Source organism: Candidatus Bathyarchaeota archaeon, from assembly GCA_026014725.1.
In the GTDB taxonomy this organism is placed as follows: domain Archaea; phylum Thermoproteota; class Bathyarchaeia; order Bathyarchaeales; family Bathycorpusculaceae; genus Bathycorpusculum.
Genome location: JAOZHV010000026.1, coordinates 230687 through 345393, shown reverse-complemented (window position 1 = coordinate 345393; position 114707 = coordinate 230687). Strand labels below are relative to the sequence as shown.

The window sequence follows — 114707 nt, the reverse complement described above, 5'->3', positions numbered from 1 at the left end:
GAAAAGTAATTTTAAAACGAGCAGTCCATTTTTTTGTAGCCTCAAAAGATAACCCATTTGCATCAATGTCAAGTGAAACAGCATCAGCAGATATCACACTCGGGAGGAACTTGGAAAATTTACTTACATCGATTCCAAAACTCATTTGCCCTTGTAAATTGTTTGCGAAAAAACCTTTTTTCATGAGTAAATCAATGTAACAAAAATCGTCTGGGTCTACACTTCGAAGCCGAACGCCATTTTGATTAATGTCAAAATGAACCTTATCGACAAATTTAGAGACGCACTCTAATGCTTTTCCAAATATCTGTGGTTCACTACAAACTAGTTTCAATTAGGTGCTGTCCTCCTCAAAAAGAAGTTGAGAAATACGGTAATATTTTCTCCGAAGCTTCGCATATTCCCAGAGAAACTTTAATCCTGATTTGGCAAAAACAACATTATCTAAGTATTTCTCGTAGGTTTCAATCCCCATTGAGAGGAAACGTTCAGCTTTTTTTGCTTCTTGCTTCATCACATATTCATTATGGATTGCTCTAGCCTTCCAATCTGTCCAAAGTTTATACTTGTTCTCTAAGCAAATAGGACAAGTGCATTTTTCAAGTAGTGCTATATCATTTGAGTAAGTTTTTGAGTTATCGAGAGCTGTAGCTCCAAAATCATTAGTCCTTGCACCGACATACCTTTCTCCCGTACCTGGCAAGACTATTTTTCCAAAGGCGGCTTTCCTTCTATATCCAGTCGAGTCTGTGCTTTTAATCCCCAAATAATACCCTAGATGAAGCATTAACGGCGAAGACCCAAAACCCATAAGATGAACACTAAAATCAGACTTTTTCTCTATGGCACCCAAAGCAAAACACAGCATGTCTACAAGTTCTTTCCTCGGCTGCCTATCACCAAAAAAGCCCTCATACCCTTCAAACTGAGGATTCACAATACTTCCAAGCGCAATATAATCAGCGTCAGCATTCTTTTGAAGCCAAGAAAGATTCTCAACAAGAGATTTCTTGTCCCATGCATGAAGCGCAGGTACTAATTTGCCTTTTAAATTAGTTGAATTTTGCCAATAAAGAACGTTTTCTGCTGTTTTAGCCCAAAGTTTCTGCATTCGAGGGACACCCATTCCAGGTCTGAAAGGAAAATCAACGGGAATTGTTAGATCAGGCCCGAGCTCTTCTTGTATGAAAATAACCTTTTCCACTTCAAGCTGCATCCCTGTCATCTGCGCCGTATATGCCCCATTATCTAAAAACAACTTGCCAGGTTTGTATCTTAATTCGGGTTCTTCTTTATTGTAATAGTTAATTGCTGAATCCATTACAAAATCTGTGCTTCTATCCTTCTTGATTGGATTTTTGCTTTCTCCTATCCAAAATAGGGTGTTGGTAGCCATGCTTTCACCGGTAATTAGCGTCTAACGTATGCAGGCGATTACCTGCTGTAACAGACAAGATATAGACTTATAATATTATTAAGACTTTTCAAAAGCTAACTGAATACATTGAGCAAAAAGCTCTTGATAACGGCAAACATGCACTTGGAACGAGTTTGCATGTTCCTCTGGCTTCTCTCTGTAAAATAGCAAAACCATGAATTCTTGCTTTTAGGGAATGGCTTTTTCTTGGCTTCTTGCGATCAAGTTTTCGATGACGTCGTTGAAGGTTTGGGCTTTCCCGGTTTTAGCCATCAACTCGCCCAGCAACCGCGTGAGTTTCTTGTGGGTTTCATCGGAGACGCGAACTGTCTTCAATTCCCAAGCACCCTTTGCTGTTACAGGTTAACGTTTGGCGCTATTTTACTGTTTTTTATGTGGTGAAGTGTTTTTTGCAGAACGCGATGGTTGGCGCCACGTTTTTTCTGTGACTAACTTCTGGATTAACTAAAACCTCACCGTTTAGCCTCTTAACCTTGTCGAAAACCTTCATCCATGGAACAACATCAGACAGCGAAGGCGCAACGTGCTTGAAATGCACATGCAACCCTTTAACGGCATCCAATGGAATCATGCCTAGCTGCGCCTCAAAACCGGCTCTTGTTACAGTGAAAAACTGTGAAACATCCAGTACCACGCCCACCTGCCCTCTCAAAGCGGGTTCTTCGTCGACTATGAACTGCCAAAACGACGCGATGTCTGATCCTTTGGAGATAAACTGGTTTGTCCGATTCTCCACCAAGACAAGTGGTTTTTTGCCAAAGACTTCAGCATGCCCATCTAACAGCGCATGAACAGCAAACAGCAAATCTTTGAAAGTGTTCCTCTGGTCGCCGGGGTGAATCTCAACGTACCGTGGAGGCTTGCCAAAAAACCTGCCTATATCAAGGGTCATAGCAGCAAACTGTTTAACCCACTCCTTGTTGTGCCACATTAAAGCGGCTTGATGCACCAAGCCATACTGGTCTTCTCTGGGCAAGGAAGGCTCAGTGTGAAGACAATACTCCAACTCCTCAGGAACATCAACATCCCACTCATAAAGCGCAGCTATCGCGTCGGGAGACAGAAAACTGCAAACACTCAACCCTGTCTTTCTCTCTTCATTAACACCCTTCACAAAGTCAGCGGGTACCTCAACACAGCCGCATCCTGATGCAACAGCAAGGCGCCAACGGTCAACAAGTCCGCCCCGCTGCGGCAACTCGCAAGTATTAGGGTAAACGTACGAAACATTAACCATAAGCTATCTGTTAGCGCCTGCAAGCTTAAAACTTCTCACTCTGAGATGGCACAGAAAAACGGCAAGCCCTACATCGGCTGGCTTAAAGGTTAAACAGGAACCCGTGAAAAATTGTTAAACCAACGACTCCTCTTCTATTGGTTGCGTCAAGTGCGCGTGTTGGAGGCCGCGGCTGTGGTTAGGTTTCAGAGGCGGTGGGCAAGCAAACGCTACAAAGGAAAGAAACGGCGCTACCCGATCTACTCAGTGAACTTCCCAACCGAGCTAAACAAGAAGGTTGAGGCTAAACGCCAAAAAGACTACACACTAAACTGGGCTGAACAGGAAACAGACCGCGAAGAGGTAATCACCTTAACTTTCACCAGAAACAAACAGCAACACCCGCCATAAAAACGACATCACGCGCCCGCCACAAAAGCGTCCTTTGCTGTAAGCGTTGCTTGTTTCGGCTAGAAATGCAGTGGGAAAAACGTTTCTAGCGCTAGAAAAACCCTCGGCAAAACCCCGACAAAAACCAGCACAAAACCGTGTTCTCGGCTGATTTTTTACATGAAATTGTCAATTTTGGCAACATGGCACCTTTCAACGAGTTTTGCCCAAGGCGTTTCTAGCGCTAGAAAAATTTTGCGACAGGTCAAAGCGGCAGATACGCCGGCGGCAAGTGTGATAAGCCTGTTCCGCCGCTTTCTAGTTTCCTTCCAAGCTGGAGGAGATGCTGGGAAACTTTGGCGCGGAAGCGGAAGGAAACCAAGAATCAGTGCAAGGGTACCGAGCTTGACGTCTTCAAAGACCGTGCAGGCAGAGCTAACCTTGCCATATTTGAGGTTCTCGCCAAAACCAGCCCGCAGAACATCAAGCAGATACTCAAACAGATAAGCCGATACAAGGGCTTGGAAGAAACCTACTACGCAAGCCTAACCAAACGACTGCATGCACTACAGGAAACAGGCTACGTACGCGTAGCCAAACCTAACCAAGAAGGCGCCAAAAGCCCAGCGAACTATGAGCTGCGAATGAAAGCCTACCCCGCCATGCTCCTCAAAGAGTACAGTATACAGGAGATTTTGGACAAGGCAACCGACACGCAAGCAGCAATTATACTTTTAGCGCTCCTGAACGTTGTCATGCCAAAGGATGACATTTAACTTTGGCTCTTTAGAGTTACGCCTGCTCTTTTGAGTATCCGTTTAATCAGTTTATCAACTTGTTTCATTTTCGGCAAAGCATCCAAGCATTCTTCCCAGCAGTCAATAGTCAAAGTCCAAATTGTGCGTTCCCCAGGCTCTTCAATGCCTCTGTCAACTTCAACATTGAAACTTTCCGAATCAAATGGGTCATCCACGTCAGAAGCTATTGCCTCCAGCTTTTCAAGCGATGCTTCACTGGTCTCTTCAGAACTTATGTAAGTGTTAGTTGAAAAGCAGTAAAGGCCATCTTGCTTTATGAAATCAACCCGATGAATGCATAATGGGTTCTTATTATTCGCATCGAAGCAAATCCTGAAATAGTCTCCATCAAAAGAGAATTCCACGTCAGTATCGAGGTCAAAGTCTCCTTTTGTTCCTTCCACTTTTTCAAGCAACTGGTTAACCAAATTCAGTAAGGCGGGGTAACGTCTGAAGGCGTGCAATAAGATTATTTCAAGGTTGTCGGTTTGTCCGTACATGCTGTTTAGGGATGTTATGTCGCCTTGACAGTTGCCAACTGCATTCAAGATTGCGGCAAGTGTCTGTTTGAGGTCTTGCTTGTAGAAGTCACCAAGCTCCGAAAGCTTCTGATAGGTTTCATCAGAAATTTCTAAGGATATTTTCTTAGTCATGCCCTCAATTATTCGGGCAAATTACATAAAAAACTTTAGATTAGCAAGGTTGCTGATTACAACAAAAAGGCGTAAATCGATTTTTCCATTTTTGCTCTCATTTTTCAAGTTATCCATAAAATTGCTCTCAATCAATCAAAAACATCCATCCCTTGAGTCATCAGTTGGTTGCTGTTTGAGGGTTTTGGGTAGTTTCCGTGAAACGCCTAACAAGGAAACTCCGTGAAAGGGGTCACAAGGAGTTTCCGTGAAAGCGCCAGATAATTTTTGAATTCTTGCTGCAACATAGTTTTAGGTGAAATAAAATTGGTAAATCTTATTGAGGATTGGGATGTCCTTGAAGAATACGCTGGGGAAAAATTGGGTTTTTACCAGCTTTTAGCTACTGATGGAATGTTTGAGATTCGTGTGCAGACCGGAAGGGTGGGCTTCAAACGTGAGTTTGAGAACGGCAATGACCCGTTGCTGAATAAGATTTTGGATTTCTGTCGAAGACACCGCTACATCCGTGTCACCCAGAAGCTGCGGGACGAAGAATTCTTCAAGTAGAACCGAGGCTAAAAAGCGGATGGCGCAACTTGCACCCGGCAACCAGATTCTTCAACCCGAAAGCGAAGGCATCAAGGAGCAGCCTTGGAAGGGCAAGTGCAGCTATGGATGCTACCACGCGAAAGGCAAGCGCAAGAAATGCAAGTGTAGGTGCAGCGGCAAACTTCACGGAAAAGCAATCGACGAACATAACGAGAAACTAAGATTAGCTGAACTGGATGGGCAGAATTGACATGAAGGTTTTGACTGACGGCCAAGTGGAAGAAATCAACAAATTGATTGCGCAGATTAGAAAATCAAAGTTGAAGGCCGAAGCGGTTCTTTGTGCAAAGGCAATCGAGGGTATCCTGCGTCAGGGAGAAGATGCTGTTTTAAAGGTTTCTTGTTGAGGGCGGGAGGAAATGGCTGAACTTACACCAAACATACCTTCTCTAGACGGTATATTTGGCACTAAAGCAGGTTCTAAACTTTGTAAGTCAGAGCATGCAGACGGCTCTGCCGGCACCAGCCCCCTAAACCCATCCTGCCCAAAATGCGGCGGCAACAAACTCTGGCGCGATGGAAACAAATACACAATTTTTGAGGATAGAATACAACGCTGGCTTTGCAAAGAGTGCGGTCATCGATTCTTGGACAGAGCTGACCTTAAGAGAGCCAAACAAGCTGTTGAAACTGTTAGAACAGTTGATACGCAGTCATTAAAAACCCAAACCAACATAGTAGCTAACGGCCAAATATGCGTCACGGAGACGAAAAACTTGGCAGCGGAACAACAAACAACTCAGGTTCCGCGAAGAAACGAAGAAAACAGAGGCAAAATCATTGAACACGCCTTCTGGATGCAAAAAGAAGGCTACGCTGAATCAACAATCAGCCGCAGAATACGACTCCTCGGAACCCTCGTAAACAAAGGCGCCAACCTACAAGACCCCGAATCAATCAAAGAAACCATCGCCCAACAGAAAAACTGGACAACCAAAACTAAACAAATCGCCGTCGAAACCTACGACTGCTTCCTCAAATCGCAAGGCTTAACCTGGAAAAAACCAATCTACCAGGCCGTCAAAAAGCTGCCTTTCATACCAACCGAAGAAGAAATTAACAACCTAATAGCCGGATGCAACAAGAAAACTGCAACCTTTCTGCAGCTGCTCAAAGAAACAGGCATGCGATGTGGTGAAGCATTCATGCTACAATGGACCGACTTCGACTTCGAAAACAAAACCGTCAACATAACGCCTGAAAAAGGAAGCGACCCCCGCCAACTCAAAATATCCATGCGCCTAATCATGATGCTAAACAGCCTACCAAGAAACAAAGACAAACCCTTCGCATGCAGCCACCGACACTTCGCCAGAGCCTTCAGACTACAAAGAGCCAAAATAGCCAACAAACTCAAAAACGACCGCATCCTCAAAATCCACTTCCACACCCTAAGACACTGGAAAGCAACCATGGAATACGCCAAAACCAAAGACATCCTGCACGTCATGAAGATGCTTGGACACCGAAACATCCAAAACACGCTACTCTACACGCAGCTCATCAGCTTCGAAAGCGACGAATATTTTTCTGCCACTGCTAAAACAGTTCAAGACGCCCAAAAACTGGTAGAAGCAGGGTTCGACTACGTCTGCGAATTTAACGAAGTTAAAATCTTCAAGAAAAGGAAGTAAACAGAAAATGTCTGAGAATATTTGCCTCTTAAACTCAGTTAGACCCTATATAAATAGGGGCCGCTGGTGTTGTGGTGGGGCCGCTGGGATTTGAACCCAGGATCGCATGCGCTCTGGACGGACAAATGCCCTTGTTCGTTCCCCAGGCATGTATCCTAATCCATGCTAGACGACGGCCCCGCGCGACTGCATACATGCTTCTAAACCAAGATAATAAAACTACCGCAACCAAAACAGGCGAAGCAAATAGCCAACACAAATTTTCAAGCCGTTATATAAGGAGGGGGGGTTGGCAAAGCAACACGCTTCCTTTTGACTTGCTTTTTATATACGGTTATAATCCAGCAACATAGATTCTTAGCGCTAAAACAGGCAAAATTACAACCAATCCAAATATAGCGGCTGTAACCGTCATAACCCGCAGAGCCTTCGGGATATGTTCTGCTGAAATTCCATGGTCATCGCCAAGCGTGTAGTAGCCCTGCTTTTCCAGTTGAACGTTTAGGGCTCCAGCCATAGCTGAAATCGTGTAGCCAGCGTTTGGGCTTGCTGTTTTATGCTTGTCCCGTTGCAAGATGCGCCATGATTCACGCCAATCTTCTCGCAACAAGAATGCGGCTGCAACCATCAAGTAAGCCGTCAACCTCGCAGGCACATAATTCGTTAACGTATCCAGTTTGGCGGAAAACCAGCCGATGTTCTTGTACTCCGCTGTCTTGTAGCCAACCATAGAATCCAACGTGTTAATTACGCGGTAAGCAAACGCGCCCGGCACGCCGAAAAAAGCAAAAAAGAAGAACGGTGCAGTAATCCCATCCGTTGTGCTCTCAGCAATGGATTCTACAGCAGCGGAAATTATTTGGCGCTCGTTGAGGCTGTTTGGGTCACGACGCACGATGTATGGTAACCATTTGCGTGCTCCATTCAAATCGTTCTGTTTGAGCGCTTTAGCAATTGGCAGCGTATATTGACCCATGCCTTTTATAGCAAATGTTGCCTTGAACAGAACTGCACCCATAATAATGTAGGGGATGGAACCAAATGACACTCTAAGCCACCAAAGCAACAGGAACACTGGTAAAGCAACCACCAAGATTATCACTAAAGCCAGCAAGACGCCGTTTGCCTTCTCAATATGTGGATTAGCGCTTTTCGCTTTGCATTTGAGGTATGCAATAATTTTTCCAATGCCGATGGTTGGGTGAATCTTGTCAGGATACTCGCCAAAAACCATGTCAATTACGAAGGCTAAGGCAAAAATAAGGACCGAGTCCATGAATAGAGACAGGTTAAGCCAGAACATGGTGCAATCAAATCGCCCTAACTGTTTGTTTTAACGCCGCAATTAATCTCTCATTCTCTTCATGAGTTTTAACGGCGATACGGACAAAGTATGGGTCAAGTCCCCTAAAAGATGTACAGTCACGAATGAGGACACCCTTGCGCAGGAGCTTGTCTTTGAGTTCAGTGGCAGTTAAGCCTGACTTGCGGATGTCTATGAAGAAAAAGTTTGCGTCAGGCTCACTAAACCTAAACGATTCAAACTTGCTAAACTGTTTTGACAACCATGCTTTCTCTTTTTTGATGAGTTCACGCGTCACCGCAAGATGTTCCTCATCTTTGAGAGCGGCGACAGCGGCAGCTTGCGCTAAACAGTTAAGGTTCCATGGAATCTTAGTGCACAACATCACATCTATAATGTCTTTGTCTGCGATGCCGTAGCCAACGCGCAAGCCTGTTAAGCCATAAATTTTTGTAAACGAGCGAAGCACAAACAAGTTAGGGTACTTTTTAATGTCGCCTATCAATGAGAGATTTTTCTCGCTTTCAACAAACTCTAGGAAGTCTTCGTCTAGGAAGACAAGGCTGTCCTGTTCTAGTGCCTGCTCGATTATACGTCGCAGAATTTCTTGAGGAATCAGTATGCTGGTTGGGTTGTTTGGATTGCAAAGAAAGATTATTTTTGCTCTTTTCATCTGTGTCTTAAAGTTGGCTTCATCAATGTTGAAATTCTTGTTTAGCTTGACGAATTTGATTGTTTCTCCAGTTTTAAGCACCGCACTCTCGTACTCGCCAAAGGTTGGTGCTGGAATAACCGCGGTGTCACCCTTATTCATGAAGCATTCGGCGAAGAGATACATGAGTTCGGTTGACCCATTGCCCATAACCACGTTGCTCTTGCTGATTCCGCTAAAATGTCTTGCAATTACTTCTCTTAGCTCGTTGGAGTTGGAGTCTGGATAAGCCGCAATTTGGCTGAATGCTTGTTTTGCTGCCGAAAGCGCCTTGTCCGATGGCCCCAGCGGGTTTACGCTTGAGCTAAAATCCAGTATCTGCTCTGGGGGTAATCCGCTCTGTTGTGCGGCGACTAAAACTTCTGCGCCGTGAACGCATGGTTTGAGGTTTTTAATGTTACGCCTAACTAGGTTCTCAACAGGCTTCATCTAACTCTTCCTTCACTTAATGGCGCTAATACTTACGTTTCTTTTAAATCTGATTGTTAAATGTTTGGTTAGCTGTCAGAGCACGTAAATCATTTTCAGAGAAGCCTTCGAGAGTAAGGGAAAAGCATAATTGTTTAGAAATGACGGGCTATGTAGCTTTTCCATGTGGCTTAAACGTTAGATTTAATTTCACCGATAACTCGTATTCTGTGCCTGTTTTGCCTATAGAAAAGTTGAATGCTTCCACGGTAATATCCATAGGTTGCCCATTACCGTACATGTTTTTGATACTGTTTACAAAATCGCGTACCCTGTTGATCATTTCGTTGATGTCGAGGGTTGTGGTTTGGGTTTCTTCTTCGGTTGATGGGGTTGCTTTGCATACTTCGATTTCAACCAATGTTTTCACCTCCAGAATAAGCCTAAAGATATTCGGGCGACTTTCGGTTTAAAGATGTGTGATTGCAACAATACAGACACTAACTACCATGATGAGGCTTTTGTGGGTTGGCGCTTACGCTGTGCATTTTGGAAATGTGTATTTTTAGTTATGGAAGGAAACCTGCCTACTGCACGGTTTGTGCTTTCCGAAGTGCTTTTCGCTCTATATCTTGGCACTCATCGCAGAGATCAGAGCGAGGTCGCCAATTGCGTCTTTCGATAATTACGCGAGGGTACTGCTTGCATTCTTTGAACCAGTGCCACCGGTCAGGTGCAGCTCCCTTCACATACTCTTCCACCACAAACACCCTCACAATATTATGGTCTGAAGAGTTATTTTTAATTTTTGTAAGGAGCGTTTTTCTGGGTTTAGTTTAGAAATTTTCTTATGGTTGTTATTGCGTATCTTATGCGGAAGTTTGTATGCCAACTAATTTGCCGCCTGAAGCACTAGACAAGTGGGCTGAAGTTGAAGCTGCCCGTGGTCCACGGGAGAAGATGGAGAAGATGCAAGAGTTTCTCAAGTATGTTCCCCAACATAAGGGTACGCTTAAGCTTCGCGGCGAAATCAAAAAGAAAATCGCGATTATTCGGAATGATTTGGAAGAGAAGAAGCGTAAGGGTACAGGCAAAAGCAGTGGTGGCCCCAAACTTTTTGTGGAGAAAGAGGGTGCTGCGCAGATTGCCGTTTTAGGCGTAACTAATGTGGGTAAGAGCTGCCTTTTGCAGGCGGTTTCGAACGCGAACGTGGTGGTTTCTGCTACGCCCTTTATGACACGCGAGCCTACTCCTGGCATTATGGATTTTGGTGATGTGCAGTTTCAAGTGGTTGAGACACCCGCGGTTATGGAGGGCAGCGGGGATGGACGGGCTTGGGGTCCTGTGACATTAGGGGTCGCGCGGAACGCGGACGGGGTAATTTTGATGGTTGATTTGTCGCATGATCCGATTGGGCAGTTGGAGCTCTTGGTTTCTGAGTTAGAGAAGAGCCGTGTTTTGGTGAGTCGACCAAGTGGGCGAGTGGAGATTGACAGGCGTCACGCTGGAGCGGCTTTGCGTATTATCTTGCTTGGTAAGCTGGTTGACTGTACCATGCGTGAGGTTGAGGATTTGCTTCGTAGCTACCGTATTAACGATGCCATCGTCAAAATCAGCGGTAACGTTACGCTTGATGATGTGGAGGATGCGATTTTTGAGACAACCACGTACAAACCGGCATTGGTAGTTGCAAATAAGCTTGATGTGACAGGTGCGGAGAATAATTTGCGTTTACTCAAAAAATATGTGGATAATAAGTTGCCTGTGGTTGCGATGTCTTGTGAGCAGAAGACGGGTGTGGATGAGTTAGGTAAGGCTTTGATTGAAGTATTAGGAATCATTCGGGTTTATACTAAGGAGCCTGGTTCGCGTGAGCCAACTGGCAGACCCTTTGCACTCAAACGCGGCACCACTGTGGGTGATTTAGCCAAGAACATTCACAAAGATTTTGTTTCTAATTTTCTGTTTGCTATGGTTTGGGCTTCTCGTTTGCCTTTTAGTCCAAAGAAAGTTGGTTTGAATTTCGTTTTAGATGATGGCGATGTTGTGGAATTACACACTAAAGTTTAGAACTTTGGCTCTTTGATTGATCAATCTGAATAAAAAGTAAGAAAATATTGTTTATCTGCTGGATTGTGCGACGCGTTCGATTTCGTTACGTTTGGCTACGGCTGCGCTCTTGATGTCCTTGGCTGCGGCTAATACAAGTTCGTCTGCGAGGGTTTCTTGGATACTACGTGGGTTGTTTATGCTGGCTGCTCTTGCGCCTTCGGTTATGTGGCGAAGTGCGAGGTCTATGCGCCTTTGTGGTGCTACGTCAACTGAAAGATGGTAGACGACTCCGCCATAGCTGATGCGTGTTGTGTCTTCGCATGGTGCACTATTTTCTACTGCTCTAACTAGGACTTCGATGGGATTTTTGCCTGTGCGTACGTGGATGATTTCGAAGGCTTCTTTGACTATGTTGGTTGCTTTGGCCTTTTTTCCTGCGTTTTTGCCGCTCCGCATTAAGCCGTTGATTAGTCGTTCGACTATATTGACTTTGGCTTTGCGGAAGCGTTGGTGTTCGTGGCGTCCCATGCTATGAGGTATGGTCATAGGTGTTAAATTCAAGTAGCGTTGGAGCCCTATGTCTTCGACTTTAATGTCTTTGAATGACCATTTTTGGAAGAGCTTGATTTCTTGGGGTTGGGCTAGTTGTGACGACATGCCTTGTTTACCTTGCTGGTTTTTGTTTTCGTCCGTAGACGAGTTCGTTTAGGGATACGCCGTTGACCATGGTGACTTTCCAGCGTACTCCTGGGATGTCTCCCATTGCGCCTCCTCTGGTTCCGCCGATGCCTTCTACGGTGACTTCGTCGTGTTCATCAACTACGTTTAATGCGCCGTCGCCTGGCAGGAATGCAGTTATGGTTCTGCCGTTTTTGATGAGTTGGGTGCGGACGCATTTGCGGATGGCGCTGTTTGGTTGTTTGGATTCAACGCCTACTTTTTCTAGAACGATGCCCCGTGATTGGGGTGCGCCCTGCATTGGGTCTACTTTTTCGTCTAGCATAAGCATGCGTCGGTTAAAGTACCTATCGTGCCAACGGAAGTTCTTCCGTTTCTTTGCAAGTTGCCTTGCGGCGAATTCGCCTCTTGGAGACTTGGAACCCATACTTTATGTATTCCTCACTTTTTGCACATGCATAGTCAAAGAACACATATATAAACAAAACGAAGAGTTCTCCCTTGATTTGGCGCAATTTCTTAACTTTACCCTAAATAAAACAGTAGCAAGACCAACATCGAAAAATATCATTCGATATGAAGCCTCCAACCACATATTTGCTGCCTATTAGAAACTCATTGCAGAAACCTATAGGGGGTAGGTGCTATTGGCGCTTTTTCAAGCCATTAGCATGTTGAAAATCGCGTTTTTATAGGGGGATAGGCTCTATGGCAGAGCAACAAACATTCTGCCATACTGCTTATTCATTGTTTAAGGGTTAATCAATAATGGATTTTTAATTTGAATGTAAGTTTAAATCTTCTACATGAATAATCATCATTGGAGTGCAAAAGCAAAGTGTCCTATACCTTCAACATACCCTACAGGAACAACACCAAACTTAAACACGTTATGGAAAAAGTTAAAGAAAACAAGAAACTGCACGCTTACTGGAAATGTGCCAACGTCATGGCGATTGAACGTATGGGCTACACTGACCACGGTCCAACCCATGTTAAAATAGTAGCTAACCTTGCACTAAAACTTCTGCGCGTACTTATCGAAAAAAAGCTGATCACGCCTAGCATAGTGCAAAACTATGATATGAAAAATGAAGATGCAGAAGTGGTTGTGGTTTTAGGATCAATCCTTCACGATTTAGGCATGTTGGTCCAAAGACTAAACCATGAACAATACAGTGCCCTCTTAGCCAAAGACATCATAGACGACCTGCTAACACCAACTTACAACATAGAGGAAAAAGCAATAATCACCTCAGAAGTTCTCCACGCCATCGTTTCTCACGAGCAACCGCCCAGCACTGAACCTGAAAACAAGTTACTGACTAAAGAAGCAGGTATTGTGGGAATCGCAGACGCGCTAGACATGGAAGCAGGAAGAGCACGTATTCCTTTCAACGCAGGCAAAGTCGATATTCACTCAATATCAGCATTGTCAATTGAGAAAGTAGAAGTGGAAGTTGCTGAAAATCAGGTAAAGCCGATTGTTATAAAAATTAAAATGTCAAATTCAGCAGGCGTCTTCCAAATTGATGAACTCCTAAAACCCAGAATCATCAAATCAGGACTCGCACAATTCTTCCATGTCACTGCTGAAATTACAGGCGCCAAAGAAAACCGAATCATTGAAAAATTCGAAATCTAAAACATAATTTTTCAGAGGCAAAAAAGCAATTGATTCATACTTATGACGTCGTGATTGTCGGCGGCGGAATAGCAGGATTATACACAGCATTAACAATATCACAAAATAAAAGCAGAATTGCAGTAGTCAGCAAAGTACACGTTACCCGCTCGCATTCGGTGGCAGCTCAAGGGGGAATAGCGGCAAGTCTAGGTAATGAAGAGAAAGACCACTGGGAATGGCACATGTACGACACCGCCAAAGGCAGCGATTACCTTGCAGATCAAAACGCTGCGGAAATCTTAGCCAAAGAAGCCCCAGACGCCATTTATGCGTTAGAGCACATGGGTGTTCCGTTCAGCCGAAATAAAGAAGGCAAAATTGAGCAACGGCGATTCGGTGGACACACAAAAAATCAAGGTGAAGCTCCAATAAAACGCGCATGCTACGTTTCCGACCGCACAGGCAGAGCCATAATGGACACACTCTACGACCAATGCCGACAAAAAGGCGTGACTTTCCACAATGAAGTTTTCATCTTAAAACTTCTCTTCTCAGGAAACGCATGTTGCGGCGCGGCTGGATACGACATTGCAACAGGAACCCCTCAAATCTTTCACGCTAAAGCAGTCGTCTTAGCTACAGGCGGAGGCGGCAAAATCTACAAAACCACCAGCAACGGCTTCGCCTCAACAGGCGACGGCTTTGCGTTGGCGCTTGATGCACTTTTGCCTTTGCAGGACATGGAGTTTGTCCAGTTTCACCCAACAGGCATTTACGGACTGGGTCTTTTGATAAGTGAAGCGGCAAGAGCAGAAGGCGGCGTACTTCGAAACAGTTTAGGCGAACGATTCATGGAGCGCTATGCTCCAGTGCTCAAGGATTTGGCGCCAAGAGACATCGTTTCAAGGGCTATCCTAAATGAAATAAGGCAAGGCAAAGGCATAGACGGCAAAGATTACGTACATTTAGATTTACGTGAAATTGGCAAAGAGCGCTTGAATCGCCAACTTCCAGAAATCACCGCATTCACTAAAACCTACCTCGGCATTGACCCAAGCGAAACTCCGATTCCAGTGGCTCCAACATGCCACTACATTATGGGCGGCATTCCAACCGATATTGATGGGCACGTTTTAACGGATACAGTTGGTACCGTTTCGCCGGGATTATACGCTGTGGGCGAATGCGCATGCGTGAGTGTTCATGGAGCAAACCGTTTAGGGTGCAACTCCCTAATTGATTTAGTTGTTTTCGGGCACAGAGCCGGCACGAGTATTGCGACTGAGTTGAAAACTCAAACATTGCAGCAACTTCCTCTTCAAGCAGAAAGCATATTGCTTGATGAAATAAGCAAGAAAATTGAATCAAAAGGCACCGAGAGTGTTACAGTTTCACGTGAAGAAATGCAGCGCTTGATGACTGAGCAATGTAGTGTTTTCAGAAACAGCACAAACCTAAAAGATGCATTAAATAAAATCTGTCAGCTCAAGAAACGCTGTTTAAACGTTGGCTTAACCAATAAATCTTTGATTTTCAATTATGAATTGCAAGAAGCCTTCGAGCTAAATAACATGTTACGTGTGGCTGAAGTTGTGGTTTTTTCAGCGCTCAAACGTGCTGAAAGTCGCGGTTCGCACTTTCGCGAGGACTTCCCCGAACGCAACGATGAACAATGGCTAATCCACACTCTTGTTAGTGAGTCACCATCTGGACTTGAGGCAAGCTACAAACCCGTTGTCATCAGCAAGTTTGCACCTGAAAAACGGAGGTACTAACGTGAAAGTTACACTGAAGGTTTACCGCTTTAACCCAGAGACAAACAAAGAACCTCGCTATGACACTTTTCATTTGGAAGCAGAGCCCAACGAACGCATACTTGACTGTCTAAACAGAATCCGCTGGCAACAAGACAACACCCTGAGCTTTCGCATGTCCTGCGCCCACGGCGTTTGCGGTTCTGACGGGTTAACCATCAACGGGCAAGCAGCATTGGCTTGCCAAAAATTAGTTAAAGATTACGCCAGCGATAAAGAGATTCTGATTGAACCACTAAAATACTTCCCCATAGTTAAGGATTTAATCGTTGACTTAACACCGTTCTACCAAAGAATCGACTCGATAAACCCGCAATGGTCAAACGCAGAAAGCGATTTCCCAGAGAAAGAGCGAATTCAAACAGTAGAAGAACGCAACCAATTCGATGATGCCATAAAATGCATTCTGTGCGGTCTATGCTATAGCGCGTGCCCCGTGATGACTGAACAAGACGAACAATTCATTGGTCCCGCCGCTATTTTGCGAGCGCAGCGTTATATTTTCGATTCCAGAACAGCGGACGTTAAAGAACGCACAGAAGTGCTTCTAAAGCCGCATGGTATTTGGGGCTGCAAAAGTTACTACATGTGTACGCTTGTTTGTCCAAAGAACATTAAAGTGACTCAAGCTATACTTAGAACCAAAAAGAAGATAATCAACGAGCAACAACCAAAAAGTAAGTAGTTGGAGAGAAGGGCAAATGCAAACCAGAAGAGAAATTGATCCATTGGGTGAGAGGGGAATCCCAAAAGACGCTTATTATGGTATTCAAACTTTGAGGGCAACTGAGAATTTTCCTGTCAGCGGCATAAAAGCGCCGTTACCATTTATCAAGGCTTATGTGCTGGTGAAAAAAGCCGCTGCAACTGCTAACGCTCAAGTTGGTTGTCTACAACCCAAAATAGCTAAAGCCATAATTCAAGCCTGCGACGAAGTGCTCAGCGGCAAACTTTTAGACCAGTTCGTGGTTGACGTGTTCCAAGCGGGCGCTGGCACATCGTTTAACATGAACGTTAACGAGGTTTTAGCTAACAGGGCATTGGAAATTCTTGGGAAACAGAAAGGCGATTACAAGACCGTAAGTCCAAATGACCATGTGAACATGGGGCAATCTACCAACGACACTTTCCCAACGGCACTGCATGTTTCGGTTCTCATGGTTCTGCAACCTTTGTTTTCAGCTCTTGATGAGCTTGCGGAAGCTTTTGAGGAGTTGGCAAAGAAGAACGCTCACGTTTTAAAATCTGGCAGGACACATTTGCAGGATGCTGTGCCAGTTACTATTGGACAAGAGTTTGGCGCTTACGGCTCTGCTGTTGCTAACGCTTGTGTTGAGTTGCGAAAGCGGCAGGAAAACTTGTATTATCTAGCTTTGGGAGGCACAGCCACGGGAACAGGCGCCAACACGCATCCAGATTACAAGAAACCTGCAATAGCGGAACTGGCAAAGTTGACAGGCTTTCCGCTAAAACCAGCTGGAAACAACTTTGAGGCTTTACAGAGTCACAGGGCAGCGCAGTCGGTTTCAAGTGGGCTTAAAGAGTTGGCGTTGGAGCTTATCCGTATTGCTAACGATTTGCGGTTGCTTGCTTCGGGTCCAACTACTGGTTTGAATGAGATTACGTTGCCGCCTGTGCAGCCTGGCTCATCGATTATGCCTGGGAAAGTGAATCCTGTGATGGCTGAATGCTTGGACATGGTTGCGTTTCAAGTTGTTGGTAACGATGCGGCTGTGAGTTTAGCCGTGCAAGCTGGACAATTAGACCTCAATGTTATGACTCCAGCAATAATGTACAACATGCTTTTTTCCATTGAAATCTTGAGCAATTACCTCCCAGTGTTCACTGAAAAATGTGTAAAGGGCATTACGGTTGATGAGAAACGCTGTGAGCAATATTTAGAGAAAAATCCTTCATTAGCAACGCTTTTAGCTCCAAAGATTGGGTATCTGGAAGCCGCAAAAATTGCTAAACAAGCCCAAGCTGAAAACCGTACTGTAAAAGAGGTGGCGCTGGAAAAAGGCTTGCTGACATTAGAGGAACTGGAGAAAATTTTTAGTCGTAAAAACTTGTTGAATGAGAAATAATTAGCCTGCTGTGCCGTAACCGCTAATTTTTACGGTTGCGTCTGTTGAGGGAGCGCTGGATTTCGCGTCAACCCATATCGCCCAAATTACACTTTGCGAGGGAAACAACCGTAGCATTTCGTCATCTGTAAGCCATAATGAATCCCTGCTCGTAAATGACCGAACAACAGAGTTTGATATTACGTTATCAATATACTCTATACGAATTCTAACGGTTACAGTTTCATTATTCAAGAAGCTTCCATCTACCTCAATCTTAGGTTTGAAACTGAAGATTTTGAGCGGGCGAACCTGTATGCTCACGTTCTCTCCGAACTGGTTGTTTGTGCCCACTGGAATGTTCTCGTTTTCTCGGTCAAATACGCTGCCAACCGCTGAAATCCAGATGCTATGGGGGTTGTAGACTCTCGCTGTCCAGTTGCCCAGAAAGCTGACGCCACCATCAAGGATTGGTGCTGGATCACAGTTGGGTCCAAGGTGTATGGCGAACATGTAAACTGGATTATCTGCGAAGGATTCAAACACTACGCCGAAGAGCAGGGTTTGGTACATGGAACCGTCGACGAAGAGTGCTGTTTGGTTTGCTCTGCCGTATTCGCCTAGCCAGAATCTTACGTTTTGGATTTGGCTGTCGGAGAATTCTGCTAAACGTTCAATTTTGATGCCGACTGAATAGTCCATGACGTTGAAAGAGCAGCGTTCGATTTGGGAGCTTGCGTATGAGCCTGTGGCGTTTTCTGTGGGCGTTCGGAAAGCGATGCCTTCGGTTGTGTTGTAGAATTGGCAGTTTTCTACTTTGTTGTATTCGCTCCATGTTTTGGTGTTGGCGAACTCTATGCCTGTTGTTGTGTTTTCAAAGATTATGTTTTGGATGGTTGTTGCAAAGGAGTCTTCGACTCTTATGGTGGTGTTGATGAGGGTTAAACCTGAGATGGTTGCGTAGCGTGAGGTTGTGTGGTCATCGCCGTTTATGATGATTTTTTTGCCGTTGCCGTTTATTGTTGCTCCATCGCTGATTATTTTTGGGTTAACCTTGTTTGTTAGCAACACATCTTCGGTTAGAGTGTAGATTCCTGGGTTGATGTAGACGGAGTTTCCTTCGGTTAATGCCAAGTTGAGGGCAACTGAGGCGCTTGCTGATTCATCGCGTATGTATCCTGTTAAGACGTTTTTTAATCGGTAGCTATCACCGTTTTTGGATAGCACAAAGTCATAGATTACTGAGTCTGAGCTTGAAGATGAAGGGATTACTTGAAGAATAAGGTAAGTGTTAAACGCTGATAAAGCAAGCAGAACTGCAAGAACAACAACAATCAAGCGTTTAGAAAGGATTCGTTTTAAGGAAATCTTCATTTTCAGGAAACTCTTGCAGTTTAAGCTACATGTAAAGGGCAAATCGTTAATTAAATTTTATCCTAGAACACAAAAACAAAATAATCCTCCGCTCATAACCCACCGCTATTTTTCTATCCCCCCTAATTTTACTTTTGGCGCTATGTTAAGAAAAGTTGTGTTTGCTCTGCCACTACCCCTATCCCCCTATTTAAAGGCGGATTTATTACGTACTGTATTTCTAAAAACCTGCAGGTGCATTTTGATGGTGGGCCGTACCGGATTTGAACCGGTGATCTTCGCCGCGTGAGGGCGACGTCCTAGCCAGCTAGACTAACGGCCCATTTTTGGATTGTGAATACATAGTTTCCTTTCATAAAACCTTTCCTTTTGGAGCACTTAAACTAGCAGGTTAAGGTGGATTTAGTTGGCTGGGTATGCTGGATTTAAGGAACACAAGCATGATGATTTGATAATTTTTGTATGCTTCGTTGGTGGCGCGTTGGTTGGTTACTTTTTGATGAATCATTTTGCCTTATTTGGCTTCTAAACTAAGCGTAATGGCCAAGTAAAGAGCCTCTCGCACAAGCCGATGCCCTTTTCGTTTATAAACAAAAAAGGGGAAGAGGGTTTTGTCTGATATTAGCTGCTATGGTCTTTTCCTAAGTAGCAGTAACCCTACAATTGCGATTGCTATGATTATGGCAACAGTCGAGATGGCAAAGTACATTTCCGTAGGTGGCAAACTAACAACGGGGTACGGTGTTGCTGTTGGCTCTGCATCTGATACAACTATAGCGGTTTCAGCGTGTGAAGGCCAGTACGACTCAGAGCCTTCGAACGAAGCTATGATTGTGTATTCACCGGATACTTGAGGAGTGAACGATAATTTATAGAAGCCACTTAAATCACTGGTTGTCCTGCCCACCTCATAATAGTTGCCGTTAGGATCAAGCACGCTTACAACAACATCAACGCCAGTCGCGTTAGTGGGTTTAGGCTGTTGCATGTAAACGTACTCCATCCAAGGAGACATAAACTCGTCAGCGACTGCGGGTACTCCGTTCGGAAAACGAGCTGACCTATCCGAATCCTTAGTGCCAGCCGACAAATCAATTACAGTGCCCTCTACTAGAACTTTATCGCCGTGCACTGAAGTCTTTGGTGCAGCTGCAATCGTAGTGGCTGTTGGTCCTTTACCTATCGAGTATATCTGGTTGTCATAGCTGTTCCATTGAATCAGGAAGCCGTCTGCACATGCAGTAGGAACTCGACCAGTGAAGCTAAGAATGCTCCATACTAGTTCGCCAGAGGTGCAGTTTATGGCAAGTTGCTGGGCTCCTGGATACAGGGGTGGGTCGTACATGTGGCTTTCTGAGAGGAATATTTTTCCATCACTGATCATTCCGTTGTACCATAGAGGATAGATGCCATAGCCAGTGTTGTAACCAGCACTTCTGGGCGTGAAAGTCCACTCGATTTTGCCTGTTTCTAAGTTCAAGGCGTTGACGTAGCCGCCGAAGTCCCAGATGAAGATTTTACCGTATGCAATTTGTCCGCTTCTTGACAGGTGGCTCCAAGCGTTTCCTGGGAGTTTAACTGGACCCCATATTTTGTCGCCTGTTTTCATAGAGTAGCCGTAAGCTTCGTTGGTGTCTTTGTTGTGTAAAACGTATGCATCGACCCCCGCGGCAAGAATGCTGACATCTTGCAAGTTGGGTATTGTTTGATTTTTAGGTCCCCACAGCAACCTTCCTGTTTTTGCATCCATGCCTGCTGTTATCTGATAGCCGTAGCTGAGTGATGAAAACATGCCAGGTGAAGGCGCGTAACGAAGAAGTATTACTTCAGGGGTTCTTGCAGCGATACTTAGTGATCCTCCGATGGGTGTAGTTCCGATTGTTGTTGGAATTGGAACTGACCATTGGTTGCCGTCTGAATAACTGTATGTGCCGCTTGGGCGGATAGTTATTGCGTCGGTACTTTTGCTCATCATTAGTTTGGTCGAGTTCCACAATGTGAGGTTTCCGCCTGAAGTGTAGTAGCCAAGCAGTGTCCCTTGTTGTTCTTCTTCAACATCCATCAAGTAGGGTATGCTTTGAATGTTGGTAATGTTTGCCATGTATTTTCCTGTCATTGCATCATATATTGACATGAAGCCTGGTGTACCGAAGAATGCTGCTGATGGGGTAGCGTACAGGAAAGCCCATGAACCATACTCTTGAATGGAGTGGAAGCGCAGTATTTGCCCCATTCTGAGTACTTCGTTGCCCGATTCTCCAGCAGTTCTAGTCCATAGTGTTTCGCCTGTGCGTATGTCGACGGCAATCCAGCTTGCTTTTAGAGCACTGGGACCAGCAAATTGAGTGTAGAAGAGCACTCCGTTGAGGATTATTGGTTCAAAGAAGTTAGAGGCTATCGTGGTGGACATATACTGGCTCATTTGGTCAGCGCTAATTGGTGCTCCTACTTGCCCTCCGAAATGTGTAGGCTTTACCCACATAATGTGGCCTGTATTTGGTGCTGTGCTGTAAGCTTGGAAGTTTCCCTTTGCATCATAGTTGCCCGTTGTTGCAAACGCGGGTGTGCCAAGTCCAAACCAACTACCTCCAAGTTGAGCCCATGCGTAGTTTGTCGCATATATTGGTCTTGACCAGTATTCAGTCGGCAATGGTGGAGGAGAAAACATTGGTATCGCTTCCTCCTGAACAGTTAGGGTTACCACTGAACTGGTGCTAGGCAGATAGGTCAGGTTGTAGAACGTCGGTGGACCAAATAACGATGAACTGTACTCTTCCACATGTTGTCCTGGATAATTCGCTTTGAAAGTGTAGTTACCTGTTTCAGACGGAGTGAAAGAAGCCCACACTCCGCCTGTAGAATCCGATGTGAATGGTCCAAGTGTTTCTTTGGCTCCGTTGGGTTTTGTCACTTCTATTGTTATGCCTTTATACATAGTGCCTGAACCGCCCAATCCTGCTGTCATTGGTGGTTTGCTTAAAAAGGCGTTAACCTGTGCAGTTTGTCCAACACCTATGGGGTTTGGTGCAACGTTGAGCAGTAGAAATGTGGGAAGTTCTGTTGCAGCGGCGCCAGTTATCGGCAAAACAGTAAGTGATGTAGCCACCGTTAAAATCAAAATCATAGCAATCATTGTTGACGCTTTTTTCTGCATTTTTCTTGCCCTCTTTTATTTTATTGAGCAAAGTGCAAATTAATGCTCTTTAGAGTGTACCGAGTAGTGAACTGTACTTTATTTAGCCCTTTGCCCAACATTTTTGTTATATCAAAAAATTTTATTTATAAAATTTACGCTACCCTGAAAAAACCGTTGCTGTATGCAACATAACTGCAATAATCAGTAGAAGAGCCTAAGTCGTTTTTGTTTTATGGCGACAAAAAGATAACTTGTTATTCTGCGGAAACATAAATAAAGATGCTCTACATTGTTTTGAATGCTCTCCTGAACGCTAGGGTGCTCTGAAAAGAGTGGCGATTGTGCCGAGGTAGCTCAGCCTGGGAGAGCGCTCGGCTGAAGACCGAGTTGTCGCAGGTTCAAACCCTGCCCTCGGCACTCAAAAATTAACCGAGTTTTTAAGAACAGGAAAATCTTAAGCATTTGTAAAGCACTTCTAATTCAGAGCAAAATGAACATAGAACACGTTGAATTAGGCGTTTGCGGGCTGTCTTGCCGACTCTGCCCCATGCATAATACCCAAGCAGAAAGCAGGTGCGATGGCTGTAAATCGCCAAACAGAATGGTCGTTGGTTGCCCGTTCATTACTTGTGCGGTTAAAAAGAGGGGGCTGGAGTTTTGCTGGCAATGCAAAGAGAGTGGCACCTGTGAAAAGTGGAGAAAGCACCGAGAAGCAAGCAAACAACACGATTCTTTTAAATGCTACCAAACATTAAACAGCGACATCGCTTTCATCGCCGAGCATGGTGTTGATGCGTTTGAAGAACAGCAGAAGTTTAGAGCGCACTTGCTAAGGGAAATGTTGCTGGGATTCAACGATGGGCGCTCTAAAAGTTACTATTGCATTGCGGCGACTGTAATGAGGATTGACGAACTGCAAGCGGTGTTGGCCAAGGCAAAGGCGCAAACAAGCGGCATGCCCCAGAAAGAGAAAGCCAAAACTCTGCATTCACTGCTTGATTGCATCGCGGTTGAGAAGGGTTACTTGTTAAAAATCAGAAAATAACTCACACCTACCGAGGGGAATCATTTGGGCATCACTATCTCCTGCCCCAACACTCCATAAGAAACAGCCTTCCCCTCCAAAAACAACTTGCCAACAAAAGCACAGGTTACAGCGTCAAGCTCATGGTCATTCATCTGGCCATTTAATCCTTCTATACCAAGCCTTTCTAAACCCGCTCTGAGTTTTTCAAGCCCTTTCTTTTTCCTCGGAACCCCCAAAACGTCCTGTGCACCTCCAGGATACACCTCAATCACCTTTAATTTTTCACCTTCTAAAATACTGCGTAAGCGTATGCCCCGTTCAGTTAGTTTACGCATGGGACCTAAAGTTATTGGAAAAAGCTTTATGCCCTTTTTTAGGAGTGCTCTGTCGCATTCTCTGAAGTGTTCAGCGTTTCTCTCTTCAAGCGTTTTTCTTCCCGGGGGCAAGCAGAGCGGTGCATCGATGGCGACTATTTCGGGACAGCATTGCATAGTCGTTGCTATGATTTCTTTGTCTGAATAGAGGAGGGCTGTTTCTGCTTTCATGCCAGTTAATTTGCAAAAGCCAGTTGGTCGGCTTTCTGTGCCGCCTAAATCTAAACCAACAATTGACACGCATTTTCACAATATTCCTAGCCTAATTATAGCTATTAACTCTTCACGTGTGCTACTGCTAAATAATTCCTAACGCAAGCTTATTTTTTAAAAAAATGCTTGCCAGCCATGATAATGATGCTGAAAAAGCCTTATTTTAGCCTTTAAACAGGCAAGCGATAGAAAATGTTTTATTCTCATACATGCGATAACCATGTCGAGGAATAATAATGGCAAAATGCCCCACATGTGGAAAAGAAGTAAAAAATGCAAAGAAAACATGGAAGATGGCTGGAAAACCTGACAAGCATGGCAAAAGGACACAGCTAACAATTGCGCTCTACGAGTGCTGCGACAAGACATTCCGTGAAGTCTTGGATAAGAGAAAAATCTAAAATCTCCTTTTCCTTTTTATTTTTTTATATTGTTATTTCAAGCTGTAACAACAAACATTTAATTGCTTACTTCCCTGCAATCCCTTGGAGAAAGGTTTTGGTTTTTTATAAAAAAAGAGACCGTACCGACATTATTGCAGAAATTCTCTATTCATGCAGGAGTGCTCAAACGCAAACATACATCAGGCGCCAAACAAGTCTCTCGTACGGTAAACTGCGAAGTTGTTTACAGCAGTTGCTTTTGAACCAATGGATAGAAAAGGTTGAAGATAACAACGGAAATCATAAACTAGTAATCACTGCTAAAGGATTAGTTTTTTTGGATAAATGGCAAGAACTTCAGAGACTGCTTGAAACTAAGAATAAGCATATCTTAAGGGCTCCCTTGCCAGAGATTATATAATCTTAACTATGGCTTTTAATAAACGTGAAAATTGCATCTCGCCCATCCAGAACGGCCTCAACCCTCTCTGCAAACAATCCATTAATAACAAAACAATCGATTGATAACTCTAAAAGCAGTTTTGGCAAGAACTTGTCAACGCTTGTCCGCTTCCTGCCCAAAAGTTCACTGGCAGATACTTCTTTAATCATTTTTGCGGCAGAATTACGTTTTGGGTCATCAGTAAAAATACCATCAACATCAGTAATCAACAATACCTTGCCAGCGCCTATTTTTCCAGCGATATAGACGGCGATGGAATCTGAAGTCACATCCCAAGAATTCTCTAACGGGTCTTCGTTTAGCATGAGCTGAAACGGTAAAAAAACAGGCACCTTACCAACATCTGCGGCTTTTTTTGCTTCCTCAAGTGAACACACGACGCAGGAATTAGGCGTCAAATCAGAGAGCAACAAGCCATACTGGTCCATGCCTAAAATCGCCATCCTGTGCGACGCACCACGCGATAAAGCAAACTTCTTGTCATGGTTCCTTACCGTGTCTGCAAATTCTCCGCCGCCAGGCACAATCAAAAGTTTTTGTTTTTTTGCGATTTCATTCAACTTGGTGCATAAGCTCTTTAGATTTTTTGGATATGCTGCTAAACTGCCGCCGACCTTAACCACTACGCTCATTCTGTGGTTGCTCCTTCCAGTTTAAGGGCAGTCATCAAGGCAACGCCATATGCAGGTGTAGCCAAAACAGCCTCATTAGGCACAAGAACCGCTAAATCGATTATTGCGTCAGCGTTTATGCTTTCGGCAGCTTTTTGCGCAAGAAAGTTTTTCCCAAGCCCTGTAACAATCACTGGAATTTCCTCTGAAGTCAGGGATTTTGGGAGAGACGAGTAAACCTTTGCTAAGCCATCTGTTATTTGCTTGATTTGCATTTTGTAAATGTAATTAGCCATGCCAACGATTTCTTGCTGAGATAACATTTCAATGTCAGCACAAACTACTCTGGCAAGCCTCGCTGATGCCTCTGCAACTGATTTGCCTCTCCCATCAGCCGTTTCACAAGTATAATCTTTCTCGGTGATGTTGCCTAAAATGAGATGTACATCTGCTGACAGCGCAAAGAGCTCCGATGAGACGTTTGCAACGCCGTTTTTGATGGGAATTGACTGCACGATAGCGGCGATATTTGTTCTCAGGCTTCCGGTGTAGACTAGTTCTCCGCATACGAGTTTCTCCAAATCCGTTTTGCCTCGTGCTGCAACGTGACCGTTTACTATGGGGACCATGCTGGTGCTGGTGCTTCCAACATCAACCACCACGCAATCTCTAACGTGCTGGGCTACTAGCCAACCTGTTGCTGCCCAATTCGCCGCAGCAACCAGTAAGGGCTCACGGAGGGCAATATCAAAAGGCACTAAATGGGCATCGGTATTAAGAACAAAAAACGGAGTATCGGGGAAAGCTTGTTTTCCGCAATTTAATATTTGGGTGACGCCTTCGCGTTTTGTTTGAAATGCATCAGACAACTCCGCGGTCATGGTTACGCCTAACCCGTCAATTTTGCTTGCGCCTAGCCGCTTTTTTAACTCCAAGAGGATGCTGGAGAGTTTTTTTGGTTCTTTCCAAATTGGAAAATACTCTACCGCAACATTCCCAGAGCGTACTTTGCCATTTTGTGTGCTGATTAATGCGGCTTTAGTATTAGCGCCTCCAATATCAAAACTTAACACGTCAACCAAATTGTTGTCCTCAACTGATAATGTTTAGCAAGCTCTTTTTAGCTTCTTCTAATTGCAGGCGCGAATCTTGCAAGCTTTCTCCCTCTCCAATAATCAAAGTGGTGGAGGTTTCGTTTAATGGAAAAGGCGGAGAAACTACATTATCTAAATGCGCCACCTTGTGGAAAGTGTCAACGCTTGGTTTTTTCATACCTATCTTTACAAACGAGGCATATCGGTTAGTGGTCACTTTAGTTGGAAGCGAACCTTTCAAAACAGCATTCACTATCGCCTCAGCCACGTTAAAACCCGCTACTCTGCACAGACCAACGTAAGATGTTGTTAACCGAGGATTAACATCCACAACAAAAGGCTTCTTTTGAGTTAAAATTAGGTCAACACCAACATATCCGCGCAAGCCCACAATTGATTCAACAACTTTTTCAGCCACGCTAAACGCCTCTTTTTTGAGAGGGTGGTCAAACGGAACACTTCCGCCGTCATAACTTGAAGTGCCATCTGGCTTGGCGAGTGTTACATTTTGCTTGTTTAAGCTAACGGCAACAGCTTTTTCGCCATTGCACACCAGGCTTACGCTTGCATCTTCGCCCTCTACGAATTCTTGGGCAATAAACTGTTCGCTTAGGGATTCAGCCTTTATTTTTTCTATCGCACCTTGTACTTGTTTTTCATCTTCAACAAGACTTAACCCACTACAACTTGTCCCATCAGCAGGCTTTAGAACGATGGGGTACTTGAGCGTTTTTTTGATTACCTGTTCAGTTTTTGCTAAATCATCCGTTAAGTTCAAGATGACTGTTTTTGGTGCACAGCCAAGATTTTCCAGTTTTTCATTAACTATTGTCTTCTTTGCAACCTTTGCAATAGCCTCGGATTTACAGTTCAACGAAACTTTGCCTGTCCCCTCAACAAGTGCAACCAGCGACTGCAAAACGCCTCCTGTTTCTGGCGCTATAATGTAGACTGCATCATTAATTTTGGCGATGCACTGCAAAAACTTTTGTGGTTCGTTTGCGTAGAAGATGGGTACGGTGCAGTCAGCTTCTATTTTGGGGTTAAGTTTTGTGATTCGCTCATCCAACAAGACGGTTACTTCATGGCCTGCTGATTTTAAGTCTGAGGCAATCGAGCGCAACATCCCAAACCCTTCAGATAGAACACTTTGGGGAATAGGCTGCTCGGCGTATCCGCCGCTTGAAACGTGCTCGTAGATGACAATTTTCAAAGGTGCACCTCAATTTGCTGGGAGTGTTTTTTCTTTAGGGTTTTAACTCACTTAAACATTTCAGGAAGGCCTCAACATGTCGCCTTTTCACATGTGGCATTACAGCGATTCTGATACAGTCGTAGCGTGGAACATATGAAACAAACCAGCCTTTTCGCCTCAGTTGCTCTGCCGTTTGTTTTGTGTTCTCGCTTTGGAAGGCAATAATGTTCAGTGGTGGTTCAACAACAAGCTTGAAACCACCCGTCTTAAGCCCATCCGCAAACAGTTTTGTGGTTGCCATGCATCCTTTAATTATTTTCTGGAAACCTTCGAAGCCAAGAAGTTTGAACACCGCCCACGCTGAAGCTGCGGAAGCGCCTGTTCTTGTTCCAACAAACGTATACTGAAACTTATCAGTCAAATAGGGCGTTTCAACTTTAAGTGCATCCAGCGCTTTTGCTTTTCGGAAGAGGATGCCGCCAGCTGGAATTGCTGCCATGCCCATCTTGTGAGGGTCAACCGTTATGGACTCTACAGCGTCCAGAGCAAAATCGAACTGGGGTTTTGTTTTGTTGAGGAATGGAATTACTAAGCCGCCGAACGCTGCATCCACATGCAACCAAACGTTATGCCTTAACGCTATCTCCGAGAGTTTATCGACAGGGTCGATGACGCCCAACTCGGCGGTTCCCGCCGTACCCACAATGGCAACTGTGCGTTCGCTAAGGCATTTTTCAACTTCTGAGGGGGCAACCCCAAAAGAAGCATCCAGTTTTGCATAGACTGGTTTTAGGTTTAACATGCTACAGATTTTAGTGAATGAGAAATGCGCTGATTGCGGCAAAACAACCTCAGGCTCTTTGACGTTGGCGCTGTTTCTTGCTACCAATAGCGCCATCAAGTTTGCTTCCGTTCCCCCAGAGACAACAAAACCCACAGCACTCTTGCAGTGCAGAAGCGTTGCAAGTTGCGCTATAACATCTCTTTCTAACTGCAGGCTTCCTGAGAAAAGTCCTGAGTCGCCTAAATTTGATTCTTGAAACATCTGGTAAGCTTTCATGGCTATTGGGTGGGGTTTAGTGCACATTGAACAAAGGATTTTGCCGTCGTCATATCGCTGGTCCAGAGCACGCATCTTCTTGAGCTCGGATAAAACTGTTTTTCTGCTGGACCCTTTAGACTGCAAAGTTACGCCCTCACAGCATCAGCTTGCTTAACCGCCGTTGCCAGTTCGCTTACTAGTTCTTTTGTAATCTCACCGCCAACTCTATCGCAATTAGTGCAAGCAGCACCTCGAAGCCCAACAACATCAGCGCCTAAACGATGAACTATCGTCAAATGCTGTTTTCGAAGCGAGCCAGCCAAGGCTACCTCCAAGCCAAAGTCATGCGCTGAATCCACGAACTCTTTCACTTTCTCGGTGGTTAAGTGGTCAAAGGTGGTTTTGCCGTCTTTAATGAATGTATCAATCATGGCTACCTCAACTTGAGCGTTCTTGACGATTTCTGGAATCAGCAGTGGGTCAATTGCTCCGATTTTTGTTGCGTCGGCATAGGCTACTGCAACCACTTTGATTTTTGGGTTGCATTCTTTTGCTGCTTGGTTAACGTTTTGCAATAGAAGAGTTGCTTGCTGGGGCGTTTTTAGCCCGTAGAGACCGACCTTTATATAATCCACGCCTAATGATGCCGCACCAAGTGCCGCCAGCGAAATGGAGCCAGGAAGATTAGGCACCTCGCCTAAAGTGCAACTTACCTCCAGATTTTTTGGCGTTATCTCTCTGATTTTTTTGATAACCCAGGGATAATTCGCTCCCAACGCGCCCTCAGCGGGGTTTTTAACGTCGATTATGTCTGCACCGCCAGCGATGGCTTCGATGGCTTCTTTCTCATTTGTGGGGCTTATGAGTAGCTTCAATTATGCATCACAAACATGCGGTTTAATGGTGCCTTTAAAGTTTTCCTGTTGGAGTAGCTATGTTTTTTTATTGGTATTAGGTTTTACGCTTGAGGGTTCACATTGAAAGTTATTCCTGTTATTGACATCCTAAACGGAGTTGTAGTGCATGCCGTTAGGGGCAAAAGGCGAGAATATAAGCCGCTTCAAAGTTGCCTAACCAACTCGGTTGACCCAGTCGAAGTGGCAAAAACGTTCAAAGCTCTTGGTTTTCATGAGTTATACGTTGCTGACTTGGATGCAATTATTGATTGCTCAACAGATTTTCAGGTTTTAAAACGTATCGTTAATGAAACGGGGCTTGAGTTGCTGGTTGATGCGGGGATAACAAGCATTGAGCGGGCAAAGGTGCTGTTGGATAGTGGAGTTTCAAAACTTATTGTTGGAACCGAGACGTTGCAGCGCAAAAAAATCGTTAAGGATGCAGTTGAGCTCTTCGGAAGCGAGCGCGTATTGATTAGTTTGGATTTGAGGGGAGAAAAAGTCATTGTTAAACTGGGATTTGACGGTTGCGTTTCGCCAATGTGTCTGCTGCGAGATTTCAAAGTGATGGGGGTTTCGCAAGTGATTGTTTTGGATTTGAACCGTGTTGGCAGTGGCGAAGGCGTTAATACAGTTTTTCTTAAAAAAGTGATTGAGACTGTGGGAATTGATGTTTATGTGGGCGGCGGAGTCCGCAATATTCAAGATTTAGTTGAACTAAAAGAGTTGGGTGTTTCAGGCGTTTTGGTGGCTAGTGCTCTTCATTCAGGCAAGATTTCAATGAATGAATTAAAAAAAGCAGGGCTTCTTTGAGCTACTCCTGTTTTGCTAAGCAAACAATTCCGCCTAGCTGAGTTAGGCGCGCACCAGCGTTTGATTCAGCCTTTATCACTCGTGTTTTTACGCTCTTGTTTTTGGCTATCTGCATGAGCCTTTGCAACCGACCCTTTTGGCGGCTACTAGAAAGGTAAGCATCAGTAAGCAAGAGATATTCTGGCTTTGGTTTTCCTAGAGTCTGCGTGCTCAAGATAAGGTTTTCTGCTTCTTGCAGTGAGAAAAGCACTAAATTATCGGTTGTACTGAGGCGTTTCTCAAGAATTTCAAGAAGATTTTCCGTTTCTTGTTCGGCGGTTTGCTGTACTAGTTCTTTGAAGGCTGCTGTTTTTGTCAGGGTCGCCACTTGAGATGGGGAGCTTGCTTGACCTGTTATGGTTGAGATGGTTGCTTTGTTCGTGCCTTGCGTGAGCCAAGCGTGATGTGCGCTGATGTGATTTTGAAAATCTTGAGCATAAGCAGTTCGTGGCGACGAGGCGACTATTATACTTTTTACGCCTTCTTTTAGCGTTGGTCTAAGAGCGTTAACGATGCTTTCGTGGAAGTTGTATAGTGCTTTTTGGTCTTTTCTGTCACCGTTTAAGTGTATGGTTTGTTGATGTTTGGCGACTTGGCTGAAAACCTGCCAAACTGCCGCGTGGTCTTGCTCTATTCCAATTAGGATGGCAACGGCGTAGCCGCGTCTGTAGCTTTTAGATTTCATTGTGATTCTTGTAATAATTTACGATTAGAGTATTTTAGTTGTTGCTTGCGGTACTTTGATTGACTTTTTTACGGTTTAGAACGGCACGTTTATGAAACCCAAAAGTCGTCTATAGGTGAGATGTATGATTGAAGTTGACAATGCGCAGGGATTAAACGCTGAATTAAAGAGAAATCGTCGAGTTTTGGTGTTGTTTTACGCTTCATGGTGCCCTTACTGTATGTCTTTTGTTCCAGTTTTCGGCAACCACGTAAGCGGCTTTTCCAAGGGAACCGTTTTGCATGTGCTCTTAGATGACTATGACAATCCTCTTTGGGACGATTACAGCATTGGCGCGGTTCCAACCATTATACTGTTTGAGGATGGCAAGGTTCTCAGTCGTCTCGATGGAAAACTAGGTGCGGGTTTGAATGAGAAACAGTTTAAAACTTGGCTCAATCAAAACAAGATTCTATAGACATCTGTAACTGCAATAGACGATTTAGTAGAAAAAGAAAGGTTGCTATTTTTTAGCTCGGTGGAGGCGGCGGTGGCGGTGGAGGCTGTTCAGCGGTTGTTTGGAAGGCTTGTCTTGTTTGAATAACGGTGGTTCCTGCAATGCGGTCAGTGTATTTTTGCCGTTTATCTCCCGGAGTTACGATTCCTACTAACCAGTCTAAGAGCAAGAAGGGCCAGTAGATTTTGCTTATGTTGCGAATGAATGCCTTATCAAAGGGTACTTTGCCGCCGTTTGCCATTTGTACGTGCAGCCCCAGCAACCGTTTGCCTATTGTGGCGCCCCAGTAGGCATCTAAAATCATAAAATACAATAGTAAAAGTACCCCAAGGATAAGCGGTAGTATTAACCAAGCCCCGTAAAATATGAAGAATGCTGATGCAAAGAAAAATGCCGAGACGGTGAGTGCAAACCATATTATCGCTGTCGGTATACCGATTATTAAGCTGTCAATTATCAATGCAACCAAACGAATTACCCAGTGACCCCAATCTATCTGCTCAAAATCAGTTGACATGATAAAACTCCTATATTTTCTGATGTAAAAAGGTGTTATTAAACTTTCAAGTGCGCAATGCATTTAGGGTTTAAAGCCGCATATAAGCGCCACTTCGAGCCACTTCCAGTAGCAGTCAACATCCACAAACCCTATCTCACGTAACCACCAAAGCTGCGTTTCAACGTCCAAAAGCTTGTTTGAGGGGTCCTCCGTTTCCAAAGTTAAGCCTGTGGCCGCTAAAAATTTTAAGTGCAAGTTCCGTGTTGGAGAAGCGACATGTTCTAAATTGCAGAAGATACCCTTCGAATTTAATCGCTTAAATACTTCAGTATAGAGCTGCTTTTTCCGTGGGTGCGTCAAATGGTGAATTGCAAGGCTTGAGACAACAATATCAAAACAACCCAAATCTGCAGGTAGCGGCTGACTTAAATCATGTTGAATAATTGTGACTTGCTTATTTTTAGCGAAGCGCTTCTTAGCCTGTTGCAGCATGGGTTCAGAGAAATCCAAAGCTACTCCCTCAACATCTGGATTGTTAAGTTTAAGCAGTACCAGCGAAAGCAACCGCCCATCACCAGTTCCTAAATCCAAAACACGCTTGGCGCTCTGCGGAATCTGTTCTAAAAGCACGCTTTCCACTTCTGTTCGATGCGGTAGTTTACCTGCCCTTGCCAAGTATGCGAACGCGTGGTTTAGTGTTTGCCACTCGCTTATACGGCTGTTTTCCTCGTGTATCTTGTCCACCTCGCTCCTTGTAGCTGTCAGCTTTAGGTATTTACTTTACGCTTCTAAATAGTAATTTTTCCACGATTTCAAGAAAATTATGGATTAAGAGAAAATAAGACTTATATTATAAGGTTCACTTGTTGTTGGAAAGAAGAGAGAGGGATTCTTGTTCCATGGAGTTTTGCCCGAATTGTGGTTCTCGTCTTGAACCCCAAAAACCGCATGCAGGCACCAGTTCGCTGTTTATGCTGGTGTGCTCAAAGTGCGGTTTTACCAAAAAACCAATCGATAGGAAAGCAGAAGCAAAAACAGGCAAGGTTATTCAGCCAAAGCCCAAGCAATTTATGACTGTAATTAGCGAAGAAGACCAGAAAATAACCACGATGCCAAAGATCAGAGTTGAATGCGAAAAATGTGGCAACATGGAAGTTTACGTTTGGCAGGTGCAGACTCGAGGCGGCGATGAAGCCTCAACCCAGTTTATGCGTTGCACCAAATGCGGTCACACCTTTAGAGAATACACTTAATCGCTAGTTTTCTGTTCGATGGATGTTATTAGATAAAAAAGGACAATGCTCGTCGTTGAAACGTTTGGTGTTTATGGCTTGTATGTAAAGTAGTTCTCCGTAATGTTGCCGTTCTCAACGGTTCCTTGCCAAGCAATCTGCGGGCTTGTCCTACCGAAATCAACGTAGACTGTGTAGATTGGGTTTGGAACCACTGGATACTCGATAACTACTGTCCAGAAATCGCTGGTGTAAATGTATGTTTCTGCGCCTAAACGACCTGTTTCTTGCCTTCCGCCGGTCCATTTGAGGTTAGTTGCAAGGGGGGGATTAACCACGGCAGATTCAGCAGTTTCATTATGTTTGTCTATAATGAAAGATATGACTTTATCGCGTACTTGTTCTTGGGTTGTAAGCGCATGGGTGGGAGCCGGTGTAGGCGCTGGGTTAAAGTTGGGGTCATTGCATACCCAAGCGACGCTGCCAGCAACGATAACCATGAAAACTACAGCAACAACGATTATGAGCGTTTTGTTTGCCAACTATCTGCACCTGCTTACACCATGCACGATTGACTATATAGCCTCTTACTCTAGAGATGTGCGTTGTTTTCTTTGATTTTGCTCAACTCCCCTTTTTTCTTTTATAAATAGGGGTGTCCAGTTTGCATGGTTGTTTACCATGCTGGCATGCTAGGGATGAAAAAATTCTTAAGCAGAATCAACCAAATAAGCATTCTACCAAACAAAAGGAGAAATAATTGATTTGAAAAAAACTCTACCAGTAGCAATAAGTATACTTTTGCTGTGCAGTGCACTAATAGGGACAGCTACAGCAGGCAATGCAGCCTACACCATAATTGAGGCTTACCAAACGTCAGCAGTAACTCTTGACGGTGTTCGAGGTACCACTGAATGGAATGACGCCTGGATCGAATACTTAGGCGGGCCTACAAATAAGTTTGGATATAAGATGGACTCTAATACTGGGGCATATCTGATGTCTTGGTTCATAGAATTTGTCGATGCCACTAATGATGCGGGCGATAAATGGCAAATATGCATAGACGGCTCAAATAATGGGGGTACCACTATAGATAGCGACAATGACCACAAAATTGAGATTACAGGACACACAACACTAAAGGTGTATAAAGGATCTGCATCAGGCTGGGCAGAGATGGCAACCACTGGAGTAACATGGAAAGACAACGCGACAACAGGCCACTATCTCGTGGAAATACAAGCAAACAAGGGCGAGCTAGGTACATGGGGTCAAAATATGCCCCCACACGGTCTGAGAGTTGCAATGTATGATGCAAGCACTCAAACTTGGGTAGTGTGGCCACCAACTTCTACTGAAACTAACCCAAACAGCTGGGGAGTCATAGGGGGTCCTGAGGCGACTATTCCAGAAAGCTTGAATTTCGGAGTTGTTGCACTACTGTCAACTGCAGTCATAGCTGGAGCCTTTGTCTTAAGTAAACGAACAAAATCAACAAACCTTGCATTCTTAACTCACAAGTAAGCAGTCGCGGCAAACCATCCATTTCCTCTTCTTTTTCCTTTTCTCAGAGTCAAATGTTAACGCTTCAAAGTCTTTTTTGTCGAAACTTATTTAGATACCAAACTGATAATCGCTTCCCCATGAACCTCTACCAGCGTGTTCCGTTTCCCATAGGCAAAACCCGACTATTCAGTTCCATCATCGTAGCGTTTCCTATTGGCTTTTTGCTTTATTTAGCGGCAACAAACCTGGGATGGTTCACGCTGACTCGCCAATTTTACCTCTTGTTCGGTGTTTTTGCCGGCGTCATTTTAGCAGTAGTTGAGACTAGGCTGGTGATTCGGGAATTATCAGAAAAAAGCGAAGCGATGATTTGGCAGATAGTACCCTTTGCGTTTGCTTTGTTTGGAATACCGCTGTTCTTGACGGTAATGTTCTTTGGCGGTTCAGAGTTTTACCCATCGGCGTCTTTGCGTTTTTGCCAGCCATTCCCGCCGTCGGCATCACAAGCGGTTATTACTTTAGTAAGTTTGAGAACGCCAACAACGTAGGCGTTTTTTCTTCTTATTTTGGGTTTAAGTATTGGACGCAACCAAATCCTGACCATACTGAACGTTTCAACTATTTCTTGAGTGATGTTGCCTCAAAAGACCCGTCTAACTTTTGGGGACAAATCGGCTCCTCTTATGCATACATTGGGTACGCGAACATTTTTATTAAAATGCTCAAGAAAAAGCAAGACATTGACCCCAAGACAAGAGAACAGTTGATTAAGCTTCTAAAAATCATGAATTGGTACAGGATTGCAGGGCTTTCAGTTTTGGCGTTTTTTCTGTTTTCAACCTTTGCCGCATTTGGGTTGTTTTTCGGGAGTAAATACGGTTACTTACAGCTGGATTTTAAAGCTGATGTTTTCGGTCCAGTTTGTATAATTGTCTTTTTGATTTTTGCTTTCAGCGTTGTTACGTTGATGACAGCATTTAAGAGAAAAATTGGAAAAACGCTGTTAAATATTAACGTGGATATTTGATCAATAGTTATGTTGGTAACGTCAAGGTATGGAAATACGTTAGGGGCTTAGTTAATGAATTGCTTGTTTAGTTGCAGTTTATGTGTATTTTGATTTTTCTGTTTCTGAAGAATACTGCTACAAGTGATATCGTTACCATGACTACTGCAATAACCATTACTATTGAGAAAACTGTGCGTAGAGAGTACTCTGGTGCCGAGGGTGTGGATGATGGCGAAGGGGTAACTTCTGGTTGTGAGGTAGGGTCAGGTTGAACGGGAACCGATATGACCGAGACTCTGTGGCTTTCAGAGTAAGCAACATAAATTTTTCCTTTGCCAGAATCGTAGCCTATTGCTTGGGGTTCGCCCTTAAGGGAAACATCTGTAACTACTGTGTTGTTGCTGTCACATATTACTGACATTGATCTTGATTTAAAGTTGGCTACGTAGAGGTAACCGTTGACTGGGTCGTAGTCTATTCCCATTGGCTGGTTTCCTACTGGTATAGTTGCGGCTACCGTATAGTTGTTGCATGATATTACTGATACCGTGTCGGAGCCGTAATTGGTTGCGTAAATTTGTTCTTTGCCAGAATTGTAAACTAGGCTTATTGGCTGGTTTTCCACGGTTATGTTTGCTACGATTTTGTGGGTTTTGTCGGATATCACGATGATGTCATTGCAGCCAGCGTGACCAACGTATATTTCTCCTCTGGCAGAATCATATGCTAAGGCGGAAGGTCTAATTCCTACCGGTATGGTAGCAACTATCGTATTGTCACTGTCAGAGATGACCGTCACTGAATCAGAGCCATAGTTGGCTACGTAGATTTCTCCTTTAGTTGAATCGTAGACTATTCCCATGGGGTTTTGCCCAACGGCTATTGTTTCCACTACTGAGTGATCGCTGTCGGATATGACTGAGACCGAATTTGATCTAAAGTTGGTTACGAATAGTTCGCCTTTTGCTGGGTCGTAAGTAATTCCTGAAGGCGTGTCTCCCACGGGTATAGTTGTAATCACGCTGTCATTGCTGTCTGATACTACATAGACTAAATGGAAATCCCCATTAGTTAGGTAGATTTCGCCTTTACCTGAATCGTAAGCTATGCCGTAGTAGCCGCCGTGCCGCTCCAAAACTATGGTGCCAGTTATTTCAAAGGCGTAAACTGTAGCTACGGACGCAGCGAGAATTAATGTTATAGTGAGTGCTGCCGTGAATTTTTCTTTACTCATGGCAATCACTCAAAAGAGTTTACTTTTAATGTTATAAATTTTTACTGAGTCTCAGAAACATGCGCGTAGGGCAAAAGCTTCGCCTTAATTTCTTGTATTCTCTAAGATAGGTAAAAGTGAATTTAAGGGTTAAAAATGTGCGGTACACTTTGAATCTGTATGTTGTTGTTCGTACCTAAAAGGACGCACATACGGCAATAACAAAGAATCAGAAACTTTTTTTAGATGAATAAAGTGAAAAAATCAAAAATTCTATCCACAGCCTTCATTATTACATCAATTGCACTAATCAGCTGGACTTTCATAGTAATCGCTGGAGTTAACGGAGCTTTTTCCAACAACAAATCCGGCTGGACATCAAATAACCCTTCTTTTGAAAGTATCACAAAAAATGATGGCTACTACAACATTTCTTTAGCATTCTCAAACGTAACCTACAATGAAAAATTAAACGGTATAGTCATCATCAATTCAAGCAATCACGAAAACGACATTAACCCAACTGCGTATCTAAACGGCACAGCTGTGGGCGCAACAGACCCTATTAGTTGTAACCTACAACGGGGCGATAGCCTTCAAGTAAACCTCGTGTTTCCCTGTGCTAACCTCGATTCAGGAACAACAATAAACATTCATGTCATGGGCGACGTATTTGGGTGCGGCGGCTCTGTTGTGCTTCCATAACAGGACTTAATTGCAAAGTCAAATAAACACTCAAAAACAATCATTTCTTGTGTTTTTTTGCATAACTATTTGCATTTTTTGGGCTGGTGTGTTGGACGTAACCCGCCTTTTGTTGCTGTGGCATTCGGCTAATCGGGCTACCTGCGCCTTCCGGTAGAGTCTTCATCGGCGACTGTTTGCCCTTTCCACTTGCAGGACGGCCGTTTCACCGCTTCCAGTCCGGCACACTCAGCGTCACAAACGCATCATAGCCAAGTCCAGTTGGACGTTTCGTTTCTGCTCCGTTGCCAAGCCTCTCGACTTGTCCGCTTAAGGGACTGCAATTCTACATGTGGGCGGAGTTTCCTCAAGCCCGCAATTTTGGGCTCGGAAGCCACACACCAACACGCCAGCCCACTAACAATTGTGTAGTCGAAGCCAATAAATACATCGCAAAAAAGCTTAAAGGGACAGGTTCAGTCGGCATATTTGTATCCTATTAGGATATCTATGCAGAAACCTATAGGGGTAGGTACCGTCGGCAATTTTTGCGGCAAAATTAAATGCGTTTTAATGTTTTTGGCGAATAAATGGTGAGAAAACCGCGGTCTTGCTTCATCGCCAACTTGTCTCTTGAAATAATGGGCTGGATAGACTTTATTATTTGTTCATCTACGCTGCAATTAATCCTTAAGGTAAAATCTCCTGCGCCGTCAGGATTTATAGAGATTGCAGTAATATCGGTTTTTTTGGTAGCTTCTAAAATCTCGCGTAATAAATCTACTGCCTTCTGCCTATCCAAGCGTATGTTCCCCTGCTTTGGAAAGGCGCTGTAGTCATTTAAAACATTTTCCATAAAATACACAATAATAATTGAAAAAGAAACAAGCAGATATTGTTTTCTGTACCTACATATAGAGGCTTTCTTAATATTCTATTTCATTCTACTAAAAGCCCACGTACCAACCACAACCATAACCACATCAAAAACACCTACCACAGCAAGGTTAATGTACAGCGGCTGAATCGGCGTCCATGCCGAACCCAAAATCACCGTCCGCAACGCATCAATCCCATACGTTAACGGATCAAATATTGAAGCAACACGCAACCACTCAGGCGTTCCAACACCTGAAATCGGAAAGAGTGCACCGCTCAAAAAGAACAATGGAAGGTTAATGAAAGTTTGAATGGCCCCAAAATTTTCTAAACTGCCTATAAAACTAGCAATTATCAAACCCACACTCACCAAACCAATCACAATAAGCAACATAATTGGCAAAGCAACAACCAAAGTTAACGGGTCAAAAGGTATACCCAAAATAAAACCAAAGACAAAAACGATAACCCCCTGAAGCAAAGTAGCAGTGCTATCACCAAGCATTTTCCCAATAAAAATGGTAAACCTTGAAACTGGTGAAACCAAAATTTCCTTCATAAAACCAAACTCTTTATCCCAAATAACACTAATCCCCATAAACATAGCCGTAAACAGCAACGTTTGCCCTATAATACCTGGGAAAAGATATTGCTGATAATTTGTACCTGGTATAAGAATACGCGCGCCAAAACCACCCGCAAAAATCACCAGCCAAAGGAGCGGTTGAACAAAACTTATAACAACCCTCGCCTTGTCACGCATGAAGCGTTTAACTTCTCTTAGCCAGAGCGTGTAGAGTCCACGGAATTCACTCACCGAATAGCCCTCCTATGGATAGCTGAAATGCCGTGTAATTCTTTAGTTGTGTCTTCACGTATCGTTCTGCCCGTATAATGCAAGAAGACATCTTCAAGGTTGGGTTCACGCAAAACCAGAGAATCCACGTAAATGTTGTTTTGCGTTGCCAGCTCAATAATTCTAGGCATGATTATCTTGCCATTGGGAACCGTGATTTCAAGCGTACCCTCAACAATGCGCCTCTTATTTAGACCAAACCATTTACCTACTAACTCTGATAAAGCGTCCAACTTGTTGGCTTTTACCACTATCACGTCGCCTTCTAAGGTATCTTTAAGCTTCTGCGGCGAGTCTAAGACAACTATTTTGCCGTGATCCATAATGGCTATCCGATCTGAAAGCCTGTCAGCCTCATCCATATAATGAGTAGTCAAAACAACGGTTATGTCATGCGCTTGCTTTAACTCCTTAATGTACCGCCAAATATGGTCTCTAGTCTGAGGGTCTAAACCAACTGTTGGTTCATCTAAAAACAATACTTTTGGATAATGAATTAAGCCTCTGCCCAACTCAAGCCTTCGCCGCATGCCGCCTGAGTATGTACGTAGTAAATCGTCTGCTCTGTCTTCAAGCTCAATTAACTTTAGTATTCGGCTTATTCTTTCTCTCTGCTCAGATGTTGGCACACCATAAAGATTAGCATGCATGTAGAGGTTTTCTCTGCCTGTCAACCTGTCGTCAACGCTTGGATCTTGGAAAACAATACCTATGGATTTTCGAACATCACTTGCTTGCCGAACAATATCAAAACCGTTCACCGTTGCAGTACCCAAAGTTGGCTTAAGAATCGTGCATAGCATTGAGACCGTTGTTGTTTTTCCAGCTCCATTTGGACCTAAAAGTCCGAAGATTTCGCCTGATTCCACGGTAATATCGAGCTGATCTACGGCTTTTACCGAATTGTAAATTTTTGTTAGATTATGTGTTTCAATAATATGCGGCATCAATTATTACTTCGCTTTCAGCAATTGAAACAATCCGCGGATTTAAGGTTTATTTTCAAATCTTCGTGATCCGTTTTGTATGTCCGAAGGCAACTCTATAACAACTTTTGTGCCTTTGCTAGGCGTGCTCTCTACCACAATTTTGCCTTTGTGTGCCTCAATGATTCTTTGGCAAATCGCTAACCCAAAACCCATTCCCTTCGCTTTAGTTGTGAAAAGCGGCTTGAAAAGATTTTTTTGGTTCTCTTCAGAAATGCCTGGACCAGTGTCAGCTAAAATTATTTTTGTGATGTTATCTTTTTGCTCGCTTTGAAGAGTAAGGCTGCCTCCTTCAGGCATTGCATCAATTGAGTTTTTTATTATGTTTATGAGGACTCTTTTTACTTTTACGAAGTCAACGTTGATTTCAGGGGTGGCTTGTGTTTGGTTAGTTACTTGTATGTTTGGTGGCAGAGTAATCATTGCTAATGCTTCGCTGGTTATGGCTTTGGGTGTAGTCCTTGTTAATGCATCAAGGTTGACGTTTTTTGAGTAGTCAAGTAGGTCATTGATGATTTTGTTTGAGTATTCTATGTTTGTTTCGATAATAGTCAGCATCTCTTTTCCAGTCTTATCTATTTTTTTAAAATATTTCTTCTTCAAATAGTACGCTGCGTTTGCAATTCCAGTTAGCGGATTACGCAGGTCATGCCCAACCATCCCTGCGGTTTCACCAATTGCGGCGAACCGTTCAGCATTTTTTAGTTTTTCCGTACGTTCCGCAACCAGTTTTTCTAAATCCTTGGTGTGTTCTTCAAGTTTATCCTGCGCTTCTTTTCGTTTCACAAACTCTTGGTAGGTTCTCAAACGGTAGGAGTGCAACTGCCAAGAACTGAATGCGGCAATCAGGTGCGAGATAAAAAGGTTAAACAGCATTGTATATAATACGACAGATTCAGATGGTTGCACCACCATCAATATTATTGCTGCTTCCCCGACTGTTGCGATGGTGGCCAAAATTCCTTGGTATAAGAATCTGAATGGAATGACCAAGTAAATAATGAACAATGAAACGATGGTTATAATTGCTTGAAAGATAAAGTCTTGAGGTCTAAACAGATTGATGATTCCCCCGCCCACCATTATTGCAAAAATTGCTGAAAAAACAAGCACGTCGTAAGAGCGGTAAGTCTTTACTCTACCAACAGCAATGAAGAAAACAGCAAGTATGAGCAGTAAAACTGACCTTACTGATATTAGGGTGAAAAATTCCGTTGACCAGCCATAGAAACAGTAATCATTAAAAGCAAAGCCTATTACGGGGATGACAAAGAAGAGCATGGTTAATTTTGCACGATTTATGTCCGCATCTAGAAAAAATTTACGGTAGTTTTCGTTCTGCTCGGCGTTTAATCGAAGTGACTGGAGTGCACCAAACATGCAGGCCCTCTATCGGCTTAGCAACCTTGTTTCCAATGTTTGAATCCTTCCCTTATAAGGATGTTTAATTCTGAAAGTGTATCCAAAATAAAGTTTGCAAGCCGATCAGTTTTGTTTAGCGCGTTCCTATTTGCTTCTTTAACGGTTTATTTGATGTGATTTTGCACTATCTTTAAATACAAATGACTATAGATAGTGTTAAATAAGCATAGATAACGTTCAATAAAGATAGATGACTGTCTAAGTTTAAATGTGGACGGTCTCTATTTTGCAAACAAAAGGAGAATAAATCATGAACAACCAACATGCAGTAGAACTACAAAACGTCACTAAACGCTACAATGAATTAGTTGCAGTAAACAACGTTAACTTAACTATTAACACTGGGGAAATTTTTGCTTTACTTGGACCTAACGGTTCAGGAAAATCCACCACGCTAAAGATGCTCTTAGGTTTGGTTCAGCCTACTGCTGGCGAAGTCAACGTTTTAGGGATAAACGTGCAAAAAGACCCAGTTACAGTTAAGCAGCTCGTTGGTTACGTTCCTGAGTCTCCGCAGATTTACGAGTTCTTAACAGGAATCGAGTTCCTTGATTTCATTGCTGACATTTACAGTGTACCAACAGCAGAAAAGAAGCAACGCATCACCGAGTACCTCAAAGCGATGCAACTTGAAGGACGAGAAGGCGACATGATTAACAGCTACTCTGATGGCATGAAAAAGAAAATCAGCTTAATCTCCGCCTTCTTACATAAACCTAAACTCTTGCTTCTTGACGAACCGCTCAACGCTTTAGACCCTAGAAGCGCAAGAATTGTTAAAGACTTTCTCTATGAGCTAAAACTGCAAGGTGTAACAACCATAATGTCCACGCATGTTCTTGAGATTGCTCAAGCAATATGCGACCGCATAGCCATTATGTACCAAGGCGAAATCTTAGCTTTAGGCAACATGGAAGAACTCAGACAGCGGGCAAGTTTGCCAGGGTCAGCTTTGGAAGATATATTCTTGAAGTTAACTGGAACTGAAGATTTGAGAGCTGTCGTTGAGGAACTCATCAAATGAATTGGAAACACGTTATCTATCTGATGCAGGTGGAACGCAAATCAGGCAGGCTAATCAGGGGAGCAAAAACTACAAGGTACAAAGAAAACAAGTTTCTAGCGTATTGGCCTTACTGGCTTGCCTTAGTGGTAGGAATACTCGGTGGTTTGCTTTTCAATTTTATCGCAACATTAATTTACCAAAACCCAAGCGAAATCCCAGGAATAGCGCCTCTGCCTGAAACAGCATTCATGGTTTTCGTGTCTTTACCGACGCTTGTTTTAATCTTCAGTTTAGTGCTAACTTTACTCCAGCAAATCCAACTCAGCGGAATCAAAGCATCAACACAAGTTATGTATTGGTTGCCTGTAACGTGGCAGGAGCACACCTTTGCCTCCATCTTGGCTAATTTGTTTGGGTATCCTCTGGGAATAGTGATAGCTTTCTCGTCAGGAACGTTAGTGTTCTCAGCTCTAAACGGGCTGATTTTACCTGCCATTTTAACTGTACTCGCTGTCTTCGCCGCAGCCTTTATGGCTAGTGCCACAACCGAGATTCTGAGAATCCTACAAGTGCGCTTTATAGGTGCTGTTTACAAGTCAAGCGGCAGAGCAGCTGTTTGGGTACGATTTATTGGGTCTTTAATGTTCTTTTTAATCTTTTACGTTATTTACTTCTACATAACTTCTGGGTTTGGAGAGTTCTTCCAAAGCTTGTCTGCAATCCAGACGAGTGTGTGGTTTATTCCATATGCATGGCTAGCTATAATGCTTTCTTACTTGCTTAATGGTGTAGTTTTGCAGGGTTTATTGTTCGCCGGCTTATCTGCGGTGCTTATCGCAGGCTTATACTATCTTGCTGTTGCATTAAACCAAAGGTTTGGACTCTATGAACCGCCAGCAATCAGGGTTCAAAAGAGCGGCATCTACGCTCCGAAAGCGGGATTTTTAGGAAAACTCGGCTTCTCAACTGTTGAATCAGCCATAATTCATAAGGATTTAAAGGCGTTTACAAGACGCAGAGAACTGATTTCCATTTTTATTGTACCGATTATTTTCATGGTGGTGCCAATTATGCAATCAATTGGTCTAACCAACAATGGCGCACCAGCAGAAGTTGATTTTATTTTTCAGGCTATGATTTTTCTGTTTCCGCCATCAATAATGGCGATGATTGTAGGTAACATTTTAGTGGGTGAAGAAGGTCAAGCGGTGTGGAGAATTTATGCTTCGCCAGTTTCAGCTAAAAACTTGGTGAAAAGCAAATTATTTTTCTTGATGTTCTTTTCACTGATTATTTTAGTCATCGGCATTATAGTCGGGGCAATTATATTTCAACCTTCCTTGAAATTGCTAACTGTGGCTGGTGTAGAAGCGGTCTTTTTAATACCTGCTGTTGGCACGATTTCGCTTGCAATCGGCTTTAAAGGCGCTGACTTCACTGAAACACGTCGAAAACGAATGATTCGTCAAGAGTGGTCATTGATAAGCTTAATTGTTTGTACGCTTGCAGGCGGCGGGGTACTGGCACCTTTAGCACCATATATTATCTCAATGTTCGTTCCATCCTTCTTGGGGGTTTCAGCCAGCATTCTGAACCTTGCCATTTCAATTATAATCAGTGGCATCATATCAATAGTCATCACAACTATTTTCTATCGAATCAACCTTAATAGCGCAGCAGACCTTTTGAGAAAAGCCGAAATGTGATAAACCAGTATGATTTATTCCTTTTCATCATATCTTTTACGTAAAACAGACAGTAAATTTAAAAAGCAAACTAGTTAACGTTAACACGGTGACTTGCAAAATGTGCAATGAAGGAAAAGGTACAATTTTTAAGCGAAAAGATGATAGGTACCTATTGTACTTGCCTGTCCGTGTAGTTGATGACAGCATGTTTCCACTAAAATGTGAAGGTTCGATGCCTGTTAAGGTTAGTTTTTCTCCCAACGACAACAAACTTATCGTTGAGAAATGGGAAGAATAGAATTCAGCTGTCATGATATTGTTATAGATTAAAATCTATTTCAACGTTTGATTTGTGTTGATAAGCATTTAACAGCACGCAAGCTTCCTTCTTGATACAAAAAAGCGTTTAGCTATATATTCCAGTGAGTACCTAAAAAGAAACCTATCTCTTATGTAACAGCTATATACCTGAACATTTAATTAAAAACCAGACTTTAGGCAAAAAATTACCTGAAAACAGGAGCGGTACCTTGCTTAGCAAACTCTGGAACACGCTCAATGCTCTGTCATCAAAAAAAGCCTTAAAGTACACCCTCTACCTCTTCGCGGTCATTATTTTCTTCGCCATAATCCTTGTTCCACCAATAATTGGCATCCTGATAAAAGCTGGATCAATACAAAGCTTATTTGAGCAGCCTGAACTAATGAACACTGCTCTTGGCGCCATATCAAACTCCTTCACCATCGGACTAATTGTTTCCGCCTTAGACCTCATCGCTGGAATACCCTTAGCTTGGCTGATTACCCGCGGCAAATCCAAGTGGCTCAGCGTACTTGACACCTTAGCTGATATACCCTTCGCTGTGCCGACAGCCGCTTTAGGCTATTCACTGTTGCTGTTTTGGAATTCAAGCGGAGGGCTATCAGGACTTTTTGGAAGTACACTGGTTTCTCCTGGTTGGCTTTTAGTTATGCTTTTACATTTCACATTTTCATTTCCAGTAGTTGTTAGAGTTATCGTTGGTGCACTGCTTGATTATAAGATGGAATACGAGCGTGCCTCAAGAACTCTGGGTGCTCCTCCATTGAGTGCAGCGCGAACTGTAACATTTCCCATAATTAAACCCTCTTTGGTTGCAGCGTTTAGCCTTGCCTTTGCAAGGTCTTTATCCGAAACAGGCGCAACGTTCATTGTTGCAGGAGCGTTTCTTAATGGGCCAGTCTTTCTGCAAAACATCAGTAATCAATTCAGGGCTGGTACGATAAGTCAAGCTAGCTATGAAGGGGCAACAGTTTTTGCCAGTATTATATTAATCGCAGTTTCTCTGGTTATTTTTGCTTTGATTAGACTTTTAGGGCAAAGAATAAAGTTACCGTTTGGACATGGTTTGCCAGTTTTTGAAAAGAAATTGAGTTATAAAAAAGCTGCTTGGACACGCAATACTGCGACGTTGGCAGTTTTCATAATTATAGTTCTGATTCCTTCACTTTTCGTTGCGTTGCCAGCTTTCCAAGCAGTGGTCACTGGAACAACTTTGACAGATGTATTCACTGGATCAGGCATATGGACAAGTTATTGGCAAAGCATTTTTCTCTCATACGGTCTAGGAGCAGTGGTCACAGTTTTAGGAATAATACTTGGTATACCCATGGCGATATTGATTTCAAGAAGAACGTTTGGCAAGCTTCCTTCAGACATTTTGGATTCACTCATAAATATTCCAATAATTGTGCCTTCAATTGCATTGGGCGTCTCACTGCGGTTCTTCTGGCAAGGCATCCCTGGCATACCTGATTTTCTGCTGTTGGTGTTTGCACATTTGGCAATTACTTATCCGTACTTTGTCAGGTCTATGTCGGCGGCACTTGAGCGAATAAACATAGACATGGAAGAAGCAGCAAAAACTCTGGGCGCTAAACCCTTCACTGTTTTCAAAACAATTGTGCTTCCACTTAGCAAATACTCGATTCTTTCAGGTGCCATCATCGTCTTCACAAGAAGTGTAAGTGAAACAGGTGCAACATTAGCGGTGACTCCCACCTTGCAAACGGCTCCTGTGCTGGTAGTTAACTGGGTTAATTCCTTGCGCGGTGTCATCGCACCCATCGAAGGCGTTAATGCGCTTACGGTAGGTTTAGCTTGTGGCATCTTGATACTGCTGAGCTTCATTATTCTTTTAGTTTTGAGGCTCTTTACTAGAAAAGGACAGGTTTAGGATGAAAAGTAATAAAAACATCAAAAATCACTCACAAAAGAGAGAGAAGTCATGCCTGAAGTAAAAGTCGTAAACGTAACCAAAAAATATGGAAAAATCTACGCATTAGACAACGTAAGTTTAACCATTCGCGATCAAGAATACTTCTCGCTGCTGGGGCCTAGTGGTTGCGGCAAAACAACACTGCTTCGGCTAATCGCTGGGCTAATTGAGCCTGATAGTGGTGAAATTTACATAAATGGTCGAAGAGTGGATAAGGACCCACCTGAAGACCGCGACATTGGTTTTGTTTTTCAAACGTTCGCGTTATTTCCCCACATGAATGCTTGGAGCAACGTTCTCTATGGACCTAAGGTAAAGAATTATGATGAAAAACAAGCTGAAACAATTGGGCATGAAGTGCTTGAACTCGTTAAACTTAACGAACGTTTAGATGCCTATCCAAGCGAACTTAGTGGGGGTATGATGCAAAGAATTGCTGTGGCTCGTGCATTGGCTGCTGGCGCCAAGATTCTGCTTTTGGATGAACCTCTGGGGCAATTAGACGCTAAGGTACGCAACGAAATTAGGTATGATATTCGTAGAATGGCTAAAGACCTCAAGTTGACCGCAATTCATGTTACACATGACCAAGCAGAGGCAATGTCAATTTCTGATAGAATTGCAGTTATGAAGAAAGGCAAAATCGTCCAGATTGGGTCACCACAGGAACTCTATATGCACCCTAACAGTTTGTTTGTTGCTCACTTTATTGGTGAATCAAACTTTTTGGAAGGCTACATAACCAAAGCGAACGGCAAGTTCTCAGAAATAGAGTTGCGCGAGGGGTTAAAGATAATGGCTGTAAACCCAGGCATCAAGCAAGAGGAACGAGTTGTCTTGGCGATAAGACCTGAAACCTGTGATATAAAAAAAGGGCACATAAAATCAGAAAACGGCTTGTTTGGCAAAGTCACAAAAACCACATTTGAGGGAACTGTTATTCGCTATGAAATCAGGCTAGAAAACGGCGACCACTTCATCATCAACAGACCATCGCTAACCGAGACGTGGATTAACATCGGAGAAGAGGTTACAATTACATACCCTCTAGAAAAAGCGCATTTGTTCGCTTATCCTGAAGCGGGTCTAACTGAAGAAACGGCCGTCTAATGTTCAGCTTTTATCGTTTCTTCTCTATGTTTTTCATGGTTAAATTATGTATTTTTTCAATTAACTTTTTAAGCATTGTATGTTAATCCAACATTATGGGACAACCTGATTCGCTTATCGCATATAATATTTTGAAGAAGAAGATTATCGATTCTGGATTTTGCACACAATGTGGCGCTTGTGAAGCAGCATGCCCTGTTAGCGCGTTACATGTCGAAGGTGAGAGCGTAAAGCATGTGTATGATTGCTCTAAAGACATGGATTTATGTCCTATTTGCTATGAAATTTGCCCGCATTCAGAGGCTCTTTTGCTAAGAAGCCTGAGTTTTGTTTCAAAGACACCAGTTAAGAATGAGGCGTTAGGTTATTACCGTAAGGTGTTGCTGGTTCAGGCGGTTGACCCTAAAATAAGGGAATTAAGCAATGGCGGCGGAGTCGTTACTTCACTGCTTAAATATGGTATTGAAAACAAAATTTTTGATAGCGCGATTGTTTCTCAGGTTGAGCCTGAAAACCCTGCTAAACCGAGGGCTTCAGTCGCTACAGTTCCTGATGACATTCTTTCAGCGATAGGGAGCAAATTTTTCCCCTCTTCGGTTGCCAAGGCATATGGCAGTGCAGTTTATGGCTACGGAAAATCTAACATTGCCTTCGTTGGGGTTCCTTGTCATATACTAGCGCTTCGTAAACTAGAAGCATGGCAACATAAAATCAGCGGGAATCTTAAAATAAGAATCGGTTTGTTCTGTTTTGGAACGTTATCGCTCAATACGTTAGTTAATTACTTAAAAAAGAAGTATAATATCGAACCTTCAGATATCAAGCTTATACGTTTATCATCCAACTTTGTTGTGCAAACAAGTAAGGGCGAAATCCGACTTCCCATGTCTGAAGTTTCGAAGCATATATTGCCGAGTTGCCGTAAATGCACTGATTTCACTTCTGAGTTAGCTGATATATCCATTGGAAGCGCTTACCCCCTTAAGGATTGGTCAACGGTAATTATTCGCACTAAAGCTGGTGAAGATTTCTTCTACAAGGCAGTTGAAGATGGCGTAATTAACACTTGGGTCATGGAAGAAGAGCCTGTCGTCTTAGAACGAGTGATTGTTGCTGCTATGCAGAAACGAAAGGCAGGGCTTGAGAACGCTGCTGAAATGGAGAAAACTACCGGTTATCTTCCACCGCTTTTGCTCAGGGAAACGGGTGAACTTGCTCGAATAAAGATTGCCGATATAATGGGTACTAATGTGCGGACTGTGCCAGAAAACATAACTGTGAGCCAATTCTTAGGTTTGGTAGCTAAATATCACCACATAGGGTATCCCTTGGTGAATGAAAAACAAGAACCGATAGGCTGGATAACCATAGAGGAAGCTTCAAGTGTTGACAAGTCTAAGAGAAATACAACATTAGTGGGTCAAATAGCCAAGCATAAACTTGTTAGGGCATATCCAGATGAAACTGCTTTGGATATCTTCAAACGAATGAGTGAAAACGAGACAGGCAGAGTGATAGTATTCGACAGGGCTAACCCGAATAAAATTGTCGGCGTTGTAACCAAAACTGATTTGATGCATGCTTTGGCAGCTCAATCTTGATTATTGGTTATATTTATTAGGTAAACGCTCTAATAGTAACTAGAAATTTCGGTTGCTTAATTGCATGACTGAATGTAGTGTACCTGCTAAAAAATCATCTAGCCGTTTAACTATTGAATTAATACTTGTAGTAGTAGTTTGCGCAATTTTTGGGGTTCTTATTACACCATTTAGCAAGTTGTTTATTCCAAGCCTAGAAAGTGTCATCGATACCTTGCTAACGATAACTACCGATTTAATTTACCTTGTAGGCGGCGGCATACTTCTCTTTGGTGTTCTAGTAGTAACCATACGATTCATACAATGCAAACTCCAAGACCCTTACAAACCATCCTGCGTAACGCGCTTTCTTTCAGGATACTTAACCTTGGCACTAGAATTTTTTATTGGAGCAGAAATCATAAAAACCGTTGTTGTTAGAACTTATGAAGAATTCACACTGCTGATCTTGGTTATCATCAGCCGAGGCCTCTTCAGCTTGATACTTTACTTGGAAAGAAGATGGCACGGGGCAGCAGAAACAGAGTAACGCTTTTCCAAGTTACTCTTTAATTTACTTGTTATGAGGATTTTCACTTTTTTAGTTATTAATATTTAAATTCAAGTGCCATATTTTATAGAGAACCAGCTCGGGGTAGTATGGGAGATAATAGTGTAATACGTGAGGGCATTGTCGCCGATGAAAATGGCTTCGTCGGTTTGTTGCAAGACAATTATTTAGCATTTATAGGAAATGATGGGCTTTTGTACAGTTTTACTGTAGATAAGCTTAAATGCGTTCATAACATCGCTTTTAGCTATGACAAATGTAAATTTGGCAACTCAGCTAAAATATCCATACAACCAAATGGAGAAGAAAACGCATGATTGAAGAAGCCGCCATTGCGTTCATACTGATATTCATATCAACGTTCGCAATTTACATTTTAGGTAAGCGGTCAGCACCCAAAACCGTTATAAACGAAAACGAGCAAGCATCGTACGCGTGTGGCGAAAAAGTGTCGTTTAGTGGACTTAAAGTAAACGTTTCGCTGTACAAGTACCTGATTTACTTTGTAATCTTCGATTCTTCAGTGCTGTTGCTGGCATTTGCTTCTTTCTCGATAGCGAGTGCAAATCCGCTTCTATTAGTTCTCTACCTTGGCATACTTTTAGCTGCTGGGTTAGTTCTCTTAGAAGGAGGAAAAGAAAAATGACTAGCACTGTAACGTGGGCACGAGTAAAATCGCCTTGGGTGTTACACTTTAACTCAGGAGCCTGCAACGGATGCGACATAGAAATCGTGGCGCTACTCACTCCAAAATATGACGTTGAACGCTTCGGCGTAAAACTTGAGCCCTCACCGAGACATGCAGATGTTTTGCTGGTCACTGGCGGTGTCACAAAACAATGTGCAGAAAGACTCAAACGAATCTACGACCAAATGCCGCAACCAAAATTTGTCGTAGCCATCGGAGCCTGCGCCTGCAGCGGCGGAGTCTTCGCTGGATGCTACAACGTACTCGGAGGAGTAGACAAAGTCATACCAGTTACCGCTTACATACCTGGATGCCCACCGCGTCCAGAAGCAATCATGGATGGCGTAGTTAAGCTTCTAAACGCTCTGAACCCGCCTAAACCAAAGAAACAGCCAAAGACGGAAAAACAAGTTGAACAGCCAAAAAAAGCGGAGAAGCCACAAGAAGAAAAACTAAAAGTTGAGGAGACCCAGACAAGTGTCAAGCAGTAACATAGACATACTCAGTGTAGTTCAATCTAAACTTAAAAAGAAAGTACAGATTGAAGCAGGGCTACTCAGCACAGGCACAATAATTGCCAACAACGGCTTGCACCGAGACGTTATGCAAGCAATGGTTGACGCAGATGAAAAAACAGCTATAACAGCAATAACTGGCCTAGACCTAGGCGCGAACCTAGGCATCTACTACCACATACGCACCACAAACGCTTTTGTAACAGTAAAAGCCGAAGTGCCTAAAGAAAAACCCAACATTCAAACCGTAACTGACATACTTCTAGGTGCAGTTTTTCATGAAATGGAAGTGTCTGACTTATTGGGGGCGGTTTTCGAGGGGCATCCCTGCCCTGGACGGCTAGTCTTGACAGATAATTGGCCAAAAGGTGTTTACCCGCTGAGAAAGGATGTTGATGCTGGTGCAGTACAGTTAGACCCGTCGCCTCCAGAAGAGGTTAAGCTGGAAGAGGGCGAAAAACTTGTCAAGATCATTATCGGTCCACAGCACCCTGCCCTTTTGGAGCCAGAAAAATTCGCCGTAACCGTTGACGGAGAAACAGTGACTAAAGTTGAGCCAAGAATTGGTTACGTGCACCGTGGCATAGAGAAAGCCTCTGAATCACGCACTTACCTGCAAGATGTGTACTTGGTCGAGCGCATTTGCGGTATCTGCAACAGTATCCATGCTTGCAGCTTCGTTGAAACAGTTGAAAAAATACTAAAAACTGAAGTCCCGCCAAGAGCCAAGTATCTTCGCGTGATTGCTTTGGAACTCAACAGGCTACACAGCCACTTGCTAACCTTGGGGCACGCAGGTTTAGAAATCGGTTACGAAACGCTCTTCCAGTATTTCTGGCGTGACCGCGAACCAATCATGGACTTAATCGAGTTAACCAGCGGCAACCGTGTTTACTCCTCACTTATGACTGTAGGCGGTGTAAGACGAGACTTGAAAGAAAGCGATATCCCAAAAATCAAGGCAACCTTAGCTGATTTGAGAAAGAAAGTGCCGTTTTACAGGCAAGTTTACGAGGATGAGCCGTCAATTAAGATGCGTATGCAAAACGTTGGTGTCCTCAAACGGGAAGACGCAATAAAGCTCTCGGTTGTGGGTCCAGTGGCACGAGGTTCAGGGTATGATATTGATGTGCGTAAGGATGAGCCTTACGAGGCGTATGGTGAAATTCCGTTTAAAGAAATAGTTTACACTGCTGGCGATACGTGGGCAAGAATGAATGTCCGCATGGATGAGGTTGAAGAAAGCATCAACATCATCGAGTACGCAATTGACAATTTGCCCGCTGGTCCCTTCCGTGTTAAAGCGCCCCGTGTTGTGCCTCCTGGCGAAGCGGTGAACCGTGTTGAAGCTCCAAGAGGCGAACTCTTCTATTACGTTAAAAGTAACGGTACAGCCATGCCTGAACGTGTTAAAGTTCGCACGCCAACGTTCGCTAACATTCCAGCATTCCTTAAAACAGCTATAGGTGAGAGCATAGCTGATGTTCCAGCGAACTTTGTCAGCTTAGACCCATGCTTCTCATGCACAGACAGGTGACCTATGAGTGATTGACTTTATGCTTATCTTCCGCATTCTGGTCTTTCCCGGCTTTAGCTTCATACTGCTCTTAACGCTTTTCGCTGATTGGGTTGAGAGAAAAATAGAAGCCCGCATACAAAACCGTGTTGGGCCAATGGTTGCGGGTCCTCATGGCATCCTTCAGCCGCTTGCCGACTTCATCAAGCTGTTGACGAAAGAGGATATTGAGCCAAGAGACGCTAAAAAGTACATTTTCAGGTTTGCGCCTTTAGTGGCTTTCACGATTATGGTTTTTGCAATGTGCTTTTTGCCTATTGATGGCGCAAGCGTGCTCTCTGTAAGCGGTTTCCCCGGCGATTTGGTTGTGATTTTAGCATTTGTTACCATTGCAAACTTTTTGTTGTTCCTCTCTGGATGGGCATCGTCTAACCCTTACGGCGCTATCGGCTCAGCGAGAGTGTTGACCCAGTTTCTTGGATACGATATTCCGCTTTTCTTGTTAGCCTTGACACCCGCTTTCATCGCTGGCAGTTTAAGCATTGCGCAGATAGCTGCAGTTCAAGCAACTCAGTTGCTTCCTTTCATTATTTTAGCACCGTGGGCTTTCGTATTATTTGTAATCACTTTGCAGGCTGAATTGGAAAAAGACCCGTTTGACATCCCGCATGCTGAAAGCGAGGTAGTCGGCGGATTAGAAACTGAATACACTGGCGGCAAATTAGCCTTCCTGCACCTGACACGGGATGTGCAGATTGTTTTTGGCGCGGCTTTGGTGACTCAATTGTTCTTGGGTGGTCCTTACGGTCCTGTGTTCTTTGGTGCTCCTTGGTTCTGGTATACACTTTGGTTTGTGCTCAAGGTTTTGGCAGTGATAGTGATTAGCGAGTATATCACATGTGTTTTTGCACGTTTACGCATTGACCAAGTTTTGTCTGCCAACTGGAAGTTTCTTTTACCAGCGGCGGTGTTGTCGCTATTATTAACGGTTGCAATGGTTAAATGGGTTTATCCTATGGTGGTGTAAAAGATGGCGAAAAAATCACATATCTCTCCGATGCTTAAAAGGGCTGTATCACACATCTTTACTAAGCCAGCGACAACTAAGTACCCGTTCGAGAAGCCTACCTTGCCTGATGACTTTCGAGGGCAACAGGTATTTGACATAACTCTTTGCGTTAGTTGCGGTCTGTGTAGTCGCGATTGTCCCGCTAAAGCCATAGAGATGGTTGAGGTTAACGGAAAAAGGCGACCTCAATTCAAGCTTGACCAATGTATCTTCTGCTATCAGTGCGCAGAAAGTTGCCCGAGAAACGCAATTAAGAGCTCTGTTTTTTATGAGTTAGCCACAACTGATAAATCTTCATTAGTCATAAAGCCTCAAGCAAGCATGCAAAAGAGTGAAGGACAATGATATTGGAGATACTTGCAGTAGGCATGATTGTTTCCGCTTGTCTTGCCCTGTTTCTCGATGAGGCCGTTTACTCCGTTGCCGCTCTAGCTGGAACATTCTTCTGCGTAGCTTTTGTTTACCTCTTAAACGGGGCTATTTATGTCGCCATTTTCCAGTTTGCTGTAGGCGTGGGAACATTAGCCATCTTGTTCTTGTCAGGTGAAATGTTGAGTGATAAGCCTACAAAGAAAACCTCGCCTAAAAGTTTCGCAGCATTAATAGGTGCAAGTATTGTTTTATCTTTGCCCGCCATTTTCTTTTCAGTTTCCAGTCCCAGCACGGCAACAACTGCTGGTGTTTCTTTTGGTGAAGCACTGTGGAATCTGAGAGCTTTTGATGTTGCTCTGCAAGGTTTAGTCATTTTGATTGTGGCATCAGGCATAGCCATTGTCCTGTATGAAAAGAAGGGGAAGAAATAATGGATTTCGTCATTGTTTCACTTATCATGCTATTCATTGGAATTTACGGTTTGCTTACGAAGCGGCACCTGCTGAAAGTATTCATATCAGTGGAGCTAATAGCCACAGGTGCCACGTTGAATTTTATTACACTTGCTTCCGCTATGGGCAAGGAACTGGGTGAAGCGTTTTTGATTTTAGCGTTTTCAACTGACACTGCCATAAGTGCAGTCATTTTAGGATTGCTTGTTATCGTATCTAAAAGGTTCGGAACAAGCGATATCAGTGAAATACTGAGCAAGCAAGATGAAAGTGAAAGCGAGGTTGAAATTTAATGCTGCTTGACGATATCGCTTCATGGCTTGTTTGGGTTCTACCGCTCGTTTCTTGCCTATTTGTACCTTTAATTGCAAAGATTAGCGATAAAGCGAGAGACTACTTTGTAGTTGCAGTTTCAACTATAACTGTAGGCTTGGCCTTGTCACTGGTGCCTGGCGTGTTTTCCGGCGGCGGTGTCGCCACAGGCACGTCAGTGACTTGGTTTGAAAGCATTAGTGCAGGCGTATTTATTGATCCTCTGAGTGTGTTATTTACAACTCTGGTTGCTTTCTTTGGGTTAATAATCACTATCTACTCCTTAGGCTACATGAAGGGCGAGGAAGGCTTAACACGGTACTACTTCTTAATGTTACTTTTCATTGGCTCCATGATTGGTCTGGTTATTTCAGACAACATGCTTCAGATGTTTATTTTCTGGGAAATGGTCGGCTTATGCTCTTTCTCTCTAATCTCTTTCTGGTACAAACGGCCTGAATCTATCCGAGCAGGCGTCAAAGTTTTCATAATGACTCGCATTGGCGATGTCGCTCTATTGGGCGCAATAGCGCTTTTCTATGCAAGCTTAGGCACGTTTAGCTTTAGAGAAATAATTGCAAACATAGGAAATGTGCCGATTCCCACTTTGACAATTATTGCATTCTTAACTCTTGGCGGTGCAATAGCAAAATCAGCCCAGCTCCCTATGCATACTTGGCTCTACAGCGCTATGGAGGCACCCACTTCAGTTAGCGCGCTCTTGCATGCGGCTACAATGGTTAAGGCAGGTGTCTACCTTATTGCACGATTCATCCTAATCATTGGTCCGTTAGCTGTTTTGCTTCCTTACTGGTTGCCTACGGTAGCTTGGATAGGCGTTTTAACAGCGGTTGTAGGTGCCACATTAGCGTTGCATACTACTGACATAAAGGGAGTTCTCGCTTACTCCACAATCAGCCAACTTGGCTTCATGATGGCGGCGCTGGGCACTGCAACATCAGCCGAAGCGACAGGCTGGTTTGGAAGTCTATTCCACATGATAAGCCACGCTTTCTTTGAAGGTTTAGGATTCTTGCTTGCAGGAGGCATCATACACGCGCTGGGTACTCGTGACATGCGTTTGATGGGTGGCTTAAAGAAAGCTATGCCAATCACTTTTGGTTTATCTGTGCTTATGGTTATTACAACCAGTGGTTTGCCTCCTTTCGCGGCTTTCTTTAGTAAAGGCTTAATCATTGAAAGTGTAATGACTTCAGGTAGCCTACTACAAACTATTCTGATATTTGCAACAACAGCAATTACGTTTGCTTACAGTCTCAGGTTCCTTAGTTTAGTGTTTATGGGAAAAGAATCTGAGTATCTAACCAAGCAACATCCTCATGAAGCGCCAAAAATTATGCTGTACCCAGCCATGATTCTAGGTGTCTTATGTGTGATTTGGGGTTTAGCTGAGCCGCTAGTTGCCAGCTTTATGCATTTTGAGCTGGAAACTACTCTTGTAGGTGCTTTTTTGAATTTGGAGACGCTGATTTTCTTTGCACTTTTAGTGCCAACTGGCTTAATTATATATTTAACTTACTTTAAGAATAATCAAACTATGAGGGGCATAGGCAGCAGCAAAAATCCAATATCGTCACTTCTAAGCCATGGCTACTTCTTCGACGACTTCTACGGTGCAGTAGCAAGGGGTATATCCAAATTCTCAAGTGCTCTCGGGCGCTTTGAAGATACTATCAACCTCTTCCCACAAAACTTAGCCAGTGGCGTAATGCGCTTTGCAGGCGGAGTCCACACTTACTTTGATGTGCTGGTTGATCAATTCTTAAATGTCGTAGCAAACAGGTCCCTGAAAGGTGCAACAGGAATCCAGAAATTCGACGTTTTACTGGATAAATTCTTAAGCGCACTGGGAAATAAAACGCTCAGCGGCGCCAAACAAATAAAGAAAACCCCCTCTACATCGCTTCAGCACTACATTGCTGCGGCAGTGATAGGTTTCATCTTAATCGTGATATTGATAATATTAACCTTAGGAGTGTAAAAAAAATGCCATTCGCTCTACTTGCAATATTCGCTATCCCCACGCTGAGTGTACCATTCGTTTACTTAGCTGGAAAAAAATCCCCTAAAGCCGCGGCGCTTTTTGTTGCAGCAATAGCGCTGGTTAATTTAGCCCTAATTTTATCCACTGTTCCCACGGTTCTCAACGACCCAACGCATCATTACATCGAAACCTACGCATGGATTCCCATTATTAACGCTTCATTTACGTTATTTGTTGACGGAATCAGTGCTTCTATAGCTATCATAAGCCTTGCGTTAATATTCGCAGCTTCGATTTTCTCAATAAATTATATGGCTGGAAAAAAGAATCTGCCTGCTTATTATGCTCTGTTATGCTTGCTGTCTGTTGGTCTTGTCGGAGTCTTCATTACATCTGACCTTTTGCTGTTTTATTTCTGTTGGGAGCTAATGCTTGTTCCAGCTTACTTCATCGTGGGCAGTTGGGGCTATAGAGACTCGTACAAGGCGGCCTTCAAGCTGTTCATATTCACACATGCTGGAGCCGTGTTCGTACTGTTAGGCATAGGCGCAATGTACATGGTTACAGGCTACACTGACATGTTCCAAGTTCAAGCAGCATTGATGAATGCCAGCACAGATATTGTACGTTGGATTCTCATAGCATTAACCGCTGGGTTCGCAGTAAAAATGGCAATTGTTCCTGTTCACATGTGGCTACCTGACGCGCACTCGGAAGCACCCGCCACCATGTCTGCGCTCCTTAGTGGAGTTATCATTAGCGCTGGAGCTTATGCAATTTTGCGTTTATCTTTAGGCGTGGTTTTCCCTTCAGTAGGTGAAGCGTTTGGCGTTAACTTCCTGCATGGTTTAGCAGTCTTTGGCATAATCTCTGCGTTCTTCGGCTCCTTGATAGCACTGGTGGAAACTGATATCAAACGGTTAATTGCTTACTCAAGCATTGCCCATATGGGTTACATAATGTTTGGGCTCTCGCTGTTTCCAACATCTATATTGGCGGGGTCAGCGGTAATTTTAGCATCAGCAACAGCGATAACGGGAACAGTGCTTCACATTATCAGTCATGCGGTTAGCAAAGGGTTGTTCTTCCTTTCGGCAGGAGCGGTTATGCACCAGACTGAAAAACGAGACATTCGCGAGATGGGTGGATTAGCGGGTAAAATGCCGTTTACAGCTGTCTCGGGTATAACTGCTGCTTTGAGTATTGCTGGAGCGCCTCCCTTTGCGTGCTTCATCAGTGAGTTCCTGATATTCGTTGGTGCATTTGAGATAATTAGCGTTGATAGTTTTTACCTGTTCCCAACCGCCTTTATGCTTATAGCAACGGTGTTCTCGTTGGCTTACACGTTGCGGTTCAGTTCAAAAGTTTTCTTAGGTCAATATAAGGACCAGAACGGCGGAGAAAAGGAGCATAAACTTGTGGATGTTCCAAACTACATGAAATTCGCCTTAGGTGTACTTGTAATCTTAGTGATTCTGGTTGGGGTGTACCCGACATTCTTCATTCAATTGATTCAGACGGTGCAATTTGGAGTATTCGGTTAGATAAACGGTGAAAGGCTAATGGTTGAGGTTCAAATTATCGATGCAGTATTACCGATTATTGCTTTAGTTATTTCAGCAATACTGACTATTCCAGCCTTTAAAGTAATTAGAAAAGCTAAGCATCAAACTGCCTTGACATTGGGCTGGTTCATTGCGGTTTTTACCGCTGCTGGTTTAGCTGTAACCAACTTGGTGATAACGTACTATAGTACTTCTCCGCCTCCTGTTGTAAATTTATCGTTGACTAATAGTGCGCTTTCAGTTTTCTCGAGTGCGCTTATGATTGACGCAATTTCTATTTACATGACAGTAATCATAATTGCACTAAGCGCCGTCATCACGCTCTACACCGTATTGTTTGTTAATTCAAGTGCTCGACCATCTGAGCGGTATTTCGCGATTATGCTTCTGCTCACTGCCTCTTTAATGGGCGCTGTCCTCTCAGGCGATTTGCTAACGCTCTTCATTTTCTGGGAAGCTGCCGCTGCAGGCGCAGGATTTATGATGCTCTACAAAAAGAGCGCGCTAACATTGAACTCCACCTTAAAATATTTAGTTATGATAATAATCGCTTCTGCCTTCGTGGTTTTCGGGCTTTCACTTGTTTATGGCATAACGGGCAGTCTTAACTTTGTGGCTGTACAGCAAGCACTGATGACTTTAAGTGATAAAACCCTCCTAGTCATTGCTTTCATATTCATTGCCACTGGCTACGCAATAGAGTCAGCAATCGTACCCTTCCACTTCTGGCTTCCTGACGCTTACACTGCTGCGCCATCAACATCCGCCGCCTTTCTCTCAGCACTTGTTGACCAAGGTAGCTACTACATCTTGATTCGAGTGCTCGTGTTTATTATAACGCCTACTGGAGCGTTGAACTGGACTTTCATGCTAGCCATAATGGCTGCACTGACCATGATTGTTGGCAACCTGTTTGCTCTAATTCAGGACAACGTGAAACGGTTAATTGCTAACATATGTGTCGCTGATGTCGGCTACAACTTGGTGGCAATCACAAGTTTCACTTCGCTGGGCATCATTGGTAATATGTACTTCTTCCTTATTGGAGGCATAACTACAGCGCTTGCGTTCATGGTAGTAGGCATCATTAACAGGCATGGGTTCCACACGCTTGAAGACTTCTCAGGGTTAGGCTGGAAAATGCCAATGGTCTGCTTAGCTTTAGTGATGGCTGGGATGTCGTTTGCTGGCGTTCCGCCCTTTGGAGGGTTCTTGGCTAAGTACTTAGTATTCACAGCAGCCATCGAGGCTAACCTGAGTTGGCTGGCAGTCATAGGTGTTTTAACAAGTGTATTGCAAACTGCGTACATATTTAGACTCGTCAATTACATGTATGCAAAAAAACCAAAAGATGAAACAAAAATTAAAGAGCCCAAACGGTTGCTTGTGCCAATCTTCATGCTGGTTGCCGCAATCATAGTGTTAGGCTTGTACCCAGACATCGTCTTCCATCTAGTAGATCCGGTAGTAGACCAGTTGCCCTTCATTACACTAACACTCTAACAACAAGTACGCGCTTGCAAGTGACTGGAACACCAAGCTAACCCCTAACACGTGCACTAAAAGTTAGCAAGCAATCAATGGCTGCTCAAAATTCGCAGTTTCACGATAAACAAATTTTAAGAGTATAAATATGGGGGTATAGAAAAAAATTGCAACTATTTCCTAATTTGTCCACTGCCCAAAACAACATACTTCGTCGTTGTCAAGTGCTGAACACTCATGGGTCCTCTTGCATGAAGCTTCTGCGTGCTGATGCCGATTTCTGCGCCTAAACCAAACTGGTTCCCATCCGTAAACCGCGTGGATGCATTCCAGTAAACTGCAGCTGAATCAACCTCTTTTAGGAACTTCATGGCTTTATCAAAGTCGCTTGTGACAATGCTGTCTGAATGATGCGTACCATACTTGTTGATATGCGCTATTGCTTCGTCCAAGCTATTGACGACTTTAACGCCTATTATTAGGTCCAAGTATTCAGTGTACCAATCCTCTTCAGTTGCCGCTTTCACGTCAGACACGATTTTGCGTGTTTCCTCATCGCCTCGAACTTCCACGCCGTTCTTGCGCAACTCAGCAATAATAACAGGCAAGTACTTACCAGCAATTTTACGGTGCACAATCAGCTTTTCTGCGGCATTGCAGACTCCAGGACGCTGAACTTTAGCGTTAATAACAATCGGAGTTGCCTTCTCTAAATCAGCATCTTCCTCAACGTAAATATGGCAGTTACCAGTTCCTGTCTCGATGACTGGGATGCGCGATTTCTCAACGACTGTTTTTATTAAGTCAGCTCCTCCGCGAGGAACAAGAACATCGATGTATCGCCGCATGCCCATCATCTCCTCTGCAACTTTGCGGTCAGGAGAATTAACAATCTGTATGGCATCAACAGGCACGTTTGTCCCCGATAGTGCATCCCGTAAAACCTCCCCGATGGCAACGTTAGAATTCAACGCGTCAGAACCACCGCGCAAAATCACAGCGTTCCCTGATTTGATGCAGATTCCCGCAGAATCAGAAGTAACATTAGGACGCGATTCGTAAATTACGCCAACTACACCCATGGGCACACGCACTTGACTGATTATCAAACCGTTCTCTCTTGTCCAAGTACTCAAAATTGAGCCAATAGGATCAGGCAAAGCAGAAACTTCCCTGAGCTCTTTCGCCATATTTTGAATTTTCTTTTGATCCAGTGACAAACGGTCAAGTAACGATGCCTTAAGACCTCTGGCTTTTGCGGCTTCCACGTCCAGCTTGTTTGCGGCTAAAATTTTCTCTACATTGGCTTCTAGAGCATTTGCCATTCTGCAGAGCGCAACGTTTTTTGCTTCTGTTGTGAGCTTTGCCATTTCAAACGAAGCAACTTTTGCTTTTTTGCATATTTCAAGCATCATTTTTTTCTTCCCCAATTAAGTGTATGTTTCTATGTTCGATGACTTCTTTAGGCTTATCGGAACCTAACTTTTTCTTAACATCAGAGACTTTTAACCCTTTAATCAGATTCAACTGGGTACTGTTGTAATTGGGGTTACCCCTAGCAAACTCAATGTTGTTCTCGTCTTCAAGGCTAACGACGTCTCCAACATCAAAAATGCCTTTAACCTTTGTGACCCCTACAGGCAAAAGGCTTGAGCCTTTTAAAATCGCTTTTTTCGCGCCTTCGTTAACCTGAATTGTGCCTTTTACTGCTGCACCATAAGCTATCCAACGCTTAACTGCAGGCATACGACTCTGAGGCTTAAAGTAAGTCCCCACGTCTTTCCCAGCTAAAATGTCCAAAACAACATTTTCCCGTCTACTGTTAGCTATAACCACGGGAATGCCGCAGGAAGTTGCGATTTCCGCTGCTTTAATTTTGCTTTGAATGCCTCCTCTGCCAAGCTTGCTTTTGCCGTTAAGCGAAGTTTTGAGTTCAGCAGTAATTTCATCGACTGTTTTTATCAGTTTTGCACCAACTTGAGAAGGGTCAGCAGTGTAGAGCCCATCCACATCAGAAAGTATAATGACTAAGTCGGCGCAGAGTGCTCCAGCAACCAGAACTGATAAGATGTCGTTATCGCTGAAATTAACCTTGTAACCTTCAGTTCGCATGAGTTCATCAACGGATGTCACGTCATTCTCGTTAATTATTGGAACAACACCAATTTTTAGAAGCAAGCCCAACACGTCACAGGTATGCACGTAGGATGCTCTGTTTGAAAGGTCCTCAGCTGTAAGTAGAATTTGGGCAACTTTTAAGTCATGTTTTTTGAAGAGTTCTCGGTATTTTGCCATGAGAACGCTCTGTCCAGTCGCTGCGGCTGCTTGCTGGAAAGCTACGTCTTTGGGTTTAGGGGGAATTCCCAACTCTGCTATGCCTGCTGCCACTGCGCCTGAAGTTACAAGAACAATTTTGTCGCCTTGTTTGGTGGCTGTGGCGATTTGGCTAGTCAGCTTTATCATTTCACGCTCGTCTAGTTTCCCATCACTTGTGGTTATGCCGCTTGTTCCAACCTTTACGACTACTAATCTTTGAGGCATAGCTTTATCACTTGAACTGTGCAGACTATTTGTGATATGTTCATCTTGCTTTTAAATGCAACCAAAGCATAATTTTTTGAAATATACAGCTTTTCGAAACAACGTTTATAATCATACCAAAGCGTCGTGTGTGTGCTTCGAGGAGTAATGTTGCAACAGAGAAAGGCTTCCAGCCAGCAGTCTATAACTGCTAAACAAAGAGTTTCCTTAGGATTTGCTGGCGTTCTCGTGGGCAAACTGCCTTTCTTGATTGCTTTCGCAGTTATATACGGCTTAGTGTTTATCAATTACATCGATATCGCGTCATCGGGGTTAAACTATGGCTACCACCTGTGGCTGGTTTTGATGTATTTCTTGCCGTTTGCAAGCCTTTCTATGCTCAGCCTAAAAAACTGGACGCTCACAACTGGGTTGGGACTTTTAGCATCGCTTATGAACGATGTATTCTACGGCTCTGTAAAATATCTGACAACAGGTTTAACGTATGACCTAAATCGCTACTATAGCCTTTGGCTTATACCTCAAAACAACCGCTTATTCACCTTAAACTTAGGTTTCACACAACTCCATGTATATTCGTGGATGATGGCACTATCAATATACTTAAGAATCGCATGCGTAATTGGGTTGTTTTGGTATTGGAAGAAACACGTAGAAAAAGCACCAGCAAAATAATCAACCAACCGAAGAAAAAGAGTAATTATAATTTGTCATAGTACATTTTTATCTATCTAGCAATAACAACTACTGCGGGACACAAGAAATTGAAAATAATAGAAAAAAATCTGAGGCAAGGCTTCCTTAAGGTTGTGCCTGATTCGCCTGATGACCTCTGGCACCTATACAATGTTGTATACAAGGGCGATGAGGTTTACGCTTACAGTTCCCGAGCCGTAAAAAACGATACGGAAGCGTCACGCCCCAAAAGCGCTGAACGCGTTTCAGCATTCATGGGCGTAAAAGTGGAATCCGTTAGCTGGGACAAGTTCCTTGGCAAACTTCGTGTTCACGGGCTGATTTGTCATGCGCCAGACATAATGCCCACTGGTGCTCATCATACACTAAACATTTCGTTGCATCAGCCCATGACAATAGTGAAGAAAGAGTGGCCAAAACACCTGCTTGATCGCCTCGTAAAAGCAAGCGAAACCGAAAAACCGTTGCTGATAATCTCTATTGACGATGAAGGGTTTGCTATAGCTGAAACTAAGCAGTACGGCTATGAAACAAGAGTTGAGCAGCGCATGCGGTTGCCAGGCAAAAAGGAAGCTGATAAACGTGTCGAAGCTACTAAAGCATATTTCAAGCTTGCACTAAATAGCCTAAACAAATTGTGGGCTCAAAATCACAATCCTATCGTTATAATTGGCGCTGGCTACGTAAAAAACGACTTTGTAAGCTATCTTGGTGACGAGTCAAAAGAGATGTCAAAATCTGTTGTTGATGTTAAAAGCGTTAACAACGGTGGCACAGCAGGAATTGATGAAGCTTTACGTTCAGGCGTTTTATTAAAGGCAGCGCATCAACTGCGCATTGTTGAAGAAACAGAAACAATGGAAGAAGTCATGAAACGGCTAGGCAAGGGCGAAGGCACTGTTACTTATGGGTTGGATGCAGTAGAAAACGCCATCATGCTGGGCGCAGTGGAAAAGCTCATTGTTGCAGACACAACGCTCCGCGAGGCAGATGAAACACAACGCCTCAAACTTGAGGAGCTAATGCGTCAAGTAGAAAAACGTAATGCCGCTATAACTGTTGTAAGCACTGAACATGAAGCAGGTTCAAAACTTCTCTCACTGGGCGGAATTGCTGCGCTCTTACGTTTTCCTCAATACAGAGATACAGCGTCTTAAGCAGATCTCAACCAAACTTGTAGTGCTTTTTAATTTTGTCTTTAATTTCCCATCTGCACTTGAGCCCTTGAGGAAAAACAACATAATCTCCAGCGCCAAACTCCACGCTACCCTCAGGGCACTCAACAACAGCTTTGCCTTTCAGGATTAGGCAAGTTTCTTGCTCATCGTATTCCCATGGGAAAGCCGATTTTTCTTTTTCCCAAATTGGCCATTTTTCCGCCTCTTGTTTTTCTTTTTCGCTTGGCTTTCTAACTTGAGGTTTCATGATTCATCAACCCAACATCTACTTATTTGATACTTGTTAACCTTTTAAATAATTACAAGTTGGTAAATAGTTTTTCTTAATCATACTTATTATGTTCATGCAGACACATCTGCATTCTAAATCTCTAACCTATTTGCGCCCTATTAGAAACTCATTGCAGAAACCTAAGGAGGGTAGGGTGCTATCGCAGCTTTTTGGTTCAAAAGTATGTTTAAAATCCCGCCTTTATATAGGGGGATAGGGGTAGTTGCAGAGCAAAAGATGTTAACACAACACAAGGGACTCGCTTTCCCAATTGGCTACATGATTGCTGGTTTAGCGTGCTAAAATTTAACTTGTTGCATGTGAATACTCAAGTGTAAATAGTTTTGGCAATTAAACTGGAAACTTGGTTGAGGAGAGACCAGTGATAGTAAAAGAGGCAGATTCTGAAGATGAACTAATGGTTGCAATTGAACTCGAATTAAATGAGGTTGTAAGTAAAGAGGTATGTGACGCTGTCTACGAAAACGTAAGCGTTACGCAAAAGGAAGACCAAAAAGAATTAAACAGCGAATGCCAGCAACGGAAAAGCGTAATAATGAATATTATCGCTAACTCAGTTAGTTTGCAACGACTATATTTCATTGTCCGCTCATCAATTATGGGTGGAATCACTGGATTACTCACTTTTATTATAATCAGTATTTTAAGGGTGACCGACTTCCCTATCTTAGTTTTAATTGGCATTGTCGTGTTCTTTGTTTCGTTAGCCCTGTCAAGGATTGCTGATAAACCGATAGTTAAAATCAGCCAAAAAATTGTTCAGTTGCTGAAAAAACACAGCCGCATTAGAAGCATCATCCTAAGGCGGTTATGACCCTGTGTTGTAGGTTTGCGGCAGTCACATACCAATATATCGCACAGAAGAGCCGTAAATAAAATAAGGTGGGTAAATAGTGATGCAACTAGTATTTAGATGCCCATTTTGCAAAGCACCAGCGTTCAGGACACGCTACATGCTTTGGAGGCACATGCATGAATGCATGCGGAAAAGGAAACAAGACGACCCAACGGTCGCTCTAAACCAAAACAATTTGGCTGTTGTCAGCATCGCAAACAGTTAATAAAATTTCTTTTCTCGTAATTAAAACCATTTTTAAATCAAAAAGGGGAAATTGAGAACTAAATTAAATCATCGTCAAGGTTAATGTTGCCTTAATACTGCTAAGGCTCCTTATCCGCTTCCAAATAATTTCTCGTACGTGATCAAAGGATTCTCCACTAACTTTAGCTACAATATCATAAGCACCTCTGGCAAGGTACACTTCTTCTACTTCATCAATCAGCTCCAAATCATGAAGGGCCACTTGGCTTGCCTCTGATTCAGCGGTGATAAAAACAAAAGCGCTCCTCTTAGGTTTCTCAAGAATAGCATCTGCCACAGAGGACGTTGTTATGACCGCGTGGGACTCTTCAAAAACATTTTCCATACTTTTTACCTCAACTGACTTAAGTGTGCTTAAAATCACTATTAAAGCTGAGTTGCTGTCAGGTTGCAACAACAAAGCATTATAAAATTCCGTTTATACACTTTTTAGTGGCAGCTGTAAAAAGCTGGGGCTTGGCGAAAACTGGCTTTTGCTTCGAAAGCGCAAGGAAAAGCTATGTGCCCATTCATTGACGTTTTTCGCCATCGGGGAGGAAGGAAGTAGGAGTAGGAATGGATGCTTGCCTTGTGCTTTCTATCCGCCAAGCCTAAATTTAAGTTGGGTTTACCCGTTTGGAGTTTTTAGCTCGATTAGTGAGTATATGTCATATTTGTTGCCGAGTGCTTTTCTTCCATTCAGATAGCCTAACTCGATGAGGAAGCCGATGCCGACTACTTTGCCGCCTAATTTTTCAACCAAATCAATATTGGCTTTTACTGTTCCGCCCGTAGCTAGCAAGTCATCAATGAGCAAAACGTTCTGCCCTTTCTCGATGGCGTCTTGATGAATTTCAATCGTGTCGCATTCATACTCTTTTTTGTAAGTTAAATCTATGCATTTGTAGGGCAGTTTGCCTTTTTTACGCACAGGCACAAAACCAACCCCTAATTCGTAAGCTAAAGCGGCGCCGACGATGAAGCCTCTTGCCTCGTTAGAAACAATTACGTCGATGGGTTTGCCTCGGTAGTGGTCTGCCAGTTGTTTGATGGTTTGTTTGAAGCATTCTTTATCTTTTAAAAGTGGGGTTATATCCCAGAAAACCACGCCTTTGAACTCAGGGATTCTTCGAACTTTGCTTTTTAAATCGATTTGTTTGTCAGTTTTGTTCATTTCAGTTTTTCTCCTGTTACACGAAAGCGCCTGTTAATGCGCTATTACATTTACAGCTGAATTCGCTGGGTGTTTTTGCGATGGTTTCAGCGATTATGCGCTTTAACTTCTCAATGTTGGTTCTCATTGTAGTTACAATATCATCTACGCATACCGCATGTTCCTTCCAGCAGTCATAATCTGTGACTGTTGAAATGTTTGCATAGCAGATTTCGGCTTCACGCGCCAACACGACTTCGGGGACCATTGTCATGCCGACAATGTCTGCGCCCCATTGGCGGTACATTTTTGATTCGGCTTTGGTTGAGAAGCGTGGGCCTTCGATGCAGACGTATGTGCCTGTTTGATGCATTTTGATTTTCAGGTCTTTGGCTACGTCGATTAGTGTTTTACGTAGTTGTGGGCACATGGGTTCTGCGACGGAGATGTGGCACACTTTAGCTTCTGTTATTGTATAGAAGGATTGTTCACGGCGTGTTGTTCGGTCGATGAATTGGTCTGTGAAAACTATGTCGCCGGGTGCGTAGTCTTCGCGTAGTGAGCCTACGGTTGAAGCCGCTAATATGCGTTTTACTCCGAGTCGTTTTAGGGCGAATATGTTGGCTCTTACATTGATGTCAGTTGGGCGTATGGTGTGTAGTTTTCCGTGTCGTGCTAAAAACGCTACTGATTTGCCGCTTAATTCGCCGATGGTTATGGCGTCTGAGGCTTTACCGTATGGCGTGTCTATCGTTATTTCTTGGACGTTTTTTAGAAGTTTGGGGTCGTAGAGTCCTGTTCCGCCGATTACTCCAAATTCTGCTTGCATGATTCTTTACTGTAAGCGTTTGGCTTATAAAAATAGCGTAACGGTGTTTGGCTTGTTTGTTTTTTCTTTAGTTGTTGTATGTGAGCCCCATCCACTCTTACAACATCAAGCAGCGGATTGTTTGAATTGGAGTGTTTTGGTTTTTGGGTTTATTTTGGGTTGCTTGCTGGTTGTGTAATGGTTACAAGCAGTTGAACAAAATAAAAGCGTTAGGCACGAGGATTTGAAAAGAGTAAATAGTTCTTGAAGGCGTGGACTGTCGCGTTTGCGTGCTTTTATTTGACTAACTGGCGTAATTCACTATGCTTTTCCTATGGTTACTTGAACCGTTTGTGTTTGTCCATCTCTGATGACAGTGAAATTCATTGTTTGACCTGGCAGTGCGTTTCGTTCAAGGTATGATAGTAAGTCATCGCCGTTAGTAATCCTCTGGCCGTTTATTGCGGTGATGATGTCTCCGCCGATGATTACGCGTGAGCCCATGATTGATTTTTGTGTGTCGCCGCCTTTGAGTCCGTTTTGTGTGGAGACACTTTCAACTAGCCAGCCGTAAGTTACTGGAGCGTTCATTGCTTGGGCGATTTGGTAGTTCATGTCTGTTCCCTGAGCGTTTATGGAGGGGTGCTGGTCGTAGGAGCCAGTAGTTACCAGCGAGTTTATTTCGCGGATGATTGTGCTTGATGGCACCGCAAAGCCTAAGCCTTCTGAGTTGCTGACAGCCGCGGTGGTTATACCTACCACTTCGCCTGCATAGTTGATTAGTGGTCCTCCTGAGTTGCCTGAGTTTATGGCAGTGCTTGTTTGAATCATATCAGGAATTGTTTGACTGTTTGTGCCTGAATCTGACACGGTTATTGTTCTGCCTAAAGCACTGATTACACCTGTGGTCAACGTGCCTGACAAGCCATATGGCGAACCAACTGCTACCACTGGGTCACCAACTTGTAACGTTGCAGAACTCACAAGCGTCAAAGCAACCGCATAGCTTGGCATCGAAGAAACAGAGAGGATTGCAAGGTCAGCTTTAGAGTCTGAGCCTAGTACTGTGGCGGGTAAGCTGTCGCCGTTTGCAAATGTTACGGTCACGTTTATGGAATCTTCAATCACATGGTTATTTGTCACCACAACGAGTTGGTTGTTAACCTTTACTACGAAGCCTGACCCCTGCTGTATGCTGTATCCCATAAGACCGCCGAAGAAACCGTATTGGGGAATAAGGTCTTTGATGACAACAACTGAATTTTTAACCTGCGCATAAAGATTAGCAAGCGACACGTTCGCATTATCACTCAACAAACATGTATTTGTTGAACTGCCGCTGGTAGAGCTTTGATAGTGCCCCATTTGACTCTGCAAACTGTTGAGTTTAGCATTGAAGTCCGCGTAAGTTACTGCATAACCAATGAAACCACCGCACAAGAGCCCGATTAGTACAAGGGCAAGAACAACACGAATCGTGAACCGCCGCCTTTTAGGGGGTGGTGGAGGAATTACAGGAGATAATTGTGGTTCTACATTTGGTTCCATATTGTTTTTCCCTTCTTAGTTTAAGTTGAGAATAAATCTTCATTTGAATATAGTTCTTTTTGGCAGTTTGGGCAAACATCATCAGTTATTTTGATGATACCTCCGCATTGTGGGCACTTACTTCTTTTCTTAGCTAAATGTAGTCCTTCCTTTTCTTTGCTGATTTTTCCATCTTTGAGCAGAAGCATTCGTTCAGTATGATGCGCCGCTTGACTATCATGTGTAACCATGATTATGGTGGTGCCTTGCGTTATGTTAAGGCTTGCCAGAAGTTTGATTATTTCTTGCTTGTTTTGTGTATCTAAATTGCCAGTCGGCTCATCAGCTAAAATGATAGCTGGATTATTAGCCAAGGCACGGGCAATAGCGACCCGTTGCTGTTCTCCTGCGCTTAGACGCTGTGGACGATGCGCCTCACGCCCTGATAACCCCACTGTTGCTAAAAGTTCGCTTGCACGTTTCTTCCTCTCGCTCTTTGATTTAATTCTGCCTTCCATCGGCAACTCAACGTTTTCTCTAGCGTTTAAGTACGGTAGCAGATTGAACGTTTGGAAGATAAAGCCCATCTTGTCGCGTCTAATTTTGTAGAGTTGGCTCTCTGGCATGTCGCCAACATTTATGCCGTCTAAGATTACTTGTCCGCTAGTGGGTTTGTCGATGCATCCGATAACGTTAAGCAGTGTGGTTTTGCCTGAACCTGATGGACCCATGATTGCAATAAACTCGCCAGCATTCACTTCAAGGTTTAAGTTTGTTAAGGCGGCAAAGGGTCGTTTTCCAAGCATGTAGATCTTGTTTAGGTTTTCAATCTGAAGTACAGGTTTACTCATATCTCATTGCCTCCGCAGGTCTGATTTTTGCTGCTCTCCAAGCAGGATACAAACTGCCCAATGCCCCAAGCACCACGGCTGCTCCGAAAGCTAACAAAATCAGCTCCAGATTAATGGAAACCGCCGCCGCTTGCACTGCGGCAGTTCTCGCTAATCCGCCCGAAGTGCCAAATAGGTTTACGCTTGGAAGCAGAAGAGACGAAAGCGTTGGTGCAGCAACAACGCCTATTGCAATGCCGACTGCACCAGCTATTAGGCTCAACAGAACGCCTTCAAGCATGAATTGCCCCATCACGTTTGCGTTGCTAAATCCAATTGCTTTGAGTGTACCAATCTCTTTGGTGCGCTCCTTAACAGTGTAGAGCATTACGAACAGCACTATGAGGCTTGTTGCTGCCACAACAACAATAATTTCTTGGGTCGCTGTAGCTTGAGTTTGAGCAAGTGATGCTTCCGCATTAGCCAAAGCAGTTTCATAGGTTGCTTGTGTGGTCTGCAACCTCTCTAGTGTATCTTGAGCAGTACTGACAGTGAGTTCCGAATGTAATGTCCTGATGTCGCTGGCAACTTGCGAAACAATGGCGCTGTCAGCTGCAAAAACTCTTAGGCTCGTAATGTATCCAGTGTTGTTAGTTACCGTTTGTGCATCAGATAAATTCATGTATAATGTGTTTATGTTTGAAATGCCTGACGTGCCATGAATGCCTACTACCGTAAAAGATTCGCCTAAAATTGTTATTGTATCGCCTACTCCAGCGCCAAAACAGATAGTGTTATTTTCGCTTAACACGACGACGCCGCTGTCGCCTGCTTGCAGGTTTCTGCCTGCCGTAATGTTTGTCGGAAGAATGTTGTAATTAATAAGCTCTGATGTTAAGGGAATACCTTCAATAACATAGTCTTCTTCAATAACTGAAAAGGTTCTGCCCATGAATTCCCTTGTAACATTATCACCCTGCGTCGCAATCAAAATAGGTGCAACAGCAACAACACCGTTGATTTCGGAAATATCCACATAAAGACTTTCATTCATTGGATTCGCTTGTCCACCACCAAACGAGCCACCGCCAAACCGCCCCGGCATGGTGCCACCGCCAAATTGACTAGGATCAAAGCCGCCACCACCTTGTGGAACGCTCCCCATATTAGGTGATTGTTGCTGAGTAGAGCCCGTCCTATTGGGCGCTTGAAAACCAAAGCCTGCAAATTCTGACGCCAAACTGCAGTCTATTTGAGTTAATGTTTCATTGATTGATTGCTCAGTTTGGCTTATAGTATTGCTCAATTCCGAAGCCAATCTATTTGCGCTTTCCTGATTGGCCAAAACTCCCGCTGGAATTGAAATCATAATTGACATGGAAAATCCTAACGCAATAATAACCAGTAACGCACGAATTTTTCTCCTTGAAATATTCCTTATAGCTCTATTAATTATTCCCATTTATTACACCTTGGCAGATAAAAATAGGCAACCAAAAAGGAGCCAAACAAAAGGGGTGTTCTAATTTGGACAGTTTTTGGGCATTTGGGCTTATACTCATTTTCAAACTCCTTTTTGGTTACCTTGTCCTGCCTATCGATGATAGGTTATTAAACGATTTTTCAAAATCTTACCCAAATTCAACCCCAATTAGGTTTGTCTGGTCAAATTTTTGTCAAGTTTCAAAAGGTCACCTTTATAACTTGATTTAAAATAACAGAGTGACGTAGAATCCCTCATTCACGGAGCGGTAACTCATGTCGATAAACGCGCGTTCACTAAAGTACCTTCTTGGCTGGCTAATCACAGGTACCAGAGGTGGACCGACCCGCGCGAAAATAATTGAGGCGTTAAAAGAAACTCCGCTCAATGCGAACCAACTGGCAACACTGCTGAAGATGGATTATAAAACGATGCGGCATCACCTTGACGTTTTGGAGAAAAACAAAATCATCACCTCTATCGGTGACAGGTACGGCGCAACATATTTTCTGTCGCAAACAATGGAAGAGAACTATGCTCTGTTTGAGGAGATTGCGGGTAAAATCGGGAAAAAGTAGAAAAAGGAGATAAAACTAAGATGGAAAAAGAAATGAAAAGCGAAAATCGATTAAAATTCGGCTTAGTGGCTTCAATATTAATAGCGGTTGCTTTTCTGGCAGCCTACTGGGTAACAGTAAAACTTGAAAATACGACATTTCCACTTCGTCCCCTTCCACCGGGAAGCTACGTACCTGGCGACCTAGAATTCTTCTACTTTACATCAACAATCATTTCGACAATAAACATAGCTATGCTCATAATGTTACTAGTAACGTACCTCAACATTTACATGAAAACCCGCTCCCCCTTCACAATTGGATTAATCATTTTTGCAGCAGCATTCTTGATGAAAGATGTAGCAGCCAGCCCATTTGTAACGGGACTCTTCAACTTTAGAGCATTCGGACTTGGGCCATTTGTTTTCCTTCCAGGCATGTTCGAGCTTGCTGCATTATCTGTCTTACTGTACTTGAGCATAAAGTACTAAGCAAATCAACACCGGGCGTAATTCTGTTTTCGCTCGTTCAGGTTGCGTTTGGGTTCGATTTGGAAATAGCTATTTATATAAACAGTTTCTAAACGTAAAACAAAACGGATGAAGGATATGACACAAGAACCAATAGCTAAAAAAAGGAACAAAACGGTCATAGCCTTAGCGATAATTTGCATAATCCTTGCCGCTAGTTTAATCGGTGTAATCGCAGTTTATCAACCAACTATTCTGCAGGAAGAATTAGCTGAGAAGGATGCCCTCATCAGTTCCTTACAGGCGCAGATTGGGTCGCTTCAATATCAGCTTGCGCAAGCACCTAACGCAACAACATACCAAGCACAAATTACAAGCCTAAATCAACAAATTACAATACTGAATGATACATTGACGAGTGCATATGCGAGTATTGTTTCTATGCAACGTGCCTTGAATTTGGAGCTAACTGCACTTTTATTCGATGACTCTTTTACCCAAAACGCTAATACAACCACAGAAGTGTGGACTAATATAGTAGAGACTGCTGGCTACATTACAATCGCAGCACAAGCAACCGCAAACACAACCTACGCAGAAATACTATTCGTTATGGGCGAAACCAACTTTAACTATAACCAAACAATAGGCACCAGCGGAACCGCCATATTCCCAGTACTGCCCGGAACAGTGCAAATCAAAATCGGCAACATAAACCAAGCAGAGTCTAACAGTGTTAACGCAACCATCAGATACTACTACTAACCCTTTTTCTTCTTAGTGAACAAACATTCAAGATATTAAAAAGAAGCGCCGGGAATGGGATTCGAACCCATGCGGACCAGAAGGTCCACGGGCTCTCAAGGCCCGCGCGTTAACCACTCTGCCATCCCGGCTCTTTTGAGTGTAATTGGGGTTCTTGTTTATTTCTGTTTTTGCACAAGTCAAGGTTTGGTAAAGGTAATAAGGTGCTTTGAACATTGCGGATGCCTATGGCGAACAATATTACAGTTTCCATGAGCGCTGAACTGCTTGAGGCAATCTTTGAAGGCGCAAGGCACCTTTACCCAAAAGAAACCATTCTGTTGCTACGTGGCAAAAAGAAAAAAGACACCATCCGCATAGTTGACCTTGTGATTCCTCCCCTAGCAACTTATGGGCATGGCTTTGCCAACTACCCTCTGCATCTTTTGCCGATGGATTTCTCGCTGGTCGGCACAGTGCACTCGCATCCGTCAGGTAACAAAACGCCGTCAGACGTGGATTTTAACCATTTCTTCGGCAGAATCATGATGATAGTCGGCTACCCCTACGCTACCCCACAGGATGTTGTGGCTTACAATGCACGTGGAGAAAAAATTCCAATAGAAATCACTGATAAATAAACTATTTGCATGCAGCTTTGTAGGCTTCGATGTACTCCATGGCGAATTGGTTAGCGTTTTTCTCCGTGCCCCTGTGCATCTTATCCACCGATTTACACCGTAAGTGATGATAGAATTCGTGGATTATGACGAAAGGATTAATGAGCGCATCGCTGTTTAAAACAGAGATGGTCTCGTTTTTTGCTGTGTAACAGCCGAATGCTTTTATCTTGTGCTTTTTAGGTAAGCCAACTTTTAATTTCGGTGCTCTTACCTTATAATTGTTTGACAACAAAGTCAGTGCTTCTTCTGTTCGTCCACTAAGTATAAGCCATACAACTGCTTGTTTGAATTTATCCTGAGCCATTAAACCAAGAGAAAAGATTTACTAGCATTTATAGAAATCTATCTTCCTTTTGGTTCAGCGATTAAGTGCGGTTGCACTTCTCGCAAACTAATCTGTCTACCATGCACAACCCACGTATAACCGTAAGTCCGTAGAATACTCTTTATATTTTCCAGTTCTTCTGCAAAGGTTTTAGCTGCTTTGCCTGTTGCTTTATGCACTTCTATGATTAGGCGTGGTCTATTTTTTGAATGGTGCCTTTAGCGCCCTCAAGTATGGGTGTTTCATACCCTTCCGTATCGATTTTTATTATGCCTATGTCAGGGATGGCTAGGCTATCCAGCGAACGCACAGCTATATCGATGGTTCCCCCTTTATGGAGCCCCTTAAGTTCTGCATCCATGGAACCGCTTAAAGAGAAAGCTGCTAACCCCAGTCGCCCTACCCTGTCTTTGTCGCCTAAAGCGTAAGGGTAAGCATGAACATTCGGGTACGCCTGTGTTCTGCTTTTCAAGATAGCATACGCTTTGGGGCTTGGTTCAAAACAGTAAACCTGCCGCCCCTGCTTTGCAACGTATATTGTCCACAAGCCGATACTTGCTCCAACGTCAACAAGGCATTTCCCCGCTTCAGGAACCATGTACTTGGTGAGAAAACTTTCATCACCAAAATCATCTTCTTTTATTTCGTCTGACTTTGTGAAATGCTCATATACTGCTGTAGGCATCGGAAAACCTCTGCGGTAAATCACGTTTAAAACAATCGTTGCAGTTTTTCGGAGGCTCTTCTGCCAAATAATATCTTCCATTTGTATTCTGATTTTATCGTAGACTCGAGTTGCCGTGGTCAACATTTCGGGTACGGAGCTTGATATATTCGTTGAATATAAAATCCTTTGGGGCAAATTTTTTGTGGCTACGTGCCATATGTTCCTGTTCTGATTTTCTCAACTAGCAGATGGATGAATTCTATCGGCCAAACGTCATCGCAAACGTCGTCTGTTAGAATTTTGCGTTGATGGTACATGGGGATTAAATCGTTCTTGAGCAATAGTATTAGCAGAAATTTGTGCCCGTACGTACGTTTGAAGAGGGAGTATTTTTTTGCTTGCCTTTTAGTCATTTCAAAATGTGGCTCTAGAATAATTTTTCTACCTTGAACAGTTTTTTCCAAAATGAAGTCGGGTGTGTAAACTTCGTTAGCGTTTGGAAGCGGAAAACTGATGGTTTCGTATCCATATGGGATGTGCATTTTAAGAAGTGTGAGGGCGGTTTTTTTCTCCCATCCGCTTTTGTAGCGGCTCATTTTCTGATAGTAGGCTTGAGATTGACCTGTGATTTTTTGCATTCGGTCCAGAAAATCCAACGCCGTTTTTAGCGTGTAGCGGTTTAGAGTCTTTTGTTTTAGCCATCTACCTAAGAGGAAGAATGGGTAGTCTACTTTTGCGGGGTCTTGGGGAAAGAGGTGTTTGGCGAAGTCGGTTAATTTTTGTCTGGCTTCGGTTGCTGTTTTATCGTCTTTCCAGAGGGAAAGTGATGCAGTGTTTATTATGCCTAGGCTTGTGGCGACGTTGGCGTTTTCTCTTGTTAGAGGTACTTGGAGGTCTTCAGGGAGAAGGTGGTCGTAGATTTGTAGGTCAGGTTGCGGTCTAACCATCCAGCGCATGTAAATCCACGTTCTGTCCTTGTGCGGTCCATCAAGTGCCGGAATGTTTTGTGCTATGTCTTCGATGAAATTGCTTGGTTTAGTGAACTTTTGGGCGTATTTAAGAAGGTTTCTTTCTGCTTTCATTCTGACAAACATGTTGACTGATGCTAGGATTTCGGATGCTGCTTGCTTGTTTGGACCAAGGTCATGGTAGAAGTCGGATTTTACAATTTCTTCCTCAAAAATATGTGGTTTTTTTATTTCAAAGAGGCTGTTACCAAAGGCAGTGTGAAGGTAGGCGATTAGCATGCGGGCGTTCTCTGGGTAGCCGACTATGTTATCATCGAGTATGGATGCGGCGAGCAAAAAGTAGTGGGCGATTATTTTTCTGTCTTCATACTTGTCTGAGTAGGGATTAAAGAGCAATCGTGGGCTCATGCGCCTGTCCCATTGGATATCAGGTACGTTTGAATTTTTATTGATGAATTCTACTAATAGGGACATCACTTCATCAGTTGCATCCATGACCTCTTACCCAGATGGTATAATGTGTATTATGTGCCTTAAAACTGCTGTTGTAGCAAGCTAGCATTTAGGAAATGGTTTAATAGTTGCAGAAAAATCAAATAAAGCAACGCATCACAGACGAAGCGCCTATATAGGAAAACAACATAAAAAAGATGCGCGAACACGTGGGCCGGTCGTCTAGCCTGGTTAGGACATCTGCTTGACGTGCAGAAGGTCGCCGGTCCGAATCCGGTCCGGCCCACCACGTAATCATTTTTTAATAAAACGTTGATCTGGTTTAATGGGTTTAGCGGACAAATCGGAAATCTTTATAATAATTTCTAACATAGTTGGCTGTTTAGAGAGGGATAAAATTGGCTAAGCTTGAGGAATCAGCAGCAAGTGTCGACGATGTTGCGGTAAGCCGTGATATTGACGAGTTTGGCAAGAAGGTGTATGCGGATTCTGCTTTGTTGCTTCGTCAGGTGGGGGTGCGCGTGGCTTTTTCTGTTTTTGGCGCTGTTTTGCTTTGGTTTGTTGGTCGTTTGATTTTTATTCCGATTGCTGAAGGGGTTTCTGTGCTTATTTTTGGTTATCCGTTGACTACGGTTGTTAGTGCGCTTATTGCTGTAGCTTTGGCAATTATAACCGTCGCTGTGTTTATTGATGTTCACAGGTTAAGCGGTGGCTTGGCTGGGATTGCTGCGTACCATTTTGGGAAAGCTACTGGTGAGTTAAGGGCAGAGGAGATTAGCAATTACAGGACTGCTTTAGATGGGGTTTTGTATGTGATTCTCGTGTCTTTGACGTATTTGTTATTCTTTGATTATTTAGCCTATATTCACTCAGAAATTCCCGCAGTGTTGCTAGTGCTTATCGTGGTTTGGGCGATCTATGCGCTTTGGCAGAGCACACGTGCAATTGCTAACGTCATTGATAGGTATACCTCGAAGATAGCTGATATGCTTGATGAGAAGGCTGCTAAAAAGAGGCAAGTGCCTTCTTGAAAAATTTAAAAGCATCTAAGTAAAAAGCATGTAAAGGGTGGATATGACATAACTGAAAAAAATGATATCGTGGAATTAAAGGAAAGTTTGAAGAGTTTCGCCAGCACGACGCATTTGGTTCTTTTTGTTTTTTTAGTTTGGCTTTTTGCTAACTTGGTGTTTATTCCAATTGCGTCTTCAGTGAATTGGCAGACACGTGTGATTGTTACCTTCATTATGTTTGGTACTTTCACTGTTTTGATTTTGCGGATGTATCCTAATGTGAAACGGTTGCTTGATGCCTTTTCGATTGTTCCAGCGCGCAAGTTCTTCATGAAGAAGGGTCTTGATTACTCTGAATCTTTAGTTGTTTCAAGGCAACTTCTCTACGTTGTTTCGCTGGTAGTTCTGTATTTGCTGTATTTGCCTTTCTTGCTTAATTTTCATCCAGCATTTGGTGGCATCGTTTTGGTCTTGGTGCTTGTTTTATGTTTCTTTTGTGTACTCAGGATTGTGAGGGTTACCTCAAAGAAAGCGGTTGACTGGTTAGCAACATAAGTTGCTGGTGCTCACAGGCTGTATCGGTCTAAGTCCGTTCCTGAACCCGTGTTGGGAGTAACAAAATAGAATACCATGCCACAAGCTAGGCAGCGGACTTCCTGATTTTTCTGCCGCTCTACTCTTGGCGAACCACATTTTGGACAACGCAATATTGGCACCGTTTACATGTGTGGGGTCTGTCAATTGTCGAATTCTTCATCTTTCCCGATCAGACTGGGACGGCGACATCATCCCCCGATGAAAAATGCATCGTCCCCGACTAAAAAGCCTTGGGTTTAAAGAAGAAAAAATGGAAATTTAATGGGGAAGAACTTGGCAAGAAGAATTGGCGCTAATATCATAAGTAGCGATTATTAAATGAGTTCTATTGCTTCTTGTCTTGGTATTGCCACAAGAGTTTCTGTGATAACCCACTCCGAGATATTAATTGACATTTTCATTGCATCTTTCTCACTTGCGGCCTCAAAAACAACTACTGTATCGTAGCGTCCCAGCGTCCAATACCAGCTTAGTATGTTGATGCCCTTTGTCTTCCAATCCGCTACAATCTTGGCTGTGTCACCAATTTCTCTCTTGTCAGGTGTCTTACGGAATTTTCCTAGATTAACAAAAATCAAGCAACATCCACCTCCTCAAGGAAATAAACAAGTAATTGCTGTTCTGTGTCAATAAAAATAGTTGTGACTGCTCAATAACTGCTACATATTCACATACTGGGGTTCTCTTGAATGCTTCTGATACCTCAATTTCAGGCGTGGTCAACTCTAACCCCAACTACCACTCCAGCAACATCAGAATGACCGTAGGTTGCATAGATGTCGAAACGGAACCCGCCGTAACGGGCGAAGTCGTCAGTTTGTACAAGAAGTGACAACGGCTCAGAACCTTTCAAAACAAAAACAATCTTCTCTAAATCTCCTTTTCCTTTTTTTAGCATGGCTGGTCCTGCGATTTTTGCAAGTTCTCCCTTCTCGTTGAACATGTAAAATCCTGACAATTCAGAGCCTTTTTCGTCCAGATATAGCCATCTGCCTTTCAGCTGCTCCTTTAATTCTTGGTTCTGGTCTATTTTGTTAAGTGCTTCTTGAGTTGTTAGTGCCCTAAAGCCGTTCTGTTGTAGTAACTGCATTGAGTTTTCTTGATTGGCTTGTGTGTGAGCCATGAATACTCCAGTAGTGCCTACCTCTCTAAACTCTACTTGCAACGTTTCTTTTATCATTAAAAACCACGTATAAATTTCGAGCATAGTTGCTATTATAGGTTATCTTTGGGTTGAGTTATTAAAAGAAATTCAAGTAAATCAAGACCCAAATAATATTATGGGTTTATTTGTGTGTAACAAGCGGTGTGTCGAAAGTTAATTAAACGTATCAACTAATAGTAGATTGGTGGATTCTTTGAAGACACCGCAAAAACCAAGAAAAAGCAAATTATCACGCGAGGTTGACATCACTTTTAAGCAGTACAAACGCAGCGCATCACGTTTCCGAACAGCGTCAGATTTGATGAGTAAAAACGTTGTCATAATAGCGCCAGAGGCTTCCCTGCAGGAGGTTGCGCAATTGATGGGTGAGAAGCATATTGGAAGCCTAATCGTAATGAAGTACGCAACACCTCTGGGAATAATTACAGAAGGTGATTTGATAAACAGAGTCTTGGTGCCTGGGCAGTTCCAAAAAGAAGAGACAGTTGAAAAAAACATGACCTGCCCGCTACCATCTGTTTCTGTTTCGGCTAAGGTAAAAGAAGTTGCACAAGTGATGATTACTATGAAGAGTAGTAGACTTGGAGTATTTGACGGCGGAACACTTGCGGGAATCATAACAGCTTCGGATTTGGTCAAGACTTTGCCCGATGTCAGCGAGACTAAGGCGCGTGTTGATGAATTCATGACTAAAGCGGTCGTTTTGGCGGATGAAGAAATGCACGTGAACGCTATAGCTGAAATGTTGAAGCGGAATCGTATCGGAAGTGTCATCATTGCTCGCAAGGGGGAACCGTTTGGAATTTTTACTGAACGAGATCTAATCGCAGGTTTCTTGGCTGTTGGCAGAAAGATGTTTACTAAAGTGGGGCCTGAGTGTTCATCGCCGCTGGTTACTATTCCCGCTGGTATAAGTGTTCACAGAGCAGCTGCGGTAATGGCGTTGAAGCACATTAGGCGATTACCTGTTGTTAGAGGCAAAAAAGTTGTAGGCATAATTACAGCGCGCGATCTCATCGGAGCTTACGCAAAATAAACATTCATTTTTACGTACTTTTGTGCCTGAAAATCAAAAAAGTTGCATGGTGCCTTGCTTTGTGTATTCTATCAGTCGTTGCAGTTGCCAGTTACGTTCATTAACTAAGCCATCATCAAGATTTCCCGAGTAAGCAGCGGCGGCTTTGATAGCGTACACTGCAGCGCCAATCGAGTGAGTGGGAACATGAGCTGTTGCCACCGCTTGACCCGCTGAACGCGCAGCATAACGCGCTGCAGCATCTTGTGCTTCTCGGGCAGCCGCATGGGCGTTAAGTGAAGCCCCACGTATGACAGCCATTTTGAACTCGCCTGTAGCTACCCAAGTTCGACAAACTTCTATGGCTTTTCGAGGTCTACCATCATTGGGATATTTTTCCTCGAAATACGAAAGTACGTGTTCAGCGCAGTCTGTAGCCCAAAGCGCCAGTAGCTTGTGGTGACTCTTGAAAGCTTGATGCCCCTCAAGTTCAGAAGCAGGTCTGCTTAAGACTTCTACAACTGACTTCCGTACCACAGAAACCAATGTAGGCAATTTCAATTTTTCACAGGCATCTTTGTTTATACGCGAAGTGTTCACGTTACCCCTCATTTTAAATAATAATTATACCTTCAAGAGACATATAACAAGTTGATAAATCTAAATATTAGGAAACACAAATAACTGACTTTGACGATTGCTTTTTAGATTTACATGAAGTCTAATTGTCAGGTTTGCGGTGCAACCTTCAAAGGCATCCCGCTCATCACGGTTAAGGATGGTAAGCAGGTTGAGGCTTGCCCAGTATGCTTCAAAAAGCTAGATGAGGAGTACAAGAAGAATAGTTGCATCGCTTGCGTGTTCTTTAATATGGGTTCCTGTGAACTCTTCGGCACCGACCTAGAAGAGCCCTACGTGCAAAACAAGAACTGCGATTACTTCAGCACAGACCCTGACCCGACGAGCATGGCAAAGGCGCGGATCAAAAAATTCGAGTTAACAGGACGCTTTGACAAAGCGGCTGAGGAATACGAGAAACTGGGCATGAAGGAGAAAGCGGAGGAAGCCCGAAAGAAAGTTAGGGATAAGCCTGTTCGCCAAAGTAGCGTTGACGAAGCTATTAGCCAGTTGGCTGAGAGGGGGCAGTCACTGACATATTTTTGTTGCCACTGCGGAGCAGCGCTCAAAGTCGGTGCAAACCACCCAATCCAAAAAACCTGCCCCAACTGCAAATACGACCTAACAGTCATCGACATGGCACGCTTGATTAGCCAGCACATGTAAACCCCCAAACAGAAACCCTGTGCATTCTAATATTTCAATCAATGCAGAAAACATAGAGAGGGAGGGACCTGTTACCGTTGATTTACTACGTGCGTCCAAATGCTGCTTGTTACTGCGTACAACCAAGACCCTTAATGTACGTGGTAAACCTGCCGCAAGCCATGTACGTAGTAAAACAAGTGCTCACCAACATATTTGCCGCCTATTAGAAACTCATTGCAGAAACCTATAGGGGGTAGGTCACCATTAGCGCTTTTTCAGCCAAAAACATAATGTAAAAAGTTAAGCCCAAACGTGGTTGCCAAGCGTTAAATACCCCTAATGCGCAAGCAATGCCTATGGACGTTAAAGAATTAATCAGGTACAATCACGAGGTTCGCAGACTCTACTTTGAAGCAATTAGCAAGTTGCCTTGGGCGGTTGTTGTTAAACCAAAGGGCTTGAGTTTTGATTCGATACGCAACGTGTTTTTGCATTTAACCCTCGTTGAGGACAGATGGGTAAACTACATCATCCCAGGCTGTTTTAGTCGGTGGGTTGACCCAGACTTTAACATGTTTAAAGATTTGGATTCATTGAAGAAATATGTGCGCGATGTGGAGAGCAGAACCCTTCACTATTTGGAGAAGCTTTCGTTGGAAGAGTTAAACCGTGAAATAGTTGTTCCTTGGGGCGACAAGCCCGACACGCGCGTCAGAATTGAGAAGGTGTTAACACACATGGTTTTCGAAGACATGATTCACTATGGCGAATTATCAGCGGCACTCTGGCAGATGGATTTAGAAGCACCCTACAAGGCTTTTTGGCGTTACCAACAGCAAACATAAAGCATCGATTAATTTTCTTCCACTGTACGTTTTCTCTGGCGCGATATAAGCAGTGACCCTACTGTGGCCACAATAGCCGTTGTCACGATGACCACTACTGCTATTGAAACGAATAAATCAGAATATTCAAGGCCGTATTGAGCAGGCAAAGTTGCCAGAACCGCTGCTGCCAACCCTCTGGTCAAAAGAACAGTCATTATTTCTCGTTCTTTTTTGAGGGTACTTTTCAGGGTTACTAGCCAAACGCCACCCAGCCGAGTTAGAATAAGGATGCATGAAACCGCAATTCCCCCAATTAAGAACATAATACTCGAGCACGTGAAAATAATGCCTAAAAAAACAAAGAAGAATGTTCTAATTAAGAATGCAACTTCAGCCTCAAACCTTTTCAAACCCTTACTTACCGATAAACAAACCTTTCCATTAGGCTGGTATGAAATGTTATTCTGCTTAAGCAAGTTTCGGATGTCTCTTTCGTTACCCAAAATCAAGCCAAAAATCAAAGCGCTTAAGGCACCGCTTCCGCCTACACTTTCGGATACAGCATAACCTAGCAGCACGATTCCAATGGTTAGCATGTAAGAGAAAGGCACCAAGGCTACTTTGCGCAGGGCAAATAACCATGTGAAACCTAAAAGTAAACCTATCAGCGTGCCTATTAGGAATTTACCTGCGATGCCTAAAGCGATTGTACTAACGTTGGCTTGTCCAGTGATAATGATATCAATTAATGATAAGCTAATTACTATGCAGAAGATGTCGGTAAGTGCAGACTCCAAAATTAATACGATGGCGCCTTTTTCATTCATCTTAATTTTAGAAGCAAGAGAAACCACTATAACTGAACTACTGCCGCCAAGCATGCTGCCAAACAGCAAGCCATAGATTATAGGCATTTGAAAAACAATTGTCATGAATAATCCAACGCCCAAGACGCTAAAGATGAACGTTAAGAAAGCAAGCAGGACAGCTCTCGGGCTGTTAATTAGGACTCGCTTGATGTTCAAGCCCATGCCGCCATCAAACAATATATAGGCTAATGCCAAAGCGGCAATGAAAGGAGCAAAACTTTTGATTGCTTCTGGGTCAAATACTCCAAATATTGGACCAAAAATTGCGCCCAAAAAAATGAGAATCAGCATGTCTGGCACGCCTGTTCGGTCAAAGAGGATGTTGGCTAAAAAACCTATCAAGACTATTAATGCACTTATAATCAAAGCTATCGAAACGGAGTCAACCAAGCGCCATCAGAAAAAGATATGATTCAGCGGGCCTTTTTATAATTTGCCAGAAAATTTTCTTATGCGCACTAACTTTACCAAGAGTACAAACTCAAAATGTAGTAAATGGTTATTTTTGTAGATAGACTGTTTTTGTTGGGAATGCAAATTCTATGCCTTCTTTTTCGAATGCTTCTTTAATTGCAAAGTTTATTTTTTCTTGTGTTTCTAAGTATTTGGTGTAATCAGCTACTTTTACGTAATAGATTATCGTGAATCGGAGGCTGAACTCTCCGAATTCAGTGAAGCGAACTAAAAATAACTCGGCTAGTTCAATGTTTTCGATAATGTTAGTGATTATCTGGGGAATTTTCTTGAGTTTATCGACAGGTGTGTTGTATCTGACTCCGATGGTGAATGTTATGCGCCTTCTTTTTAATTTTTTAAAGTTCCTAACATTAGTAGAAGTAAGCTCTTTGTTTGGGACCACAAGTTCTTCACCCTGCAAGAGTTGGATTCTTGTTGATTTTATGCCGATGTTCGTCACGGTTCCGCTGTGGTCTCCGACGACAATGAAATCGCCAATCTCGAATGGTCGGTCAAAGTATATGGAGAAAGCGCTAAAGAAGTCACTTAGCGTGCTTTGGAGTGCGAATGCTATGGCAATACCGCCGACACCTAAGCCAACAACAACGCCAGATAAATCAATGCCTAAAACCCACAATATAATCAAAAAAGCCAGTATGTAAACGATTAATTGGACAATTTTCTTCAAAAGAAAAAGGATGTGGTTGTTATTTACGTTTTTTCGAGAAATGCGGCTTCCATACCAGTTAATGAGGATGCTTGCTATTTTGGTTACCATAAAAGCGCCTATCAAAATTCCTAAAACGCTGAAAATTTTTGATAACTGAACCGTGTAAGGTTGCAGGCTAGACAGAGAGCTTAGGGAATAATAGAACCCTGCGATCAATACAATAAGGATTGTTATCGGTTTGACATTTTTTAGTATGTCATCATCGAGTGTCGATTTTGTTTTTCCTGCCCATGCAACTAAGTATCTGCTAAAAACGAAATATACTGTCCAACCAACAACTGCTATGATGGAAAAAATTATGGCTGAAGCTATAATTTCGCTTGTCAGCTGGTCTGTTTGCAATATGCTCTGTATTATTTCAGTTATGTTTGCCATCTTGCTTTTATAACTCCAGTTTGCCAATAGCTGGATTAAATAATGGCACACCAATAATATCGAATACTTATAAATATTATTTCAGGGTTCTTTTAAGGGAGTGAAGTATTTGGATATTGAACAGGGAAGAATAAGCAGAATACATGACTTTTCGATTAATTTTGATACCTTAAAGGCGCGAATGAAAGAAACAAGCTCAAAGTTTCCTTCAGGTATAATAATTCCAGTAATGGGTGATGACCTTGAAAACCCCGAGATGCACAAAATCATTAGCGGTCTAAACGAATGTGACTACTTAAAAAAAGTATACCTTGCTCTTTCCACAGTAACTGATGCTGATTACGAAAAAGCGCTCAAGATTTCTTCCAAAATAGAAATTCCATGCGATGTCATATGGTGCAATAAACCAGAAGTAAACAACATTCTGAACACGTTGAAGCATAAGGGGCTTGATGTTACAGGGTTGTCGGGGAAAGGTAAAGACCTGTGGATTTCGATAGGTATTGCTTCTCTTGAAATCTATGCAATGTGTATACATGACGCGGACATAGTGGGGTATTCGGGTTTGTTGCCTACTAAACTGCTTTATTCCGTAGTTGAGCCAAGGTTAGATTTTTGGTTCTCAAAAGGTTACTACGCACGTGTTAATCTTGAAAAGAAAAAGATGTACGGCAGAATATACCGATTATTCATAAACCCAGTTCTGGCTGCCCTGCAGAAGAAGCTAGCGCATACATCCACATTCATTCGCTACTTACAATCTTTCAGATATACGCTTTCTGGTGAAATGGCGATTTACAGTGATTTAGCACTTAACCTGCGACTTCCCAGCAACTGGGGCTTAGAGATGGGAATTCTTGCAGAGCTTTACCGAAATGTCTCAAACAAACGCATATGCGAAGTGGACCTAGGATTTTTTGACCACAAACACAAAGAAATGAAGTTAGATTCACTTCTAAAAACCGCGGAGGAAAGTTTCATAACATTACTACGAACATTAACAGAAACGGAGGGAATCGATGTGTCTGACGCCTTCCTTTTGAGCTTGCAAGTAACATATCGACGATTCGCGCAAGACAGAGTCAGGCAATATAATGCTGATGCTCTCTGCAACGGGTTAGATTACGATAGGCATGAAGAAGAAACAAGTGTAGATACCTTATCAGAAGTAATTATCCATGCTGGAAAACGATACCTAAGTAAACCTACGAGTGCGCAGATGCCCGATTGGTTGCGAACCATCTCTGCGATGTCTGATGCTAGAGAGAAATTAAGAGATGCGTCAATTGAACGGTAAAGCAACCAAAAAAGTGGTTTTTAGCGACATTGACGGAACGCTCATAGATGAGAAGTATTGCTACAAGCATTCACAACCCATAGTTCAAAGACTCATCGACTTAAACGCTAAGTTAGTCTTGTGTAGTAGCAAGACTAGAGCAGAAATCCAATATTATAGAGAAAAACTAGGAATCCACGACCCTTTTGCGTCGGAAAACGGGGCGGCAATTTTTATTCCAAAAGGCTACTTCACACTTAGTCATAATTATAAAATACAAAAGGGCAATTTTGATGTTATCGAGTTAGGCGTGCCTTACAATGAAATTAGGCGTAAACTTAAACGCATAAGAAAAAAGAGTGCCCTTAGCATCGTTGGTTTCGGTGACATGACCGTGAAAGAAATAGCAAAAGACAGCGGGTTACCGATAGAGCTTGCTTTACTGGCTAAGCAAAGGGAATACAGTGAACCATTCATCTTAAAACATGGAGACGAAAAGACACTCCACAGATATATCGAAAAGGAAAACTTGAGTTACACCAAAGGCGGAAGGTACTACCATTTAATGGGGAAACATGACAAAGGAAAAGCAGTCGCAATATTGAAAGAGTATTTTATTGAAGAGTTTGGTTCATTGCAAGCTTTCGGGGTAGGTGATGGCCCAAACGATTTGTCCATGCTAAGTCTAGTGGATAAACCCTTTTTTGTTAAAGATGTTGCAAACCTGCAGAATGTATGGAATACAATCATATCTGCCGTTAAAACACAATAAAAATTGGTTATTGAAACAGTTCACAAGGACTTTGAGGTCAACCTTTTTGGTTCCTTTTGCTCACATGCTCAATCAAAGTGCACTTACGGTTGTAACCACGAATAGGATATACATAAACAAGAAGATTACGCCTTCTTTCCAGCTTAGTTCCCTTCTTGATATGAAATACCAGAAAAAGAGGTTTATAATGATTGAGAAGACAACCAAGTTTTGGAAAACGCTCATGTTAAGGGTTATTGGGCTCCCTACAAGTACAGGTACAAAAAAAGTTATTCCTAAAATTAAAGTAGTGTTAAAGAAGCTAGCGCCTATTATGTTGCCCAATGCAAGATTCGGATGACCCTTAAGAATGGATTTTACTCCTATGGTCATCTCTGGCAAACTAGTGCCAAAGGCAATGATTGTAGCACCGATTACTTGCTGGGAAACCCCTGCTGATGTCGCTATATTAATCGCCGAATCTACGAGAAAGTTTGCAGAAATTACAATACCCAACGCACCTGCTATGGTGTAAATTACATATCGTTTTAGTTTGGATTTGTCGTATGTTACGGCGTCTTCTTCTTCATCATCAGATATTCTCATCTTTGATAGTTTATACATGTAGGCAAAAAATATCACTAACAGGATTAAACCTACCAACCAAGCCGCTCCTGTGGAAACATAGATTAAAATTAACGGAATAATCGAGGACACGAAAAGACCGAATTCTAAACTGCTAAGCTGTGACTTAGGAAATGAAATTATGTTAGTTCCATTTACATTATTATTTCTCTTAATAATTTTCGTTAAAGCAAGAAGAACAACGCCTAAACCGATAACTACGCTAATATTGAAAATATTTGAACCTAACACGTTTCCAACAGAAAGGGCGACTCCACCACTTAATGCCGCAATAAAAGCAACTGTCAACTCAGGCAGAGTGGTTGAAAGAGAAATTAACGTGAAACCAACAGATGTTTTGCCAAGTTTGCTTATCGCGGATACTTTAAGCGCATTAGAAATTACAATATTGCTTGTCCAATTTAAGAACACAAAGGAGACAGCAATAACTATTATGTCAACGATGAATTGAGTGAATACTGCTTCGGACATTTGCTATCTCCTCCTTGATTTCGCCAACTATCACCAAACGAACAAATAAAATCTTCGGTTCTCAAATGCAACTATTGAGAACCAAACATCTAATTCGCAGTAAACCAAACAATAACCAAAGTAAAAAAAGTTTCCCAAACCCTTTTTGTTTTCAAATCTGTCATGGCTAAAAATTGTTTATAGTTTTTCAACATTAATCCACACCTCAATAGGTATAATGGAACCAAGAGATGAAATTAGCAACAAAAATTACCTCTAGAGCTACGGGCTTTAACACATATTAAAGCACTTAATGCTCGACTGCACTTTGCTGTTCACCTTTCCCGTTTGCTGTTCAGTGCCGAAAACGCAACAGGCGCCACGCAATCCCTGTCTTGTGGTGCGTTTTTTGCGAACATATTAGGATGCAAATATCAGTGGCATGCACAAACCTGTAGGGGGTAGGTAGCGGCGCGGCAAAACAGTGCGACAAACGCAATCAATGGCACGCGCCAAAAATTCTCTAAGAGGGGTCTATCGTATTGGCGCAAAAACACTCCAAAAGCATGTTAAAAATCCCTTGCTTTTTATAGGGGGATAGGGTCTACCGCAGAGCAACAGAATTCGCAGCACATCGTTAAACCGCCTATAAAGGGGCATAAGAAAAAACGCAGCTAAAGTTTAGCTTATGACTGTCCCGACATTTTCGCCCCGAACAGCTGCCAACATGTTCTCAGGCACAAACCCGCTAACAACAACCGTTTTTACACGATTACGTTTGAGAACTTTAATCGCCTCAGGATCAATCACCTGATGAATACCAGCTTTATGCTCATTCTGCTCAAAAACACCCGCCAACTCCTCAAACGACAAACGATCAAGCTTAACAGCGTCAGGATGCTTTCTTGGATCTTTATTATAAATGCCATCTTGATCGGTGCCCTTGAGCAACAAATCTGCACCAACCCGCTCAGCTAACAATGTCGCAACCGTGTCGGTGGTAATTCCAGGCTTTAACCCACCCATAACCACAACTTTGCCTCTATCAAGGCATTCTGCCGCATCATCAAGAGTAACAGCAACCTTCTCACAAGCTACATCGCCGAGTTTTTTGAGGAAAAGCTGAGCAAACAGGCGGGAACAAGAAATCGCAACCTCATCTTGCGCATCCATATCCAACCCCAAATTTTTAGCGATACCGATGAATTCTCTTGCCAACGCGCCTCCACCTAAAACAACTGCAACCTCGTGTCGCTGTTCTCTGATGGCTCTGATGATTTTGGCGTACTTTCCAAGTAACTCGGTATTGATTGGTGAAGCGACAACTGAACCGCCAATTCGCACAACAATGCGCATGTTCTTGCCTCTCAGTGCCTTGTTATGTCTTCAAAGGTTAAAAATCTTTAATCACTAAAAAACGAAAACAGTGCTTTAGTTACGCTGGTGCCTATGGTCTTCTGGTTAGCTTGTTAAGCGTTTCTTCATCAAGTTAATGCTCAAAATAAAGAAGAAAACAGTGACTATAACTAACCATGCTATGCTTATGGGCAGAAGCATCTGAGGGCTCAAACCTAAAATCGGCTCCAAATTAGTAGAAACTGCAACTCGAACAACATTAACAACATGCGTAAGAGGCAAAACAGCCAAAGCAATACCTTGAGCAGCAGAAGGCAAAGAGGTCAACGGGAAGAAAGTTCCGCTCAAGAAGAACATCGGTGTCAAAAACAGAAAAGAAGGATAATTAAAAAAGTCAATTGTAGGCGCAACGGCGGTGAAGCACATGGCTATAGCCGCAAACATTAACCCGCCGAAAAAAGCTATTAAAGGCACCAACAAAAACAGTGGGCTTGAGATTAACCCGAAAACCGCAATCACACCTAAAACGATGGTGGCATTGATGGTTGAGCGTGTTGCACCCCACAAAAGTTCTCCAGCAACAACTTCTTCAACGCTCACAGGTGTAGCAACAATGGCGTCGAAGGTTTTTTGGAAGTACATGCGCACGAACGAGGCAAAGGTGCATTCAAAAAAGGACCCATTCATGATGGCAATCGCTACCAACGCAGGCGCAATAAAGTTTACATATGGTTGACCGTTGATGTTTTGGACAAACCCTCCAAGTCCAAAGCCGAAAGCCAACAAGTAAAGCACAGGCTCCAAAAGCGAAGGCAAAAAGTTAACTTTAATAGTTTTCAAGAATACATCTGTGTTTCGACGCCAAACCTTCCAAACCCTATAACTAAGGCGAGGAATTGAGAAACGTGCTGGCGACTTACGAAGATTCGGTTGAGTCATTCCCCTCTTAATCCCCGCCCTGTAAGTTTAAGAAAAACATCCTCAAGATTGGCATTACGTATAGTCACGTTTTTGATTTGATATTCTTTTAAGAAGCCTTCAAAGACTCCATGAGGTTTGTCAGTGAAGATTTGCACGCGGTCGCCGATTTTTTCAATTCGTGCATCAGGAAAGATTTTTTTGATAGTTGACAACATATTCTCATCATAATCTAGCTCTAACACTTCTTCGCCAACATGCTTCTTGATAAGTTCAAGCGGATTGCCATCTTCGATTATTTTGCCTTTATCCACTATTAGAATTCGGTCGCATAGAATTTGAGCTTCATCCATATAATGAGTTGTTAAAATTATGGTAACTTGCTTTTTCTTTAGGTGGCGCACTTCATCCCAAACAAGGTGCCTTGCCTGTGGATCTAAACCTGTTGTAGGTTCATCTAAGAGGAGAATTTGTGGCTTGTTTATGAGCGCTCTTGCAAAAATAAGTCGGCGTTTCATGCCTGTTGACAACGCCATTATTTGTACATCTTTCTTTTCTTCTAGTTGAAAGAATTTTAGTTGCTCGTTAGCTCGTTTGAGGGCTTCTTCTTTTGGGATGTCAAAATATCGTGCGTAAACAGTTAGGTTCTTTAAGACGGTGAAGTCAGGGTCTAAATTGTCCTCTTGCGGAGCTACGCCAACTAAAGATTTTATTTCTCTGCATTGCGTGTGTACGCTGAATCCTGCAACTTTGAGTTCTCCCGAGGTTGGAGGTAGAAAGCAGTATATCATTCGAACAGTAGTTGTTTTTCCAGCACCGTTTGGACCCAAAAAGCCTACACATTCACCCTTGTAAACTTGGAAGTCAATGTGATCAACGGCGGTTAAACCGTCAAATTTCTTTGTTAGCTCTTGTGCTTCAATGAGAACTTCTTTAGAACCCATAAATGGTCAAACCTAGATTTTAATCCGGGAACTTAAAACTACCCATTTACTGCTTTCCTGAAATGTACATGCAGTAACCAAAACTTATTGGTCCTTCTTTGGTGGTTTCACAGGGAAAATCTTTGCATTCAAAGCATAATTTAACTCCTTTATTGAAGGCGCAGTTACAAATCTTGCAAAACTTGTTCTCGCGTGCCACGCATCCAACATTACCATTTGGGCAAGTGCCTTTCTGCATTTTTGGGCATTTCTCGCAAGCGATGCCGCAAACACCTATCCGCATGTTGTCACACTTCTGGTATTTTTAATTTATAGTCACGTTATTTAAAAGCATACTGTAGGTTCACACACAAGTTACTTTGCACAATCCAATTCCTTTTTCATGCGATATTAAACCTTATTTTTTAATTCAAATTTTTTAAAATTTTGTTAATTTTGATATAGATTTTAGCTTCATAAGTACTATTAAGTGTAGCCACTAAATCTTTGGTCGTTAAAGTGTTGGTGTCTATGCAAGAGAATGCTGGCAACGAAGCAGTAGTGCAAAATAAGTATGCCATCTATTTAAAAGGCATTCAAAGCCCTGTGATGGTGATCGATAAAGACTTTAACATTGTATATATGAACCAGTTTGGCAGAAAATTAGTCGGTGAAAAGAAAAGCACCATTAAAGGCAAAAAATGTTATGACCTTTTCAAAACAGGAGATTGCAGAACTGACAAGTGTGCCTGCTCCAAAATGTTTGATTCATCAAAACCTGAGACAGGACAAACGGTTGCAAGCTTAGTTGGCGGTGATTTGCCGATTCAGTATACTTGTTCGCCTTTGTATGATGAACAAAGAACGTCCATAATCGGTGCAATCAACGTTATCACCGATATAACGCAACTCAAGCAAACTATGGATGAAATGGATAAAATAATCAAGTCTGCTACACTCGTGTCAGAGCAAGTTGAAACCTTATCCAACAACATTTTGATGACATCACGAAACGTTGGCGAAATGGGAATTCAAGCGGTGGAGACCTGCGAAAAACTCCAAAGTAACATGAGCCAATTAGAAATTGCCAGCCAGAATGTTTCCAAAGGTGCTCAAAGCCTCTCAGAGCTTTCTCAGACAACCGCTAAAACCGTTGATAATCTGGTTGCCTTAATGGACGCTGTTAATAAGAACACGGATGAAGTAAACGCTCTGGTTAATGACTCAAATAAGTTAGCAGTGAAACTTCAAGAAGACGGAAAAATAACGCTTAATGCATTTGGCAATATCGGTAATTCGTTGGGAAAAGCTGACAATACAATCACTGACGTAAACACTTCAATTAAGAATGTAGCAGGGTTAGCTGGTGACATCTCGGAAATTGCAGGACAAGTTAACATGTTGGCGTTGAACGCGGCCATAGAAGCAGCACGTGCTGGTCAAGCAGGAAGAGGTTTTGCAGTTGTTGCGGACGCAGTTAAACAACTCGCAGGGAGAACCCGCGCTTCAGCTGAAACGGCAGTGAAAACAATAGATGAAATTACCAAGTCAGGAAATAAAGCTATGCAGATGACCCAGTCTGCAGAGAAAGCGGCAAAAGAAGGCAGTACACTTGTAAACAAAGCCGTTGAAAGTTCTCATCAAGTAGCAGGCTCGATGGGTTCAATATTGACAATAACTGGTACGTTAAGAGAAAACTTGCAGAAAAGCATGCAGTCACTAAACCAAGTAAACGATGCTATCCAGCAAGTTGCCAGCGTCTCTCAAGAATCCGCGTCTGCCTCAGAAGAATCCGCTGTAACTGTTACTGAACAAGCTCAAGGTGCTCAACAAGTAACTGAGGTTTTCAAAAAAGTTGAGGCTGAAAGCGAGAAAGCAATAGCTTTGGCAGAAGAAATTGCTGTAGCGGTTAAAAAACTCAAAGAAGAACTTTCTAAAGCTAAACAAACAAATCAATCTGCAGTATAGAGCATTTTGCGTTCTCGTTGAGTTCTGTACAACTTTTAAGGCAGCTACGCCTATTCTTAGAATGGCGCTTGCGCATGAAAATAGCTTTCTGGCTGCTGGATATTAATCCCAAGATTGATAAAGACACAATTGAGCTGTGGCTCTGGGGAATCAACAAAGCTGGCAGTCGAGTGCTTGTTATTGACAGGACTTTTACTGCCTACTTTTACGCTGTGCTCAACGAAGGCTTTGACCCAGCGAAAACTGTTAAACAAATCAAGAATGTTTACGCTGACTCAATTGTGGAAGTAGAAGTTGTTCAACGCCGCTTTTTCGGCAAGCCTGTGCAAGCAATAAAAATCTACTGCAAAAACGCAACCGAAACAGGCAAGCTTGCCATGAAACTTCGAAGTCTCGAAGAGGTAAAAGACTGCCTCGAAGATGACATTCGCGCTGCCATGCGCTACCTAATCGATAACGACATAGTTCCGTGTGGATGGCATGAGGCTGAGGCAACAGAAGAAGAGAACATCGGAGGTGCTAGAGCTGACAAAGTTTATGCTCTAATGTCCCCGCCCAAACAATTGGAAGATGCCTCAGTGCCACCGCTAAGACTTTTGAGTTTTTCGATGATTTGTTATAGCCGTGAGGGGTCTCCAAAACCTGATAGAAATCCTGTTTTGATGTTGTCAACGGTAGCCAGCAATGGTGAAGAAAAGCAGTTTGTTGCAGGCGAGGATAAAGATGATAAGTCCGTAATTGAGAGCTTCATTAATTATGTTTGTGAATTTGACCCTGACATCATACTAAGTTACGGCGCCAACACCGTCGATTGGACTTATCTTAAAAGCAGAAGCCGCCAGCTTGGATTCAAATTAAACTTAGATAGAGCACATCTTGAACCGCACACTAGTGTTTATGGTCATGTTTCAACTACGGGAATTGCTAACATCGACATGCTTGACTTTTTAGATATCTTTCCAGAAGTTAAAGTTAAAACGCTTTGGAATTTCGCTGATCACTTGGGAGTAACAAACAAGCAAAAGAGCATTGACGACGTATTTTTTGCGGATTACTGGGATGAAAAACAAAAACGCGCTGAGCTATTACGATTTGGGTTAGATAACGCCCACAGAGTTTATGACACGGCACAGTTGCTTTTAGATTTAGCCCTACAACTCGCAAGCCTAACAAGCCTGCCTTTAGACCATGTAATGACCGCGGCTGTAGGCTTCCGTGTAGAGTGGTTTTTAATAAAAAGAGCCCAGAAAATAGGCGAACTTGTTCCTAAACGCATCGAGCAACCTTACTTGCCTTATGCTGGGGGGCTTGTTCTTTCACCTAAAGCGGGCTTACATGAAAACATCGCCGTCTTGGATTTCAAGTCAATGTACCCAAACATAATGTTGACCTACAATCTCTCACCCGACACCTACATCGCACCAGATGCACCAGAACCAGCCGACGGAGTCTACATTGCACCCGAAGTGAAGCATCGCTTTCGTAAAGCACCACCTGGATTCTACAAAGAAGCACTAACATACCTAATTGAAGTACGAAACGCTATACGTAACCAAATGAAAAATCTAAGCGCAAGCACTGTTGAATATCGAGTGTTAGATGCAAGGCAAAAAGCAGTCAAAATCATAACGAACGCTGCTTATGGTTACGCTGGCTGGATTGGCGCAAGATGGTACATTAAGCCAGTCGCTGAATCAGCATCAGCGTGGGGTAGGCACATTATTTTGACAGCGACACAGATGGCTGAGAAAGCTGGGATAGGCGTAGTTTATGGTGATACTGATAGCTTGTTTGTAAATTATGATGAAACCAAAACACTACAGTTGCAACAGGACATTAAGCGAGAGCTCAAGCTTGATGTGGAAATCGACGAGGTGTATAAACGCATTTTTTTCACTGAAGCCAAAAAACGCTACGCAGGCTTACGGCAAGATGGTAGCATAGACATTGTGGGCTTAGAAGTGATTCGTGGAGACTGGGCAGAAGTTGCCAAAGAAGTACAGGAGCGCGTGCTTGAGATAATTCTCAGGGAGCAGTCACCTAAGAGAGCAATCGAATACGTGCACGCCACCATTAAAGCGCTCAAGCAAAGAAAGGTGCCATTACGCGACCTCATCATCTGGAAAACTCTAACGAAACCACCCGAACAGTACGCCGTAAGAGCGCCGCATGTGGAAGCGTCTAAAATACTCAAGGAAAAGGGCTGGAGATTAACAGGCGGCGACAAAGTAGGCTATGTAATTTTAACGGGCAAGGGGCGGCTCTACAACCGCGTAAAACCTTACGTTTTTGCAAAATACGAAGAAGTGGACGTTGAATATTATGTTACTAATCAGGTTTTGCCAGCGGCAGCGCGAGTTCTTGCATTCTTTAATGTAACCGTGGCAGAACTGCTTAGCGGAACGAAAGAAAAAGAAGAAACTAAAAGCTTAACAGATTACTTTTAGGTTTGACCGATAGCGTCACGGAAAGTTACCAATTCAACATTCAACACAGGTTTAACCGCTTCCGAAACGCGTGAGGCAACTATGCGCCTGATGTTCTTTTCGCCTGCGATATCAACAATTCTTTGTGTGATGATGCCGTCGAAAACTACTGTGTCAACGCCTGCTGTTTGCTGAAGTTTTTCTGCAAGTTGGCTAACCGGTAACTTTTCGATTAGTTCAAGTTTATCATTGAATAGGACAGCTTCAAGCGTTCCAACCAAAGCCTTTGCTGCTTGGCTCAGTGGTTCTGGTACTTCAACTTTGCGTTCAGGTGGCGGTGCCTTCTTGGCTGCTGGCGGATGTTTGCCTATGAGTTCGCTGACTGGGACTTTGCCTTCTAAGGCTTCAGCGATTTCCTTGCAGCTGCATTCTTCGATTTCTTTGCCTCGGGGTGCACGTCCAACGTACTTTACGTTTGTTACCTGCAATAGCTCTTTGAGGATTAAGTCGCCGCCTCTGTCGCCGTCAAGTAATGCTGTGGCAGGTTTCTCTTTTGTTAACTTCTTAATGGATTCAGGAACTTTTGCGCCCTCAAGTGCAACAGTATTGAAAATTCCACAGCGCATCAGATTAATAACATCTGCGCGACCTTCAACAACAATAATCTCCTTGGAAGTTTCCAGTGTTGGTCCTGCTGGTAAATCTTCTGGTCCATACTTTTCAACCTTGCCGACCTTCATAGTTTCAGAGATTTCTTTGTAAACCTCATCAACGCTCGGCATTGACTCAACGTTCCATTTATGGAGAATTTCTTTTGCGCGGTCAATGATAACTTTGCGGCGTGCTTCGCGGATATCTTCGATTTTATCAAGGGTTACTTTTGCTGAGCATGGACCGACCCGATTGATGCTTTCTATGCTTGCAGCAATAAGTGCTGTAGAAACACGGTCAAGGCTTGTGGGTATAGTTATTGAACCTGATGTTCTATCATTCTTAGAATGTAAATCAATTTCTATTCTGCCGATGCGCCCCGTTTTTTGGAGCTCTCGCAGATCAAGCTCTGGTCCAAAAAGACCTTCAGTTTGACCGAAAACTGCTCCAATAACATCAGGTTTCTCAACTACACCTTCGATTTCAAATCTAGCGTGTACAACGTACTTTATCGTAAATGTTTGGGATGTTCCCGTAAGCGTGCAACTCCTATGTGAGTTATATTTTATTTGATTATGTTTATATTATGTTAATCACATAAAGCGAGACATTCTCGCAATGATGAGATTTTAATTTATCACTAAAGTAGGTAACGTGCAGTCTAATAATATTTGTGGTGTTATCTTCCACTACAAAGTAACGGAAAAGATAACCGAAAAGGAGGTTTAGCGGAGCAACAAGCTTTGATCGCCATGCGGAACTAAAAAGTAAATTCAGGAGAGAGAGGGGAATCCAACCGCATTTTGATCAATCGTTGTTCCGCCAAACGATGCTACGCGGGTTTCACACGCACATTAATTGTACCAAAGAAAAAATAAAAGAATATGTGACTGTGCTATGAAGCCAACAGTCTACAAAATAGGTTATCATGAGGTGATGATTACCTCTTAACTTAAATAATAATAATCACAAAAAAGGAAGCGGTGTAAATGAGCCTTCGCTTAAACCCTCTATATGAAAAACTGCTTCCGCAAATGTCTGAACAAGAATTCAACGAACTCAAGGCATCCATACAGTCAGAGGGCCAGCATTACCCTATAATTGTCAATGAAGACCTAGAAGTACTAGATGGTCACCACAGATTTCGAGCTTGCATTGAACTTGGAATCGAGCCAGATTTTGAAGTACGCAAATTTGAAGATAAACTACTCGAAAAAAAATTTGTTATAGAAGCAAACCTGAGACGCCGCCACTTAAATAACTTCCAACTCGTAGAACTAGCAGTTCCATTGCTCGAAATTGAAAAAGCGCTCGCGAAAAAGCGCCAATCCGCAGGTGGCAAGAGCGGACGAAACTTGCAATTGGGGTTAGCGCCAGATGACGCTGAGCCTGCCCCAGCGGTTAAGGCAAAAGCAACCGAAATTGTGGCAAAAAAAGCTGGGCTTTCAACTCGAACGTTTGAGCGGGGCAAGAAAATCATTGAAAAGGCAAGTGAGACAGATAAGCAAAAGTTACGGGAAGGAAAAGTCAGTATTGCTAAAGTCTACCAAGAAATCGTAGATAGCCAAAAACCAATCCAAAAAGTCGCTGAGACCCAAGTTATAAAGCAAGAGTCTCCACGTGAACTGCAGAACAAAGCAGAATTGTTAGCGTTGTTGGAGCGACTGAAAAACAATGAGTTATTTTGTCCATCCTGTGGGAACTCCATGTTTGAATGTAGCAAATGCTACAAAACTCTCCAGACGCTACTGGAAGCCAAGGGTTCAGGGGAAGAAAGCAAATAAATCTTAAACAATAAGTCAGCTTACTGCTCGATTATTTGGGTGATTAGCCGTTGTTCAGCTTTTCTTAAATGCTCTACCACAGTGGAATCCACCAGTCCAAGCTTTTGCGCTAACTCTTCAGTAGTTATTTTCCGTGGGATGTCATAATACCCCAGCTTGTATGCTTTAATTAGAACTTCCCGCTGTTTCTCAGTTAGTTGACTGAGGGGCGAAATGGGTGAAAAGTTCACATCTGCCAAGAGCACCACTTTATAGTGGATACCTATGGCATCAATTTTTTCCATGAACTCTTTAACTTGCATTTCGTTGCCTATAAAGGAGATTTTAATTTTTCCATCACCTATTCCTATTGGTGGAAACAAGTAGCCGCCTTGAACGCCTATACCGCTTACGACTGAGGACACGATTGGTCCGCCCCGTATGAATACTATGTACGACCCATTTTTTGCCCTTTCAAGTACCTGTGCTTCAACTAAGAATCCGCCTGAGAGGAGTTCTTGGATTTTTGTGGTTGAATCTTTGAACTCCACTTGGGATATTGCAGCGAACTCTTCTTGGTCTTGTCTTAGAAAGTAGAGGAGTTCAAGCGATTTGATTTTGCTGAATTGGGGTAGTTTGATTCCGATTTTAAGCAGTTCCTTCTCGGAAACCTCAAGGATTAGTCGTCTCATAAACAAACGTGCGCTGATGTGCATATATGTTTTTTGAGAGCCGAGTATACTCGGTAGAATCTTAATCCGATGCCAAGTTACCCTTAATGGATTCACAAAAATGCATAAACCATGAATTAACGAGGGAGTCATCAAAGGTGGCGCAAGGAAAAGTTAACGTGTTCGGAAAACTTGGGAGATTAATCACAAAACGCAAGTTTTCCATGATTGCCGTTTGGATGCTATTGCTAGCAATTGTTCTGCCTATAGTTTTGACTGCTTCAGGAGTGAACTCGCTACAGCTGGGTTCTTCAACAGAAAGCAACCTTGAATCAGTCAAAGCAAGCGACATAATTACAGCGCAGTTCCAGAAGACAGTGTCCAACAATTCACTCATCATCATAATATCAACGGACAACGCTTCCTCGATTAAAACTCAACAGTTCATTGATGAATTGATTACCCAAATTAAAGAAGACCCCCGCATAAGCGGTCTTGAAAACGTAACCAGCGTCTACTCAATTCTAATTCCAGCTCTCAACCAGACAAACGAGGGCGTCTATCTCGCTTATAAAAACGGAAACTTAACGTATAATTTACTCTACAGCGTTCCAACAATATATTCAAACGTCTGGTTTGCTGCTTACAATGAAACCAAAAATGGAAATTTAGTATCAGGGTTGAACCAAATAAATCAGGCTATTTATGCCGTTTTTGATAACGCAAACATGACTTACAACTTGCTCTACAGTGTACCCGCGATTTATCTTAACGTGTGGGGACAAGCGTACCAGCAGACTATGAACGTAGGCATGTCAAATCAAATAGCCTACCAACAAACTGCTACAATACTAACTCAAGCTGACCCCACAGCATATGCACAATATACATCACACTTGCTTGACGCATTCAACGCTACATGGTGCCTAAGCTTTCTAGACCCATCAACACAAACGTTAACTCCCACTGAGCGTGCATCACTTGCCGCTAACATAACGAACCAGCAGTATATCAACAATTTTTTAGGCTCAAATGCCACAGCAAAAGCTTTCGCAACTGCGTTGACAAGCACTTTTTCGCTGGAGGCTTTCTTAACTAATACTCAAGAGCAGAATAATGCACAACTGCGAGACTTTTCTATTCGGTACATTGCCGACTCGTCTGGTTCATCCATCGCGTTTGTTACGGCGGTTTACAATTTAGGAAAGACCCCGTCTACCAGTTCGCTCGCAGCTTTGGCTGATGATGTTATTTGGTACTCAACAAATTACAACATGACTAAATTTATTCCCTTGTTCAATGAAATCTCATACAACCAGACCAAAAGCATCCTCAAAGACGCTGACGAATCCTCATACGTCAACTATACGTCGCATCTGTTGGATTTCTTTAATGCTTCATGGAGCCAAAGAGTCCCAAGTCAACCAACACAAAACTGGATAAACCAAACCGCCTCGGCAGCCGCGAAAGTTGCGAACGCTCAATTCATCGCTGCCTACCTAAATGACAGCAAAGACTTCGCCGACGCCGTAGCCTCAACGTTTACTTTGCAGGATTTTTTGGAGGCAAACACAACAGAAACAAACAGCAAACTCAGAGAGTTAACGATAAATTATGTTTCTAACTCATCAGGATTATCAAAAGAATTAATCACTGCAATTTTTGACATGGGCGAAAATGCAACATCAAACGCCCTGCAAACTTTGGCATCAAACATCGCTTGGAACCCAGATGCCTATAATATCGGAGAGCAGTTTAATTCATTAATAACCTCATTCGTTTCGTCCTCTAAAGATGTAACTCTTGTATCAGTAACCTTCACTGAGTCAAATGATGATAATCTTGTTGCAATTCGAGATATCATAAAGTTCAAACTAGCTCAAAACCTTGCAGGCATTCATTCAGTGCAAGTGACTGGTTCTGATGCTCTAAACTACGATTTTAGCCAGTCAACCAATGAGGATTTAGAATTGATTCTTCCTTTTACGATTGCCTTGTTGGTAATAGCGACAGCCTTGTTCTTCAGGTCAATTGTCACACCGATTGTCACTTTGGGAACAATAGGCGTTGGTTTGGGCGTTTCACAAATCTTTCCATATTTAGTGGGCACATACATCAACCAAGTTGACTACATAGTTACCTCAGTGTTGCTAACTGTGCTCATTGGAGTCGGAACGGACTATACCATATTCATTTTGGCGCGTCACCGTGAAGAAAGAATAAACGGCTTACCGCTCCACGAAGCAATATTAAAATCAATCACTTGGGCAGGCGAAAGCATAGTAACCAGCGGCGCCACCACCATAATCTCCTTCATAGCGCTTGCAGCCACATCGCTGGTCATGCTTCAAACTATGGGTTTAGTCGTAGGTTTAGGAGTTATTGTTACTTTGCTTGCTTCCCTAACTTTCGCCCCTGCCTTAGCCACTATACTTGGCGACAGGATTTTCTGGCCTGATACAGGGGAACGTTTCAAACGGTACTCAGAAGCAATCGCAGAGAAAACAAAACGTGGGGCGGGGTATTTCGCTAGAAGCAGTGCATTCTCAGTGAAGCATGGAAAAGCAATAATCATCATAGCCATTCTCATCACTGTACCATTATTCTACGTTTATGCCACAGCAGATGTAACTTACGATTTTCTAGGCGGTGCATCAGCGCACTTGGAATCAATAGCTGGCTCACGTACCCTCACTGACTCCTTTGGTGGCGGTCGACTAATGCCAACTTATGTGGTCGTAACATTTTCGCAGTCAATCATAGCTAGCGGTAGCTTTAACATGGGCGAAATGTCGACGCTTGAGAACATCTCCTCTATGATTGCCATTCATGAAGGTGTCCAGGAAGTTTCTGGACCTACCATGTCTTTTGGTGAACCAGTAGATTATCAGACCATTACCAATGACACTGATTCAACTATCTACAATGCGATGTTAGATGCTATAGGCGCAGATAACCAATCAGCACTAATAACTGTGAAGTTCAAAGTTGACCCGTACTCAAATGAAGCCATGGCCTACACACAAGAGATTCGGAACACTATCCATGACAACTTTGACGATGTAGCTAACGTGACTGGAATTTACGTGGGTGGAACAACAGGGGCAATACTGGACACAAAAAACACTTTCCAAGACCAATTTAATGTGATTCTTCCAATAGTTGCAATCTCCGTTGGTGCAGTGCTGTTCATAGTTTTAGGTTCGCTGATTTTGCCATTTTTCGCTCTGCTCTCAATATTTATGAGCATTGTGTGGTCGCTGGCTGCGACGGCATTGGTGTTCCAATCCGCTTTTAACTACGGCTTGCTTTTCATCACGCCGCTTGTTTTGTTTGTTCTATTACTAGGATTAGGCATGGACTATAACATCTTCATCCTCACACGAATCCGTGAAGAAGCCACCAAAGACAAAAAACTCAACGAAGCCATTATCCACGGCACCTCACAAACAGGAGGCATAATCACAGCCGCTGCCATAATCCTCGCTGGCTCACTTGGCACCCTCATGCTATCAAACAACCTGTTACTAAAGGAAATGGGATTTGCTTTCTGCATCTCCATACTCATAGACGCGCTCATCGTTCGAACCTACTTGGTGCCCGCCGTAATGTCCGTCTTCGGAAAATGGAATTGGTACAACCCCATAAAACGCTTAAGACGACTAAACACCGATGACAAAAAACACGCTGAGACATCAGAAAACTCACAACCCTGAACTTTCTTTTTTAATTTCTCGCATTAGCAATGTCTAAAAGCGGAAATCATACCTACACTTTTACTCTGTTACTGAATGATACCAACTTATAATGTACTCAGGCAGGTTAAGACCCCTCTGCGCCAACCGCTCCGCCAACTTAACAGGCAACGGACTTAAAACAAACGCCGCCCGAGTGTAGAACCGTCTGGGCGCGCCTGGTTTAACATCTTCAGGAATGATTATTTGTAAATCAGATTTCTTAGCTAACGTTGAATTTCTCGAGCCTGTAATTGCAAGAACCGAACCATTAAACTTCTTTACAGCGTCGCACCAAGCAATGAGTTGCCTAGACTCTCCAGAATACGAAATTAGGATTTCAATATCACCTGCACGCGGATGAGGCGTATTGACCCCACGAGCCATAAACACGTTATCACCTAAGAAACTCTTGATGTGGAAAAGCCTGATTCCGGTCATTGTGGCGATTTCCTTAGCCGTTCCCTTACCGCCCAAAAAAACGTTTGTTCCTTTCTCAAGCATATCGATAAGTTGAACATAAGTTTCTGAACCGACATTAGCATCGATTAAATCGCCAATTATTTCAAATTCTTCTTCACATAACTTAAAAACATCGTCGACGTCGAGGTTTCTGTAAATCGCCTCAATCATCATATTCAATAATTCCAGTGTGCCGAGTTCAAAAATATCGCCCATCATACCCGTTTCATTATAAGCATCAGAGGGTTTAGCTTTGCCCCGTCCCTTAACTTGAACAACATTTCCATACCTGCTCGCAACTTGAGCTAAGGGCGACTCAACACTAGACGTGAGCAAGCCCATGCTAAATTTCTTCGACTTTTTATCTTCAATATAGTTGGCTAAATCCTGCGCCATAACCAACGGGTCATTTGAGCGCCCGCTACCAGAATTCATAAGTAAAAGGGTCTTTTTATAGCGCCTTTCAAAATATGATGCAGCGTCATACATGTTTTTCCCTGGAAATCCAGGGTCGTCAGGGGTAAAGACAGCTTTGTTTCTCCATCCTACTTCGCTTAAAGCCACCAGACTCATAGCAGCGTTGAGTGAGTAGAGCGAACGACCTGAACCACTACATATGACGCAGTCAGCCGCCTTCAGTTCTTCATAAAATGGTTCAAGACTGGTTTTCTTTATCGAGAGAATGTTGTCTCGAATTTTGTTAGCGAACCCTATGTTGCTGATTTTGCTCTTCAAGCCAGTGATACCCCTTAAGCGCCCTAAACCGCATTTATGTCAACCAACGAAGCATAGTTCCTTAAAAGTTTTGTTTTGCTAAATACTATATTGTCGTATTTTAAGCGTAAAACATTAAGCTAACATAAGCAAGATGAACTATCATGGCAGGGTCATACTCAAGACTACTGGGGGTAGTCGGAAAGCCCAACACTGGAAAATCCACCTTCTTTAGCGCTGCAACTTTAGCTGCGGCTGAAATAGCAAACTACCCTTTCACAACCATTAAGCCAAACCGTGGCGTAGGTTACGTGCGAACACCCTGTGTCCATGAAGAATTTAAAGTTAAAGATAACCCTAGAAACTCGCTTTGCCTCGACGGCGTAAGACTTGTTCCAGTTGAACTGATTGATATTGCTGGGATTGTGCCTGGGGCTTGGGAAGGGCGCGGTTTAGGCAATCAGTTTCTTGACGAAATACGCCGTGCAGACGCGCTCATACATATCGTTGACGCTTCCGGCGGAACTGACTGTGAAGGAAGAACATGCAAACTAGGCGAACATGACCCTTTAGAAGACGTAAAGTTTCTTGAACGAGAAATCACTATGTGGATGGTTACCCTGCTCAAAAAGGATTGGCCTAAAATCGCAAGGACTGCTGAAGCCGACAAAAAGGGCATTTCCATTCCTCTTGAAGAACGCTTGACAGGGTTGGGTATAAAACGCAGTCAAATCAACGAAGCCATAAGGAGAGCAAACCTAAACGTTGACAAACCTGCCACGTGGTCAGAGGATGACTTTTACTGCTTCATCGATACGTTAAGGCGCATATCAAAACCGATGCTTATCGTCGCCAACAAGATTGATTTGCCAAGCGCAAAAGAAAATGTTGAACGGATGAAAAAGCTCGATTACACTGTTATTCCATGCTCGGCTGAAGCTGAATTGGCGCTGAGACGTGCAGCTGAGAAACAATTAATCAGTTATAAGCCGGGAGACAAAGAGTTCAAAATAGCTCAACCTGAAAAATTATCAGCTGGGCAAATTAGGGCGCTGGAATCAATCAAAGAGAAGATTCTCTCAACAAACGGTACAACAGGCGTTCAAGAAGCCATGAACACTGCCTACTTTAAACTGTTAGACATGATAGCAGTTTACCCAGTTGAAGACATCGAGCACCTGTCAGACCACAATGGACGGGTTCTGCCTGACACGTACCTTGTTCCTAAAGGCACAACAGCCCACCAGTTTGCTTACATCATCCACACGGAACTTGGCGAGAGCTTCCTTTATGCTGTTGATGCGAGGGATAAAAGAAGAATCGGCGAAGATGCAGTTTTGAAAGACCGAGATGTTATCTCGATTGTGAGCTCTAAGAAGCGTGCTTGAATGGGTTTATGAGCCGTAGCGGCGTTTGCGTTTCTGGAAGGTTCTGATGCTACGTAGCAAGTCGATGAGGCGGAAGTCAGGCCAATAAACGTCTAAAAATGAGAGTTCACTGTATGCGGATTGCCAGAGCAGAAAACCGCTCAGTCGTTCTTCGCCTGAAGTTCTGATGATTAAGTCGGGTTCTTGCTTTTCCATGTGGGCGGTGTAGAGGTATTTTTCGAAAGTGTTCTCATGAATATCTTCAGGCTCTAACTCGCCTGCTTTTACTTTTTCTGCAATTACTCGGGCGGCATCAACAATTTCTGCTCTGCCTCCATATGCGAAAGCAAAATTCAAAAACTGATTATCATAATGAGCTGTAGATTTCTCCACGTTGCCGATGAGTTGCTGGAGGCTCTCGGGCAGCATGTTGGTTCTGCCGATGACTTTTACATGAACCTTGTTTTTGTGGATACGTTCGTCAGTTAAGAGTTTGCGGAATTTTTCCTCGGCGATTTTCATTATTTGTTCAATCTCGTTTGGCGGTCGCTTAAAATTCTCAGTTGAGAATGTGTAGAGTGTTACGTATTTCACGTTCAGTTTGAGGCACCAGTCTAAGAGTTGCTCCACTGTTTCCGCTCCTTTCTTGTGCCCCAGCCAAGGATTAAGTTCGTTCTCGGAAGCCCACCGCCTGTTTCCATCCAAGATTATGGCGATATGCTCAACAGGCTCTCCGTTCTTTACTTGTTGCCAAAGCCAGCGTTCGTAAAGCTTGTATACCCCTAAAAAGGACAAAATACCTTTAAGCACTATGTGAGCCTCGCATCGTAAACGTGTTGTCTCTTATATGGCACAAAAGGATAAATCCCTGATAGTTTCAATTAAAGCTTACTGTAAATACAGCAAGAAAAAATCAGGTCAACGTGCTTTCTTAGAGTTCTGAGATTTCTTGCTCTTCTTGGTTCTTCTTAAAGAAGCCCCTAGTTGACCTGTTAATTATGTAAATTACCAGAATAGAGGCGATGCCGATGAGTATCCCCACAATAATCGTAAATAGGAAAGCTTGGAAGAAAGGCTCGTTTAACCCGATTGCCGAGGATGGTTTTTGATAGTAATGATAAATCAAGTTTGCTGTTCCCTCTATAATCCACCAACACCAACCCACAGTAATGATTAATGCAATATTGCGAAGCAGTTTCGAATCTCTTTCTATATATAATCTGATACTTCTACCCAACAAAACAATGACTAAACCAATGATTAACAACGTTTGGACACCTCTGAGGAAGTATGAAACGATTGCTGGAGCGATACCCAACCAAGCGTTTGGATCAGAGGGGAATACAACACTGCCGTTAACGCTTGCGATACCAAGGTAAACACTCACTGCAACACAAAGTATCCCTGCAATTATAGTATAGTTTGAAATTTGAACTGGAAGCGGCGGTGGGGAATATTCTTTTGCCCACTTGTAAAAGTCTTTGGTTGCTTTGTCCACGCCGAATCCTTTGAGAAGCAAGAAACCGCCTACAATAATAACGATGGCAATACCATACCACAAAATAGCGCCAGGAATGAAATAGTTAATACCCCAAAGCACACCAAAAATGAAAACCAAAAGACCTGGCAACCCCAATGCTACACGGGCATATTTGGGGTTATCGATTAAAAGACGGATGTACTTTGTGAATACAGCGGCTGTTTCTTCGATTGATTCACTGTGTTTAATCACTATACGTCGCACGGAAGAAACGGGCACTCTTGATTCCACCAGCGGCAAAACTGCCTCATCAGAATAACCGTCAGAAACCAGAATAACTTCGTTGGCGTTGAAAGATTCCAGCAGATTGTTGAGTTCTGAAACCAGTTTTCTGTCCGCGCTAACGCCGCCTAACTCTGAGCCAGAAATGGTGGCTACTTCGAAGATTTCGTCGAGCGTTTTCTCGTTTTGTAACCTGTCATAGAGGCGGACTGCTTCAAACATTGCGTTAGCGTCTGGCTCTTCGGGGTCTTTGAGGGCTAGGGAAACTGCACTGTCAAGATTGGCGGTTCTTCCTAGAAGCGGCGTCTTTATGCCTGCTTTCATTTCTAAATCGCCATCTCTATCGACACATAAAATGAGAATACGTTTTTGCGTTTGTTGGTGCGTTTCCTGTTTAACCATTCAAATCGTCTATTCCTTTAATACATTATCTACTTAACTTTAATCTTGCGTTTCTGAATCATTTTCTTCATCGCCCATAAGCAGTTGGAACTCGTCCCAGCTGACTTTCTCTCCACGTTGCAGTTTCTCTCTAGCTTCAGAACCAATCTTCTCCTTTAATTCCTGCTCTTTAGCTGCCCGTTGGGCTTTTTCTTCTTTTCTTTTAGCTTCTTCCTCTGCTTTCTTAGCTTGATTTTCTGTCCTGATTGTGACCTTAAGACCCATTGATTGACTCATTAATTGTTTAATCTGCTCATACAAAAGATTGTTCTTTTGCTTTGCATTAACGAATGCTTGATGCAAGCTGTCGGCTTCCGCTTTGTCTTTTTTAGTGGAGTTTACTTTTTCCATCATTATGGCGTGCAACTTTTGGCTTTTCTCGGCTAATTCACTTAATTCCTTATGATACACTTCCGCTTGTGCATCAAATGTTTTGCGGTGTTCCAACAGTTCCCTGATTTTTTGGTAATTAGCATCGATTTTCTTGTAACCGCTGAGTTGTATTTCAAGTTGTTTCACATTTTCTATGAGTTCTTTTTCCTCTTGCAAGTCCAGAGAAGTCGTCTGTATCTTCCATTCGATAGCATCAAGCTCTGCTTGCAATCTTTTCTGACTATCACGCGGCAATTTCTTTTTAAGTTCACTGATTTTCTCTTTAAGAACCTTTATTTCGTCCATGATTGGACCAGTTTGCACCCTAACTGCGTCTCTTTGTTCTTTAAGTAGCTTTACCTTCTGGTTTAAGTCATCGCGTTCAGCCTTTAGTTGGTTAATTTCTTGCCTTGTGTTTCTGATTTTCTCATGCAACTTGTCTCTTTTTTCAACGATTTTTTTGATTTCAGCATTAGCTTCGCTGATTTGCTCTCTTAATTTTTTTATCTGCTGGTTAATATTTGCTATCTGATTGGTTTTCTGTTGCTCGGTCACGAGTCTACCTCAATTGAGTCAGTTAATGTTATGGTTGTTGTCTTTCGAATTTATATTGATTTACCATAAAAATGGCAATCATATTAATTCTGTTTTTTCTGTAATAATTTTAAATATATGCTACTACCATGTTTGGGTGAGTTGAAACAATGACGTTTAACTATGATGAATTACTCAAGCGTGCCTGTGCTCAGATGCCTGAGGTTTCTGAGAAACGTGAGCGGTTAGAACTCCCACGATTGCTTGTAAATACTGTCGGCATGCGAACTATAATTTCAAACTTTAAGGAACTAGCTGACGCCTTAGACCGTGATCCACAACATGTTTTAAAGTTTTTGACCAGAGAAATGGCTACCGCCGCTACATTTCAGGATTCACGAGCCATTTTTCAAGGCAAGTTCCAGCGGGAAAGTTTTGAGAGGTTACTACAGCGATATTTAGAGAGTTATGTTACTTGTCCTGTTTGCAAGCGTCCCGATACGCGTGTAGTTAAAGAAAAACGCTTGTCTTTCTTGGTATGCAACGCTTGTGGGGCAAAATCAGCTATAAAACAATTGTGAGAGCGTCGGTGTTGGAAGTTTACCTTAATCTCAAAAAAATCGGTGAAAACGTGGTCTTAGCGATTTGCGACTGCGACCTGTTGGGTAAAACATTGCGGGAAGGCAAGATTGTCTTCCATATAAAAGACGAGTTCTATAAGGGTAGAAAAGCAAGCGTTGAAGAAGCTGTTGGGCTCATCGGCAATTCAACCATAGTTAACCTTGTCGGCAAGAACTGTGTTGAAAAAGCAATGAAAGAAGGATACGTGCACCCTGAGGCAGTTCTAAAGATAGAAGGCATTCCGCACGCTCAAATAGTCAAACTCTAATCAGATAATGCTGAGTTGCTTCAAATCATTCTAAACATAAAGCGGCTTCATAGAGCAGTTTGCGAACGGGCAAATGCTGGGGGCAGATTGCTTCGCATTGACCGCAATGTAGACAGTTGCTTGCCCTCTTTTCGGGTGGTACATTCTTAGCGTATTCTTGCTTTATTTTACTTTGCGCTTGCGTCTCGCTCCGTTTAGTCGAATACACGTTTAGGAATGCTAAAGTTAATGGAATGTCTATGCTTTGAGGGCATTGGATACAGTAGTAGCATTTTGTACAACCGATGTATCCTTGTTTGAGGTAAAGCTTCCGCGACTTGGACAGTAGTGCAATTTCGTTTTGGTTTAATGTGTTTGGACCCGAGTGGCATGCGCTCTGCAGGTTTTCTTTAACATGTTGCATCGTATTCATACCGCTTAATGCTACTGAGACTTCTGGGTGATTCCAAACCCATTGCAAAGCCCAATCAGGTGCAGACCGTTTTACGTCAGCTTTTTGCCATTCTTCTTGGATTTCAACTGGTGGATTAACAGCCAACAAGCCTCCAGCAAGAGGCTCCATTACCACGACAGCCAAGCCCTTTGACGCAGCGTATTTCAAGCCTCTTCTTCCTGCTTGATAGTTCTCGTCTAAGTAGTTGTACTGTATCTGAGACAAAGTCCAATTATCATAACTATCAACTATTTCTTTGAAAACTTCCAACTCATCATGGAAGCTGAATCCTAAATAGCCAAGTCTGCCTTTTTTCACTTGCTGCTCTGCCCACTCGAGCATTTCCAACTTGAGCACTTTACTCCATAAAGTTTTCGTTAGGCTGTGGAATAGGTAAAAATCGATGAAATCAGTGTTCAGTCGCTTCATCTGCAGGTTTAAAATTCTGTCCAAATCCTCTCTGCGATTAACTGAAAACACAGGTATTTTGGTTGCAATTTTCGCTTTGCCTCTATATTTGCCTGCCAATGCCTTACCGATGACTATTTCACTGTTACCGTCGTGGTAAGTGAAAGCTGAATCAACATAATTTACACCTTCATCAACAGCATACCTGATTAAGGCTATAGCTTCTGCTTCGTTGACATTGGCTTGGTTATTACCAATTATTGGCAAGCGCATAGTACCAAAGCCCAGTGCGGAAACTTTCCAGTCAAGTTTCCCAAAAGAACGGTACTGCACTAAAACACCAAAACTAAAAGCCATGGATAGAATTAAAACCTTTAGTGTAGACAAAAAACGACAAAGGGTCACCAGCAAACACTTTCGTTACAATCTACAAAACTAAAATCCATATCACGTAAAAGTTGCAACAATAATTGGTCAGGATATTTGTTTCCTGTTAGGGTTCTATGTTGAATCCTGCAGTAGGTTACGTGAGCATATTTAGAGCCTATTCGTGGTTCTATGTTGAAACTATAGAGGGGTAGGTTGCCTATTTGCCGCCTATTAGAAACTCATTGCAGAAACCTATAGGGGGTAGGTGCTATTGGCGCTTTTTCAAGCCATTAGCATGTTGATTTACTGCGACCATCCGTTACTACGACCATTGCGGTTGCTGTTGCTCTCATGGGTTGGTCGTAGTAAAACTCCCAAGTACCGCGATAGTTAGCTCCTTGATGGTCGTAGTAAAACCGCCACAACCACCCACCGCACGAACCGCTTTATATAGGGGGTAGGTCTGCGGCAGAGCAACAAAGCTGCGTATATACAGCGCCTACCCAACTGACCCTTCACACACGTAGCACCAATTATTAGTATTTATAAGGGGCTATAGAAAAAAATCGCGTTATCAACAGACTATTGATAAGAAAAAAAGCGTTTTATTCTTCCTTAATCTCGCACTGCAACTTCTTAATAATCTCGTCAGCTCTCAAAGGCTCAATCTTGAGCGTGTAGAGGTGGCTTGGTGTGCGAAGCTTTAGCTTAACAGTGTCTTTTAGCCGTTTTACTTGGCATCTTTTTGCTTTGGCACTCATCGCCACAAACTTTTCAACATCAGTAATTTCAGATGGCATATTTGTTATCCTTCTGTTTGGTTCGCTGTGATGGATGCGAAACCAAGTTTTTATCTGTTTTGGTACAAAAACCCCAACAACACAAAACACGCAACATAGAACAATTAATATTCACTCAAACCCACTATTTGACATAAAAAAAGGGAGCAAAAAAGCGCACCATCTAACAGGAGAGCATAAAAACAAATGAAACGGGCACGCATCTTAACATTAACACTAGTTATCATCATACTTGCAGCATCAACCTCCCTGCTCGTTTCATACACAAGCAACAACCCACAACAAAGCGACCCAGTATACGTAGGAGTTGCATACGGAGGCAACAGCACAACTCAAGCCAAACTCATCATCGACAAAACAAAAGCATACACCAACCTCTTTATTCTAGATTCAGGCGTGAACCGCATCAGCCTAAACGAAACCGCGTCTCGAGAACTCTGCGACTACGCAGTAGACGCAGGGTTAAACATTATAGTGAACATGGGTTCATGGGACAGATTTGACTGGAGTAGGCGCATGCAATTCTTCAACTTCTGCAAGAGCGCTTACGGCGACAAGTTCTTAGGCGCATACTTTGATGACGAACCAGCAGGTATTCACACGGATTATAATTGGACAGAATTCTTTGAACAGAACAAGAACCACTTATCAGGTACCCTTAAAGAAATCTACAAAGAACTACAAAAAGAAAACAATACAAACCCACAAAACTACACACGAGAAGCCAAATGGTTTAACCATCTCGTAGAAAATAATCCTGGACATATCCAATTGAAAAATAACACGATAAGAACTTTCACTTCAGATTACGCACTCTTCTGGTATGACTATCTCGGAGGATACGACACTGTTCTTGCGCAAGTCGGGTGGAATCATAGCCTAGACCAAGACATCGCACAGATTCGCGGAGCAGCAACCATGCAAAACAAAGATTGGGGTGCAATCATAACTTGGAAGTATTATGAACCTCCATATTTAGACACAGGCGAAAACATCTACAACCAATTGAAAACGGTCTACAACGCAGGAGCAAAATACATACTAATCTTCGATTTAGCTTTCGATAACGCTACCGGCAACCCTTACGGCACCATGACACAAGAGCACTTTGATGCATTAGAAAAGTTCTGGACACAAGACATAACCCGCTCAACTCCGAACGCAGTTAAAGCGCAAGCAGTACTGGTCTTGCCTAAGGATTATGGTTGGGCAATGAGACATGAAGATGACAAGATTTGGGGTTTTTGGGGTCCAGACGAGAAATCAGCCTTAATATGGGAAAACCTAAACAAACTGCTGGAACAATACGGTTCACGTTTAGACATCATCTATGAAGACGCAACATTACCCATACAAGGCAAATATCCCAAAATTTACTATTGGAACCAAACAAGCTTCTAAAAAATCACCGAACTAAAGAAAAGAAAGCTTTGTATCACTGTTTAAGGCTTCTTAGACCGTATGCCAATCTTAAGGTTAACCTCAACAGTGTACTCCTCGCCTGTTTTTCCCACAGAAAAATTCCAATCCTTAACTTCTACTTCCATGTCCTTGAACTGATTAATAATTGCCTCTTTGTATTCCTGAGCAGTTTGACCCATCTGCTGGAGCTTCTCTGTTATATTAATTGATGTTTCTGGCACAAATTACACCTCCCTAAACCAAGTTGTTTCATGCTACAGCATGTTAAGGTTAACTGCTTTTAAGAATTTGTGACTGTACCGCAACAGCATCAAAAAATTCGCCTTGCCTTCTTGCTGAAAACAATAACAACACATTACAAACCTCAAAAGCACTTACTCCTCCAACCAAAAAACACGCAAAAAACTAAAAGTTAATAAAGGAAAGAACATCAGTAATGCTGGGTTTGCCGGTCAAAGGGCACGGGTTCCACCTGATCCCATTCCGAACTCAGAAGTTAAACCGTGCTCCGTTTCCAGCTGTAGTGTGGTCTTAGGCCCCGCGAACCTGGGAAAGCTGGCAGCCTATTAATATTCACAATTCAAGAGATAGTTAGCATAGCCTTATAAATGACCATTAATAGTTTTGAAAAAGAAGTGGTGTTTAAAAGTGAGCCTTATCCCAGGAAGCGACTCAATAACGCAGATGCTAAGCTTAGTCATGTACCTATTCTTCATAGTATTCATCTTCTACGGTCAAAGAATCCAAATGTGGGTTATGGTTCGAGAAGTAGAAAATTCCCTGCACAAACTACGATTTATCAAGGATGAAGGCAGAAAAATCACTATAGAAGCCATAAAAGAAATAGGTAAACCAACCACTGACCCATCAGCACGAGTTGACCGCTACCTGGACTATTTCACAATTAGTCCACAAAGCATGGATCCCTCAGGAATCGTTTACAAACTTGACCACATCCTAGACGTTAGAGATGAACGACTAAAAGATGAAGTCAAACTCATGGCACCTGCAAGCGACCCAGTTCAAATAAACAATCTGGAAAATACGCTTGAAGCAGCTATGGCGCTTCACTTCATCTACAAGGTTGTTCGCCACTATTATATACAAGGCAAAAAAACCCTCAGCCTCTACGTCATCATGCAACTACAAATGATCCTCCCCCTGGTAATGAAAGAAGCTGAAGCATACGCAAGTGCACTCAAAGCATTCGCATATGGGCAACCAATCGGCGACGGTGTCGGACCACTTGTAGCCTCAAAACTTATGCACGGGTATGAAATACGCGCACTCCCTAAAGACTGCGTTATGGCGACTGTTCCAATCGAAGGGCGAACAGCCATTGTCATAAAAGCTGAAGGCCCAGGCGGGAACGTTGGCAAACCAGGAGACGCTGTTGAAGCAGTCATTGAAGAAAACGAGGGAAAAATCGCAAACGTCATAATGATTGACGCTGGTTTGAAACTGGAAGGCGAGACCGTCGGTGAAGTCTCTGAAGGCATCGGCGCAGCAATTGGGGGACCTGGCGTGGACCAGTATAAAATAGAAGAAAAGTTAACAAAATATCATATTCCAATTAACGCTGTCATAGTTAAAGAAGACATTGGTGACGCGGTTTCACCGATGCGCAAAGAAATCAATGATGCAGCCGATAAAGTCATTGACCGTGTTAAATCTGTTATACTGGAACGTACCAAAGAGGGAGACAAAGTCATAATCGTTGGCGTAGGCAACTCTATAGGAGTGGGGCAGTGATGAGGCGAAATATCATGGCGCAAAAGGAAAACCAAACTTCACCTCAAACCGCAAAAATCTCAAACATGGTGACGCTAATAGTAATCGTCGTCATAGGTCTCTCTATAGCAGCACTGCTCCTCGCAAGCAACGCCTACCTCACAGGCGATATCTTCGCCGCAGCCATACTCTCTGCCATCGGCTTAATTGCCATAGTCATGTCCGTACTCACGTTCTATCAATCAAAAAGGCAGGCTTCCGAAATGAAAATCGAGATTCCTAAAGTCATGACTACAATTGAATGTAAAAAGTGCGGTACAAAAAATGTCCGTGAATTCCAACGCGGCGACTACGTCTTTAAAGAGTTGGAACCATGCCAGAAGTGCCCAGAAACAAAGCAGATGATTACTGCCATCTACAAAGAAGTTAAAGAAAAAGAAAAAACCTATTCTTTTTAGGTCAGCACTTCACACCCATCATCCTTTATCAATATTGTGTGTTCAGCTTGTGCCACAGGCTTTTTGCTAACCTCAACAAAAACAGGATAGCTCATAACTGATTTTGAAGCAAGCAATTCCTTAAACGCCGCTTTATGCAACTCTTGGGGCACAACGCCAACGAGCCAGCGCTCAGCAAAGGGCAATGTTCTAAAGTTAGTTTCAATGTGTTTGAGTAGTTTTTTTGCAGACAAACTCTTAGTTGATTTAGCTTTAACCAAGCGGTAAATGGTTGTTACTGGGCTGTCATCAACATGCGCGACGGCGTCTGGCAGGGTGACGAAGGGTTCTATGGCATAGATTTCACCTGTATGAACTTTGGTAAGGGATACTTGTGACACATTTGGGATGGATGTGCCCGCGTGAATGAGGTACCTGCCAACTGAGTGCCCTGTTAAGTTATTTATGGGTTTGTAACCGCGGTTTCTAACAGCATTCTCGATTAAACCGCCGATTTTACCCAGCGTCATACCGCCATGAATGTTATCAATTGCAGTTTGCAAT

At 43.0% G+C, this 114707-nt stretch carries 124 protein-coding genes, 5 tRNA genes, 1 rRNA gene and 1 other RNA gene (2 of these 131 running past the window's edge); 66 read left to right on the top strand and 65 right to left on the bottom strand.

Going from position 1 to position 114707, the window contains the following annotated elements; translation table 11 throughout:
* From NWE95_05930 to NWE95_05915, 4 genes are all read right to left on the bottom strand, one after another.
* Window positions 1-334: the start of a hypothetical protein gene (locus NWE95_05930; protein MCW4003432.1), read on the bottom strand. It extends 902 nt beyond the left edge of the window; only the first 334 of its 1236 coding nucleotides appear in the window; the start codon lies at window positions 332-334; the stop codon falls past the left edge of the window.
* Complete coding sequence (locus NWE95_05925; GenBank protein ID MCW4003431.1) at window positions 335-1396, bottom strand: hypothetical protein; 1062 nt, start codon at window positions 1394-1396, stop codon at window positions 335-337. It abuts the gene before it with no gap.
* Between the two features lie 210 nt (window positions 1397-1606).
* Entirely contained in the window at window positions 1607-1753 is a 147-nt protein-coding gene (locus NWE95_05920; GenBank protein ID MCW4003430.1) for a hypothetical protein, read from the bottom strand.
* Window positions 1754-1808: 55 nt separating this feature from the next.
* Window positions 1809-2675, bottom strand: coding sequence for a hypothetical protein (locus NWE95_05915; GenBank protein MCW4003429.1), 867 nt, complete (start codon window positions 2673-2675; stop codon window positions 1809-1811).
* 150 nt (window positions 2676-2825) lie between these two features.
* Between NWE95_05915 and NWE95_05910 the strand changes: the two genes are divergently transcribed.
* Both NWE95_05910 and NWE95_05905 read left to right on the top strand, forming a co-directional pair.
* Window positions 2826-3065, top strand: coding sequence for a hypothetical protein (locus NWE95_05910; protein ID MCW4003428.1), 240 nt, complete (start codon window positions 2826-2828; stop codon window positions 3063-3065).
* 335 nt (window positions 3066-3400) lie between these two features.
* Entirely contained in the window at window positions 3401-3820 is a 420-nt protein-coding gene (locus tag NWE95_05905; protein MCW4003427.1) for a hypothetical protein, read from the top strand.
* Here NWE95_05905 and NWE95_05900 read toward each other — a convergent pair.
* On the bottom strand, window positions 3817-4494 hold the full coding sequence (locus NWE95_05900) for a hypothetical protein (GenBank protein ID MCW4003426.1): 678 nt from the start codon (window positions 4492-4494) through the stop codon (window positions 3817-3819). The two genes, NWE95_05905 and NWE95_05900, sit on opposite strands and share 4 nt — an antisense overlap.
* Window positions 4495-4800: 306 nt before the next feature.
* Between NWE95_05900 and NWE95_05895 the strand changes: the two genes are divergently transcribed.
* The 4 genes from NWE95_05895 to NWE95_05880 are packed head-to-tail and all read left to right on the top strand — an operon-like array spanning window position 4801 to window position 6719.
* Window positions 4801-5043 carry a hypothetical protein gene (locus tag NWE95_05895; protein MCW4003425.1) on the top strand — a complete coding sequence of 81 codons (243 nt, stop codon included), beginning with the start codon at window positions 4801-4803 and terminating at the stop codon, window positions 5041-5043.
* Window positions 5044-5062: 19 nt separating this feature from the next.
* Complete coding sequence (locus tag NWE95_05890) at window positions 5063-5275, top strand: hypothetical protein (protein MCW4003424.1); 213 nt, start codon at window positions 5063-5065, stop codon at window positions 5273-5275.
* Window positions 5262-5432 carry a hypothetical protein gene (locus tag NWE95_05885; protein MCW4003423.1) on the top strand — a complete coding sequence of 57 codons (171 nt, stop codon included), beginning with the start codon at window positions 5262-5264 and terminating at the stop codon, window positions 5430-5432. Before NWE95_05890 ends, NWE95_05885 begins: the two co-directional genes overlap by 14 nt.
* Window positions 5433-5444: 12 nt before the next feature.
* Complete coding sequence (locus NWE95_05880) at window positions 5445-6719, top strand: tyrosine-type recombinase/integrase (GenBank protein ID MCW4003422.1); 1275 nt, start codon at window positions 5445-5447, stop codon at window positions 6717-6719.
* 72 nt (window positions 6720-6791) lie between these two features.
* Here NWE95_05880 and NWE95_05875 read toward each other — a convergent pair.
* From NWE95_05875 to NWE95_05855, 5 genes are all read right to left on the bottom strand, one after another.
* A tRNA-Pro gene (locus tag NWE95_05875) sits at window positions 6792-6899 on the bottom strand.
* Window positions 6900-7053: 154 nt separating this feature from the next.
* A complete protein-coding gene (locus tag NWE95_05870; GenBank protein MCW4003421.1) occupies window positions 7054-7995 on the bottom strand; it encodes a cobalamin biosynthesis protein in 942 nt (313 codons plus the stop codon).
* 34 nt (window positions 7996-8029) lie between these two features.
* Window positions 8030-9163 (bottom strand): threonine-phosphate decarboxylase CobD, encoded by a 1134-nt coding sequence (gene cobD, locus NWE95_05865; GenBank protein MCW4003420.1) that lies wholly within the window; start codon window positions 9161-9163, stop codon window positions 8030-8032.
* Between the two features lie 148 nt (window positions 9164-9311).
* Complete coding sequence (locus tag NWE95_05860) at window positions 9312-9563, bottom strand: hypothetical protein (protein ID MCW4003419.1); 252 nt, start codon at window positions 9561-9563, stop codon at window positions 9312-9314.
* Between the two features lie 166 nt (window positions 9564-9729).
* Window positions 9730-9891: a hypothetical protein gene (locus NWE95_05855; protein ID MCW4003418.1), complete on the bottom strand. Its 162-nt coding sequence runs from the start codon at window positions 9889-9891 to the stop codon at window positions 9730-9732.
* A 136-nt stretch (window positions 9892-10027) separates the two neighbouring features.
* Between NWE95_05855 and NWE95_05850 the strand changes: the two genes are divergently transcribed.
* Window positions 10028-11212 (top strand): 50S ribosome-binding GTPase, encoded by a 1185-nt coding sequence (locus tag NWE95_05850; protein ID MCW4003417.1) that lies wholly within the window; start codon window positions 10028-10030, stop codon window positions 11210-11212.
* Window positions 11213-11263: 51 nt separating this feature from the next.
* Here NWE95_05850 and NWE95_05845 read toward each other — a convergent pair whose 3' ends face one another.
* The gene (locus NWE95_05845) at window positions 11264-11851 is read right to left on the bottom strand and encodes a 30S ribosomal protein S7 (GenBank protein MCW4003416.1); all 588 of its coding nucleotides are present in this window, start codon (window positions 11849-11851) and stop codon (window positions 11264-11266) included.
* A 7-nt stretch (window positions 11852-11858) separates the two neighbouring features.
* The gene (locus tag NWE95_05840) at window positions 11859-12299 is read right to left on the bottom strand and encodes a 30S ribosomal protein S12 (GenBank protein ID MCW4003415.1); all 441 of its coding nucleotides are present in this window, start codon (window positions 12297-12299) and stop codon (window positions 11859-11861) included.
* Window positions 12300-12710: 411 nt separating this feature from the next.
* Between NWE95_05840 and NWE95_05835 the strand changes: the two genes are divergently transcribed.
* Genes NWE95_05835 through NWE95_05820 form a run of 4 tightly spaced genes read left to right on the top strand, consistent with a single transcriptional unit; the run spans window position 12711 to window position 17400 of the window.
* Window positions 12711-13517 carry an HD domain-containing protein gene (locus NWE95_05835; protein MCW4003414.1) on the top strand — a complete coding sequence of 269 codons (807 nt, stop codon included), beginning with the start codon at window positions 12711-12713 and terminating at the stop codon, window positions 13515-13517.
* A gap of 29 nt (window positions 13518-13546) precedes the next feature.
* On the top strand, window positions 13547-15274 hold the full coding sequence (sdhA, locus tag NWE95_05830; protein ID MCW4003413.1) for a succinate dehydrogenase flavoprotein subunit: 1728 nt from the start codon (window positions 13547-13549) through the stop codon (window positions 15272-15274).
* Between the two features lies 1 nt (window position 15275).
* Window positions 15276-15998 (top strand): succinate dehydrogenase iron-sulfur subunit, encoded by a 723-nt coding sequence (gene sdhB, locus NWE95_05825; protein MCW4003412.1) that lies wholly within the window; start codon window positions 15276-15278, stop codon window positions 15996-15998.
* 16 nt (window positions 15999-16014) lie between these two features.
* On the top strand, window positions 16015-17400 hold the full coding sequence (locus NWE95_05820; protein ID MCW4003411.1) for an aspartate ammonia-lyase: 1386 nt from the start codon (window positions 16015-16017) through the stop codon (window positions 17398-17400).
* Here the strand turns inward: NWE95_05820 and NWE95_05815 are convergent, their stop codons facing one another.
* From NWE95_05815 to NWE95_05805, 3 genes are all read right to left on the bottom strand, one after another.
* Window positions 17401-18753, bottom strand: a complete 1353-nt coding sequence (locus NWE95_05815; GenBank protein ID MCW4003410.1) for a hypothetical protein — start codon at window positions 18751-18753, stop codon at window positions 17401-17403.
* A gap of 245 nt (window positions 18754-18998) precedes the next feature.
* Window positions 18999-19075 (bottom strand) — tRNA-Val (locus tag NWE95_05810).
* A gap of 306 nt (window positions 19076-19381) precedes the next feature.
* The gene (locus tag NWE95_05805; GenBank protein ID MCW4003409.1) at window positions 19382-21907 is read right to left on the bottom strand and encodes a hypothetical protein; all 2526 of its coding nucleotides are present in this window, start codon (window positions 21905-21907) and stop codon (window positions 19382-19384) included.
* Window positions 21908-22232: 325 nt separating this feature from the next.
* On the opposite strand from NWE95_05805, the gene NWE95_05800 reads away from it, so the two are divergent.
* Window positions 22233-22306 (top strand) — tRNA-Phe (locus NWE95_05800).
* 73 nt (window positions 22307-22379) lie between these two features.
* Entirely contained in the window at window positions 22380-22934 is a 555-nt protein-coding gene (locus tag NWE95_05795; GenBank protein ID MCW4003408.1) for a DUF3795 domain-containing protein, read from the top strand.
* A gap of 20 nt (window positions 22935-22954) precedes the next feature.
* Here the strand turns inward: NWE95_05795 and NWE95_05790 are convergent, their stop codons facing one another.
* Window positions 22955-23530, bottom strand: coding sequence for a DUF429 domain-containing protein (locus NWE95_05790; GenBank protein MCW4003407.1), 576 nt, complete (start codon window positions 23528-23530; stop codon window positions 22955-22957).
* A gap of 209 nt (window positions 23531-23739) precedes the next feature.
* Between NWE95_05790 and NWE95_05785 the strand changes: the two genes are divergently transcribed.
* Both NWE95_05785 and NWE95_05780 read left to right on the top strand, forming a co-directional pair.
* Window positions 23740-23904 (top strand): chorismate-binding protein, encoded by a 165-nt coding sequence (locus tag NWE95_05785; protein ID MCW4003406.1) that lies wholly within the window; start codon window positions 23740-23742, stop codon window positions 23902-23904.
* Entirely contained in the window at window positions 23876-24307 is a 432-nt protein-coding gene (locus NWE95_05780) for a winged helix-turn-helix domain-containing protein (GenBank protein ID MCW4003405.1), read from the top strand. The genes NWE95_05785 and NWE95_05780 overlap by 29 nt, the downstream gene beginning before the upstream one ends.
* A 2-nt stretch (window positions 24308-24309) precedes the next feature.
* Here the strand turns inward: NWE95_05780 and NWE95_05775 are convergent, their stop codons facing one another.
* The 5 genes from NWE95_05775 to NWE95_05755 are packed head-to-tail and all read right to left on the bottom strand — an operon-like array spanning window position 24310 to window position 29166.
* Window positions 24310-24981, bottom strand: coding sequence for a delta 1-pyrroline-5-carboxylate synthetase (locus NWE95_05775; GenBank protein ID MCW4003404.1), 672 nt, complete (start codon window positions 24979-24981; stop codon window positions 24310-24312).
* Window positions 24978-26033 (bottom strand): H4MPT-linked C1 transfer pathway protein, encoded by a 1056-nt coding sequence (locus tag NWE95_05770; GenBank protein ID MCW4003403.1) that lies wholly within the window; start codon window positions 26031-26033, stop codon window positions 24978-24980. The genes NWE95_05775 and NWE95_05770 overlap by 4 nt, the downstream gene beginning before the upstream one ends.
* A 19-nt stretch (window positions 26034-26052) precedes the next feature.
* A complete protein-coding gene (locus NWE95_05765) occupies window positions 26053-27267 on the bottom strand; it encodes an ATP-grasp domain-containing protein (GenBank protein MCW4003402.1) in 1215 nt (404 codons plus the stop codon).
* 34 nt (window positions 27268-27301) lie between these two features.
* A complete protein-coding gene (mfnA, locus tag NWE95_05760; GenBank protein ID MCW4003401.1) occupies window positions 27302-28435 on the bottom strand; it encodes a tyrosine decarboxylase MfnA in 1134 nt (377 codons plus the stop codon).
* Window positions 28436-28437: 2 nt separating this feature from the next.
* Entirely contained in the window at window positions 28438-29166 is a 729-nt protein-coding gene (locus tag NWE95_05755; protein MCW4003400.1) for a hypothetical protein, read from the bottom strand.
* 102 nt (window positions 29167-29268) lie between these two features.
* Here NWE95_05755 and NWE95_05750 point away from each other — a divergent pair, with 102 nt between their 5' ends.
* Window positions 29269-30000 carry a HisA/HisF-related TIM barrel protein gene (locus tag NWE95_05750; GenBank protein MCW4003399.1) on the top strand — a complete coding sequence of 244 codons (732 nt, stop codon included), beginning with the start codon at window positions 29269-29271 and terminating at the stop codon, window positions 29998-30000.
* Between the two features lies 1 nt (window position 30001).
* Here NWE95_05750 and NWE95_05745 read toward each other — a convergent pair whose 3' ends face one another.
* Window positions 30002-30724 (bottom strand): hypothetical protein, encoded by a 723-nt coding sequence (locus tag NWE95_05745; protein ID MCW4003398.1) that lies wholly within the window; start codon window positions 30722-30724, stop codon window positions 30002-30004.
* Between the two features lie 124 nt (window positions 30725-30848).
* On the opposite strand from NWE95_05745, the gene NWE95_05740 reads away from it, so the two are divergent.
* Window positions 30849-31181, top strand: coding sequence for a thioredoxin family protein (locus tag NWE95_05740; protein ID MCW4003397.1), 333 nt, complete (start codon window positions 30849-30851; stop codon window positions 31179-31181).
* 52 nt (window positions 31182-31233) lie between these two features.
* Here the strand turns inward: NWE95_05740 and NWE95_05735 are convergent, their stop codons facing one another.
* Together NWE95_05735 and NWE95_05730 are read right to left on the bottom strand one after the other, a co-directional pair.
* On the bottom strand, window positions 31234-31737 hold the full coding sequence (locus NWE95_05735; protein ID MCW4003396.1) for an RDD family protein: 504 nt from the start codon (window positions 31735-31737) through the stop codon (window positions 31234-31236).
* Between the two features lie 63 nt (window positions 31738-31800).
* Complete coding sequence (locus NWE95_05730; protein MCW4003395.1) at window positions 31801-32454, bottom strand: class I SAM-dependent methyltransferase; 654 nt, start codon at window positions 32452-32454, stop codon at window positions 31801-31803.
* 164 nt (window positions 32455-32618) lie between these two features.
* Between NWE95_05730 and NWE95_05725 the strand changes: the two genes are divergently transcribed.
* On the top strand, window positions 32619-32972 hold the full coding sequence (locus NWE95_05725; protein MCW4003394.1) for a transcription factor S: 354 nt from the start codon (window positions 32619-32621) through the stop codon (window positions 32970-32972).
* Window positions 32973-33043: 71 nt separating this feature from the next.
* Here NWE95_05725 and NWE95_05720 read toward each other — a convergent pair whose 3' ends face one another.
* Entirely contained in the window at window positions 33044-33493 is a 450-nt protein-coding gene (locus NWE95_05720; protein ID MCW4003393.1) for a hypothetical protein, read from the bottom strand.
* Between the two features lie 223 nt (window positions 33494-33716).
* On the opposite strand from NWE95_05720, the gene NWE95_05715 reads away from it, so the two are divergent.
* A complete protein-coding gene (locus NWE95_05715; protein MCW4003392.1) occupies window positions 33717-34478 on the top strand; it encodes a hypothetical protein in 762 nt (253 codons plus the stop codon).
* A gap of 352 nt (window positions 34479-34830) precedes the next feature.
* Window positions 34831-35487, top strand: a complete 657-nt coding sequence (locus NWE95_05710; GenBank protein ID MCW4003391.1) for a hypothetical protein — start codon at window positions 34831-34833, stop codon at window positions 35485-35487.
* A gap of 67 nt (window positions 35488-35554) precedes the next feature.
* Here the strand turns inward: NWE95_05710 and NWE95_05705 are convergent, their stop codons facing one another.
* A complete protein-coding gene (locus NWE95_05705; GenBank protein ID MCW4003390.1) occupies window positions 35555-36703 on the bottom strand; it encodes a YncE family protein in 1149 nt (382 codons plus the stop codon).
* A 234-nt stretch (window positions 36704-36937) separates the two neighbouring features.
* Here NWE95_05705 and NWE95_05700 point away from each other — a divergent pair, with 234 nt between their 5' ends.
* Window positions 36938-37387, top strand: coding sequence for a hypothetical protein (locus NWE95_05700; protein ID MCW4003389.1), 450 nt, complete (start codon window positions 36938-36940; stop codon window positions 37385-37387).
* Window positions 37388-37473: 86 nt separating this feature from the next.
* Here the strand turns inward: NWE95_05700 and rnpB are convergent.
* The 5 genes from rnpB to NWE95_05675 all read right to left on the bottom strand — a co-directional run bounded on the left by rnpB (window position 37474) and on the right by NWE95_05675 (window position 41467).
* Window positions 37474-37776: RNase P RNA component (gene rnpB / locus NWE95_05695), an RNA gene on the bottom strand.
* A gap of 149 nt (window positions 37777-37925) precedes the next feature.
* A complete protein-coding gene (locus tag NWE95_05690; GenBank protein MCW4003388.1) occupies window positions 37926-38222 on the bottom strand; it encodes a hypothetical protein in 297 nt (98 codons plus the stop codon).
* A gap of 78 nt (window positions 38223-38300) precedes the next feature.
* Window positions 38301-39062: an ABC transporter permease gene (locus NWE95_05685; GenBank protein ID MCW4003387.1), complete on the bottom strand. Its 762-nt coding sequence runs from the start codon at window positions 39060-39062 to the stop codon at window positions 38301-38303.
* On the bottom strand, window positions 39059-40048 hold the full coding sequence (locus NWE95_05680; protein ID MCW4003386.1) for an ATP-binding cassette domain-containing protein: 990 nt from the start codon (window positions 40046-40048) through the stop codon (window positions 39059-39061). Before NWE95_05680 ends, NWE95_05685 begins: the two co-directional genes overlap by 4 nt.
* Before the next feature lie 42 nt (window positions 40049-40090).
* Window positions 40091-41467: an ATP-binding protein gene (locus tag NWE95_05675; GenBank protein ID MCW4003385.1), complete on the bottom strand. Its 1377-nt coding sequence runs from the start codon at window positions 41465-41467 to the stop codon at window positions 40091-40093.
* A 292-nt stretch (window positions 41468-41759) separates the two neighbouring features.
* Between NWE95_05675 and NWE95_05670 the strand changes: the two genes are divergently transcribed.
* The 18 genes from NWE95_05670 to NWE95_05585 all read left to right on the top strand — a co-directional run bounded on the left by NWE95_05670 (window position 41760) and on the right by NWE95_05585 (window position 59719).
* Window positions 41760-42533, top strand: a complete 774-nt coding sequence (locus tag NWE95_05670; GenBank protein ID MCW4003384.1) for an ABC transporter ATP-binding protein — start codon at window positions 41760-41762, stop codon at window positions 42531-42533.
* The gene (locus tag NWE95_05665; protein ID MCW4003383.1) at window positions 42530-44221 is read left to right on the top strand and encodes a hypothetical protein; all 1692 of its coding nucleotides are present in this window, start codon (window positions 42530-42532) and stop codon (window positions 44219-44221) included. Before NWE95_05670 ends, NWE95_05665 begins: the two co-directional genes overlap by 4 nt.
* Window positions 44222-44321: 100 nt before the next feature.
* Window positions 44322-44501 (top strand): hypothetical protein, encoded by a 180-nt coding sequence (locus NWE95_05660; protein MCW4003382.1) that lies wholly within the window; start codon window positions 44322-44324, stop codon window positions 44499-44501.
* A gap of 232 nt (window positions 44502-44733) precedes the next feature.
* Complete coding sequence (locus NWE95_05655) at window positions 44734-46419, top strand: ABC transporter permease subunit (protein ID MCW4003381.1); 1686 nt, start codon at window positions 44734-44736, stop codon at window positions 46417-46419.
* Window positions 46420-46470: 51 nt separating this feature from the next.
* Window positions 46471-47571 (top strand): ABC transporter ATP-binding protein, encoded by a 1101-nt coding sequence (locus NWE95_05650; GenBank protein ID MCW4003380.1) that lies wholly within the window; start codon window positions 46471-46473, stop codon window positions 47569-47571.
* A gap of 95 nt (window positions 47572-47666) precedes the next feature.
* Window positions 47667-49172 carry a Coenzyme F420 hydrogenase/dehydrogenase, beta subunit C-terminal domain gene (locus NWE95_05645; GenBank protein ID MCW4003379.1) on the top strand — a complete coding sequence of 502 codons (1506 nt, stop codon included), beginning with the start codon at window positions 47667-47669 and terminating at the stop codon, window positions 49170-49172.
* 64 nt (window positions 49173-49236) lie between these two features.
* Complete coding sequence (locus NWE95_05640; GenBank protein ID MCW4003378.1) at window positions 49237-49701, top strand: DUF1622 domain-containing protein; 465 nt, start codon at window positions 49237-49239, stop codon at window positions 49699-49701.
* A 110-nt stretch (window positions 49702-49811) separates the two neighbouring features.
* Window positions 49812-50039, top strand: coding sequence for a hypothetical protein (locus NWE95_05635; protein ID MCW4003377.1), 228 nt, complete (start codon window positions 49812-49814; stop codon window positions 50037-50039).
* Window positions 50036-50368, top strand: coding sequence for an NADH-quinone oxidoreductase subunit A (ndhC, locus tag NWE95_05630; GenBank protein ID MCW4003376.1), 333 nt, complete (start codon window positions 50036-50038; stop codon window positions 50366-50368). Before NWE95_05635 ends, ndhC begins: the two co-directional genes overlap by 4 nt.
* A complete protein-coding gene (locus tag NWE95_05625; protein MCW4003375.1) occupies window positions 50365-50901 on the top strand; it encodes an NADH-quinone oxidoreductase subunit B family protein in 537 nt (178 codons plus the stop codon). Before ndhC ends, NWE95_05625 begins: the two co-directional genes overlap by 4 nt.
* Window positions 50888-52462 carry an NADH-quinone oxidoreductase subunit C gene (locus tag NWE95_05620; GenBank protein ID MCW4003374.1) on the top strand — a complete coding sequence of 525 codons (1575 nt, stop codon included), beginning with the start codon at window positions 50888-50890 and terminating at the stop codon, window positions 52460-52462. The genes NWE95_05625 and NWE95_05620 overlap by 14 nt, the downstream gene beginning before the upstream one ends.
* A gap of 7 nt (window positions 52463-52469) precedes the next feature.
* Entirely contained in the window at window positions 52470-53468 is a 999-nt protein-coding gene (locus tag NWE95_05615) for an NADH-quinone oxidoreductase subunit H (GenBank protein MCW4003373.1), read from the top strand.
* 3 nt (window positions 53469-53471) lie between these two features.
* Window positions 53472-53855, top strand: coding sequence for a 4Fe-4S binding protein (locus NWE95_05610; protein ID MCW4003372.1), 384 nt, complete (start codon window positions 53472-53474; stop codon window positions 53853-53855).
* The gene (locus NWE95_05605) at window positions 53852-54313 is read left to right on the top strand and encodes an NADH-quinone oxidoreductase subunit J (GenBank protein ID MCW4003371.1); all 462 of its coding nucleotides are present in this window, start codon (window positions 53852-53854) and stop codon (window positions 54311-54313) included. The genes NWE95_05610 and NWE95_05605 overlap by 4 nt, the downstream gene beginning before the upstream one ends.
* The gene (locus NWE95_05600; protein ID MCW4003370.1) at window positions 54313-54627 is read left to right on the top strand and encodes an NADH-quinone oxidoreductase subunit K; all 315 of its coding nucleotides are present in this window, start codon (window positions 54313-54315) and stop codon (window positions 54625-54627) included. Before NWE95_05605 ends, NWE95_05600 begins: the two co-directional genes overlap by 1 nt.
* Window positions 54627-56648, top strand: coding sequence for an NADH-quinone oxidoreductase subunit L (locus tag NWE95_05595; GenBank protein MCW4003369.1), 2022 nt, complete (start codon window positions 54627-54629; stop codon window positions 56646-56648). The genes NWE95_05600 and NWE95_05595 overlap by 1 nt, the downstream gene beginning before the upstream one ends.
* A gap of 5 nt (window positions 56649-56653) precedes the next feature.
* A complete protein-coding gene (locus NWE95_05590; GenBank protein MCW4003368.1) occupies window positions 56654-58195 on the top strand; it encodes an NADH-quinone oxidoreductase subunit M in 1542 nt (513 codons plus the stop codon).
* 18 nt (window positions 58196-58213) lie between these two features.
* Window positions 58214-59719 carry an NADH-quinone oxidoreductase subunit N gene (locus NWE95_05585; GenBank protein MCW4003367.1) on the top strand — a complete coding sequence of 502 codons (1506 nt, stop codon included), beginning with the start codon at window positions 58214-58216 and terminating at the stop codon, window positions 59717-59719.
* A gap of 155 nt (window positions 59720-59874) precedes the next feature.
* On the opposite strand, the gene NWE95_05580 is transcribed toward NWE95_05585, so the two are convergent.
* Complete coding sequence (locus NWE95_05580; protein MCW4003366.1) at window positions 59875-61113, bottom strand: glutamate-5-semialdehyde dehydrogenase; 1239 nt, start codon at window positions 61111-61113, stop codon at window positions 59875-59877.
* The gene (gene proB, locus NWE95_05575) at window positions 61106-62242 is read right to left on the bottom strand and encodes a glutamate 5-kinase (protein ID MCW4003365.1); all 1137 of its coding nucleotides are present in this window, start codon (window positions 62240-62242) and stop codon (window positions 61106-61108) included. Before proB ends, NWE95_05580 begins: the two co-directional genes overlap by 8 nt.
* 147 nt (window positions 62243-62389) lie before the next feature.
* On the opposite strand from proB, the gene NWE95_05570 reads away from it, so the two are divergent.
* Both NWE95_05570 and NWE95_05565 read left to right on the top strand, forming a co-directional pair.
* Window positions 62390-62917 carry a hypothetical protein gene (locus NWE95_05570; GenBank protein MCW4003364.1) on the top strand — a complete coding sequence of 176 codons (528 nt, stop codon included), beginning with the start codon at window positions 62390-62392 and terminating at the stop codon, window positions 62915-62917.
* A gap of 89 nt (window positions 62918-63006) precedes the next feature.
* Window positions 63007-64095: an mRNA surveillance protein pelota gene (locus NWE95_05565; protein MCW4003363.1), complete on the top strand. Its 1089-nt coding sequence runs from the start codon at window positions 63007-63009 to the stop codon at window positions 64093-64095.
* A gap of 7 nt (window positions 64096-64102) precedes the next feature.
* Here NWE95_05565 and NWE95_05560 read toward each other — a convergent pair whose 3' ends face one another.
* Window positions 64103-64363, bottom strand: coding sequence for a cupin domain-containing protein (locus NWE95_05560; protein ID MCW4003362.1), 261 nt, complete (start codon window positions 64361-64363; stop codon window positions 64103-64105).
* A 406-nt stretch (window positions 64364-64769) separates the two neighbouring features.
* Between NWE95_05560 and NWE95_05555 the strand changes: the two genes are divergently transcribed.
* Together NWE95_05555 and NWE95_05550 are read left to right on the top strand one after the other, a co-directional pair.
* Complete coding sequence (locus NWE95_05555) at window positions 64770-65222, top strand: hypothetical protein (GenBank protein ID MCW4003361.1); 453 nt, start codon at window positions 64770-64772, stop codon at window positions 65220-65222.
* A 79-nt stretch (window positions 65223-65301) separates the two neighbouring features.
* A complete protein-coding gene (locus tag NWE95_05550; GenBank protein ID MCW4003360.1) occupies window positions 65302-65469 on the top strand; it encodes a hypothetical protein in 168 nt (55 codons plus the stop codon).
* 63 nt (window positions 65470-65532) lie between these two features.
* Here the strand turns inward: NWE95_05550 and NWE95_05545 are convergent, their stop codons facing one another.
* The 6 genes from NWE95_05545 to NWE95_05520 form a co-directional block, all read right to left on the bottom strand.
* Complete coding sequence (locus tag NWE95_05545) at window positions 65533-65835, bottom strand: Lrp/AsnC ligand binding domain-containing protein (protein ID MCW4003359.1); 303 nt, start codon at window positions 65833-65835, stop codon at window positions 65533-65535.
* Between the two features lie 282 nt (window positions 65836-66117).
* On the bottom strand, window positions 66118-66642 hold the full coding sequence (gene apt / locus NWE95_05540; GenBank protein ID MCW4003358.1) for an adenine phosphoribosyltransferase: 525 nt from the start codon (window positions 66640-66642) through the stop codon (window positions 66118-66120).
* 37 nt (window positions 66643-66679) lie between these two features.
* Window positions 66680-67471: an S-methyl-5'-thioadenosine phosphorylase gene (gene mtnP, locus NWE95_05535; protein ID MCW4003357.1), complete on the bottom strand. Its 792-nt coding sequence runs from the start codon at window positions 67469-67471 to the stop codon at window positions 66680-66682.
* Between the two features lie 300 nt (window positions 67472-67771).
* The gene (locus NWE95_05530; protein MCW4003356.1) at window positions 67772-68998 is read right to left on the bottom strand and encodes a trypsin-like peptidase domain-containing protein; all 1227 of its coding nucleotides are present in this window, start codon (window positions 68996-68998) and stop codon (window positions 67772-67774) included.
* 20 nt (window positions 68999-69018) lie between these two features.
* On the bottom strand, window positions 69019-69828 hold the full coding sequence (locus tag NWE95_05525; GenBank protein ID MCW4003355.1) for an ATP-binding cassette domain-containing protein: 810 nt from the start codon (window positions 69826-69828) through the stop codon (window positions 69019-69021).
* On the bottom strand, window positions 69821-71125 hold the full coding sequence (locus tag NWE95_05520) for an FtsX-like permease family protein (GenBank protein ID MCW4003354.1): 1305 nt from the start codon (window positions 71123-71125) through the stop codon (window positions 69821-69823). The genes NWE95_05525 and NWE95_05520 overlap by 8 nt, the downstream gene beginning before the upstream one ends.
* Before the next feature lie 440 nt (window positions 71126-71565).
* Here NWE95_05520 and NWE95_05515 point away from each other — a divergent pair, with 440 nt between their 5' ends.
* The 3 genes from NWE95_05515 to NWE95_05505 all read left to right on the top strand — a co-directional run bounded on the left by NWE95_05515 (window position 71566) and on the right by NWE95_05505 (window position 73082).
* Window positions 71566-71868 (top strand): winged helix-turn-helix domain-containing protein, encoded by a 303-nt coding sequence (locus NWE95_05515; GenBank protein MCW4003353.1) that lies wholly within the window; start codon window positions 71566-71568, stop codon window positions 71866-71868.
* Between the two features lie 20 nt (window positions 71869-71888).
* Window positions 71889-72338: a hypothetical protein gene (locus NWE95_05510; GenBank protein MCW4003352.1), complete on the top strand. Its 450-nt coding sequence runs from the start codon at window positions 71889-71891 to the stop codon at window positions 72336-72338.
* 117 nt (window positions 72339-72455) lie between these two features.
* Window positions 72456-73082 (top strand): hypothetical protein, encoded by a 627-nt coding sequence (locus NWE95_05505; protein MCW4003351.1) that lies wholly within the window; start codon window positions 72456-72458, stop codon window positions 73080-73082.
* A 46-nt stretch (window positions 73083-73128) separates the two neighbouring features.
* On the opposite strand, the gene NWE95_05500 is transcribed toward NWE95_05505, so the two are convergent.
* Window positions 73129-73213: transfer RNA gene (locus tag NWE95_05500), tRNA-Ser, on the bottom strand.
* A 96-nt stretch (window positions 73214-73309) separates the two neighbouring features.
* Between NWE95_05500 and NWE95_05495 the strand changes: the two genes are divergently transcribed.
* Window positions 73310-73702, top strand: coding sequence for a Mov34/MPN/PAD-1 family protein (locus NWE95_05495; GenBank protein ID MCW4003350.1), 393 nt, complete (start codon window positions 73310-73312; stop codon window positions 73700-73702).
* Between the two features lies 1 nt (window position 73703).
* Here the strand turns inward: NWE95_05495 and NWE95_05490 are convergent, their stop codons facing one another.
* The 3 genes from NWE95_05490 to NWE95_05480 form a co-directional block, all read right to left on the bottom strand.
* A complete protein-coding gene (locus NWE95_05490; protein MCW4003349.1) occupies window positions 73704-74048 on the bottom strand; it encodes a hypothetical protein in 345 nt (114 codons plus the stop codon).
* 208 nt (window positions 74049-74256) lie between these two features.
* Complete coding sequence (locus NWE95_05485; GenBank protein MCW4003348.1) at window positions 74257-74880, bottom strand: FkbM family methyltransferase; 624 nt, start codon at window positions 74878-74880, stop codon at window positions 74257-74259.
* Between the two features lie 62 nt (window positions 74881-74942).
* Window positions 74943-76199 (bottom strand): DUF2400 family protein, encoded by a 1257-nt coding sequence (locus NWE95_05480; protein ID MCW4003347.1) that lies wholly within the window; start codon window positions 76197-76199, stop codon window positions 74943-74945.
* Between the two features lie 169 nt (window positions 76200-76368).
* On the opposite strand from NWE95_05480, the gene NWE95_05475 reads away from it, so the two are divergent.
* From NWE95_05475 to NWE95_05465, 3 genes are all read left to right on the top strand, one after another.
* Window positions 76369-76446, top strand: a tRNA-Val gene (locus NWE95_05475).
* Window positions 76447-76555: 109 nt separating this feature from the next.
* The gene (locus tag NWE95_05470) at window positions 76556-77188 is read left to right on the top strand and encodes a hypothetical protein (GenBank protein MCW4003346.1); all 633 of its coding nucleotides are present in this window, start codon (window positions 76556-76558) and stop codon (window positions 77186-77188) included.
* Between the two features lie 153 nt (window positions 77189-77341).
* Window positions 77342-77725: a hypothetical protein gene (locus NWE95_05465; protein ID MCW4003345.1), complete on the top strand. Its 384-nt coding sequence runs from the start codon at window positions 77342-77344 to the stop codon at window positions 77723-77725.
* A 356-nt stretch (window positions 77726-78081) separates the two neighbouring features.
* Here NWE95_05465 and NWE95_05460 read toward each other — a convergent pair whose 3' ends face one another.
* A complete protein-coding gene (locus NWE95_05460; protein ID MCW4003344.1) occupies window positions 78082-78345 on the bottom strand; it encodes a GYD domain-containing protein in 264 nt (87 codons plus the stop codon).
* Window positions 78346-78476: 131 nt separating this feature from the next.
* The gene (locus tag NWE95_05455; protein MCW4003343.1) at window positions 78477-78947 is read right to left on the bottom strand and encodes a hypothetical protein; all 471 of its coding nucleotides are present in this window, start codon (window positions 78945-78947) and stop codon (window positions 78477-78479) included.
* Window positions 78948-79125: 178 nt separating this feature from the next.
* Between NWE95_05455 and NWE95_05450 the strand changes: the two genes are divergently transcribed.
* Window positions 79126-79968: a CBS domain-containing protein gene (locus NWE95_05450; GenBank protein ID MCW4003342.1), complete on the top strand. Its 843-nt coding sequence runs from the start codon at window positions 79126-79128 to the stop codon at window positions 79966-79968.
* Window positions 79969-80001: 33 nt separating this feature from the next.
* Here the strand turns inward: NWE95_05450 and NWE95_05445 are convergent, their stop codons facing one another.
* The gene (locus NWE95_05445) at window positions 80002-80547 is read right to left on the bottom strand and encodes a hypothetical protein (protein MCW4003341.1); all 546 of its coding nucleotides are present in this window, start codon (window positions 80545-80547) and stop codon (window positions 80002-80004) included.
* Window positions 80548-80661: 114 nt separating this feature from the next.
* Here NWE95_05445 and NWE95_05440 point away from each other — a divergent pair, with 114 nt between their 5' ends.
* Together NWE95_05440 and NWE95_05435 are read left to right on the top strand one after the other, a co-directional pair.
* Window positions 80662-81231, top strand: a complete 570-nt coding sequence (locus tag NWE95_05440) for a hypothetical protein (protein ID MCW4003340.1) — start codon at window positions 80662-80664, stop codon at window positions 81229-81231.
* Window positions 81232-81563: 332 nt separating this feature from the next.
* Window positions 81564-82058: a DinB family protein gene (locus tag NWE95_05435; protein MCW4003339.1), complete on the top strand. Its 495-nt coding sequence runs from the start codon at window positions 81564-81566 to the stop codon at window positions 82056-82058.
* 8 nt (window positions 82059-82066) lie between these two features.
* Here NWE95_05435 and NWE95_05430 read toward each other — a convergent pair whose 3' ends face one another.
* On the bottom strand, window positions 82067-83299 hold the full coding sequence (locus NWE95_05430; protein MCW4003338.1) for a cation:proton antiporter: 1233 nt from the start codon (window positions 83297-83299) through the stop codon (window positions 82067-82069).
* A gap of 109 nt (window positions 83300-83408) precedes the next feature.
* A complete protein-coding gene (locus NWE95_05425; GenBank protein MCW4003337.1) occupies window positions 83409-84470 on the bottom strand; it encodes a mechanosensitive ion channel family protein in 1062 nt (353 codons plus the stop codon).
* 109 nt (window positions 84471-84579) lie between these two features.
* Here NWE95_05425 and NWE95_05420 point away from each other — a divergent pair, with 109 nt between their 5' ends.
* Window positions 84580-85767 carry a glucosyl-3-phosphoglycerate synthase gene (locus NWE95_05420; protein ID MCW4003336.1) on the top strand — a complete coding sequence of 396 codons (1188 nt, stop codon included), beginning with the start codon at window positions 84580-84582 and terminating at the stop codon, window positions 85765-85767.
* Window positions 85757-86518, top strand: a complete 762-nt coding sequence (mpgP, locus tag NWE95_05415) for a mannosyl-3-phosphoglycerate phosphatase (protein MCW4003335.1) — start codon at window positions 85757-85759, stop codon at window positions 86516-86518. The genes NWE95_05420 and mpgP overlap by 11 nt, the downstream gene beginning before the upstream one ends.
* 72 nt (window positions 86519-86590) lie before the next feature.
* On the opposite strand, the gene NWE95_05410 is transcribed toward mpgP, so the two are convergent.
* The 5 genes from NWE95_05410 to NWE95_05390 form a co-directional block, all read right to left on the bottom strand.
* On the bottom strand, window positions 86591-87613 hold the full coding sequence (locus NWE95_05410) for a sodium:calcium antiporter (GenBank protein ID MCW4003334.1): 1023 nt from the start codon (window positions 87611-87613) through the stop codon (window positions 86591-86593).
* A gap of 660 nt (window positions 87614-88273) precedes the next feature.
* The gene (gene pyrH / locus NWE95_05405) at window positions 88274-88948 is read right to left on the bottom strand and encodes a UMP kinase (GenBank protein ID MCW4003333.1); all 675 of its coding nucleotides are present in this window, start codon (window positions 88946-88948) and stop codon (window positions 88274-88276) included.
* Window positions 88949-89053: 105 nt separating this feature from the next.
* Window positions 89054-89887, bottom strand: coding sequence for an ABC transporter permease (locus tag NWE95_05400; GenBank protein ID MCW4003332.1), 834 nt, complete (start codon window positions 89885-89887; stop codon window positions 89054-89056).
* Complete coding sequence (locus NWE95_05395) at window positions 89884-90810, bottom strand: ABC transporter ATP-binding protein (GenBank protein ID MCW4003331.1); 927 nt, start codon at window positions 90808-90810, stop codon at window positions 89884-89886. The genes NWE95_05400 and NWE95_05395 overlap by 4 nt, the downstream gene beginning before the upstream one ends.
* Window positions 90811-90856: 46 nt before the next feature.
* A complete protein-coding gene (locus NWE95_05390; protein MCW4003330.1) occupies window positions 90857-91093 on the bottom strand; it encodes a DUF3795 domain-containing protein in 237 nt (78 codons plus the stop codon).
* Window positions 91094-91320: 227 nt separating this feature from the next.
* Here NWE95_05390 and NWE95_05385 point away from each other — a divergent pair, with 227 nt between their 5' ends.
* Complete coding sequence (locus NWE95_05385; GenBank protein MCW4003329.1) at window positions 91321-92757, top strand: methyl-accepting chemotaxis protein; 1437 nt, start codon at window positions 91321-91323, stop codon at window positions 92755-92757.
* Window positions 92758-92831: 74 nt separating this feature from the next.
* Window positions 92832-95204: a DNA polymerase II gene (locus NWE95_05380; GenBank protein ID MCW4003328.1), complete on the top strand. Its 2373-nt coding sequence runs from the start codon at window positions 92832-92834 to the stop codon at window positions 95202-95204.
* Here the strand turns inward: NWE95_05380 and dnaG are convergent.
* A complete protein-coding gene (gene dnaG / locus NWE95_05375; GenBank protein MCW4003327.1) occupies window positions 95201-96346 on the bottom strand; it encodes a DNA primase DnaG in 1146 nt (381 codons plus the stop codon). The two genes, NWE95_05380 and dnaG, sit on opposite strands and share 4 nt — an antisense overlap.
* A 477-nt stretch (window positions 96347-96823) precedes the next feature.
* On the opposite strand from dnaG, the gene NWE95_05370 reads away from it, so the two are divergent.
* Entirely contained in the window at window positions 96824-97618 is a 795-nt protein-coding gene (locus NWE95_05370; protein MCW4003326.1) for a ParB N-terminal domain-containing protein, read from the top strand.
* Window positions 97619-97638: 20 nt separating this feature from the next.
* Here NWE95_05370 and NWE95_05365 read toward each other — a convergent pair whose 3' ends face one another.
* Window positions 97639-98289: a helix-turn-helix domain-containing protein gene (locus tag NWE95_05365; protein MCW4003325.1), complete on the bottom strand. Its 651-nt coding sequence runs from the start codon at window positions 98287-98289 to the stop codon at window positions 97639-97641.
* A gap of 137 nt (window positions 98290-98426) precedes the next feature.
* Between NWE95_05365 and NWE95_05360 the strand changes: the two genes are divergently transcribed.
* Complete coding sequence (locus tag NWE95_05360) at window positions 98427-101984, top strand: MMPL family transporter (GenBank protein MCW4003324.1); 3558 nt, start codon at window positions 98427-98429, stop codon at window positions 101982-101984.
* A gap of 60 nt (window positions 101985-102044) precedes the next feature.
* Here NWE95_05360 and NWE95_05355 read toward each other — a convergent pair whose 3' ends face one another.
* Window positions 102045-103199 carry an SIS domain-containing protein gene (locus NWE95_05355; GenBank protein ID MCW4003323.1) on the bottom strand — a complete coding sequence of 385 codons (1155 nt, stop codon included), beginning with the start codon at window positions 103197-103199 and terminating at the stop codon, window positions 102045-102047.
* Window positions 103200-103342: 143 nt separating this feature from the next.
* Here NWE95_05355 and NWE95_05350 point away from each other — a divergent pair, with 143 nt between their 5' ends.
* Window positions 103343-104566, top strand: coding sequence for a redox-regulated ATPase YchF (locus tag NWE95_05350; protein MCW4003322.1), 1224 nt, complete (start codon window positions 103343-103345; stop codon window positions 104564-104566).
* A gap of 6 nt (window positions 104567-104572) precedes the next feature.
* Here the strand turns inward: NWE95_05350 and uppS are convergent, their stop codons facing one another.
* The 3 genes from uppS to NWE95_05335 form a co-directional block, all read right to left on the bottom strand.
* Window positions 104573-105355, bottom strand: a complete 783-nt coding sequence (gene uppS / locus NWE95_05345) for a polyprenyl diphosphate synthase (GenBank protein MCW4003321.1) — start codon at window positions 105353-105355, stop codon at window positions 104573-104575.
* Window positions 105356-105476: 121 nt separating this feature from the next.
* The gene (locus NWE95_05340; GenBank protein MCW4003320.1) at window positions 105477-106709 is read right to left on the bottom strand and encodes a DUF373 family protein; all 1233 of its coding nucleotides are present in this window, start codon (window positions 106707-106709) and stop codon (window positions 105477-105479) included.
* Window positions 106710-106748: 39 nt separating this feature from the next.
* Window positions 106749-107675 carry a hypothetical protein gene (locus tag NWE95_05335; GenBank protein ID MCW4003319.1) on the bottom strand — a complete coding sequence of 309 codons (927 nt, stop codon included), beginning with the start codon at window positions 107673-107675 and terminating at the stop codon, window positions 106749-106751.
* Window positions 107676-107824: 149 nt separating this feature from the next.
* Here NWE95_05335 and NWE95_05330 point away from each other — a divergent pair, with 149 nt between their 5' ends.
* Window positions 107825-108235: a translation initiation factor IF-2 subunit beta gene (locus NWE95_05330; GenBank protein MCW4003318.1), complete on the top strand. Its 411-nt coding sequence runs from the start codon at window positions 107825-107827 to the stop codon at window positions 108233-108235.
* An 11-nt stretch (window positions 108236-108246) separates the two neighbouring features.
* The gene (locus NWE95_05325; protein MCW4003317.1) at window positions 108247-108543 is read left to right on the top strand and encodes a DUF424 family protein; all 297 of its coding nucleotides are present in this window, start codon (window positions 108247-108249) and stop codon (window positions 108541-108543) included.
* Between the two features lie 25 nt (window positions 108544-108568).
* On the opposite strand, the gene NWE95_05320 is transcribed toward NWE95_05325, so the two are convergent.
* From NWE95_05320 to NWE95_05310, 3 genes are all read right to left on the bottom strand, one after another.
* Window positions 108569-109717 carry an aldo/keto reductase gene (locus NWE95_05320; GenBank protein ID MCW4003316.1) on the bottom strand — a complete coding sequence of 383 codons (1149 nt, stop codon included), beginning with the start codon at window positions 109715-109717 and terminating at the stop codon, window positions 108569-108571.
* Between the two features lie 326 nt (window positions 109718-110043).
* A complete protein-coding gene (locus NWE95_05315) occupies window positions 110044-110178 on the bottom strand; it encodes a hypothetical protein (protein MCW4003315.1) in 135 nt (44 codons plus the stop codon).
* Window positions 110179-110358: 180 nt separating this feature from the next.
* Complete coding sequence (locus NWE95_05310) at window positions 110359-110553, bottom strand: hypothetical protein (protein MCW4003314.1); 195 nt, start codon at window positions 110551-110553, stop codon at window positions 110359-110361.
* 186 nt (window positions 110554-110739) lie between these two features.
* Here NWE95_05310 and NWE95_05305 point away from each other — a divergent pair, with 186 nt between their 5' ends.
* Complete coding sequence (locus tag NWE95_05305; GenBank protein ID MCW4003313.1) at window positions 110740-111954, top strand: hypothetical protein; 1215 nt, start codon at window positions 110740-110742, stop codon at window positions 111952-111954.
* A 41-nt stretch (window positions 111955-111995) separates the two neighbouring features.
* On the opposite strand, the gene NWE95_05300 is transcribed toward NWE95_05305, so the two are convergent.
* Window positions 111996-112196 (bottom strand): hypothetical protein, encoded by a 201-nt coding sequence (locus NWE95_05300; GenBank protein ID MCW4003312.1) that lies wholly within the window; start codon window positions 112194-112196, stop codon window positions 111996-111998.
* Between the two features lie 223 nt (window positions 112197-112419).
* On the opposite strand from NWE95_05300, the gene rrf reads away from it, so the two are divergent.
* The 3 genes from rrf to NWE95_05285 all read left to right on the top strand — a co-directional run bounded on the left by rrf (window position 112420) and on the right by NWE95_05285 (window position 114164).
* Window positions 112420-112539: ribosomal RNA gene (gene rrf, locus NWE95_05295) — 5S ribosomal RNA — on the top strand.
* A gap of 84 nt (window positions 112540-112623) precedes the next feature.
* Window positions 112624-113727, top strand: coding sequence for a DUF1512 domain-containing protein (locus NWE95_05290; protein ID MCW4003311.1), 1104 nt, complete (start codon window positions 112624-112626; stop codon window positions 113725-113727).
* A 14-nt stretch (window positions 113728-113741) separates the two neighbouring features.
* Entirely contained in the window at window positions 113742-114164 is a 423-nt protein-coding gene (locus tag NWE95_05285) for a DUF4231 domain-containing protein (protein MCW4003310.1), read from the top strand.
* On the opposite strand, the gene map is transcribed toward NWE95_05285, so the two are convergent.
* Window positions 114161-114707: the 3' portion of a type II methionyl aminopeptidase gene (map, locus tag NWE95_05280; protein ID MCW4003309.1), read on the bottom strand. It continues 356 nt past the right edge of the window; 547 of the gene's 903 nt are visible here — the last part of the coding sequence; its start codon lies beyond the right edge, outside the window; its stop codon occupies window positions 114161-114163. The genes NWE95_05285 and map overlap by 4 nt on opposite strands.

Bases quoted from the DNA above. Each gene is read 5' to 3' on its own strand.
- NWE95_05925 (MCW4003431.1), bottom strand. From the start codon at position 1,396: ATGGCTACCAACACCCTATTTTGGATAGGAGAAAGCAAAAATCCAATC.
- NWE95_05915 (MCW4003429.1), bottom strand. From the start codon at position 2,675: ATGGTTAATGTTTCGTACGTTTACCCTAATACTTGCGAGTTGCCGCAG.
- NWE95_05900 (MCW4003426.1), bottom strand. From the start codon at position 4,494: ATGACTAAGAAAATATCCTTAGAAATTTCTGATGAAACCTATCAGAAG.
- NWE95_05890 (MCW4003424.1), top strand. From the start codon at position 5,063: ATGGCGCAACTTGCACCCGGCAACCAGATTCTTCAACCCGAAAGCGAA.
- NWE95_05885 (MCW4003423.1), top strand. From the start codon at position 5,262: ATGGGCAGAATTGACATGAAGGTTTTGACTGACGGCCAAGTGGAAGAA.
- NWE95_05880 (MCW4003422.1), top strand. From the start codon at position 5,445: ATGGCTGAACTTACACCAAACATACCTTCTCTAGACGGTATATTTGGC.
- NWE95_05870 (MCW4003421.1), bottom strand. From the start codon at position 7,995: ATGGACTCGGTCCTTATTTTTGCCTTAGCCTTCGTAATTGACATGGTT.
- cobD (MCW4003420.1), bottom strand. From the start codon at position 9,163: ATGAAGCCTGTTGAGAACCTAGTTAGGCGTAACATTAAAAACCTCAAA.
- NWE95_05850 (MCW4003417.1), top strand. From the start codon at position 10,028: ATGCCAACTAATTTGCCGCCTGAAGCACTAGACAAGTGGGCTGAAGTT.
- NWE95_05845 (MCW4003416.1), bottom strand. From the start codon at position 11,851: ATGTCGTCACAACTAGCCCAACCCCAAGAAATCAAGCTCTTCCAAAAA.
- NWE95_05840 (MCW4003415.1), bottom strand. From the start codon at position 12,299: ATGGGTTCCAAGTCTCCAAGAGGCGAATTCGCCGCAAGGCAACTTGCA.
- NWE95_05820 (MCW4003411.1), top strand. From the start codon at position 16,015: ATGCAAACCAGAAGAGAAATTGATCCATTGGGTGAGAGGGGAATCCCA.
- NWE95_05815 (MCW4003410.1), bottom strand. From the start codon at position 18,753: ATGAAGATTTCCTTAAAACGAATCCTTTCTAAACGCTTGATTGTTGTT.
- NWE95_05805 (MCW4003409.1), bottom strand. From the start codon at position 21,907: ATGCAGAAAAAAGCGTCAACAATGATTGCTATGATTTTGATTTTAACG.
- NWE95_05795 (MCW4003408.1), top strand. From the start codon at position 22,380: ATGAACATAGAACACGTTGAATTAGGCGTTTGCGGGCTGTCTTGCCGA.
- NWE95_05785 (MCW4003406.1), top strand. From the start codon at position 23,740: ATGGCAAAATGCCCCACATGTGGAAAAGAAGTAAAAAATGCAAAGAAA.
- NWE95_05775 (MCW4003404.1), bottom strand. From the start codon at position 24,981: ATGAGCGTAGTGGTTAAGGTCGGCGGCAGTTTAGCAGCATATCCAAAA.
- NWE95_05745 (MCW4003398.1), bottom strand. From the start codon at position 30,724: ATGAAATCTAAAAGCTACAGACGCGGCTACGCCGTTGCCATCCTAATT.
- NWE95_05740 (MCW4003397.1), top strand. From the start codon at position 30,849: ATGATTGAAGTTGACAATGCGCAGGGATTAAACGCTGAATTAAAGAGA.
- NWE95_05735 (MCW4003396.1), bottom strand. From the start codon at position 31,737: ATGTCAACTGATTTTGAGCAGATAGATTGGGGTCACTGGGTAATTCGT.
- NWE95_05725 (MCW4003394.1), top strand. From the start codon at position 32,619: ATGGAGTTTTGCCCGAATTGTGGTTCTCGTCTTGAACCCCAAAAACCG.
- NWE95_05705 (MCW4003390.1), bottom strand. From the start codon at position 36,703: ATGAGTAAAGAAAAATTCACGGCAGCACTCACTATAACATTAATTCTC.
- NWE95_05690 (MCW4003388.1), bottom strand. From the start codon at position 38,222: ATGGAAAATGTTTTAAATGACTACAGCGCCTTTCCAAAGCAGGGGAAC.
- NWE95_05680 (MCW4003386.1), bottom strand. From the start codon at position 40,048: ATGCCGCATATTATTGAAACACATAATCTAACAAAAATTTACAATTCG.
- NWE95_05675 (MCW4003385.1), bottom strand. From the start codon at position 41,467: ATGTTTGGTGCACTCCAGTCACTTCGATTAAACGCCGAGCAGAACGAA.
- NWE95_05670 (MCW4003384.1), top strand. From the start codon at position 41,760: ATGAACAACCAACATGCAGTAGAACTACAAAACGTCACTAAACGCTAC.
- NWE95_05665 (MCW4003383.1), top strand. From the start codon at position 42,530: ATGAATTGGAAACACGTTATCTATCTGATGCAGGTGGAACGCAAATCA.
- NWE95_05660 (MCW4003382.1), top strand. From the start codon at position 44,322: ATGTGCAATGAAGGAAAAGGTACAATTTTTAAGCGAAAAGATGATAGG.
- NWE95_05650 (MCW4003380.1), top strand. From the start codon at position 46,471: ATGCCTGAAGTAAAAGTCGTAAACGTAACCAAAAAATATGGAAAAATC.
- NWE95_05645 (MCW4003379.1), top strand. From the start codon at position 47,667: ATGGGACAACCTGATTCGCTTATCGCATATAATATTTTGAAGAAGAAG.
- NWE95_05640 (MCW4003378.1), top strand. From the start codon at position 49,237: ATGACTGAATGTAGTGTACCTGCTAAAAAATCATCTAGCCGTTTAACT.
- NWE95_05635 (MCW4003377.1), top strand. From the start codon at position 49,812: ATGGGAGATAATAGTGTAATACGTGAGGGCATTGTCGCCGATGAAAAT.
- ndhC (MCW4003376.1), top strand. From the start codon at position 50,036: ATGATTGAAGAAGCCGCCATTGCGTTCATACTGATATTCATATCAACG.
- NWE95_05625 (MCW4003375.1), top strand. From the start codon at position 50,365: ATGACTAGCACTGTAACGTGGGCACGAGTAAAATCGCCTTGGGTGTTA.
- NWE95_05610 (MCW4003372.1), top strand. From the start codon at position 53,472: ATGGCGAAAAAATCACATATCTCTCCGATGCTTAAAAGGGCTGTATCA.
- NWE95_05605 (MCW4003371.1), top strand. From the start codon at position 53,852: ATGATATTGGAGATACTTGCAGTAGGCATGATTGTTTCCGCTTGTCTT.
- NWE95_05600 (MCW4003370.1), top strand. From the start codon at position 54,313: ATGGATTTCGTCATTGTTTCACTTATCATGCTATTCATTGGAATTTAC.
- NWE95_05595 (MCW4003369.1), top strand. From the start codon at position 54,627: ATGCTGCTTGACGATATCGCTTCATGGCTTGTTTGGGTTCTACCGCTC.
- NWE95_05590 (MCW4003368.1), top strand. From the start codon at position 56,654: ATGCCATTCGCTCTACTTGCAATATTCGCTATCCCCACGCTGAGTGTA.
- NWE95_05585 (MCW4003367.1), top strand. From the start codon at position 58,214: ATGGTTGAGGTTCAAATTATCGATGCAGTATTACCGATTATTGCTTTA.
- NWE95_05580 (MCW4003366.1), bottom strand. From the start codon at position 61,113: ATGCTTGAAATATGCAAAAAAGCAAAAGTTGCTTCGTTTGAAATGGCA.
- proB (MCW4003365.1), bottom strand. From the start codon at position 62,242: ATGCCTCAAAGATTAGTAGTCGTAAAGGTTGGAACAAGCGGCATAACC.
- NWE95_05570 (MCW4003364.1), top strand. From the start codon at position 62,390: ATGTTGCAACAGAGAAAGGCTTCCAGCCAGCAGTCTATAACTGCTAAA.
- NWE95_05560 (MCW4003362.1), bottom strand. From the start codon at position 64,363: ATGAAACCTCAAGTTAGAAAGCCAAGCGAAAAAGAAAAACAAGAGGCG.
- NWE95_05545 (MCW4003359.1), bottom strand. From the start codon at position 65,835: ATGGAAAATGTTTTTGAAGAGTCCCACGCGGTCATAACAACGTCCTCT.
- mtnP (MCW4003357.1), bottom strand. From the start codon at position 67,471: ATGCAAGCAGAATTTGGAGTAATCGGCGGAACAGGACTCTACGACCCC.
- NWE95_05530 (MCW4003356.1), bottom strand. From the start codon at position 68,998: ATGGAACCAAATGTAGAACCACAATTATCTCCTGTAATTCCTCCACCA.
- NWE95_05525 (MCW4003355.1), bottom strand. From the start codon at position 69,828: ATGAGTAAACCTGTACTTCAGATTGAAAACCTAAACAAGATCTACATG.
- NWE95_05515 (MCW4003353.1), top strand. From the start codon at position 71,566: ATGTCGATAAACGCGCGTTCACTAAAGTACCTTCTTGGCTGGCTAATC.
- NWE95_05510 (MCW4003352.1), top strand. From the start codon at position 71,889: ATGGAAAAAGAAATGAAAAGCGAAAATCGATTAAAATTCGGCTTAGTG.
- NWE95_05505 (MCW4003351.1), top strand. From the start codon at position 72,456: ATGACACAAGAACCAATAGCTAAAAAAAGGAACAAAACGGTCATAGCC.
- NWE95_05495 (MCW4003350.1), top strand. From the start codon at position 73,310: ATGGCGAACAATATTACAGTTTCCATGAGCGCTGAACTGCTTGAGGCA.
- NWE95_05490 (MCW4003349.1), bottom strand. From the start codon at position 74,048: ATGGCTCAGGATAAATTCAAACAAGCAGTTGTATGGCTTATACTTAGT.
- NWE95_05485 (MCW4003348.1), bottom strand. From the start codon at position 74,880: ATGTTGACCACGGCAACTCGAGTCTACGATAAAATCAGAATACAAATG.
- NWE95_05480 (MCW4003347.1), bottom strand. From the start codon at position 76,199: ATGGATGCAACTGATGAAGTGATGTCCCTATTAGTAGAATTCATCAAT.
- NWE95_05455 (MCW4003343.1), bottom strand. From the start codon at position 78,947: ATGATAAAAGAAACGTTGCAAGTAGAGTTTAGAGAGGTAGGCACTACT.
- NWE95_05440 (MCW4003340.1), top strand. From the start codon at position 80,662: ATGAAGTCTAATTGTCAGGTTTGCGGTGCAACCTTCAAAGGCATCCCG.
- NWE95_05435 (MCW4003339.1), top strand. From the start codon at position 81,564: ATGCCTATGGACGTTAAAGAATTAATCAGGTACAATCACGAGGTTCGC.
- NWE95_05425 (MCW4003337.1), bottom strand. From the start codon at position 84,470: ATGGCAAACATAACTGAAATAATACAGAGCATATTGCAAACAGACCAG.
- NWE95_05410 (MCW4003334.1), bottom strand. From the start codon at position 87,613: ATGTCCGAAGCAGTATTCACTCAATTCATCGTTGACATAATAGTTATT.
- pyrH (MCW4003333.1), bottom strand. From the start codon at position 88,948: ATGCGCATTGTTGTGCGAATTGGCGGTTCAGTTGTCGCTTCACCAATC.
- NWE95_05400 (MCW4003332.1), bottom strand. From the start codon at position 89,887: ATGACTCAACCGAATCTTCGTAAGTCGCCAGCACGTTTCTCAATTCCT.
- NWE95_05395 (MCW4003331.1), bottom strand. From the start codon at position 90,810: ATGGGTTCTAAAGAAGTTCTCATTGAAGCACAAGAGCTAACAAAGAAA.
- NWE95_05390 (MCW4003330.1), bottom strand. From the start codon at position 91,093: ATGCGGATAGGTGTTTGCGGCATCGCTTGCGAGAAATGCCCAAAAATG.
- NWE95_05385 (MCW4003329.1), top strand. From the start codon at position 91,321: ATGCAAGAGAATGCTGGCAACGAAGCAGTAGTGCAAAATAAGTATGCC.
- NWE95_05380 (MCW4003328.1), top strand. From the start codon at position 92,832: ATGAAAATAGCTTTCTGGCTGCTGGATATTAATCCCAAGATTGATAAA.
- NWE95_05370 (MCW4003326.1), top strand. From the start codon at position 96,824: ATGAGCCTTCGCTTAAACCCTCTATATGAAAAACTGCTTCCGCAAATG.
- NWE95_05365 (MCW4003325.1), bottom strand. From the start codon at position 98,289: ATGAGACGACTAATCCTTGAGGTTTCCGAGAAGGAACTGCTTAAAATC.
- NWE95_05350 (MCW4003322.1), top strand. From the start codon at position 103,343: ATGGCAGGGTCATACTCAAGACTACTGGGGGTAGTCGGAAAGCCCAAC.
- NWE95_05340 (MCW4003320.1), bottom strand. From the start codon at position 106,709: ATGGTTAAACAGGAAACGCACCAACAAACGCAAAAACGTATTCTCATT.
- NWE95_05330 (MCW4003318.1), top strand. From the start codon at position 107,825: ATGACGTTTAACTATGATGAATTACTCAAGCGTGCCTGTGCTCAGATG.
- NWE95_05310 (MCW4003314.1), bottom strand. From the start codon at position 110,553: ATGCCATCTGAAATTACTGATGTTGAAAAGTTTGTGGCGATGAGTGCC.
- NWE95_05305 (MCW4003313.1), top strand. From the start codon at position 110,740: ATGAAACGGGCACGCATCTTAACATTAACACTAGTTATCATCATACTT.
- NWE95_05285 (MCW4003310.1), top strand. From the start codon at position 113,742: ATGGCGCAAAAGGAAAACCAAACTTCACCTCAAACCGCAAAAATCTCA.